117 protein-coding genes and 2 riboswitches (1 of these 119 cut by a window edge) are annotated in these 115,343 nt (G+C 44.4%); of the genes, 92 read left to right on the top strand and 25 right to left on the bottom strand.

From position 1 onward, the window contains the following. Positions 1 to 150: 150 nt before the first annotated feature. On the bottom strand, positions 151 to 897 hold the full coding sequence (gene hemQ, locus ACIGG7_RS18305; RefSeq protein ID WP_224944071.1) for a hydrogen peroxide-dependent heme synthase: 747 nt from the start codon (positions 895 to 897) through the stop codon (positions 151 to 153). Between the two features lie 300 nt (positions 898 to 1,197). Between hemQ and pta the strand changes: the two genes are divergently transcribed. Beyond that, entirely contained in the window at positions 1,198 to 2,169 is a 972-nt protein-coding gene (gene pta, locus ACIGG7_RS18300; RefSeq protein ID WP_397550572.1) for a phosphate acetyltransferase, read from the top strand. A gap of 227 nt (positions 2,170 to 2,396) precedes the next feature. Further along, positions 2,397 to 3,239 (top strand): octanoyl-[GcvH]:protein N-octanoyltransferase, encoded by an 843-nt coding sequence (gene lipL, locus ACIGG7_RS18295; protein ID WP_397550571.1) that lies wholly within the window; start codon positions 2,397 to 2,399, stop codon positions 3,237 to 3,239. Positions 3,240 to 3,608: 369 nt separating this feature from the next. Here the strand turns inward: lipL and ACIGG7_RS18290 are convergent, their stop codons facing one another. After that, on the bottom strand, positions 3,609 to 4,424 hold the full coding sequence (locus ACIGG7_RS18290) for an RsfA family transcriptional regulator (RefSeq protein WP_318246446.1): 816 nt from the start codon (positions 4,422 to 4,424) through the stop codon (positions 3,609 to 3,611). A gap of 245 nt (positions 4,425 to 4,669) precedes the next feature. On the opposite strand from ACIGG7_RS18290, the gene ACIGG7_RS18285 reads away from it, so the two are divergent. The 3 genes from ACIGG7_RS18285 to ACIGG7_RS18275 all read left to right on the top strand — a co-directional run bounded on the left by ACIGG7_RS18285 (position 4,670) and on the right by ACIGG7_RS18275 (position 7,026). Next, on the top strand, positions 4,670 to 4,894 hold the full coding sequence (locus ACIGG7_RS18285) for a YuzB family protein (RefSeq protein WP_224944066.1): 225 nt from the start codon (positions 4,670 to 4,672) through the stop codon (positions 4,892 to 4,894). 265 nt (positions 4,895 to 5,159) lie between these two features. Next, positions 5,160 to 6,458 carry an HD domain-containing protein gene (locus ACIGG7_RS18280; protein ID WP_397550570.1) on the top strand — a complete coding sequence of 433 codons (1,299 nt, stop codon included), beginning with the start codon at positions 5,160 to 5,162 and terminating at the stop codon, positions 6,456 to 6,458. 58 nt (positions 6,459 to 6,516) lie between these two features. After that, positions 6,517 to 7,026 (top strand): YwgA family protein, encoded by a 510-nt coding sequence (locus ACIGG7_RS18275; RefSeq protein WP_224944064.1) that lies wholly within the window; start codon positions 6,517 to 6,519, stop codon positions 7,024 to 7,026. A 60-nt stretch (positions 7,027 to 7,086) separates the two neighbouring features. On the opposite strand, the gene ACIGG7_RS18270 is transcribed toward ACIGG7_RS18275, so the two are convergent. Then, a complete protein-coding gene (locus ACIGG7_RS18270; protein ID WP_224944062.1) occupies positions 7,087 to 7,275 on the bottom strand; it encodes a Vpu in 189 nt (62 codons plus the stop codon). A gap of 217 nt (positions 7,276 to 7,492) precedes the next feature. Beyond that, a complete protein-coding gene (locus ACIGG7_RS18265) occupies positions 7,493 to 7,678 on the bottom strand; it encodes a 2-hydroxymuconate tautomerase (protein WP_034765056.1) in 186 nt (61 codons plus the stop codon). 277 nt (positions 7,679 to 7,955) lie between these two features. Here ACIGG7_RS18265 and ACIGG7_RS18260 point away from each other — a divergent pair, with 277 nt between their 5' ends. Both ACIGG7_RS18260 and ACIGG7_RS18255 read left to right on the top strand, forming a co-directional pair. Continuing rightward, complete coding sequence (locus tag ACIGG7_RS18260; RefSeq protein WP_397550668.1) at positions 7,956 to 8,561, top strand: site-2 protease family protein; 606 nt, start codon at positions 7,956 to 7,958, stop codon at positions 8,559 to 8,561. A gap of 14 nt (positions 8,562 to 8,575) precedes the next feature. After that, entirely contained in the window at positions 8,576 to 9,079 is a 504-nt protein-coding gene (locus ACIGG7_RS18255; RefSeq protein WP_397550569.1) for a YwhD family protein, read from the top strand. An 821-nt stretch (positions 9,080 to 9,900) separates the two neighbouring features. On the opposite strand, the gene ACIGG7_RS18250 is transcribed toward ACIGG7_RS18255, so the two are convergent. Continuing rightward, positions 9,901 to 11,961 carry a transglycosylase domain-containing protein gene (locus ACIGG7_RS18250; RefSeq protein ID WP_397550568.1) on the bottom strand — a complete coding sequence of 687 codons (2,061 nt, stop codon included), beginning with the start codon at positions 11,959 to 11,961 and terminating at the stop codon, positions 9,901 to 9,903. A 408-nt stretch (positions 11,962 to 12,369) separates the two neighbouring features. Here ACIGG7_RS18250 and speE point away from each other — a divergent pair, with 408 nt between their 5' ends. The 6 genes from speE (at position 12,370) to ACIGG7_RS18220 (ending at position 17,946) form a co-directional block, all read left to right on the top strand. Next, the gene (gene speE, locus ACIGG7_RS18245) at positions 12,370 to 13,200 is read left to right on the top strand and encodes a spermidine synthase (protein ID WP_224944055.1); all 831 of its coding nucleotides are present in this window, start codon (positions 12,370 to 12,372) and stop codon (positions 13,198 to 13,200) included. A gap of 101 nt (positions 13,201 to 13,301) precedes the next feature. Continuing rightward, positions 13,302 to 14,174, top strand: coding sequence for an agmatinase (gene speB / locus ACIGG7_RS18240; protein ID WP_397550567.1), 873 nt, complete (start codon positions 13,302 to 13,304; stop codon positions 14,172 to 14,174). A 128-nt stretch (positions 14,175 to 14,302) separates the two neighbouring features. Next, on the top strand, positions 14,303 to 15,343 hold the full coding sequence (locus ACIGG7_RS18235; protein WP_397550566.1) for an SDR family oxidoreductase: 1,041 nt from the start codon (positions 14,303 to 14,305) through the stop codon (positions 15,341 to 15,343). Positions 15,344 to 15,551: 208 nt separating this feature from the next. Then, the gene (locus ACIGG7_RS18230) at positions 15,552 to 15,989 is read left to right on the top strand and encodes a YwiB family protein (protein WP_224944043.1); all 438 of its coding nucleotides are present in this window, start codon (positions 15,552 to 15,554) and stop codon (positions 15,987 to 15,989) included. 4 nt (positions 15,990 to 15,993) lie between these two features. Continuing rightward, positions 15,994 to 17,664, top strand: a complete 1,671-nt coding sequence (gene argS, locus ACIGG7_RS18225; protein ID WP_397550565.1) for an arginine--tRNA ligase — start codon at positions 15,994 to 15,996, stop codon at positions 17,662 to 17,664. Between the two features lie 102 nt (positions 17,665 to 17,766). Further along, positions 17,767 to 17,946 carry a XapX domain-containing protein gene (locus tag ACIGG7_RS18220; protein ID WP_032086963.1) on the top strand — a complete coding sequence of 60 codons (180 nt, stop codon included), beginning with the start codon at positions 17,767 to 17,769 and terminating at the stop codon, positions 17,944 to 17,946. Positions 17,947 to 18,012: 66 nt separating this feature from the next. Here the strand turns inward: ACIGG7_RS18220 and uvsE are convergent, their stop codons facing one another. Both uvsE and cls read right to left on the bottom strand, forming a co-directional pair. Next, the gene (gene uvsE / locus ACIGG7_RS18215; RefSeq protein ID WP_397550564.1) at positions 18,013 to 18,969 is read right to left on the bottom strand and encodes a UV DNA damage repair endonuclease UvsE; all 957 of its coding nucleotides are present in this window, start codon (positions 18,967 to 18,969) and stop codon (positions 18,013 to 18,015) included. 11 nt (positions 18,970 to 18,980) lie between these two features. Beyond that, complete coding sequence (gene cls / locus ACIGG7_RS18210) at positions 18,981 to 20,186, bottom strand: cardiolipin synthase (protein WP_397550563.1); 1,206 nt, start codon at positions 20,184 to 20,186, stop codon at positions 18,981 to 18,983. A gap of 302 nt (positions 20,187 to 20,488) precedes the next feature. On the opposite strand from cls, the gene ACIGG7_RS18205 reads away from it, so the two are divergent. From ACIGG7_RS18205 to ACIGG7_RS18165, 9 genes are all read left to right on the top strand, one after another. Next, positions 20,489 to 22,606: a 4Fe-4S dicluster domain-containing protein gene (locus tag ACIGG7_RS18205; RefSeq protein WP_397550562.1), complete on the top strand. Its 2,118-nt coding sequence runs from the start codon at positions 20,489 to 20,491 to the stop codon at positions 22,604 to 22,606. 315 nt (positions 22,607 to 22,921) lie between these two features. Next, entirely contained in the window at positions 22,922 to 24,109 is a 1,188-nt protein-coding gene (locus ACIGG7_RS18200; RefSeq protein WP_397550561.1) for an acetyl-CoA C-acetyltransferase, read from the top strand. A gap of 319 nt (positions 24,110 to 24,428) precedes the next feature. Continuing rightward, positions 24,429 to 25,280 (top strand): 3-hydroxybutyryl-CoA dehydrogenase, encoded by an 852-nt coding sequence (locus ACIGG7_RS18195; RefSeq protein ID WP_224944031.1) that lies wholly within the window; start codon positions 24,429 to 24,431, stop codon positions 25,278 to 25,280. Positions 25,281 to 25,303: 23 nt separating this feature from the next. Continuing rightward, positions 25,304 to 26,440 (top strand): acyl-CoA dehydrogenase, encoded by a 1,137-nt coding sequence (locus tag ACIGG7_RS18190; RefSeq protein ID WP_224944028.1) that lies wholly within the window; start codon positions 25,304 to 25,306, stop codon positions 26,438 to 26,440. 147 nt (positions 26,441 to 26,587) lie between these two features. Then, positions 26,588 to 27,727 carry an acyl-CoA dehydrogenase gene (locus ACIGG7_RS18185; protein ID WP_397550560.1) on the top strand — a complete coding sequence of 380 codons (1,140 nt, stop codon included), beginning with the start codon at positions 26,588 to 26,590 and terminating at the stop codon, positions 27,725 to 27,727. A gap of 233 nt (positions 27,728 to 27,960) precedes the next feature. Beyond that, positions 27,961 to 28,614, top strand: coding sequence for a TetR/AcrR family transcriptional regulator (locus tag ACIGG7_RS18180; RefSeq protein ID WP_224944021.1), 654 nt, complete (start codon positions 27,961 to 27,963; stop codon positions 28,612 to 28,614). Then, positions 28,611 to 31,877 carry a fused isobutyryl-CoA mutase/GTPase IcmF gene (gene icmF, locus ACIGG7_RS18175; RefSeq protein WP_397550559.1) on the top strand — a complete coding sequence of 1,089 codons (3,267 nt, stop codon included), beginning with the start codon at positions 28,611 to 28,613 and terminating at the stop codon, positions 31,875 to 31,877. The genes ACIGG7_RS18180 and icmF overlap by 4 nt, the downstream gene beginning before the upstream one ends. A 740-nt stretch (positions 31,878 to 32,617) precedes the next feature. Beyond that, entirely contained in the window at positions 32,618 to 33,178 is a 561-nt protein-coding gene (gene rpoE / locus ACIGG7_RS18170) for a DNA-directed RNA polymerase subunit delta (RefSeq protein WP_397550558.1), read from the top strand. A 432-nt stretch (positions 33,179 to 33,610) separates the two neighbouring features. Beyond that, complete coding sequence (locus ACIGG7_RS18165; protein ID WP_224944013.1) at positions 33,611 to 35,215, top strand: CTP synthase; 1,605 nt, start codon at positions 33,611 to 33,613, stop codon at positions 35,213 to 35,215. A 270-nt stretch (positions 35,216 to 35,485) separates the two neighbouring features. Here ACIGG7_RS18165 and ACIGG7_RS18160 read toward each other — a convergent pair whose 3' ends face one another. After that, positions 35,486 to 36,010: a DUF2529 domain-containing protein gene (locus ACIGG7_RS18160; RefSeq protein WP_397550557.1), complete on the bottom strand. Its 525-nt coding sequence runs from the start codon at positions 36,008 to 36,010 to the stop codon at positions 35,486 to 35,488. 187 nt (positions 36,011 to 36,197) lie between these two features. On the opposite strand from ACIGG7_RS18160, the gene ACIGG7_RS18155 reads away from it, so the two are divergent. From ACIGG7_RS18155 to ACIGG7_RS18000, 32 genes are all read left to right on the top strand, one after another. Continuing rightward, positions 36,198 to 36,560 carry a response regulator gene (locus tag ACIGG7_RS18155; protein ID WP_206858194.1) on the top strand — a complete coding sequence of 121 codons (363 nt, stop codon included), beginning with the start codon at positions 36,198 to 36,200 and terminating at the stop codon, positions 36,558 to 36,560. 180 nt (positions 36,561 to 36,740) lie between these two features. Beyond that, a complete protein-coding gene (gene fdaB, locus ACIGG7_RS18150) occupies positions 36,741 to 37,598 on the top strand; it encodes a class IIb fructose-bisphosphate aldolase FdaB (protein ID WP_098351487.1) in 858 nt (285 codons plus the stop codon). A gap of 177 nt (positions 37,599 to 37,775) precedes the next feature. Next, positions 37,776 to 38,417, top strand: coding sequence for a fructose-6-phosphate aldolase (gene fsa / locus ACIGG7_RS18145; protein WP_224944009.1), 642 nt, complete (start codon positions 37,776 to 37,778; stop codon positions 38,415 to 38,417). A 161-nt stretch (positions 38,418 to 38,578) separates the two neighbouring features. After that, complete coding sequence (locus tag ACIGG7_RS18140) at positions 38,579 to 39,862, top strand: UDP-N-acetylglucosamine 1-carboxyvinyltransferase (protein WP_224944007.1); 1,284 nt, start codon at positions 38,579 to 38,581, stop codon at positions 39,860 to 39,862. A gap of 164 nt (positions 39,863 to 40,026) precedes the next feature. Then, complete coding sequence (gene glpX / locus ACIGG7_RS18135) at positions 40,027 to 40,989, top strand: class II fructose-bisphosphatase (protein WP_397550556.1); 963 nt, start codon at positions 40,027 to 40,029, stop codon at positions 40,987 to 40,989. A gap of 521 nt (positions 40,990 to 41,510) precedes the next feature. Further along, the gene (gene rho, locus ACIGG7_RS18130; RefSeq protein ID WP_224943995.1) at positions 41,511 to 42,773 is read left to right on the top strand and encodes a transcription termination factor Rho; all 1,263 of its coding nucleotides are present in this window, start codon (positions 41,511 to 41,513) and stop codon (positions 42,771 to 42,773) included. A gap of 222 nt (positions 42,774 to 42,995) precedes the next feature. Next, positions 42,996 to 43,208 (top strand): 50S ribosomal protein L31, encoded by a 213-nt coding sequence (gene rpmE / locus ACIGG7_RS18125; protein ID WP_224943993.1) that lies wholly within the window; start codon positions 42,996 to 42,998, stop codon positions 43,206 to 43,208. 298 nt (positions 43,209 to 43,506) lie between these two features. Next, positions 43,507 to 44,118: a thymidine kinase gene (locus tag ACIGG7_RS18120; RefSeq protein WP_397550555.1), complete on the top strand. Its 612-nt coding sequence runs from the start codon at positions 43,507 to 43,509 to the stop codon at positions 44,116 to 44,118. Between the two features lie 330 nt (positions 44,119 to 44,448). Then, entirely contained in the window at positions 44,449 to 44,901 is a 453-nt protein-coding gene (locus tag ACIGG7_RS18115) for a hypothetical protein (protein WP_224943982.1), read from the top strand. Between the two features lie 133 nt (positions 44,902 to 45,034). Next, entirely contained in the window at positions 45,035 to 46,105 is a 1,071-nt protein-coding gene (prfA, locus tag ACIGG7_RS18110) for a peptide chain release factor 1 (protein WP_224943980.1), read from the top strand. Positions 46,106 to 46,107: 2 nt separating this feature from the next. Further along, entirely contained in the window at positions 46,108 to 46,974 is an 867-nt protein-coding gene (gene prmC / locus ACIGG7_RS18105; protein WP_397550554.1) for a peptide chain release factor N(5)-glutamine methyltransferase, read from the top strand. Between the two features lie 287 nt (positions 46,975 to 47,261). Then, positions 47,262 to 48,074, top strand: a complete 813-nt coding sequence (spoIIR, locus tag ACIGG7_RS18100) for a stage II sporulation protein R (RefSeq protein WP_397550553.1) — start codon at positions 47,262 to 47,264, stop codon at positions 48,072 to 48,074. A gap of 129 nt (positions 48,075 to 48,203) precedes the next feature. Further along, complete coding sequence (locus tag ACIGG7_RS18095) at positions 48,204 to 48,644, top strand: GNAT family N-acetyltransferase (protein WP_397550552.1); 441 nt, start codon at positions 48,204 to 48,206, stop codon at positions 48,642 to 48,644. A 306-nt stretch (positions 48,645 to 48,950) separates the two neighbouring features. Beyond that, entirely contained in the window at positions 48,951 to 49,991 is a 1,041-nt protein-coding gene (locus tag ACIGG7_RS18090; protein ID WP_397550551.1) for an L-threonylcarbamoyladenylate synthase, read from the top strand. A gap of 106 nt (positions 49,992 to 50,097) precedes the next feature. Next, a complete protein-coding gene (locus ACIGG7_RS18085) occupies positions 50,098 to 50,652 on the top strand; it encodes a manganese efflux pump MntP (protein ID WP_224943972.1) in 555 nt (184 codons plus the stop codon). A 160-nt stretch (positions 50,653 to 50,812) separates the two neighbouring features. Further along, positions 50,813 to 51,250, top strand: coding sequence for a low molecular weight protein arginine phosphatase (locus ACIGG7_RS18080; RefSeq protein WP_397550550.1), 438 nt, complete (start codon positions 50,813 to 50,815; stop codon positions 51,248 to 51,250). An 18-nt stretch (positions 51,251 to 51,268) separates the two neighbouring features. Further along, positions 51,269 to 52,552 carry a methyl-accepting chemotaxis protein gene (locus ACIGG7_RS18075; protein WP_397550549.1) on the top strand — a complete coding sequence of 428 codons (1,284 nt, stop codon included), beginning with the start codon at positions 51,269 to 51,271 and terminating at the stop codon, positions 52,550 to 52,552. A gap of 117 nt (positions 52,553 to 52,669) precedes the next feature. Then, complete coding sequence (gene rpiB, locus ACIGG7_RS18070) at positions 52,670 to 53,113, top strand: ribose 5-phosphate isomerase B (protein WP_224943959.1); 444 nt, start codon at positions 52,670 to 52,672, stop codon at positions 53,111 to 53,113. A gap of 12 nt (positions 53,114 to 53,125) precedes the next feature. Next, entirely contained in the window at positions 53,126 to 53,668 is a 543-nt protein-coding gene (locus ACIGG7_RS18065) for a TIGR01440 family protein (RefSeq protein ID WP_397550548.1), read from the top strand. 389 nt (positions 53,669 to 54,057) lie between these two features. Then, positions 54,058 to 55,299, top strand: coding sequence for a serine hydroxymethyltransferase (locus ACIGG7_RS18060; protein WP_397550547.1), 1,242 nt, complete (start codon positions 54,058 to 54,060; stop codon positions 55,297 to 55,299). Positions 55,300 to 55,688: 389 nt separating this feature from the next. Further along, positions 55,689 to 56,318 carry a uracil phosphoribosyltransferase gene (gene upp, locus ACIGG7_RS18055; RefSeq protein WP_098351501.1) on the top strand — a complete coding sequence of 210 codons (630 nt, stop codon included), beginning with the start codon at positions 55,689 to 55,691 and terminating at the stop codon, positions 56,316 to 56,318. A gap of 18 nt (positions 56,319 to 56,336) precedes the next feature. Continuing rightward, positions 56,337 to 57,488: a non-hydrolyzing UDP-N-acetylglucosamine 2-epimerase gene (gene wecB, locus ACIGG7_RS18050; RefSeq protein WP_397550546.1), complete on the top strand. Its 1,152-nt coding sequence runs from the start codon at positions 56,337 to 56,339 to the stop codon at positions 57,486 to 57,488. 542 nt (positions 57,489 to 58,030) lie between these two features. Next, positions 58,031 to 58,252, top strand: coding sequence for an AtpZ/AtpI family protein (locus tag ACIGG7_RS18045; protein ID WP_098438721.1), 222 nt, complete (start codon positions 58,031 to 58,033; stop codon positions 58,250 to 58,252). A 6-nt stretch (positions 58,253 to 58,258) separates the two neighbouring features. Next, positions 58,259 to 58,633: an ATP synthase subunit I gene (locus tag ACIGG7_RS18040; RefSeq protein WP_397550545.1), complete on the top strand. Its 375-nt coding sequence runs from the start codon at positions 58,259 to 58,261 to the stop codon at positions 58,631 to 58,633. Between the two features lie 22 nt (positions 58,634 to 58,655). After that, complete coding sequence (atpB, locus tag ACIGG7_RS18035) at positions 58,656 to 59,369, top strand: F0F1 ATP synthase subunit A (RefSeq protein WP_397550544.1); 714 nt, start codon at positions 58,656 to 58,658, stop codon at positions 59,367 to 59,369. A gap of 78 nt (positions 59,370 to 59,447) precedes the next feature. Further along, complete coding sequence (atpE, locus tag ACIGG7_RS18030; protein WP_032086923.1) at positions 59,448 to 59,660, top strand: F0F1 ATP synthase subunit C; 213 nt, start codon at positions 59,448 to 59,450, stop codon at positions 59,658 to 59,660. Positions 59,661 to 59,805: 145 nt separating this feature from the next. Continuing rightward, positions 59,806 to 60,330: a F0F1 ATP synthase subunit B gene (atpF, locus tag ACIGG7_RS18025; RefSeq protein WP_397550543.1), complete on the top strand. Its 525-nt coding sequence runs from the start codon at positions 59,806 to 59,808 to the stop codon at positions 60,328 to 60,330. After that, positions 60,327 to 60,863, top strand: coding sequence for a F0F1 ATP synthase subunit delta (locus tag ACIGG7_RS18020; RefSeq protein WP_224943949.1), 537 nt, complete (start codon positions 60,327 to 60,329; stop codon positions 60,861 to 60,863). The genes atpF and ACIGG7_RS18020 overlap by 4 nt, the downstream gene beginning before the upstream one ends. Positions 60,864 to 60,890: 27 nt before the next feature. Beyond that, on the top strand, positions 60,891 to 62,399 hold the full coding sequence (gene atpA, locus ACIGG7_RS18015; RefSeq protein WP_397550542.1) for a F0F1 ATP synthase subunit alpha: 1,509 nt from the start codon (positions 60,891 to 60,893) through the stop codon (positions 62,397 to 62,399). 69 nt (positions 62,400 to 62,468) lie between these two features. Beyond that, on the top strand, positions 62,469 to 63,326 hold the full coding sequence (locus ACIGG7_RS18010) for a F0F1 ATP synthase subunit gamma (RefSeq protein WP_098351509.1): 858 nt from the start codon (positions 62,469 to 62,471) through the stop codon (positions 63,324 to 63,326). Positions 63,327 to 63,396: 70 nt separating this feature from the next. Beyond that, the gene (gene atpD / locus ACIGG7_RS18005) at positions 63,397 to 64,800 is read left to right on the top strand and encodes a F0F1 ATP synthase subunit beta (RefSeq protein ID WP_098351510.1); all 1,404 of its coding nucleotides are present in this window, start codon (positions 63,397 to 63,399) and stop codon (positions 64,798 to 64,800) included. Positions 64,801 to 64,822: 22 nt separating this feature from the next. Then, positions 64,823 to 65,227 (top strand): F0F1 ATP synthase subunit epsilon, encoded by a 405-nt coding sequence (locus ACIGG7_RS18000; RefSeq protein WP_034765168.1) that lies wholly within the window; start codon positions 64,823 to 64,825, stop codon positions 65,225 to 65,227. Between the two features lie 40 nt (positions 65,228 to 65,267). Here ACIGG7_RS18000 and ACIGG7_RS17995 read toward each other — a convergent pair whose 3' ends face one another. Together ACIGG7_RS17995 and ACIGG7_RS17990 are read right to left on the bottom strand one after the other, a co-directional pair. Further along, positions 65,268 to 65,939 carry a DUF2642 domain-containing protein gene (locus ACIGG7_RS17995; protein ID WP_224943944.1) on the bottom strand — a complete coding sequence of 224 codons (672 nt, stop codon included), beginning with the start codon at positions 65,937 to 65,939 and terminating at the stop codon, positions 65,268 to 65,270. A gap of 374 nt (positions 65,940 to 66,313) precedes the next feature. Beyond that, positions 66,314 to 66,892 carry a hypothetical protein gene (locus tag ACIGG7_RS17990; RefSeq protein WP_397550541.1) on the bottom strand — a complete coding sequence of 193 codons (579 nt, stop codon included), beginning with the start codon at positions 66,890 to 66,892 and terminating at the stop codon, positions 66,314 to 66,316. Between the two features lie 275 nt (positions 66,893 to 67,167). Here ACIGG7_RS17990 and ACIGG7_RS17985 point away from each other — a divergent pair, with 275 nt between their 5' ends. From ACIGG7_RS17985 to spoIID, 5 genes are all read left to right on the top strand, one after another. Next, positions 67,168 to 67,380, top strand: coding sequence for a hypothetical protein (locus ACIGG7_RS17985; RefSeq protein WP_397550540.1), 213 nt, complete (start codon positions 67,168 to 67,170; stop codon positions 67,378 to 67,380). A 461-nt stretch (positions 67,381 to 67,841) separates the two neighbouring features. Beyond that, positions 67,842 to 68,042, top strand: a complete 201-nt coding sequence (locus tag ACIGG7_RS17980; protein WP_263628254.1) for a DUF1146 family protein — start codon at positions 67,842 to 67,844, stop codon at positions 68,040 to 68,042. 221 nt (positions 68,043 to 68,263) lie between these two features. Continuing rightward, a complete protein-coding gene (locus ACIGG7_RS17975) occupies positions 68,264 to 69,013 on the top strand; it encodes a YwmB family TATA-box binding protein (protein ID WP_397550539.1) in 750 nt (249 codons plus the stop codon). A gap of 32 nt (positions 69,014 to 69,045) precedes the next feature. After that, positions 69,046 to 70,347: a UDP-N-acetylglucosamine 1-carboxyvinyltransferase gene (gene murA, locus ACIGG7_RS17970; protein WP_397550538.1), complete on the top strand. Its 1,302-nt coding sequence runs from the start codon at positions 69,046 to 69,048 to the stop codon at positions 70,345 to 70,347. A 483-nt stretch (positions 70,348 to 70,830) separates the two neighbouring features. Beyond that, positions 70,831 to 71,844: a stage II sporulation protein D gene (spoIID, locus tag ACIGG7_RS17965; RefSeq protein WP_397550537.1), complete on the top strand. Its 1,014-nt coding sequence runs from the start codon at positions 70,831 to 70,833 to the stop codon at positions 71,842 to 71,844. Positions 71,845 to 71,880: 36 nt separating this feature from the next. Here the strand turns inward: spoIID and ACIGG7_RS17960 are convergent, their stop codons facing one another. Continuing rightward, positions 71,881 to 72,318, bottom strand: coding sequence for a VanZ family protein (locus ACIGG7_RS17960; protein WP_397550536.1), 438 nt, complete (start codon positions 72,316 to 72,318; stop codon positions 71,881 to 71,883). Between the two features lie 550 nt (positions 72,319 to 72,868). Between ACIGG7_RS17960 and spoIIQ the strand changes: the two genes are divergently transcribed. The 13 genes from spoIIQ (at position 72,869) to ACIGG7_RS17895 (ending at position 83,319) form a co-directional block, all read left to right on the top strand. Continuing rightward, positions 72,869 to 73,756: a stage II sporulation protein SpoIIQ gene (gene spoIIQ, locus ACIGG7_RS17955; RefSeq protein ID WP_224943920.1), complete on the top strand. Its 888-nt coding sequence runs from the start codon at positions 72,869 to 72,871 to the stop codon at positions 73,754 to 73,756. A 290-nt stretch (positions 73,757 to 74,046) separates the two neighbouring features. Next, positions 74,047 to 74,229: a hypothetical protein gene (locus tag ACIGG7_RS17950; RefSeq protein WP_263628262.1), complete on the top strand. Its 183-nt coding sequence runs from the start codon at positions 74,047 to 74,049 to the stop codon at positions 74,227 to 74,229. A gap of 24 nt (positions 74,230 to 74,253) precedes the next feature. After that, the gene (locus ACIGG7_RS17945) at positions 74,254 to 74,556 is read left to right on the top strand and encodes a DUF4212 domain-containing protein (protein WP_397550535.1); all 303 of its coding nucleotides are present in this window, start codon (positions 74,254 to 74,256) and stop codon (positions 74,554 to 74,556) included. 32 nt (positions 74,557 to 74,588) lie between these two features. Beyond that, the gene (locus ACIGG7_RS17940; RefSeq protein ID WP_397550534.1) at positions 74,589 to 76,256 is read left to right on the top strand and encodes a sodium:solute symporter family protein; all 1,668 of its coding nucleotides are present in this window, start codon (positions 74,589 to 74,591) and stop codon (positions 76,254 to 76,256) included. Between the two features lie 505 nt (positions 76,257 to 76,761). Then, complete coding sequence (gene spoIIID, locus ACIGG7_RS17935; RefSeq protein ID WP_032086905.1) at positions 76,762 to 77,022, top strand: sporulation transcriptional regulator SpoIIID; 261 nt, start codon at positions 76,762 to 76,764, stop codon at positions 77,020 to 77,022. 435 nt (positions 77,023 to 77,457) lie between these two features. Beyond that, positions 77,458 to 78,468 (top strand): rod shape-determining protein, encoded by a 1,011-nt coding sequence (gene mreB, locus ACIGG7_RS17930; protein WP_034765201.1) that lies wholly within the window; start codon positions 77,458 to 77,460, stop codon positions 78,466 to 78,468. A gap of 47 nt (positions 78,469 to 78,515) precedes the next feature. Next, a complete protein-coding gene (locus tag ACIGG7_RS17925; RefSeq protein WP_397550533.1) occupies positions 78,516 to 79,358 on the top strand; it encodes a flagellar hook-basal body protein in 843 nt (280 codons plus the stop codon). A gap of 55 nt (positions 79,359 to 79,413) precedes the next feature. Continuing rightward, positions 79,414 to 80,256, top strand: coding sequence for a flagellar hook-basal body protein (locus tag ACIGG7_RS17920; RefSeq protein ID WP_397550532.1), 843 nt, complete (start codon positions 79,414 to 79,416; stop codon positions 80,254 to 80,256). A 15-nt stretch (positions 80,257 to 80,271) separates the two neighbouring features. Continuing rightward, positions 80,272 to 80,547 (top strand): DNA-directed RNA polymerase subunit beta, encoded by a 276-nt coding sequence (locus ACIGG7_RS17915; RefSeq protein WP_397550531.1) that lies wholly within the window; start codon positions 80,272 to 80,274, stop codon positions 80,545 to 80,547. A 322-nt stretch (positions 80,548 to 80,869) separates the two neighbouring features. Further along, the gene (fabZ, locus tag ACIGG7_RS17910) at positions 80,870 to 81,304 is read left to right on the top strand and encodes a 3-hydroxyacyl-ACP dehydratase FabZ (protein ID WP_397550530.1); all 435 of its coding nucleotides are present in this window, start codon (positions 80,870 to 80,872) and stop codon (positions 81,302 to 81,304) included. A gap of 198 nt (positions 81,305 to 81,502) precedes the next feature. Next, on the top strand, positions 81,503 to 81,802 hold the full coding sequence (locus tag ACIGG7_RS17905) for a hypothetical protein (RefSeq protein ID WP_397550529.1): 300 nt from the start codon (positions 81,503 to 81,505) through the stop codon (positions 81,800 to 81,802). Positions 81,803 to 82,014: 212 nt separating this feature from the next. Then, entirely contained in the window at positions 82,015 to 82,395 is a 381-nt protein-coding gene (locus ACIGG7_RS17900; protein ID WP_397550528.1) for a hypothetical protein, read from the top strand. 610 nt (positions 82,396 to 83,005) lie between these two features. Continuing rightward, a riboswitch (cyclic di-GMP riboswitch) is annotated at positions 83,006 to 83,149 on the top strand. A 29-nt stretch (positions 83,150 to 83,178) separates the two neighbouring features. Continuing rightward, complete coding sequence (locus ACIGG7_RS17895) at positions 83,179 to 83,319, top strand: anti-repressor SinI family protein (protein ID WP_397550527.1); 141 nt, start codon at positions 83,179 to 83,181, stop codon at positions 83,317 to 83,319. 35 nt (positions 83,320 to 83,354) lie between these two features. Here the strand turns inward: ACIGG7_RS17895 and ACIGG7_RS17890 are convergent, their stop codons facing one another. Both ACIGG7_RS17890 and ACIGG7_RS17885 read right to left on the bottom strand, forming a co-directional pair. Further along, on the bottom strand, positions 83,355 to 83,675 hold the full coding sequence (locus ACIGG7_RS17890) for a helix-turn-helix domain-containing protein (RefSeq protein WP_397550526.1): 321 nt from the start codon (positions 83,673 to 83,675) through the stop codon (positions 83,355 to 83,357). A 95-nt stretch (positions 83,676 to 83,770) separates the two neighbouring features. Continuing rightward, positions 83,771 to 84,211 carry a YwpF-like family protein gene (locus ACIGG7_RS17885; protein WP_397550525.1) on the bottom strand — a complete coding sequence of 147 codons (441 nt, stop codon included), beginning with the start codon at positions 84,209 to 84,211 and terminating at the stop codon, positions 83,771 to 83,773. A 263-nt stretch (positions 84,212 to 84,474) separates the two neighbouring features. Between ACIGG7_RS17885 and ACIGG7_RS17880 the strand changes: the two genes are divergently transcribed. Together ACIGG7_RS17880 and ACIGG7_RS17875 are read left to right on the top strand one after the other, a co-directional pair. Next, positions 84,475 to 84,852, top strand: coding sequence for a single-stranded DNA-binding protein (locus ACIGG7_RS17880; protein WP_397550524.1), 378 nt, complete (start codon positions 84,475 to 84,477; stop codon positions 84,850 to 84,852). A gap of 24 nt (positions 84,853 to 84,876) precedes the next feature. Then, entirely contained in the window at positions 84,877 to 85,041 is a 165-nt protein-coding gene (locus ACIGG7_RS17875; protein ID WP_397550523.1) for a hypothetical protein, read from the top strand. Between the two features lie 411 nt (positions 85,042 to 85,452). Here ACIGG7_RS17875 and ACIGG7_RS17870 read toward each other — a convergent pair whose 3' ends face one another. The 6 genes from ACIGG7_RS17870 to ACIGG7_RS17845 all read right to left on the bottom strand — a co-directional run bounded on the left by ACIGG7_RS17870 (position 85,453) and on the right by ACIGG7_RS17845 (position 94,214). Next, the gene (locus tag ACIGG7_RS17870; RefSeq protein ID WP_397550522.1) at positions 85,453 to 88,278 is read right to left on the bottom strand and encodes a DEAD/DEAH box helicase; all 2,826 of its coding nucleotides are present in this window, start codon (positions 88,276 to 88,278) and stop codon (positions 85,453 to 85,455) included. Continuing rightward, complete coding sequence (locus tag ACIGG7_RS17865) at positions 88,271 to 89,905, bottom strand: SWIM zinc finger family protein (RefSeq protein ID WP_397550521.1); 1,635 nt, start codon at positions 89,903 to 89,905, stop codon at positions 88,271 to 88,273. The genes ACIGG7_RS17870 and ACIGG7_RS17865 overlap by 8 nt, the downstream gene beginning before the upstream one ends. Before the next feature lie 399 nt (positions 89,906 to 90,304). Next, the gene (locus tag ACIGG7_RS17860; protein ID WP_397550520.1) at positions 90,305 to 91,909 is read right to left on the bottom strand and encodes an alkaline phosphatase; all 1,605 of its coding nucleotides are present in this window, start codon (positions 91,907 to 91,909) and stop codon (positions 90,305 to 90,307) included. Between the two features lie 132 nt (positions 91,910 to 92,041). Next, positions 92,042 to 93,277 (bottom strand): efflux RND transporter periplasmic adaptor subunit, encoded by a 1,236-nt coding sequence (locus tag ACIGG7_RS17855; protein WP_397550519.1) that lies wholly within the window; start codon positions 93,275 to 93,277, stop codon positions 92,042 to 92,044. 23 nt (positions 93,278 to 93,300) lie between these two features. Next, positions 93,301 to 93,966, bottom strand: a complete 666-nt coding sequence (locus ACIGG7_RS17850) for a hypothetical protein (protein WP_397550518.1) — start codon at positions 93,964 to 93,966, stop codon at positions 93,301 to 93,303. A gap of 119 nt (positions 93,967 to 94,085) precedes the next feature. Next, complete coding sequence (locus tag ACIGG7_RS17845) at positions 94,086 to 94,214, bottom strand: hypothetical protein (protein WP_257141124.1); 129 nt, start codon at positions 94,212 to 94,214, stop codon at positions 94,086 to 94,088. Between the two features lie 16 nt (positions 94,215 to 94,230). Then, positions 94,231 to 94,306, bottom strand: a riboswitch (cyclic di-GMP riboswitch). A gap of 198 nt (positions 94,307 to 94,504) precedes the next feature. Between ACIGG7_RS17845 and ACIGG7_RS17840 the strand changes: the two genes are divergently transcribed. After that, a complete protein-coding gene (locus ACIGG7_RS17840) occupies positions 94,505 to 94,666 on the top strand; it encodes a YwzD family small protein (protein ID WP_397550517.1) in 162 nt (53 codons plus the stop codon). Positions 94,667 to 94,809: 143 nt separating this feature from the next. Here the strand turns inward: ACIGG7_RS17840 and ACIGG7_RS17835 are convergent, their stop codons facing one another. Further along, a complete protein-coding gene (locus ACIGG7_RS17835) occupies positions 94,810 to 95,223 on the bottom strand; it encodes a helix-turn-helix domain-containing protein (RefSeq protein ID WP_397550667.1) in 414 nt (137 codons plus the stop codon). Between the two features lie 196 nt (positions 95,224 to 95,419). Between ACIGG7_RS17835 and ACIGG7_RS17830 the strand changes: the two genes are divergently transcribed. The 8 genes from ACIGG7_RS17830 to hutG all read left to right on the top strand — a co-directional run bounded on the left by ACIGG7_RS17830 (position 95,420) and on the right by hutG (position 103,208). Then, on the top strand, positions 95,420 to 95,578 hold the full coding sequence (locus ACIGG7_RS17830; RefSeq protein ID WP_397550516.1) for a hypothetical protein: 159 nt from the start codon (positions 95,420 to 95,422) through the stop codon (positions 95,576 to 95,578). A 150-nt stretch (positions 95,579 to 95,728) separates the two neighbouring features. Further along, positions 95,729 to 96,301 carry an REP-associated tyrosine transposase gene (locus tag ACIGG7_RS17825; protein WP_397550515.1) on the top strand — a complete coding sequence of 191 codons (573 nt, stop codon included), beginning with the start codon at positions 95,729 to 95,731 and terminating at the stop codon, positions 96,299 to 96,301. Positions 96,302 to 96,401: 100 nt separating this feature from the next. Continuing rightward, positions 96,402 to 96,884 (top strand): hypothetical protein, encoded by a 483-nt coding sequence (locus ACIGG7_RS17820; RefSeq protein WP_397550514.1) that lies wholly within the window; start codon positions 96,402 to 96,404, stop codon positions 96,882 to 96,884. Between the two features lie 241 nt (positions 96,885 to 97,125). Next, the gene (gene hutP, locus ACIGG7_RS17815) at positions 97,126 to 97,572 is read left to right on the top strand and encodes a histidine utilization transcription antiterminator HutP (protein ID WP_397550513.1); all 447 of its coding nucleotides are present in this window, start codon (positions 97,126 to 97,128) and stop codon (positions 97,570 to 97,572) included. Between the two features lie 230 nt (positions 97,573 to 97,802). Next, complete coding sequence (hutH, locus tag ACIGG7_RS17810; RefSeq protein WP_397550512.1) at positions 97,803 to 99,335, top strand: histidine ammonia-lyase; 1,533 nt, start codon at positions 97,803 to 97,805, stop codon at positions 99,333 to 99,335. Continuing rightward, positions 99,328 to 100,998, top strand: coding sequence for a urocanate hydratase (hutU, locus tag ACIGG7_RS17805; protein WP_397550511.1), 1,671 nt, complete (start codon positions 99,328 to 99,330; stop codon positions 100,996 to 100,998). The genes hutH and hutU overlap by 8 nt, the downstream gene beginning before the upstream one ends. A 1-nt stretch (position 100,999) precedes the next feature. Then, positions 101,000 to 102,283 carry an imidazolonepropionase gene (gene hutI, locus ACIGG7_RS17800; RefSeq protein ID WP_397550510.1) on the top strand — a complete coding sequence of 428 codons (1,284 nt, stop codon included), beginning with the start codon at positions 101,000 to 101,002 and terminating at the stop codon, positions 102,281 to 102,283. Beyond that, positions 102,261 to 103,208 (top strand): formimidoylglutamase, encoded by a 948-nt coding sequence (hutG, locus tag ACIGG7_RS17795; RefSeq protein ID WP_397550509.1) that lies wholly within the window; start codon positions 102,261 to 102,263, stop codon positions 103,206 to 103,208. The genes hutI and hutG overlap by 23 nt, the downstream gene beginning before the upstream one ends. A gap of 46 nt (positions 103,209 to 103,254) precedes the next feature. On the opposite strand, the gene ACIGG7_RS17790 is transcribed toward hutG, so the two are convergent. The 3 genes from ACIGG7_RS17790 to ACIGG7_RS17780 all read right to left on the bottom strand — a co-directional run bounded on the left by ACIGG7_RS17790 (position 103,255) and on the right by ACIGG7_RS17780 (position 104,518). Next, positions 103,255 to 103,662, bottom strand: coding sequence for a DUF4830 domain-containing protein (locus tag ACIGG7_RS17790; protein ID WP_397550508.1), 408 nt, complete (start codon positions 103,660 to 103,662; stop codon positions 103,255 to 103,257). A 134-nt stretch (positions 103,663 to 103,796) separates the two neighbouring features. Further along, positions 103,797 to 104,120, bottom strand: coding sequence for a hypothetical protein (locus ACIGG7_RS17785; protein WP_397550507.1), 324 nt, complete (start codon positions 104,118 to 104,120; stop codon positions 103,797 to 103,799). Between the two features lie 248 nt (positions 104,121 to 104,368). Continuing rightward, complete coding sequence (locus tag ACIGG7_RS17780; protein WP_397550506.1) at positions 104,369 to 104,518, bottom strand: hypothetical protein; 150 nt, start codon at positions 104,516 to 104,518, stop codon at positions 104,369 to 104,371. A 201-nt stretch (positions 104,519 to 104,719) separates the two neighbouring features. On the opposite strand from ACIGG7_RS17780, the gene ACIGG7_RS17775 reads away from it, so the two are divergent. Next, positions 104,720 to 105,613 (top strand): helix-turn-helix domain-containing protein, encoded by an 894-nt coding sequence (locus tag ACIGG7_RS17775; protein ID WP_397550505.1) that lies wholly within the window; start codon positions 104,720 to 104,722, stop codon positions 105,611 to 105,613. An 84-nt stretch (positions 105,614 to 105,697) separates the two neighbouring features. Here ACIGG7_RS17775 and tagU read toward each other — a convergent pair whose 3' ends face one another. Together tagU and ACIGG7_RS17765 are read right to left on the bottom strand one after the other, a co-directional pair. Then, on the bottom strand, positions 105,698 to 106,636 hold the full coding sequence (gene tagU, locus ACIGG7_RS17770; RefSeq protein ID WP_397550504.1) for a polyisoprenyl-teichoic acid--peptidoglycan teichoic acid transferase TagU: 939 nt from the start codon (positions 106,634 to 106,636) through the stop codon (positions 105,698 to 105,700). A 98-nt stretch (positions 106,637 to 106,734) separates the two neighbouring features. Continuing rightward, the gene (locus tag ACIGG7_RS17765) at positions 106,735 to 107,508 is read right to left on the bottom strand and encodes an SGNH/GDSL hydrolase family protein (RefSeq protein WP_397550503.1); all 774 of its coding nucleotides are present in this window, start codon (positions 107,506 to 107,508) and stop codon (positions 106,735 to 106,737) included. Between the two features lie 200 nt (positions 107,509 to 107,708). Here ACIGG7_RS17765 and ACIGG7_RS17760 point away from each other — a divergent pair, with 200 nt between their 5' ends. From ACIGG7_RS17760 to ACIGG7_RS17725, 8 genes are all read left to right on the top strand, one after another. Next, complete coding sequence (locus tag ACIGG7_RS17760; protein WP_397550502.1) at positions 107,709 to 108,449, top strand: YveK family protein; 741 nt, start codon at positions 107,709 to 107,711, stop codon at positions 108,447 to 108,449. 19 nt (positions 108,450 to 108,468) lie between these two features. Next, positions 108,469 to 109,140: a CpsD/CapB family tyrosine-protein kinase gene (locus tag ACIGG7_RS17755; RefSeq protein WP_397550666.1), complete on the top strand. Its 672-nt coding sequence runs from the start codon at positions 108,469 to 108,471 to the stop codon at positions 109,138 to 109,140. Positions 109,141 to 109,242: 102 nt separating this feature from the next. Further along, positions 109,243 to 110,010: a tyrosine-protein phosphatase gene (locus tag ACIGG7_RS17750; RefSeq protein ID WP_397550501.1), complete on the top strand. Its 768-nt coding sequence runs from the start codon at positions 109,243 to 109,245 to the stop codon at positions 110,008 to 110,010. 356 nt (positions 110,011 to 110,366) lie between these two features. Then, positions 110,367 to 111,692: a UDP-glucose dehydrogenase family protein gene (locus tag ACIGG7_RS17745; RefSeq protein ID WP_397550500.1), complete on the top strand. Its 1,326-nt coding sequence runs from the start codon at positions 110,367 to 110,369 to the stop codon at positions 111,690 to 111,692. Between the two features lie 21 nt (positions 111,693 to 111,713). After that, positions 111,714 to 112,595, top strand: coding sequence for a UTP--glucose-1-phosphate uridylyltransferase GalU (galU, locus tag ACIGG7_RS17740; RefSeq protein ID WP_397550499.1), 882 nt, complete (start codon positions 111,714 to 111,716; stop codon positions 112,593 to 112,595). 103 nt (positions 112,596 to 112,698) lie between these two features. Then, complete coding sequence (locus ACIGG7_RS17735) at positions 112,699 to 113,397, top strand: sugar transferase (RefSeq protein ID WP_397550498.1); 699 nt, start codon at positions 112,699 to 112,701, stop codon at positions 113,395 to 113,397. Positions 113,398 to 113,465: 68 nt separating this feature from the next. Next, positions 113,466 to 114,380 carry a glycosyltransferase family 2 protein gene (locus tag ACIGG7_RS17730; protein WP_397550497.1) on the top strand — a complete coding sequence of 305 codons (915 nt, stop codon included), beginning with the start codon at positions 113,466 to 113,468 and terminating at the stop codon, positions 114,378 to 114,380. Between the two features lie 146 nt (positions 114,381 to 114,526). Then, on the top strand, positions 114,527 to 115,343 hold the 5' portion of the coding sequence (locus tag ACIGG7_RS17725) for a glycosyltransferase (protein ID WP_397550665.1). Its footprint extends 14 nt past the window's final position; 817 of the gene's 831 nt are visible here — the first part of the coding sequence; the start codon lies at positions 114,527 to 114,529; its stop codon lies off the right edge, out of view.

Here is a 115,343-nt window from a genome sequence, read left to right as displayed (position 1 = left end):
AGGAGGCTCACCGCCAGCCCCGCGGAAAGCGAGTACCTGGAGCGGAAATCAACCACCTCTCGCTACAATAAAAAGCAATGTTTACGAGGGAAATAGCCTTTTAAAAATAAAAAACGACAAGCTGTAGGCAGCTTGTCGTTCTATTTATATTTAATTCACATGAAGGAATTTTTCGATCGCTTCTTCTTTCAACAAGTTTCCTACGTAGAAGGCACCGAATTCTCCGAAGCGCGCACTTACTTCATCAAAACGCATTTCGTATACAAGCTTTTTGAATTGAAGCACATCATCAGCGAATAGAGTGACACCCCACTCATAATCGTCAAAACCAACGGATCCCGTGATGATCTGTTTCACTTTTCCTGCGTACTGGCGGCCAATCATCCCATGACTTCTCATCATGTCACGACGTTCTTCCATCGGCAGCATGTACCAGTTATCATTGCCCTGGCGGCGCTTGTCCATTGGGTAGAAGCAGATGTGGTTCGCTTTCGGTAGGATTGGGTAGATACGCTCCTGTACATATGGATTCTCGTAAGGGTCGCCTTCTGAAGGCATGTAGTTGCCAAGTTCCACTACAGAAACATAAGAGAATGTCGGAATCGTGAATTCAGCAATTTTCAGCTTGTTGAATTCTGTTTCAAGCTCATTTAATTCCTCCATTGTCGGACGAAGGATCATTAGCATGAAGTCCGCCTTTTGCCCAACAATCGTGTAGAGGGCATGACTTCCTTCTTTCGCATCCTGTGTACTGTTTAATCCATCTAAGAAACGGTGGAATTCTGAAATCGCCGAAGCTCTTTCTTCACTCGGAAGCATCTTCCATGAAGTCCAGTCCATCGCGCGAAAATCATGCAGGGAATACCAACCATCTAATGTTTGTGCCGGTTCTGCCAACGTAATCACTCCTTAAAGTACTATTTCCAACTTTACTATATCATAGTTTGACCTTAGAGGAAGATAACAAAACCCGATGTCGCTAAAATGGCACAAATCGTGGATAACAGGGGGATTTCTGGAACACACTATCCTAGGTAGCATGCTTATGAGTATGAAAGAACGGGTAAAGCAGAAAAGGAATTGTTAGAATACAAAGACTTTTAGTGTGAAACCGATAACATTTCTCCTTTTCCTTGAATTCCTATATGAGAAGAGTATTCTAAGATTGGATATGTATAAATCAAGGAGGTTCCTCTATTGAGCAACTTATTTACCACATTAACAGATAAAGTAAAAGGCAAAGAGTTAAAAATCGTTTTCCCTGAAGGAACGGATGAGCGTATTCTTACTGCTGCATCCCGTCTGGCAAGCGACGGCATCCTGACGCCGATCGTTGTTGGAAACGTAGACGAGGTAAACGCACAAGCTGACAAGATTGGTGTAAAGCTTGACGGATGTGACGTCGTAGACCCTGCTTCTTTCCCTGGCATGGACGAGCTTGTAAAAGCATTCGTAGAGCGTCGTAAAGGAAAGGCGACTGAAGAAGACGCGAAGAAAATCCTATTGGATGGAAACTACTTCGGAACAATGCTTGTCTACACAGGACAAGCCCACGGTCTAGTAAGCGGAGCGGCTCATTCAACGGCAGATACGGTTCGCCCTGCTCTTCAGATCATCAAAACAAAAGAAGGTGTAAGGAAAACGTCCGGTGTTTTCATCATGGTACGTGAAGACGAGAAGTATGTATTCGCTGACTGTGCCATCAACATTTCACCTGACAGCCAGGATCTTGCAGAAATCGCGATTGAAAGCGCGAAAACAGCTGAAATGTTCGACATCGACCCACGCGTTGCGATGTTGAGCTTCTCTACAAAAGGTTCGGCAAAATCACCTGAAACGGAAAAAGTGGTGGAAGCTGTTTCTGTCGCAAAAGAAAAAGCACCTGAACTGACTGTTGACGGAGAATTCCAATTCGACGCTGCCTTCGTTCCATCGGTTGCAGAGAAGAAAGCACCTGGTGCCGACATCCAAGGGAACGCCAACGTATTCGTATTCCCAAGCCTTGAAGCAGGAAACATCGGATACAAAATAGCCCAACGCCTAGGAAACTTCGAAGCAGTAGGCCCGATCCTTCAAGGATTGAACGCACCTGTGAACGATCTTTCACGCGGTTGTAACGAAGAAGACGTGTATAAGCTTGCATTGATTACGGCTGCTCAGGCGCTGTAAGGTATATGATGTGTATGACCGGGTCCTTATAGGGGTCCGGTTTTTTGTTTGCCTGTTGGAGTTTTTATTTTTGACAGGTAAAGAATGAGGGATATTCAACTGTAAAAAAACCTTAGATTTTAACAGGCAAACCAGAAGCGAACCCTTGGATTGTCCACCCCCTTTTTCAGCAACCCCCATTCATATGGTATAATGAGCTCGCATGTTGTCAGTGAAGGAGAAGCGTTATGGATAAGGAAAAAGCGTATGCACTGCTTCGTCAAGACCGATGGAGAGTGATTGATCAATCAAGTTTAGGACCGATGTTTGGGGCCCTGCAGTCGTTTGCCATGGATGATACATTATGTACGGCAATTGGAGCAGGTCAGTCTGACCCGACGGCACGCTCGTGGGTCCATCATCAAACGGTTGTATTAGGTATTCAAGATACGAAGCTGCCGTTCCTTTCTGATGCCTTAAAGGGATTGGAAGAGGCAGGCTATCAATATATTGTACGAAACTCAGGTGGGTTAGCAGTAGTATTGGATGAAGGGGTACTGAACCTATCATTGGTGTTCCCGGATTCTGAAAAGGGGATAGACATTAACCGTGGCTATGATGCCATGTGGTTACTCGTTCAGGATATGTTCAAGGATTTCGACGTGGAGATCGAAGCGAAGGAGATCACACAGTCTTACTGTCCAGGCAGCTATGATCTCAGTATCAATGACCAGAAGTTCGCAGGGATCTCCCAGCGGAGAATCCGGAACGGGGTAGCTGTTCAGGTGTACCTCTGTGTGGGCGGAAGCGGTTCTGAACGGGCAAAGCTGATCCAGCGATTTTATGGGACCGGGTTGAAGGATGGGGAGACGAAGTTTACGTTTCCTGTTATTGAACCCGATGTGATGGCATCTTTATCGGAGCTACTTGGAGTCGAATTCTCGATTCAAGACGTGATGCTCCGCTTCCTGCAATCGTTGAAAGGGTTCAGTGGTGAATTTTACAGCAGTGCCCTTCAGGGGGAAGAGTATGGGATGTACGAGAATTATTATCAACGGGTTGTTGATCGGAATGAGAAAGTGTTGGGATAGATTGGGAGAGTTGGACTTCGGTTTGTATCGGGGTCCGTTTTTTTTATTGGGTGAAAATGGTAAAAAGCGCAATAAATAAAATAATGACGCAATCATGGTTGATTTCGACGCAATAAATTCAGAATTGACGCAATTACCCCGGATTTTGACGCAATAAAAATTAAAATGACGCAATCGCCGTTTATACTAGCCCCTCCATGAACCAAAACTCCGCTCTAAAGCATCTAATATACAGTTAAAATAGGTTTTAGGTAACTGTTTTGAACCAAAATGGACAAACTTTAAGTTTTGTAGAAAAAGATTCTATATCCATTCACCAATCCCAATAAAAAACCAGCACGCCCACAGGCGCACTGGGTGGGAATCCCTCTATTCAGCCACTTTTTCTAAATTGCCGTTTCGGTCCATCTTAAAACGGGGTGCCTTTGACTCGTCTTCATCGAATACGACAAGCTTTCTGGCACGGTTCATGATTTGCATCAGTGTTTCGTAGTCTTCCTGCATCGTGACGGAATTATTCTCAAGGGCTTTGACTTTCTTTTCAAGCTCGGCATTTTCCTTGCGGATATCGGAAATTTCCTGCCTTAATCGTTGGTTTTCGATTTTTACATAGTCTGAGTTCATGTTGGTCTGTGCCAGATTCTGAAGGAAGGCAATGACTTTTTCGAGTGTCACTTCCCCTTTTAATCCGGATGGCTTTACTATATGGTTAGCGGCAGGTGCCTGTTGTGTGACGAAGACTTGCTCCTCGCTTGCTTCCACTTCAAAATTCTGCGGCGCTTCTTCGGTTTCTTTCCCCAGCTGTTCTGTTGCCGGTACGTAGTTTTCGTAATCGGCGAATTCCATTTCTTCTTCGGCTTCAGACATTGATAGAGACATAGCATCTAAATCTTCAATGGAAGGTGTTGGTGGCTGATACAGCAATTTTTTCTTGCCGCCTTGATCTTTTCCGAGAATGCGGTGGCGCTGCTTGCGTTGTTTTTTTGCTAGTTGAAGAGCTTTCTCGTACTGGTGGCGAACGACGGCGTTCCAGCGGAATCCACATGCAGCGGATGTGCGGTTCAGCTTGTCTCCGACTTCTTCAAAGGCATTTAATTGTGTGCTGCCTTCACGTACATGGCGTAAAACCGTTTCGGCTAATAATAGATCGTTTTCTTCTGTCCAGGCATCCTGTCTTGTTTTCATCATCATTTCATCTCAACTCCCAAAGTTTTCTTAAAGTATTCGTTGATTAAAGGATGGACCATTTTCACCGTTTTTATACGAATATGCTAAAATTATTTTCTGTCTGCTAGTTTCGTTGTATCAGTGGACTTATCACGAGCTGGAAACGATGTGTTCTTGCAAAACATGACAGAAAACTGTATTCTATAAATCGATGTTTACGATGAATAAAATCCATTTCAATAGATAGAAAGGGTTGTGGACAGATGGCAAACGAATTTCGTGTTTGCGATGATTGTCAGGCCGTTAACTTAAAGACCTTGATTCCAAAATTGAAAGAAATTGACCCGGATGCACCGATCGACATTGCGTGCCAATCTTATTGTGGTCCAGGGCGCAAGAAGACATTCGCTTTTGTGAATAATCGTCCTGTAGCGGCGTTGACTGAGGAAGAACTAATGGAAAAAGTAATGAAGAAAATAAAGAAATAAAGGGAAACTTCCAATCAGGGAGTTTTTTCTTTTCTTTAAAAAAATATAGGTTTGCACCATCACAGAAAAGGAAACTGGTTAAGGGGTAGAGAATTAAAATAGGAGAGGTTTTTTGTCAAGCGGCCAACTTTTTTTGAAGGATTTGGAACGCTTGTGGTTGATCAATCAAAGGCCAAATACCTATTTTTTTCGACAAAATTCGAGATGAAGACCAGGACGTAAGTCGCTATAATAGAAATATGCTAGTTTAGGAAGAGGGTAGAAGATGGAGTATGCCAAGCAGAAATTACATGAAGAAAAAGTATTTAAAGACCCTGTTCACCGGTATGTTCATGTAAGGGATCGTGTGATTTGGGATTTGATCGGGACAAAAGAATTCCAGCGACTCCGCAGGATCAGGCAGCTCGGCACCACCTACCTGACCTTTCACGGTGCAGAGCATAGCCGGTTCAACCATTCTCTTGGCGTGTATGAAATCATTCGCCGAATCGTGGACGATGTCTTCGCAGGGAGACCCGAGTGGAACCAGGATGAGCGATTATTATCCCTTTGTGCCGCGTTATTGCATGATCTCGGCCACGGACCGTTTTCCCACTCCTTTGAAAAGGTGTTTCACCTCGATCACGAACACTTCACCCAAGCGATCATTCTCGGGGATACCGAAGTGAATGCAGTGCTGAGCAAAGTGGAGCCGGATTTTCCGAAGCATGTGGCGGAAGTGATTGCGAAGACGTACAGCAACAAGTTGGTCGTGAGCCTGATTTCAAGCCAGATCGACGCCGACCGAATGGATTATTTGCAGCGTGATGCCTATTTTACAGGGGTAAGTTACGGTCATTTCGACATGGAGAGGATTCTTCGTGTCATGAGGCCCCGTGAGGATCAGGTCGTCATCAAGCAAAGCGGGATGCATGCTGTGGAAGACTACATCATGAGCCGTTATCAGATGTACTGGCAGGTGTATTTCCATCCCGTGACGAGAAGTGCTGAAGTAATCCTGACGAAGATTCTACATAGGGCGAAGGAGCTTCATGAAGCGTTTTATTCCTTTAAACAAAGTCCGATTCATTTCTACTCCCTGTTTGAGGGAGAAGTGTCACTTCAGGACTATTTAAAGCTGGATGAAGCGGTCATCATGTATTATTTTCAAATTTGGCAGGAAGAAGAAGACCCGATTTTGCGGGACCTGTGCGAGCGGTTCATGAACCGGAACTTGTTTAAGTACGTGGAGTTCGATCCTGCGAAGGAATACAAGAAGCACAGTGAACTCGAAGCCCTCTTTAAAAAGGCGGGAATCGATCCCGATTATTACCTTGTGGTGGACTCATCTTCAGACCTTCCATACGATTTTTACAGGCCGGGCGAGGAAGAGGAACGTCTCCCGATTCATCTGTTAATGAAGAATGAGGAGCTGCGCGAATTGTCCAGGCAGTCGGACATCGTGGATTCCATTTCCGGAAAGCGCCGGACTGACCACAAATTATACTATCCAGTGGATTTACTATATGACGAATCAACAAAGAAGAATATTAAGAGACAGATAAGGAAGATCTTGGAGCTGTAAACGACGCAGGCAAAGAGGATCTAAAATATGCAATACTAGGAGTAGGAGATGACGTACATTGTTGAAAGATCATGCCAAACTGATGAGTGCCTTCTTAGCCTCGGGTGAAGTGGTGGGAAGGAAGAAGCTTCAGAAGATGATATTCATCGCCAAGAAGCTTGAATTCCCGTTTCAGGAAAAATTTCAATTTCATTTTTATGGACCGTATTCGGAAGAATTGACGCTTCGGGTCGAGGAACTCTGCAATATGGGATTTATCTCGGAAGTGAAAGAGAAAAAGGGCGGGTACTACCAATACCGTTACACCGTCACGAAAGAAGGGGAAGACTTCCTGCAGATTTATGAGAAGGAAATGCCTAACTTAAAGGATTGCCTCACGGATATGAACGTTCAATCAGCACGCTTTCTTGAACTGGTTTCAACCGTCTTATATTTTGATAACCTTCCAAAAGAAGAAGTCGTGGAAAAAGTATTCACTCTCAAGAGTAAGCAGAAATATACAGAAGAAGAAATCGACGAAGCCTTCACGTACATCGAAGGATTGAAAACGAAAAAAATCGTTCAGTAGAGAACGTTCTTATATGATAGGAAAGGGGATCGCCTGTTTTGGGGCGATCCCCTTCTAACATTATTTTGGAGTCTGATCCATTCTTTCAATGATCCGATCAAGCTTTTCTTCGATTTGTTTGTCTTGTTTTCGCTGCTGGATTCTTCGATTACGTAACCCTTTCGCCATCACAAAAGCAACTACCACTATGGCTAAAAGGAAAGCCATCATGAACAACTGGATGATGACATCGCCGATCTGAAAGTCCATTTCACTCCATCCTTTCCATACGTGTATGGTATATCGTATTCTTCAGATGCAAAAGGTACCCATTTTTTCTAATTGAAATAGGCTTCACAAAAGCGGATGAATGGAGTTTTTATTCAATAACAAAGAAGAGTACATTCATATAGGTGTAGAGTTTCGTGTGAGGGCTGCGGTTGGTAAAGTGAAGCCTGCCTGGACAGCAGGCAGGCTTATGGGCGTATTATTGATCGCTGAGTCTCTTGCCTCCGACGGCATAGTGACCTTTCGTCATTTCCTCGATGAACACCACGATTTTCTCTTCAGGTGCACCGGTTGTTTCGCTGACAGCTTCTGTTACTTTTTCCACGAGGGCACGCTTTTGTTCTTCAGAACGGCCTTCGAGCATTTTTACGGTGATATAAGGCATTATGATTCGCTCCTAGGGTTTGGATTTGGTACAATCTGTGGTAGGCTCGTACGATTCTGTCCACTATTTAAATGTAATGGGTAGGGAGTCAGAGAGCAAGTTTGGTATGATGAAAACAGGAATTGTCATGAATGCAGGGATTTTTCTGTATACTATGGAATAAGGAAGTAAAACATTTTTTAAAGGAGTACATACTTTGGATACAATAAGCTCACTTTTTGAGTCGATTTCCGTCTTCCGTCTGGAGGACCTTCCGTTTGTCGTGATCTCTCTCGTCATGGCCTTTACGGTCCATGAGTTCGCCCATGCCTTTGTGGCATATAAATTCGGGGATACGACAGCGAAGGATCAGGGAAGACTCACATTAAACCCGATTCAACATTTGGACCCGTTTGGGACCCTTTTAATATTGATTGCAGGATTTGGATGGGCGCGCCCTGTGCCGGTCATGAGAAACAGATTTAAAAATCCGCGCCTGGCGGGAGTGCTCGTTTCCGTTGCCGGACCCTTAAGCAATTTCCTGCTGGCATTTTTGGCATTCGGATTATTTTACTTTTTTGTTGTAGTGACGGGTGGTGTCGGTGTGCCTCCGTTTATCATTGATCTTCTGCAGATGATCGTTTACTTGAATGTATTGCTGTTCGTCTTTAATTTACTGCCATTCCCTCCCCTGGATGGGTACCGGATCATTGAGGATCTGGCCCCGAATCATATCAGGGCGAAATTGACCCAATACGAGCAATACGGTGTATTACTCTTTTTGATCATTGTCATCACCCCACTGGATGAATATACGATCTGGCCATTGTTGCAAGGCGGCATGACCGCGACGAACCAGGCATTCAGTACGATATTCAAGACGATATTTTCAATCTTTAGCTAGAGGAGTGACGTTACATGGAAAAGAAAAAGAACATAGGATTCAATATCATCAAAAGTGATCCCACAGACGGGCACGGCGGTTACGGAGTAGGGTCATTGAGCCTTGATAATGTTTCGCCTGTCATGATTGATGTCGAAGAAGGGGAAGCGACAATCGAAGTCGGAGCCATGCATGCGAGAAGCCCGATCGAAAAAGGAATCAAATTCACGAACAACCGGGAAGACTCGGCTGGCGGTAAGCCGTACTGGCTGATCTGGGTGACCATCGACCGCATGGAAGACGGCCCTTACTATGCAGGCGTAACGGCCTGTGAACTGGTCGTGAACCGAGAGAAGCGAAGAGGCTACAAGTCCATGCCTGAACATGTGAACAATATGGATAAATCCATCAAGCGCAAAATCGTCCTCGATCAACTGGACGACAAGTCAAAAGGCATTTTGACAGACTTCCTGAAAAATCATGATGCAGGCATGTGGGAACGTTCCAAAGATGAACTGAAGGAAGCGTTAAAAAAATAAAGAAATCCTTTTGTGAACAAACTGTGACATTTGTTTGAATATGTCGTTCACATCTTGCCCTCTGGTAAGAAAAAAAGTACACTTAAATCACAGTTTGCACATAAACTAGGACATGAAAGACCCCGGGTTCGCACAAACCCGGGGTTTTTCTTTGTGTTTTGATGGTATACAGCAGGAATTGGGGACGTGAATTGGGATTGTTGCGGCAGATTGGGCCGAAGTTGCGGTACTTTTCAGGTTTGTTGCGGCAGTTTTAGGCCTGGTTGCGGCGCTTTTTGGTAAACTTGCGGCAAAAGTGGCGTCGTTGTGCTACTTTTCGGGAGACTTGTGCCACTTTCGGCTAAACTCGTGTCAAACTTTGATCTGCGGCTTTTCGAGGTGTTCAGCTCCGGCGTTCCCGCCTTATGCTTGTCGGGCCTACCCAAGCCGCCTCCGCTTTTCAAGTTGTCCAGCTCCAGGGGCTTGGGGCTCGAGGTCATAAGCCGAGTAACCCAAAAAGGCAAAGAACGCCTTTCCGGGTTACTCGTCTTATGCTTGTCGCCCCAGTGCAAGCCCCTTCCGCTTTTCGAATTGTCCAGCTCCGGCGGCTAGTCCCTCGAGGTCATAAGTCAAGAACGCCAAAAAGGCAAAGAGCGCCTTTCCGGCGTTCTCGCCTTATGCTTGTCGGGCCTGCCCAAGCCGCCTCCGCTTTTCAAGTTGTCCAGCTCCAGGGGCTTGGGGCTCGAGGTCATAAGACGAGTAACCCAAAAAGGCAAAGAACGCCTTTATGGGTTACTCGTCTTATGCTTGTCGCCCCAGTGCAAGCCCCTTCCGCTTTTCTTTTAAAAAATCCAATCCTTCATTTTCTCATACCAAGATTTCTTCTCCTTCTCCGGCGCCTTTTCTTTCGGAGCTTCTTTTTCACCCAAATGTTCATGACAGTATTCCGTCGGCTCGGTACCTTTCACGAAGTAGGTGAACCGCTGCACCGGGCAGTCTTTCGTGGCGAGCAGACCGTTGTGTGGGTTCACGGCAACTCCGACGACACCTTTTGTTGGTTTGAAGTGTTTGACGGGTTCATCCTTCAGGGCTTCTTCCATGAAGTGTACCCAAATTTTCTTGGCATAGTACTTATCATCGACCAAGGAGATTTCTTTTTCTTTGTCGTATCCCGTCCACACACCCGCTGTCAGTTGAGGGGAGTAGCCGATCATCCAGTTGTCTGTATTGGTCGTGCCTGATTTCCCTGCGTAGGGACGGGTGGCGTCTTTGCGGATCTGGATCCCTGTGACGGTTGAGTAATCATTGAGCTTAGGATCGAATATCCCCGACAGCATATGGGTCATGACATAGGTGAGATCGGGGTCGAGTACCTGTTCTTTTTTCGATTTATGTTCGTAGATGACGTTGCCGGACCAGTCTTCCACCTTTGTGATGAAGACGGGCTTCACCTTGTATCCGCCGTTGGCAAAGATGCTGTAGGCGTTGACCATATCGATGACTCTTGCACCGGATGTCCCGAGTGCCGATGACGGGTATTTCTTCACTTTCGTCGTTAACCCGAATTTCTCTTTTGCCGTCTTGGTCAAGGTGTCCTGGCCGATGAAGAGGTGGGTCTTTACGGCGTAGACGTTATCGGACAGGGCGATCGCCTGTGCCAACGTGATGTCATCATCTGCGTATTTATTGTTGTAATTATGAGGGGTGTACGTTTTCCCGTCATCGAACGTGAAGGACGTCAATTCGCTCTTCATCGTGGTGGACGGCGTAAACCCCTGCTTTAAAGCAGAATAGTAGAGAATCGGCTTGATGGTCGATCCAGGCTGGCGGATCGCTTGCACAGCGCGGTTAAATGGACTTTCCTCGTAATTCCTTCCTCCGACCAGAGCCGTCACGTACCCATTTTTCGGATTCATGGAGACGAATCCAAGCTGGATATCAGATTGGTCTGAAATCTGTTCCTTCACAACTTTCTCGGCGACTTTTTGATGATCGGGGTTGAGGGTCGTGTAAACCTTCAATCCGCCCATCTCGATGGTACGTTCTTCAATGCCTAAATCGGAACGCAGGATGCTTCTTACCACATCTTGAAAGTACGGGGCGATTTCCGTCTTTTGATGGGCATGCTCCCCTATAATGCGAATCTGTGCCGCTTTGGAAACGGCTTCTTGTTCTTTAGATATGAAACCGTCCTTGGACATGGATGTTAGGATGAGTTCCTGTCGCTTCTTGGCATTATCCATGTGGGTCACAGGTGAATAGTAGGACGGAGCTTTCGGGATCCCGGCGAGCATGGCCGCTTCCGAAACGGACAATTGATTTGCATCCTTTCCGAAATAAAACTGACTGGCTGCCTGGACCCCATATGCGCCGTGACCATAATAGATGGTATTTAAGTAGCCTTCTAGAATGTCTTTCTTGGAGTAGTTCATTTCGATCCGGATCGTGTAGAGGGCCTCCGAAATCTTTCTCTTCCACGTTTTATCATGTGAAAGAAATAGATTGCGAGCGTATTGCTGAGAAATGGTACTGGCTCCCTGCACCTTGGACATGGCTTTGACGTCGGCTAGGGCGGCCCCTGCCATCCGCTTCAGGTCAAATCCGTAGTGCTGGTAGAAGCTTTTGTCTTCAATGGAGATGGTCGCTTCAATAAGTGCAGGGGAAATGTCTTTAAGTCCCACCCAGTAGCGCTTCTCTCCTGTATTCGTTTCTCCTATGACGGAACCGTCTTCACTGTAGATCAAAGTAGATTGAGGAACGGCAAGGGGCGGGGGCCCCTGGACCTTGGCGTAAATCAATATCCCCATGATTCCGATCAAAAAGAGGACCGTCATCGAGAGCACCCCGGCCACTACAAATCTCGCATATTTCTTTGACTTCTCCATTCGAGTCATCAGTTCCATACCTCTCCCTACTTTCCCTACAGAGGTCCGCCAACATTGAGGGACGGACCTTGGATTTTTTATATTGGTCAACTCGTTTATACTGATTAACGTGTAGTATTAGTATGAAAAGATTTACGAGATTTTAAACCTCAAAGGTTTAGAAAAAATTTCACTTGAAATTTTGCTAGATTCCACTATACTTTTTCTCATGTTTGTATTTATCATGATAGGGAAGGATAAAAATGACGTCCTTTGCGGATGTTTTTATAAATAGGAGTAAAGCCCGTTCTGTCAGGCTTTCGCTTAACTTTGTCCTGATATGAATGTGTGAAAACTCAAACTAGTGGTATATGATTTTGACAGCGAAGATTGACCTCTGCTGGAAAAAACGATAAAAAAATGAAAACAAGAAGGGAAGTTGAAACAATGAGTGGACTTTGGTACACAGAGAAACAAACAGAAAACTTCGGGATCACGATGAAAATCAAGAAGACTTTACATACAGAGCAAACGGATTTTCAATATCTTGAAATGGCTGAAACAGAAGAGTGGGGCAATATGCTGTTCCTTGACGGGATGGTCATGACGAGCCAGAAGGATGAGTTCGTTTATCATGAAATGGTTGCGCATGTTCCATTATTCACGCATCCTAACCCTGAGAAGGTATTGGTTGTCGGCGGTGGAGACGGTGGCGTCATCCGTGAAGTATTGAAGCACCCAAGCGTGAAGAAAGCGGTTCTTGTTGAAATCGACGGAAAAGTGATCGAGTACTCGAAGAAGTATCTTCCGGAGATCGCCGGAGAACTAGAAAACGAGCGCGTGGATGTACAAGTGGACGATGGCTTCATGCACATCGCGAAAAGTGAAAACGAATATGACGTTATCATGGTTGATTCCACTGAGCCGGTTGGACCAGCAGTAAACCTGTTTACAAAAGGATTCTACGCAGGAATCTCGAAAGCATTGAAAGAAGACGGAATCTTCGTTGCTCAATGTGACAACCCATGGTTCAAGGCAGACCTTATCCGCCAGGTACAAAGCGACGTGAAGGAAATCTTCCCGATCACTCGCCTGTACACAGCAAATATCCCGACATACCCAAGCGGCCTATGGGCATTCACGATCGGTTCCAAAAAGCACGACCCGATTGAAGTACCGGAAGAGCGTTTCCACGACATCGAAACCAAATACTACACACCGGAACTGCACAACGCAGCATTCGCCCTGCCTAAATTCGTTAAAGACCTGACAAAATAAGTTTGAGGGACGGACCTCAAATTTTAAGGTGAAATCCTATAATATCAAGGAGGGACGGGCCTGAACCAAGGTCCGTCCCTCTAATAGAGAGGTTGAAGAATATGCGTTTTGATGAGGCTTATTCAGGTAATGTGTTTATTAAGAGTCATCCTTCTTATGAGGATAGCCAGGTAGTCCTTTACGGGATGCCGATGGATTGGACAGTGAGCTACCGTCCGGGTTCCCGTTTCGGTCCTGCCCGTATCCGCGAAGTGTCGATCGGTCTTGAAGAGTACAGTGCGTACCTCGACCGTGAGCTTGAAGAAGTGAAGTATTATGACGCCGGTGACATTCCGCTTCCATTCGGAAACCCGCAGCGAAGCATTGATATGATTGAAGATTATATCGACGGCCTGCTTAGAGATGGGAAGATCCCATTCGGAATGGGTGGGGAGCACCTGGTTTCATGGCCGGTTATGAAAGCCATCGCAAAGAAATATCCGGACCTTGCGATCATCCATATGGACGCTCACACGGATCTTCGTGAAGAATACGAAGGGGAACCGTTATCCCACTCGACTCCGATCCGTAAGATCGCTGAGCATATCGGACCGAAGAACGTTTATTCATTCGGGATCCGTTCCGGAATGAAAGAAGAATTCCAATGGGCGAAAGAAAACGGCATGCACATTTCGAAATTCGAAGTGCTTGAGCCATTGAAGGAGATCCTTCCTCAGCTTGCAGGACGTCCTGTCTATGTGACGATCGATATTGACGTATTGGACCCTGCCCACGCGCCTGGTACAGGAACTGTGGATTGCGGTGGAATCACTTCGAAGGAATTACTGGCATCCATCCATGCAATTGCTCATTCTGACGTCAATGTCGTAGGAGCAGACCTTGTGGAAGTAGCGCCAATCTATGATCCATCTGAGCAAACAGCGAATACGGCCAGTAAGCTGATCCGTGAAATGCTTCTTGGTTGGGTGAAATAATAACCATTAAAAGCCCTTTCTATTTGACAGAAAGGGCTTTTCTTTTATACTATACGTTTAAAGTTTTAAACATATAAACCAACTAGAGGGACGGACCTCTTGTATAAAAAAGAAAGAAGGATGATCATATGAATCCATCAACCGTGCTTGTAACCGGCGGAACAGGTTTTGTAGCCTCCTGGCTCGTGAAAGAATTGCTCGAACAAGGTCACGACGTGAGAACGACCGTCCGCAGCCTGCAAAAAGAAGAAAAATACCAGCATCTAAAAGACATTGAATATTCGACTCCAGGAACATTGACCATTTACGAAGCAGACCTTTTAAAGGAAGGCAGCTTCGATCAAGCCGTCGATGGCTCGGAGTACGTTTTCCATACCGCGTCACCCTTTCTCATCAACGGCATCAAAGACCCTGAAAAAGAACTGGTGGAGCCGGCAAAAAAAGGAACGCAAAACGTGTTAACCTCAGTAAATAAGGCAGAGTCCGTCAAGCGTGTCGTCCTGACCAGCAGCGTCGTGGCGATCTTCGGGGACCACATCGATATGAAAGGGAAGCCACATTTCACAGAAGAGGATTGGAATACGACGAGCTCAACGGATCATCAGCCTTACAATTACTCCAAAACTGTGGCAGAAAAAGAAGCATGGAAGATGATGAAAGCTCAGGACCGCTGGGATCTTGTTACCATTAATCCTTCCTTTGTCATGGGTCCTGCCCTGACAAAACGGACGGACTCGACAAGCACATCTACGATTCTATCGTTTCTGACCGGTGGCTTTAAGACCGGGGTGCCGGATCTCGCAACAGGAGTAGTGGACGTAAGGGACATCGCGAAAGCCCATATGCTTGCAGCATTCACCCCTGAAGCCAAAGGACGCTACATCCTTTCAGGCGGGGAAATCACGTTCATCGAAATCGCGAAGCTGATTGAAAAGAACTTCCCTAACGAGTATCCCCTTCCGACCAGGGTCGTTCCTAAGCCTCTCATCTGGCTGATCGCTCCCACAGTGGGCCTTACACGACCATATGTAAGCAAAAACGTAGGATTCCCGGTCAAATTTGATACGAAGAAAAGCATCGGGGAGCTCGGGATGACCTATAGAAGTCTCGAAACGACATTCACAGATCAGGTGAACCAAATGAAACGGGACGGCCTCATAAAAAAATAGAGATCTAGAAAGAGCCTTGCCTTCCATGAAGTCGAGGCTCTTTCCCATAAATCCGCTTACATTCCCTCCAAAAAATGAAAACTCACCCTGTTCCATTGCAATTTCCCCCAATACTTCTTATACTTAATTAGTTAGAAGGAAGGGACGTCCATTCGAGGGACGGACCCATCACTTGATCGGACCCTAAAAAGAAAAGGATGTGAGTGGTTTGACGGCAAAAGCGGATTCTACACCTGTCAAAGTTCACTTGAAAACCAAGATCACAATAGGAGAGGAAAGTGACTCTTTTGAATTGGTATCATTTGGTCGATACTATGAAAAAGGGGATGCCATTTTTCTAAAGTACGATGAGGTGCAAGAGGAAGGGACCACTCATACGATTGTCAAAGTCACAGATCGACAGGCCCTCATTCTCAGAAGCGGTGCAGTCAAAATGAGAATGGCCTTCAACGAACTCGAGGAACAGAACGGATCTTACGAGAGCCAGCTCGGTACCCTCTTACTTACAACTAAAACGAACACACTTTCACATACACAGAGTGACTCGAAGCTTGAAGGGAACTTCAACCTTTCATACGAGTTAAAGATGCAGGACAGCCCGGTTGGGGATTATGTTATGTCCATTCACTATAAGGAGGAAGCATAGGGATATGAATATCGTCGAAAAAGTACAAGAAAACCTGAAAGCCGAAATCAAAGCAGCGGTTCTGAAAGCAGGACTCGCAACAGAGGATCAGATCCCGGATGTGATTCTTGAAACACCGAAGGAAAAGTCACACGGTGATTATTCAACGAATATGGCGATGCAGCTTGCACGCGTAGCGAAAAAAGCTCCGCGTATGATTGCCGATGACATTGTTGCAAACTTTGACCAGTCCAAAGCTTCCATTGAAAAAATGGAGATTGCAGGACCCGGTTTCATCAATTTCTACATGAACAACGAATACTTAACAGACTTGATCCCGTTAATTCTCGATCAAGATCAGGAATACGGTCAATCAGATGCTGGAAACGGCGAAAGAGTAAACGTCGAGTTCGTTTCTGCCAATCCTACTGGAGATCTTCACCTTGGTCATGCCCGTGGAGCGGCTGTCGGCGATTCCCTATGTAACGTCCTTGAAAAAGCAGGCTATAACGTAACCCGTGAATACTATATCAATGATGCCGGAAATCAGATCCATAACCTGGCGATTTCAGTAGAAGCCCGCTATTTCCAAGCGCTTGGACAAGACAAAGCGATGCCTGAAGACGGGTATCACGGTGCGGACATCATTGAAATCGGAAAGAAATTGGCGGAAGAATTCGGCTCCAAGTATGCGGAAGTAAGTGATGAAGAGCGTTACAAGTTTTTCCGTGAATACGGCCTGAAGATTGAAATGGCCAAGCTTCAAAACGACCTTGAAATGTTCCGTGTCCCATTCAATGTTTGGTACTCTGAAACATCCCTTTATGAAAATGGGAAAATCGATGCAGCATTGAAAACATTGAGAGACAACGGTCACGTATACGAAGAAGACGGTGCGACCTGGTTCCGTTCCACAGAGCTTGGAGATGACAAAGACCGCGTTCTCATCAAGAATGACGGCACTTACACGTACCTGACACCGGATATTTCGTATCACCAGGATAAATTTGAGCGTGGACATGATGTGTTGATCAATATTTGGGGGGCGGACCATCACGGATACATCCCTCGTATGAAAGCAGCCATTGAAGCACTCGGCTTTAACCGTGACAAACTAGAAGTTGAAGTGATTCAGCTTGTTCACCTTTATAAAAATGGTGAAAAGATGAAGATGAGTAAGCGTACAGGGAAAGCCGTTACGTTACGTGAGCTAGTGGAAGAGGTTGGACTTGATGCGGTCCGTTATTTCTTTGCTATGAGAAGTGCTGACACGCATATGGACTTTGACCTGGACTTAGCCGTATCACAATCCAACGAAAATCCTGTGTACTACGCTCAATATGCTCATGCGCGTATTTGCAGCATCCTGCGTCAGGCAGAAGAACAGGGACTGGCGTCTGAAGACAAGATCGACTTAAAGCTGATCGGTACGGAAAAAGAAGTCGACTTACTGAAAAAGCTGGGTGAATTCCCACAAATGATCGCTGATGCGGCAGAGAAGCGCACGCCTCACCGTGTAGCGAACTACATCAATGATCTGGCATCTGCTTTCCACAGCTTCTACAATGCCAACAAAGTTCTTGATGAGGAAAATCGTGAGCTGACGACAGCTCGTCTCGCTTTAGTGAAAGTGGTACGTGTTACGTTGCAAAACGCTCTTGCCTTGATTGGTGTAGCAGCCCCTGAAAAAATGTAAATTCGTCTTAAAGGTCCGTCCCTCACAGGATGGACCTTTTTTTCTTATATTTTTCACGGTTTAACGTATAATAATGGTAGATGAATGTAGGAGGAGAATGGTATGAAGACGGTTGTTTTAGCGATTGTAACCGGTTTTTTGGTCGGGTTTATCTTTGCTCTGTTCAAGCTCCCGATACCGGCACCGCCCGCCCTGGCCGGAATTGCCGGAATTGTGGGCATTTACCTTGGGTTTAAGGCGTTCATGGCGATCCAGCCCTGGATCGAGTCCGTGTTCAAATAACATCGTACATACGAGAAGCCACAGCTTCCAAACAAAAAAAGATGGACACCACGTGCCCATCTTTTTTTACGACCATTCAAGCGTCCCCCCACTAATCCGCTTTACCCCCCTAATAGAAGAGAGGTCTTCAATCAGTTGCAGCATGGCCTGATCCTTATGCTTCGCTTCCACCATAAAATCAACGTCCTGATCCATATTCTTCAGCGTTTTGAAGAAGCCTTCCACAAATCCCGGATCAACCAAATCCGCATGTGAACGGAATGCCTTTTCCGATTTAGGAGAAGAGATATGGATTTTAGGAACTAAATCTCTCCTGTCCCAGGTGGCAAAAATACGTTCAAGCTGATTTTCAAGAGGCACATCACCCGGATTCGCTTCGTGATGATGAATGTCGAGGACCATCGGAATATCCTCTTTCTCGCAAACACCCAACGTTTCGTTGACGGTATACGTCTTGTCGTCATTTTCCAATGTCATAATATCCTTCACATCAAGCGGGAGACTCTTCAAATTTTCATGGAAACGGACCAATGTCGCTTCCTTATCCCCGTAGCTTCCCCCGATATGAATATTGATGACGGACTTCTTTTCAATCCCCATATACTCTAGCATCCTGTAGTGATATACCATATCCTTTACGGCATTGTCCGTCACATGTTCTTTAGGACTTGTAAACAACGTGAACTGATTCGGATGAAAGCTCGATCGGATTTCGAACTCCTTGATCAGATCACCGAGCTCTTTCCACTCATGTTGAAAAGGAGAGTAGAAATCCCATTCCACTTCCGGATGGGTGGCGAGGGGGACGAGGGAGCTTGATAATCGGTACAGTTTAATTTCATGAGCAGCACATAGATAGAGGATGCGCTTCGTATGCTCCAGATTTAACGCCGTCACTTCCTTCAGGCGATCCATGCGCTCATTTCTAGGCAACTCTGTGTAACGTTTGTATGTCATGGTCTTGGCCGGGCTTGCGTCCCATAAGGAGAGGGAGTTCGCCACGAATCCGAATCGGACTTTCATGTGTCATCCCCCTAAAGTAAGATCGAAATGGATGACCCGATCCGCTCTTTTATACGGGTAAGGAGGGAGACTGATGCAAGATCGTTCTCGCTCAACATATCGGATGCCTCCATGTCTTTTTTCATTTCCTCTTTCAATGTTTGAATGAACCCTTTATCGAAAATTAGATTATTGATTTCAAAATTGATGAAAAAACTTCTCTTATCAAAGTTCGCCGTTCCGATATCACAGAAGTGATCATCGACGACCAGCACCTTGGCATGGTAAAAACCGTTCATGAATTGATACACTTGTGCTCCTTTTGCGAGCAGAGGTCTGAAATACGGAAAGGCCGCTTCCTTCACCAGCATATGATCTGCATTGTTTGGGATGATGATCTTGACGGTGACACCCCTGTCTAATGCACCCAATAGGGCATCCATTAATTTGGGGGTGGGGATGAAGTACGGCGTTCCGATGATAATTTCAACTTGCGCTTCATCGATGAATTTCCCAAAGAAGTCTTCAATATTGATGCCTTCCGTCGGGAAAATCTGATGCTGGATGCATCCTTTTTCAGCATCTGGGAAATACTTTGCTTCGTCCTTCAGATCCTTTCGTGTTGCGCGGAACCAGTCGATACAAAATTCCGTCTGTAGATCGTGAACGCCTTCCCCTTCAAGGCGGAGGTGATAATCCCTCCAAGGAGAAAGCTCAGGAATATCGTTTTCATCGATGTACTCCTTCCCGATATTATACCCGCCCAAATAACCGATCACGCCGTCGATGACAGTGATCTTCCGGTGATTCCGCTGTTGGGAGGAAAAGAACAGGTAGGGAAGCTTCACCCTGCGACAGAAATCCACTTCTACACCCGCATCCCGAATTTCCTTCACCTTCGATTTAGGAACGTTATGACTCCCGATCTGATCCATAAGAAGCCTAACCTCGATCCCTTCTTGGGCCTTTCCTTTCAGTAATTCCAAGAACCTCAGGGCAAAATGGTCATCCTGTACGATATAAAATAAAACATGAATGGAGGACTTGGCTTCTTTCATCTCTTTAAACATTTGATCAAAAAGCTCGGGTCCCCTTGAAAACAGTTGAATATCACTCATTCGTTTCTCATAATCTCTTCTTGTCCGCGTCCGGATAAAATGACTTCTTCCTAATTTAAAATCGATCATCAGCCATCCGATAACTGCGGCAACGATCATCAGCAGGATTAACCACCACATAGAATCACTCTCTCATTTGCATTATCTTTAGTATGTCCTGAAATTTATGTACATTGCATTCTTTCTTCTTTTCCCATTTACAAGCGCTTTTGAAACCTGTGGCAGGGACAAATCGTCCTGTTTCTTTTCAGAAAATGAATATCCGTTCATGAAAAGGTTTTCATTTTTCTTAACAAAAACCATTGACTGAATGCTCATTCATAATATAATGGAGATATGAACTATTCAGAATATTAATTTGGTTTGTAAAAGTTTGAACAAAGGGGAAGTTCGACGGACCAAAGAAGGGGGAGTGTTTGTCTATGAATGGGTTACTCATTCTCAATTGGGTCGCATTTGTTCTTGTGACCGTTTATGCACTGAGTCTGTTTGTGTATGTAGTAAAGACGAGAATTGAATATATTAAGCTCGGGAAGAAAGTGGAGTTCGACAAACGATTCAAAGAGCGATTCCAGAAGATCCTGGTCAATGTCTTTGGACAGAAGAAACTTCTGAAGGATAAGAAAAGTGGAGCAATCCACGTCATGTTCTTCTATGGGTTCATCCTGGTCCAATTCGGGGCCATTGACTTCATCTGGAAAGGACTGGCACCTGGAAGTCACCTGCCGCTTGGTCCATTATATCCTGGTTTTACTTTCTTCCAGGAAATTGTCACACTGATGATCCTTGTCGCGGTTGTGTGGGCATTCCATCGCCGCTATGTGGAAAAGCTTGTCCGTTTAAAAAGAGGGTTCAAATCAGGACTCGTTCTGTTATTCATCGGTGGATTAATGCTTTCCGTCCTTGTCGGGAACGGAATGGGCATCATCTGGCATGGTGAAGAGCTTGCCTGGACGGAGCCGATTGCGTCATTGATTGCAGGGGCTCTTGGAGGCATCGGAGAAACGGCTTCCATCGCCATTTTCTATGTGGCATGGTGGATTCATTTACTATTCTTATTGGCCTTCCTTGTGTATGTGCCGCAATCCAAGCACGCACATTTAATCGCAGGTCCTGCCAATGTTTATTTTAATCGCTTAGACAACCCTGGAAAGCTGAAGCCGATCGACTTTGAAGATGAATCAGCAGAAAGCTTCGGAGTAGGGAAAATTGAAGAATTTACACAGCATCAAATGATCGATTTCTACGCATGTGTGGAATGTGGTCGCTGTACAAATATGTGTCCGGCAACAGGTACAGGGAAAATGCTTTCTCCAATGGACCTGATCGTAAAATTACGTGATAACCTGACAAATCACGGAGCGGTCGTGACACAGAAGAAACCTTGGGTGCCGACATTCGCATTCAACGGCACAAAAGGCAACCAGCTTGCCATGGCAAGTGCGACTCAAGCGGCTGAAGAAGCGGCAGCAGGGGCTACTTACAGCCCAAGCTTGATCGGGGATGTCATCACGGAAGAAGAAATCTGGGCATGTACAACGTGCCGTAACTGTGAAGACCAATGTCCGGTGATGAACGAACACGTAGATAAAATCATCGACCTTCGCCGTTACCTCGTACTGACGGAAGGAAAGATGGATGCAGACGCACAGCGCGCCATGCAAAACATCGAGCGCCAGGGGAATCCTTGGGGTCTGAACCGTAAAGAGCGTGAAAATTGGCGTGAAGCGAGAGAAGACGTCACGATCCCTACGGTAAAAGAAATGAAAAAAGCCGGAGAAGACTTCGAATTCCTATTCTGGGTCGGATCCATGGGTTCATTTGATAACCGAAGCCAAAAGATTGCGCTATCCTTTGCCAAGCTGATGAACGAAGCGGGAGTGAAGTTCGCGATCCTTGGAAATAAAGAGAAAAACTCTGGTGATACACCGCGACGTCTCGGAAATGAATTCTTATTCCAAGAGCTTGCCGGTCAAAACATCGCCGAATTTGAAAAGCATGAGATCAAGAAGATTGTCACGATCGATCCACATGCGTACAACATCTTTAAAAATGAGTATCCGGACTTTGGTCTGGAAGCAGAGGTCTACCACCATACAGAACTTCTGCACCAGCTTGTACAGGAAGGTCGCCTGAAACCGCAATACGAAGTGAACGAAACGATCACCTTCCACGACTCTTGTTACCTTGGCCGATACAACGAAGTGTATGATCCACCGCGTGAAATCCTGAAATCGATTTCCGGCGTGAAATTGGTTGAGATCGAACGTAACCGAGAAAAAGGAATGTGCTGTGGAGCAGGTGGAGGACTGATGTGGATGGAAGAAGACGCAGGTCACCGCGTCAACGTCTCCCGTACCGAGCAGGCACTGGCTGTCAGTCCGTCGGTCATCAGCTCAGGTTGTCCTTACTGCCTGACGATGCTATCGGATGGTACGAAAGCGAAGGAAGTGGAAGAAACGGTTTCGACGCTGGACGTAGCAGAAATCCTGGAAAAAGCCGTTTGTGGCGATCAAAAGGATCAGCCGGCAGCTTCTTAAAAAGAATATTATTGATCCAATAATGAATTGAAGTGAACATTCAGGAGTGAAACAAAATAGCCTCTATTGCGTTTCACTCCTATTGTTTTTCTACAATAATAAATTTGATGGAAAAATAAAAACTTTCTAAAAAATCGGGTGCGCTCACACTCAATATGAAGTACAATAGAGATATATTGGGGACAAAAATTGTCCCTTCTCTTGTGAGAATTAGTTGAGCGAGCGTTCAGTCGAAAGTCAGTCAAAATTTTTTAATGTTAATTGAAAGCGTATACAATTTGTCGAATGTAACCCATATAAAGGAGAGCGATGGAGATGGGAAAAACGGTTATTTTAGATGGAGCTAGAACGCCTTTTGGAAAATTTGGAGGAAGTCTCAGCAGTTTTACTGCTTCAGAGCTTGGCGGATTTGCCGTGAAGGAAGCGTTGAAACGTGCCGGCGTAAGCGGAGAAGAAGTGGAAGAAGTCATCCTGGGATCGGTTTTACAAGGCGGCCAGGGGCAAATCCCTTCACGTCAAGCCTCACGCCATGCGGGATTACCGTGGAATGTCAAAACGGAAACGATCAATAAAGTGTGTGCTTCCGGAATGCGGAGCGTCACACTGGGAGACCAGATCATCCGTGCAGGCGACGGCGAAGTGATCGTGGCAGGTGGAATGGAGTCCATGTCCAACGCTCCTTACATCCTGCCGAAAGCGCGCTGGGGATTCAAAATGGGCGATTCACAAGTAAAGGACCTGATGGTTCATGACGGACTGACGTGCAGCTTCAACAACGTCCACATGGGAACGTACGGAAACGAAACAGCGAAGGAATTCGAACTATCAAGGGAAGAACAGGATCAATGGTCACTCAGAAGCCATCAACGGGCAGTGAAAGCAACGGAAGAAGGCGTACTAGGTGAAGAAATCGTCGCCGTCGAAGTGCCACAGCGTAAAGGCAATCCTGTCATCGTCGATAAAGATGAAGCACCAAGGAAAGAAACGTCCATCGAGGCGCTGGCTAAATTAGGTCCTGTCTTCGGATCAGAAGGGACGATCACGGCAGGAAACGCACCAGGAGTCAACGACGGAGCGGCTGCCATGGTATTGATGAGCGAAGAAAGAGCAATGAAAGAAGGAAAACAGCCGCTAGCGACGATCCTTGGTCACACATCGATTGCCGTTGAAGCAAAAGACTTCCCGCAAACACCGGGACTGGTCATCAATGAGCTTCTCAAGAAAACCGGGAAATCACTGGAAGAAATCGATCTGTTTGAAATTAACGAGGCATTTGCTGCGGTTGCATTGACCAGCGGGAAAATCGCCGGACTGGATCCGGAAAAAGTCAACGTAAACGGTGGAGCGGTTGCCCTCGGTCATCCGATTGGAGCAAGTGGAGCGCGCATTATCCTGACCCTGGCATACGAGCTGAAACGCCGAGGCGGAGGCATCGGAATTGCCTCGATCTGCAGCGGAGGCGGTCAAGGGGATGCGATTATGATTGAGGTGGCGAAGCAGTAGGGGGATTGAGTGGTTGTACCAGGTACAAATGAACAGGTTTGTACCTGGTACAGATTTTCCTTGATAGGTTCAGCTAGTTAAATAAACTCATAAAGTCAGCAGCTGAAAACGCAAAACCAATCAACTGGAATTGAGCTGTGTACCAGGTACAAATGAACAGATTTGTACCTGGTACAAAATGAACGGATTGTACCAGGTACAGTAATTACCGTGATAGGTTCAGCTGCTGAAAAAACCCACAAAAACAGCAGCTGAATACAAAACGCAAAACCAAACCAACTAGATTACTAGTGTTAACCATAGCAAAGGGGAGAACAAAATGAACATCAAAAACGTAATGGTCATCGGTGCAGGTCAAATGGGCTCCGGAATTGCACAGGTATGTGCTCAAGCTGGATTCAATGTGTATCTGAACGATTTGAAAGAAGAGTTTGTTCAAAAGGGAATGGGCGTTATCACGAAGAACCTGACGCGTTCCGTTGAAAAAGGGAGAATGACGGAAGAAGATAAGACAGCCACGTTGAACCGCCTGAAGGCTTCAACGGATATCCACGATGCCAAGCAGGTTGATATCGTCATTGAAGCGGCCGTTGAAAATATGGACATCAAAACGAAAATTTTTGCTCAACTAGATGAAATTACGCCGGAGCATACAATCCTTGCTTCTAATACCTCATCCCTTCCAATCACGGAAATCGCTGCAGCGACGAAGCGTCCGAAGCAAGTGATCGGGATGCATTTCATGAATCCGGTACCCGTGATGAAGCTTGTGGAGATCATCCGTGGATTGGCGACGACGGATGAAGTGTATCAGGTGATTGAAGACATGACGAAGTCCCTTAATAAAGTGCCGGTGGAAGTGGAAGATTTCCCTGGATTCGTGTCAAACCGGATTTTGATGCCGATGATCAATGAAGCGATCTACACCCTGTATGAAGGAGTGGCGAGCAAAGAAGCAATTGACGAAGTGATGAAGCTCGGTATGAATCACCCAATGGGACCTCTTACGTTAGCTGACTTCATCGGACTCGATACTTGCCTATACATCATGGAAACACTGCACGAAGGCTTCGGTGATGATAAATACCGCCCGTGTCCACTGCTTAGAAAATATGTGAAGGCCGGCTGGCTGGGTAAGAAAACAGGCCGCGGTTTCTATTCGTACGAATAACGAACATCAGGGGGGAAACAGTCATGGAGTTACGATTCACGGAAGAGCAGCAGATGATGAGGAAAATGGTCAGGGATTTTGCTGAAACGGAAATTCAGCCGTTTATAGAAAAAATGGAAGAGGGAGAATTCCCGAGAGAAATCCTGAAAAAAATGGCTGAGCTTGGTTTGATGGGGATCACGACCCCTGAGAAATATGGCGGTTCGGAGATGGATTTCACTTCGTATATCATTGCGATTCACGAGCTGTCGAAAGTAAGTGCCACCATCGGGGTCATCCTATCTGTCCATACGTCGGTGGGAACCAACCCGATCCTTTATTTCGGAAACGAGGAGCAGAAACAAAAGTACCTTCCTAAACTTGCGTCGGGAGAATACCTGGGTGCTTTCTGCCTGACAGAGCCGAGTGCAGGATCTGATGCAAAGAGCCTCAAATCCCGTGCTGAGAAGCGGGGAGATCACTATGTGGTGAACGGATCGAAAGTTTTTATCACCAACGGCGGTGAGGCAGATACGTATATTGTTTTTGCCACAACGGATCCGACAAAAGGAAGCCGCGGGGTGTCTGCCTTCATCGTAGAGAAGGATACACCAGGGCTTGTGATCGGGAAAGATGAACATAAGATGGGTCTTCACGGTTCCCGGACCGTTCAGTTGACCTTTGAAGATATGAAAGTACCTGCTGAAAACCTCCTCGGTGAAGAAGGGGAAGGCTTCAAAATCGCGATGGCCAATCTTGATGTCGGTCGAATCGGAATTGCAGCACAGGCACTGGGAATCGCTGAAGCAGCATTTGACTATTCAACGGCTTATGCCAAAGAACGTGTGCAGTTTGGCAAACCGATTGCCGCTCAGCAGGGAATCGGCTTTAAGCTGGCGGATATGGCGACGGCCGTTGAAGGAGCTAAGCTTCTTGTGTACCGTGCGGCGAATCTTCGTACAAATAACAATTCCTGCGGGAAAGAAGCCAGTATGGCAAAGCTGTTTGCTTCGAAAACAGCGGTGGAAGTGTCGACGGAGGCGATCCAGGTGTATGGCGGATATGGCTACACGAAGGAATATCCGGTTGAGCGCTTGTTCCGTGACGCGAAAGTGACGGAGATTTATGAGGGTACGAGTGAGATTCAGCGGATGGTGATTGGGAAGAATTTGTTGGTGTAATTGAAATCTAGCAAGGGTGTCGCCGAGCACTTATTCTTAGCGTGTCAGGCACCCGATATATACTGAGATGTTTCGTGGCGTAAAGGGGTTTGCTGCTTTTTGAGGTTGCCGGACCCGGTATGAAGTAGATATGAGGAGGAAGTTGAGATGAATTTTAAATTATCGGAAGAGCATGAAATGATACGGAAGATGGTGCGTGATTTCGCGCGGAATGAGGTGGCTCCGACTGCTGCTGAGCGTGATGAGGAAGAGCGCTTTGATATGGATATATTCAAGAAGATGGCAGAGCTTGGACTGACGGGGATACCTTGGCCGGAAGAATACGGCGGGATCGGCAGTGACTATCTCGCGTACTGTATCGCCGTTGAAGAGCTATCAAGGGTGTGTGCGTCCACGGGAGTTACGCTTTCAGCTCATACATCGCTTGCAGGATGGCCGGTTTACAAATTCGGTACCGAAGAACAAAAGCAGAAATATCTTCGCCCGATGGCTCAAGGTGAGAAAATCGGTGCTTATGGTCTGACAGAGCCAGGTTCAGGATCTGACGCCGGCGGTATGAAGACGACCGCTCGATTAGAAGGCGATCATTATGTATTGAACGGTTCTAAAATTTTCATTACAAACGGTGGAATTGCTGATACGTATATCGTGTTTGCATTAACTGATCCTTCCCAGCGCCAGCGTGGAACGAGTGCGTTCATTGTAGAGGCAGGCTTTGAAGGGTTCTCGGTAGGGAAGAAAGAGAAGAAGCTCGGTATCCGTTCATCGCCAACGACTGAGATCGTATTTGAAGAATGCAAGGTGCCAAAAGAGAACATGCTTGGCAATGAAGGCGACGGATTCAAGATTGCCATGATGACTCTTGATGGCGGCCGTAACGGAATTGCCGCTCAAGCAGTCGGGATTGCTCAAGGGGCCCTTGATGCTTCCGTCGATTATGCCAAAGAGCGTGAGCAGTTCGGTAAGCCGATTGCAGCGAACCAGGGGATTTCATTTAAGATCGCGGATATGGCGACTTCCATCGAAGCTTCCCGTCTATTAACCTACCAAGCTGCGTGGTTGGAGTCTGAAGGGCTTCCATACGGTAAAGAATCGGCGATGTCGAAGCTGATGGCCGGGGATACAGCGATGAAAGTAACGACGGAAGCGGTACAAATCTTTGGTGGATATGGTTATACGAAGGATTATCCGGTGGAGCGTTATATGCGTGATGCGAAGATCACTCAGATTTATGAGGGGACACAGGAGATTCAGAGATTGGTTATTTCGCGGATGGTGACGAAGTAAGGGATTGATTTTAAAGAAGATTTTCTTTAAAGTCCTGACGCGTGTCATGCACCCGAAGGATTTCTGCATGTTTCGTGGCGTAAAGGGGTTTGTGTCACGGCTGCTTGAGGGTGCCAGACCCGGTATGAATTGATATAGAGATAGAGTTCTGATTGCTTCGTTGGGGGATGAAGCAGTTAGATTAGAGGTTAGGGGTCAATGGGAGAAACGGAATATAAAGGCGGTCGGTTGTTTTGAATAAGAAGAGGGAAGTTCATGCTTCGGTTAAGGATGAGCGTTTGGTGGAAAAGCGGCGTGATCAGATGATTCGTGGGGCCGTCTCTCTATTTAAGCAAAAGGGGTTTCATCGCACCACGACTAGAGAGATCGCAAAGGCCGCCGGATTCAGTATCGGAACGCTCTATGAATATATACGGACAAAGGAAGATGTACTGTATTTAGTGTGTGACAGCATTTATGAGCAGGTTCGATTGGAGCTTGAGGAGCTGGATGTGGGAAAAGGGACGATTGAGAGCTTACGGCTAGGCATCGCCCATTACTTCAAGGTGATGGACCGGATGCAGGATGAAGTTCTTGTCATGTATCAGGAAGCGAAATCACTCTCAAAGGACGCCCTTCCATATGTCCTGCGCAAGGAGCTTGAAATGGTCGGGATGGTGGAAGACCTGATCAAAGGCTGCGTGGAAAGCGGGAAACTGGATCTTGATGGTAATCAAAGCCACATGCTGGCTCAAAATGTATTCGTTCAGGGACAGATGTGGGGATTCCGTCGCTGGGCAATGCAGAAGCGATTTACGCTTGAGGAATACATCGATCTTCAAATCGAGCTGCTTTTTACAGGAATCATCGGATTTGAAAAACAAGGGAGAACAGGGGGAGTAGTATGAGCACGGTTGAGATTTATAAACCAAAGCACCATGTTCGTTTTGTCACGGCGTCGAGCCTGTTTGACGGGCATGATGCGTCGATCAACATAATGCGTCGGATTATCCAGGCAAGTGGGGCGGAAGTCATCCACTTGGGACATAACCGTTCTGTAGAAGAAGTCGTCAATGCTGCTATTCAAGAAGATGTTCAGGGGATTGCGATTTCATCTTATCAGGGCGGACACGTCGAATACTTCAAATATATGTACGATCTTTTAAAAGAAAGAGGGGCATCCCACATCCGCATTTATGGCGGAGGCGGCGGGGTGATTATCCCGCGTGAAATCAAGGAACTTCACGAATACGGGATTGCCCGCATCTTTTCGCCTGAAGACGGACGTACGCAGGGTCTTCAAGGCATGATCAATAAGATGATCGAGGAATGTGATTTCCCGACCATCAAGGGAAGCGTGAATCAAGAAGTTGAAAAGCTTTCGACTGGAAATGTGAACACGGTTTCGAAGCTGATTTCTCTTGCCGAGTACCAAGTCGGGGCCAATGAAGAAGTCGCGGCTACAGCCCAAACCGTTTTTTCCGAGATTAAAAACTTGGCCAAAAAAGTGCCGGTATTAGGGATTACAGGAACAGGTGGAGCAGGGAAGAGTTCATTGACGGATGAGCTGATCCGCCGTTTTATCAATGAACTTCCTGAAAAGAAAATCGCGATTCTATCCATCGATCCAACGAAACAAAAAACAGGCGGTGCACTGTTAGGTGACCGGATCCGTATGAATGCGATCTTCAATCCGCGTGTCTACATGCGAAGCCTTGCTACCCGCGGATCGAAAACGGAGCTTTCACTTGCAATCAAAGACGCGATCAATGTCGTGAAGGCGGCAGGGTATGATCTGATCGTCGTTGAAACGAGCGGGATCGGGCAGGGAGATGCGGAAATCGCTGAAATCTGTGATATGTCCATGTACGTCATGACGAGTGAATTCGGTGCCCCGTCCCAGCTTGAGAAAATCGATATGATTGATTTTGCCGACCTGATCGTCATCAATAAATTCGAACGCAAAGGCTCGGAGGATGCGAGACGCCAGGTGCAGAAGCAGTATCAGCGCAGTCATATGCTATTCGATAAAGAGCTCGATGACATGCCAGTATACGGGACGATTGCCAGTCAGTTCAATGATCCGGGGACGAACGCCCTGTTTGCGGCCATCATCGAAACCGTGAATAAGAAGATGGAACTGGATTGGAAAACGGGCTTTTCTAAAAACGTTGATGTAGAAAAACAAAACGTGATCATTCCAAACAATCGCCGTTACTATCTTCGTGAAATTGCCGAAACGGTTCGCAATTATCATAAAAAGGCCGAAGAGCAGGTGGATTTGGCACGTCGGATGTTCCAGCTTGAAGGGGCCATCGAAGCGGTAAATGAAAAAGAAACGAATGATGGTATCGTCACATCCCTTCAAACGTTAAAAGAAGAAGTTGAAAATAAACTAACAGCAGAATCAAAACAGATTTTACAAAAATGGGATAACCTCAAAGAAACGTACAGCAAAGATCAATTCATCACGAAAATCCGTGATAGGGAAATCGTCACGGAATTAAAGACGAAGAGTTTATCCGGACTGGACATCCCGAAAGTATCTCTTCCAAAATACAAAGACTACGGTCAGATTCTGGATTGGGTTTACAAAGAGAATGTACCAGGTTCATTCCCTTATACAGCAGGCGTATTTCCTTTTAAACGAAAAGGGGAAGATCCGAAGCGTCAGTTTGCCGGAGAAGGGACACCTGAACGGACGAACCGCCGATTCCACTACCTGTCGAAGGATGATGATGCAAAACGCCTGAGTACGGCATTTGATTCTGTGACGTTATACGGTGAAGATCCGGATCACCGTCCGGACATCTACGGAAAAGTAGGGGAAAGCGGCGTGAGCATCTGTACGCTGGAAGATATGAAAAAGCTGTATGCAGGGTTTGACCTGTGCGCGCCGTCTACGTCGGTTTCCATGACGATCAACGGTCCGGCACCGATCATTCTTGCGATGTATATGAATACAGCCATCGATCAGCAGATCCGCATGAAAGAAGAAGAGCTTGGCCGCGTACTCACAGTCGAAGAATATGTGGAAGTGAAGGAACAAACACTTCAAGTTGTCCGTGGAACGGTGCAGGCAGATATTTTAAAAGAAGATCAGGGCCAAAACACATGTATCTTCTCAACTGAATTCGCACTTCGCATGATGGGTGACATCCAGCAGTACTTCATCGATCACAAAGTACGAAACTATTATTCTGTTTCGATTTCCGGCTATCATATCGCCGAAGCGGGGGCGAACCCGATTTCGCAGCTTGCCTTCACACTAGCGAATGGATTTACGTACGTAGAGTACTACTTAAGCCGTGGAATGGACATCAATGCTTTCGCGCCAAACTTATCGTTCTTCTTCTCGAACGGTCTGGATCCCGAGTATACAGTGATCGGACGTGTAGCGCGCCGCATCTGGTCTACGGTGATGCGGGATAAATATGGTGCGAACGAACGCAGTCAGAAGTTGAAGTATCACATTCAAACATCCGGACGTTCTCTTCATGCTCAGGAGATTGATTTCAATGATATTCGTACAACGCTTCAAGCCTTGATGGCGCTGCAGGATAACTGTAACTCCCTGCATACGAACGCCTATGATGAAGCGATCACAACCCCGACGGAAGAATCCGTTCGCCGTGCCATGGCCATCCAGATGATCATCACGAAAGAACACGGATTATCCAAAAACGAAAATCCGCTTCAGGGTTCATTCATCGTCGAGGAGCTGACGGATCTCGTGGAGGAAATGGTGCTGACTGAATTCGACCGCTTAAATGACCGTGGCGGAGTACTCGGATCAATGGAAACCCAGTATCAACGAGGGAAAATCCAGGAAGAATCCATGTACTACGAAATGAAGAAGCATTCCGGTGAGCTACCGATCGTGGGAGTGAACACCTACCTGAATCCAAATCCTCCTTCAGAGGAACAAATGGACAGCATGGAGCTGGCCCGAGCAACGAAAGAAGAGAAAGAAACTCAGATTCATAACCTGCGTGACTTCCAATCTCAGCACAAAGATCAAACAGAAGAAGCCCTGAACCGATTGAAGCAGGCAGCCGTCGGTGGAGGCAATATCTTCGAAGAGCTGATGGAAACGGTAAAAGTCGCAAGCCTTGGACAAATCACCCGTGCCCTTTACGAAGTAGGCGGACAGTACAGACGTAATATGTAATGGTAATGAAGGAAATGAGACTACTGTGGGTGCAGTGGTCTCTTTTTTCACAGTGAACATTCTATAAAGTGATGATTAGGCATAGTCTTATCGATGAGGAAAATTCTTTTTTGTACTAATAACCAGTTGTTGATTAATATACTAAGTTGATTGGAGCGGAAGGCACTCGACTCCTGCGGAAAGCGAGTGACTGGAGCCGAAATCAAAATCGCCACTCTCATAAAAATCGAGAAAAGAAACCAAACAAGTTTAAAAACGCACCAAACCGTCTATCCTTTATACGAACTCAACCAACTTTTAACATGAACTTAATAGTTATAGGGTAAGATTTCCTATATAATAAGAATTATCAGATAAGTGAACGGATAAGACGATACAAACGTTTGGATGTGAGACTGTGAAGGCTGTTTTACGTTACATATTAATGATCCTCACCATATACGCCGCCATCCTTTTATATCAAATTCAACTGGGGGCCATTCCTTTTTTCCTGCTGTCTTTCTATTTATTCTATGAAGCCTTCCGGGTGATCAGGAACGGTCGGAGACAAGAAAAATGGGGGAATGGAAGACCCTCTTGAAACCAGATGTGAAAAAAATGCGAGAAAAACCAGATAGGTATAGCATAAAGTGTTTCATATTGTTTATAATGATGAATATGGTTAAAATTGATAATGGAGAATTTTTGCCCTTTTTTACTCTACTTAGTAGAGTGTGAAATAGAGAAAGGAAGTGCGTAAAGTGAGTCTTAAGCAATTATCCAAAGAAGAATTGCGTCAAACATCATTCATTGAGCTGGCACATGAAATTTTAGTAGAGAAGAAGCAAGCAATGGCATTTGAAGAGGTAGTAAAGGAAATCAAAGGTTTGCTTGAAATCTCTGATGACGAAGTACGTAATCGATTGCTTCAATTTTATACAGATTTGAATATTGACGGACGTTTCATTGCCATGGGTGATAATCGTTGGGGATTACGAGAGTGGTACCCGGTTGATCAAATCGAGGAAGAAACGGTACCAACGATGAAATCCAGCAAAAAGAAAAAAGCCAAGAAGAAGGACGAAGATCTGGATCTGGATGATTTCGATGATCTGGACGATGAAGATCTGGATTATGATGATCTTGATGATGCAGACGATGATGATGACCTCACAGATGATGACGATGATATCGATGTAGACGATGCAGATGAAGATCTGGATATCGATGAAGATGATGATGATGACCTTGAAATCGATGAATTCGACGATGTCGATGATGAAGAGGACGAGGACTTAGATGAAGAAGAGGAAGAAAAGTAATTTCTTCTGATCCTTATGCCCCCATTAGGCTTTAGGCCTTCCGGGGGCTTTTTTGACACTTAAAATGATTGAAAATTCGATCCTTATTCTATGCTTGACTTCTTTCGTCTAGGAAGGTAGTATTTTATTTGGGCTCCCTAAAAAGGGACGAATAACGTATATCACGCTCCCCTTACATGATTGTAAGCGGGGCGTTTTTTGTTTTTATAAGAAGAATGCTTTGACGTGAACGGGCGTATCTATCTTTTAAAGACCCCTTACATCATTATGTATCTTAATAATTAAGAGGCTGTCTTTTGGCTGGTTGATACATGAATTTATTTTAGAAGAATGGACTGGTCCTTCTTTGAACAAGATAATTCATGACATGACTACATAAGAGACACCCTCTACTTTTTTTGAACCAAACTTACTTTGAAGGGGGACATATACATGACTAAGTATATCTTCGTAACAGGCGGCGTAGTGTCGTCACTAGGGAAAGGGATCACAGCAGCGTCCCTTGGCAGACTATTGAAAAATCGTGGAGTGAGTGTCACGATCCAGAAATTCGATCCATACATCAACGTGGATCCGGGGACGATGAGCCCTTATCAACACGGTGAAGTATTCGTAACCGATGACGGTGCGGAAACGGATCTTGACTTAGGTCACTACGAGCGTTTCGTTGATATCAACCTGACGAAATACAGCTCTGTCACAACAGGTAAAATCTATTCGACTGTATTGAAAAAAGAACGCCGCGGGGATTATCTTGGTGGAACCGTGCAGGTTATCCCGCACATCACGAACGAAATCAAAGAGCGCGTATACCGTGCCGGCCGCGAAACGAATTCTGATGTCGTCATCACGGAAATCGGAGGAACGGTTGGGGATATCGAATCTCTGCCATTCCTGGAAGCGATCCGCCAAATCAAGAGTGATGTCGGCCGTGACAACGTGATGTACATTCACTGTACGCTTGTTCCTTACATCAAAGCAGCCGGTGAAATGAAAACAAAACCGACTCAGCACAGCGTAAAAGAACTTCGCAGTCTTGGAATCCAGCCAAACGTCATCGTCGTTCGTACAGAAATGCCAATGACCCAAGACATGAAGGACAAAATCGCGTTATTCTGCGATATCGATAAAAATGCAGTAATCGAAGCAATGGACGCAGATACATTATACTCTGTGCCACTGGCTCTTCAGGACCAGAAGCTTGATGAAATCACATGTCAGCACCTGAAGCTCGACTGCCACGAAGCAGACATGACAGAGTGGAATGAACTGGTAGACCGCGTGAAAAACCTTTCCCGTAAAACGACGATTGCCCTTGTCGGGAAATATGTTGAACTGCAGGATGCCTATATTTCTGTCGTGGAAGCCCTTCGTCATGCAGGGTACCATTTCGACAGCGACATCGAAGTAAGATGGTTGAACTCTGAGCTTGTCGACAATGAAAACGTAGCGGAGAAGTTGGCCGATGTAGACGGGATCCTTGTACCAGGAGGCTTCGGTGACCGCGGTGTGGAAGGAAAGATTTCTGCGACGCAATATGCCCGTGAAAACAAGATCCCATTCCTTGGAATCTGCCTTGGTATGCAACTAGCTTCTGTTGAATACGCACGTAACGTTCTTGGTCTTGAAGGAGCTCACTCTGCTGAATTGAATCCTGAAACGCCATATCCGGTCATCGATCTATTACCGGAACAAAAGGACATCGAAGATCTTGGTGGAACCCTTCGTCTTGGATTATATCCATGTAAGCTGACAAAAGGTTCAAAAGCCTATACAGCCTACGATGGAGAAGTGGTATACGAACGTCACCGTCACCGCTTCGAATTCAACAATCACTATCGTGAGCAAATGGAAAAAGCTGGCTTCATCTTCTCAGGCACAAGCCCGGATGGCCGTCTAGTGGAAATCATCGAGCTGAGCGACCACCCATGGTTCGTTGCATCCCAATTCCACCCTGAGTTCACATCACGCCCGACACGTCCACAGCCTCTATTCAGAGACTTCGTGGAAGCGTCACTTGCGTATGGTGAGAAATAATAGATTGGTTAGGAAAAGCCCTCCCGGATCGGGAGGGCTTTTTTGTTTTATCGACCTTCGTGAGGGATTTATCAACCTTTATTTCGATTTATCGACCCTTATACGGTTTTATCAACCGTTCTTTCATTTTATCGACCCTATTTTCACGATATCAACCGTTCTTCTTTTTCCGACAAATTTCGCAGACTAAAGCCTCCCATCAAAAAAGCACGCCCACGAAAGCCTCCCACAAAAAAAGCCCCTCCTATACAGAGAAAGGGCCAACACACTCTACTCCTCATACTCCTCCAGCATCTCACGAATCACAAACCCCAGCGCGAAATATAAATAGAGAGCAGCCATGCTCGAAGGGAAGCTCACACGCTCACCGATTTCATCTCCTGGAAGCATTCCTTTGATCACTTTTGTATCCAGGTGAACGTCGGCCTCGTCCAAGAGATTGACTTCTCCCTCGATCACTCCGGACACCGCTACAAATGGTATCCCATCTGCCGTCAGCTTCTTCCCAAAGCGAACCGCATCCTCATCCGTTGAGAAGCGTGTGACGACCAAAACCCGATCCGCCTCTGTCAATTCAATAGAAGGATCATATCGTTTGGCAGAAGGAAGGGGTTCTGCACCAAACAAAGCCTCTGCCGTCACAGCTTCCATTTCCCCATATGATTGAATATAGATGTTCCCCTGACCGATCGCAGCCTGGGCAAGCAGGCGCGCTCCGTCCTCGATTTCAAATTCCTGTTTATTATAAATCCGTTTGAACAGTCCCGTTAACTGTGTAGTGAACATTTTGATCATAAAGTTCAATCTCCTTCTCAAATTCATCTTCGACATTTTTCTTCATAACGCTTATTATAAAGGGAAAAAGGTCTCAAGCAAAATCTTGAGAAGAAGCAGGATTTTTTACAAAAAAAGAGAATAAGTAATAAATATACAATGACGCCAGAATACATAATCTACTATATAGTGAAGGGGACTGGGATATATGAATGAGAAAATTCTGATTGTGGACGATCAATTTGGTATACGAATACTATTAAATGAAGTGTTGCAAAAAGAAGGGTACCAAACATTTCAAGCGGCGAATGGGATTCAGGCTCTTGAAATCGTAGATAATCACTCCCCTGATTTAGTACTGCTTGACATGAAAATTCCTGGAATGGATGGAATTGAAATCCTGAAGCGGATGAAGCAGAAAGATGCCGATATCCGTGTCATTATCATGACGGCATATGGAGAGCTTGATATGATTCAGGAGGCAAAGGACTTGGGAGCGCTTACTCATTTTGCGAAGCCTTTTGATATTGACGATATAAGAAAAGCCGTCAAGCAATATATTCCAGCTTGATGCTTTTGTGTGAATAGTGAAAATAGTAGTATTTTTAACATTTCGCCTCTTCAGTTGGTAAAATCAATTCTGTTTTGGTATGATACAAGTGAAATTGTAAACAATGTCACAAGGTGCTATAAATAACACCACCATTTCTACTAAAATGGTTCACTGACTGAATAAAAGGAGGAAATAACTATGCCTTTAGTTTCAATGAAAGACATGCTTATTCAAGCAAAAGAAAAAAGCTATGCAGTAGGTCAATTCAACCTGAATAACCTTGAGTTCACTCAAGCGATCCTGCAAGCGGCAGAAGAAGAAAAATCACCTGTCATCCTTGGTGTATCTGAAGGTGCTGCCCGTTACATGAGCGGCTTCAAAACAGTGGTGAAAATGGTTGAAGGTCTTATGGAAGACTTAAACATCACCGTTCCTGTTGCGATCCACTTAGACCACGGTTCAAGCTATGATAAATGTAAAGAAGCAATCGATGCAGGATTCACATCTGTTATGATCGACGCTTCTCACGGTCCTTTCGAAGAGAACATCGAAATCACTTCTAAAGTGGTTGAGTATGCACACTCTAAAGGTGTTTCTGTCGAAGCTGAACTTGGAACAGTTGGTGGACAAGAAGATGACGTAGTAGCTGACGGCGTTATTTATGCAGATCCTAAAGAGTGTCAAGAGCTGGTTGAACGTACTGGCATCGATACACTTGCACCTGCACTTGGTTCTGTCCATGGTCCTTACAAAGGTGAACCGAACCTAGGATTCAAAGAAATGGAAGAAATCGGAGCGGCTACTGGAGTACCTCTAGTACTTCACGGCGGAACTGGAATCCCGACTAAAGATATCCAAAAAGCAATTTCTTACGGAACAGCTAAAATCAACGTAAACACTGAAAACCAAATTGCTTCTGCTAAAGCGGTACGCGAAGTGCTTGCAGCTGACACAGAAGTATATGATCCACGTAAATACATGGGGCCGGCTCGTGAAGCGATCAAAGCGACAGTTGCTGGTAAAATGCGCGAATTCGGTTCTTCTAACCAGGCGTAATCTTCAGGTAATGTTTGGAAAAGGCATCTTACATAGATTAGATCCTGTCCAATCGTGGTAAATAAAATGATGTAGTAGGATGGGACTGGCACCAGGAGAGGGTTGATACCTTGTTGGGTCAGTCCTTTCCGTTCATTAAAGATGATTGAAAATTTTGTCGAAAAGGGGTATAAATGAATGAAATTTTTCATAGACACAGCTAACATGAATGAAATCAAGGAAGCATTCTCATGGGGTATTGTATCTGGAGTGACAACGAATCCGTCCCTTGTGGCGAAAGAAAAAGACGTAACGTTTGAAGATCGTTTGAAAGAAATCACGGATCTGGTCCCTGGTTCTGTAAGCGCTGAAGTCATTGCAACAGATGCAGAAGGCATGATCAAAGAAGGAAGGGAGCTCGCGAAAATCGCTCCTAATATTACCGTGAAGCTGCCAATGACGCCAGACGGCCTGAAGGCGACCTCTACTTTTGCTAAAGAAGGGATCAAGACAAATGTCACGCTGATTTTCAGTGCGAATCAAGCGCTGTTAGCGGCTCGTGCTGGAGCGACGTACGTTTCGCCTTTTTTAGGAAGATTAGATGATATCGGTCATGATGGTCTTGAGCTAGTATCCAAGATTGCTGAAATCTTTGCCATTCACGGTCTGGAAACAGAAATCATCGCGGCTTCGACCCGTCATCCACAGCATATTACGGAAGCGGCTTTAAGAGGGGCTCACATCGCAACCGTCCCGCTTAAAGTATTAAAACAATTATTCCAGCATCCATTAACGGATAAAGGAATTGACGCGTTCCTGAATGATTGGAACAACCGCTAATCTTAGGTCAATCGGTCTAAAGGAAAAAAATTCGATTCTCCTATACATGTTTTGACGAATTATGTATACACTAGTAGACAATGCTTCTTAGAACGTCTTCTATTGGAAAAATAATCCTTTTTGTTCATGGTGCCATCTTGAACAGTGGAAGGGAGATTAATATGGAAAAGCTAAAAATTGCAGGAGGTTATCCGCTAGAAGGAACCATTAAAGTCAGTGGGGCCAAAAATAGTGCGGTAGCCTTGATCCCGGCAACCATCCTTGCAGATTCTCCGGTTACGATCGAAGGATTACCGGACATCTCTGATGTGAGAACGCTGAAGGATCTCTTAGAAGAGATCGGCGGTTCTGTCTCATTGGAAGATGGGGATATGAGAGTCGATCCTAGTCAAATGGTGTCCATGCCTTTACCAAGCGGGAAGGTGAAAAAGCTTCGTGCTTCCTACTATTTGATGGGTGCGATGCTCGGACGATTTAAAAAAGCGGTCATCGGTTTACCAGGTGGATGTCACCTAGGGCCACGTCCGATCGACCAGCATATCAAAGGCTTCGAAGCTCTTGGAGCGGAAGTCACCAATGAACAAGGTGCGATTTATTTGCGTGCCGACGAATTAAAGGGTGCCCGCATTTATCTGGATGTCGTCAGTGTCGGCGCAACGATCAACATCATGCTTGCTGCGGTCCGCGCAAAGGGCAGAACGATCATTGAAAATGCGGCGAAAGAACCTGAAATCATCGATGTCGCGACTTTATTAAGTAATATGGGTGCGAAGATCAAGGGAGCCGGTACCGATGTGATCCGGATTGATGGGGTGGACGAGCTTCACGGCTGCCGTCATACCATCATCCCAGACCGTATTGAAGCGGGAACCTTTATGATCCTTGCTGCTGCAGTCGGAAAAGGTGTACTTGTCGACAATGTCATCCCATTACATATGGAATCGGTCATTGCCAAACTCCGTGAAATGGGAGTCCCAGTTGAAACAAACGACGACCAGATCTTTATCGGCAGAGCGGATAAGCTCAAATCCGTTGATGTGAAAACACTGGTATATCCAGGTTTCCCGACGGATCTTCAGCAGCCGTTCACCACGTTACTCAATCGTGCAGAAGGGTCTGCCGTTGTAACAGATACCATCTACTCAGCCCGTTTCAAGCATATTGATGAGCTGAGAAGAATGAACGCCACAATCAAAGTCGAAGGACGCTCTGCCATCGTCAACGGTCCTGTTCAATTACAGGGGGCCAAAGTGAAGGCAAGTGACCTCCGCGCAGGAGCAGCTCTTGTCATTGCCGGCTTAATGGCCGAGGGCATCACAGAAGTGACCGGACTCGAGCATATCGACCGCGGTTACAGTGATCTCGTTTCGAAACTTGAGGGTCTCGGCGCAACGATTTGGCGTGAAAAGATGACTGTTGAGGAAATGGAGCAGATGAAGTCATAGGTTTACATTATTTCCAGTAATTTTCTTGCCAAACAAACGATTATGTCCTACTTTTTTCGAAAAATAGTCTTTCTAACGGTTTCAATGTGTTACAATAAATCTGTAAATATGTTATACAATTTAAGATTATTGTAAAACTAAAGGGAACACGGGAGGCTATATACATGGAAAGAAGTTTATCAATGGAGCTAGTTCGAGTAACAGAAGGGGCCGCGCTTGCATCGGCCCGCTGGATGGGTCGCGGGAAGAAGGATGAAGCGGATGACGCTGCAACTTCCGCTATGCGCGACGTATTCGATACTGTACCGATGAAGGGAACGGTCGTCATCGGTGAAGGGGAAATGGATGAAGCTCCAATGTTATATATTGGTGAGAAACTTGGGACAGGCTACGGCCCGCGTGTCGATGTAGCTGTCGATCCGCTTGAAGGAACAAATATCGTTGCTTCCGGAGGCTGGAATGCACTGGCGGTACTCGCTGTGGCAGACCACGGAAATCTGCTGAATGCACCCGATATGTATATGGATAAGATTGCTGTTGGACCGGAAGCGGTTGGGGAAATCGACATCAACGCTTCTGTCATCGACAACCTGAAAGCTGTTGCGAAAGCGAAGAACAAGGACATTGAAGATGTGGTAGCGACAGTCTTGAATCGTCCGCGTCATGAACACATCATCCAACAGCTGAGAGAAGCTGGCGCTCGTATCAAACTGATCAATGATGGGGACGTGGCAGGGGCCATGAACACAGCGTTCGATCATACGGGTGTCGATATCCTGTTCGGATCCGGCGGAGCTCCTGAGGGAGTACTGGCTGCCGTTGCCTTGAAATGCCTAGGCGGAGAAATTCAAGGGAAGCTTCTGCCGCAAAACGATGCGGAACTCGAGCGTTGTATCAGCATGGGACTTGATGTGGACAAGATTCTTCGGATGGAAGACCTTGTGTGTGGTGACGATGCTATCTTTGCCGCAACAGGTGTAACAGACGGGGAACTCCTAAGAGGTGTACAGCTTAAAGGAGCATACGGTCTGACACATTCTGTCGTCATGCGCGCGAAGTCCGGTACAGTCCGATTCATTGACGGACGCCACAGCCTTCAGAAAAAGCCAAACCTTGTCATGAAATAATAGACTTTAGGGATTCAGAGAGAGAAACCAACTCTTCTTATATAAGAGAACAGGATGGGCAGAACATCTGCCCGTCCACACTCTTATCACTCACTTTTTTTCTTCATAGGTGAAAAAATGCTGCCTATCTACCAAATCTACCTTCCTTTTTCTACCCAGTTATTGATTCTTGTTGAAAAGTATGGTTACAATAGATAAGGTTTTTATCTTCAGTGTTTTTTCTTTATAGTTATGCTTCAACTTATTTCTTCATTTTTAGAAAAATCTACCCTTTTTGCCTCTTTTGCTAAATAAAATATTTTTAGTGAAAGAGTAAATATCAAAGTTGATTGAAGCGGAAGGTGCTCGTCTCCTGCGGGAAACGCGGGAAAGTTGAGACCCCACAGGGCAGCGCCCGAGGAGGCTCAACTCACGCCCCGCGGAAAGCGAGCACCTGGAGCGGAAATCAACAACTACTCTCTTTGAAAATAAACTAAATTATTTTCTTTTGGTAGGACAAATTAATAAAGCGTGGTGTCATAATGGAAGAACTAACAATTTCTAGCTTAGAAAATATGAAGCTGAAAGAGCTTTACGAGCTAGCCAAACAATACAAAGTTTCTTATTATAGTAAATTAACAAAAAAAGAATTGATTTTCGCTATTCTTAAAGTTCGTGCAGAACAAGAAGGCTTCTTCTTCATGGAAGGCGTTCTTGAAATCATTCAATCAGAAGGATTTGGTTTCCTACGACCAATCAACTATTCTCCAAGCTCTGAGGATATTTATATTTCGGCATCACAGATCCGCCGTTTTGACCTTCGTAACGGTGATAAAGTGTCGGGTAAAGTACGTCCTCCGAAAGAAAATGAACGTTATTTCGGATTGCTGCATGTTGAAATGGTGAACGGGGAAGAACCTGATTCTGCGAAAGAACGTGTGCATTTTCCAGGATTGACGCCTCTATACCCTGACCGTCAAATGAAGCTTGAAACAACGCCTAATAAAATTTCCACACGCGTCATGGATCTCATCGCACCGGTCGGCTTTGGACAACGTGGGTTGATCGTAGCCCCACCTAAAGCAGGTAAGACGATGCTGATTAAAGAAATCGCGAATTCGATCACAACCAATCATCCAGAAGCGGAACTGATCATTCTTCTGATCGATGAGCGTCCAGAGGAAGTAACCGATATCGAACGATCGGTAGAAGCAGAAGTTGTCAGCTCGACATTCGATGAAGTGCCGGAAAACCACATCAAAGTGGCGGAACTCGTTCTGGAGCGCGCCATGCGTCTGGTTGAGCACAAGCGTGACGTCATCATCCTTATGGACAGCATCACTCGTTTGGCTCGTGCGTATAACCTGGTTATCCCGCCAAGTGGGCGAACTCTTTCCGGTGGTATCGATCCTGCCGCATTCCACCGTCCGAAACGATTCTTCGGGGCTGCCCGTAACATTGAAGAGGGCGGAAGCTTGACGGTCCTTGCCACAGCACTTGTGGACACGGGATCTCGTATGGACGATGTCATCTATGAAGAATTCAAAGGAACCGGAAACCTTGAGCTTCACCTTGACCGTTCTCTTGCAGAGCGCCGCATTTTCCCGGCCATCGACATCCGTCGTTCCGGAACGCGTCGTGAAGAGCTTCTGATCAAGCCGGATCATCTTGAAAAATTATGGGCGATCAGAAAAGCCATGTCCGATCAGCCTGATTTCGCTGAGAAGCTGATGCGAAAGCTGAAGCAATCGAAGACGAATGAAGAGTTTTTCAACGTGTTGACAGAAGAGTCCAAGAAGCGTTAATCTAGTAATCGACCGATTTTTCAAGATAAGGGGTGACTGGAATTTCCAATTTTCCATGTTGCAAAAAATCCTTGTCCTTGTTATAATAGTGTCAATGTGTTTTTAAAAATTGGATGTGGTAAGGGGCTGGCTATTACTCTCATGCTTATGCTCATATCACATATATCTTCGTAATAAATTACTCTGTTTCAGATGATTCAGGGCGGAAGGAGATGAAAGAGAATGAAATCAGCAATTCATCCAAAGTACAACATGATCAAAGTTAGCTGTGCTTGCGGTAACGAATTCGAAACTGGTTCTGTAGCAGAAGAAATGCGCGTTGAGGTATGTTCTGAATGCCATCCATTCTACACAGGCCGTCAGAAATTCGCTGATGCAGGTGGACGTGTTGACCGTTTCAACAAAAAATACGGTCTTAAAAATCAACAACAATAATGAAGAGTCAGAAGGCCGCATCCAACTCCTTTGTGCGTAGGTGCGGATTCTTCTCTTCTATTAGAAAAACAGGCAAGGATCTTCATGCTTGCCTGTTTTTTATTACGTTTAAAGCAAATGGTCGATGAAATAGAGGCAGTTCCAATTGAGCTGTGCCTCTTTTTTTCTGCCAAATTCCTGAATTTCAAGCATTATTCCCGTACATAAAGGAATGCTTTATAGTAAGTAGTAGTCCGTTTTTACTAACAGCCAGGCTGTTTTTTTATAGAACAAAGGGTAAGGAAGGAGAGGCGCTTTCGTGTATGTCATGAAACAAACGGGTTGGGTAGAAGTCATTTGCGGCAGCATGTTCTCAGGGAAATCCGAGGAACTGATCCGCCGGGTACGACGCACTCAATTTGCTAAACAAGAAATTGCTGTGTATAAGCCAAAATTAGATAATCGCTATAGTGATGAGTCGGTTGTATCTCATAATGGTACCTCTGTCATCGCCAAAGCAGTAGAGGATTCCAGCGTGATCCTTGATGATCTGAATCCAGAGGTGGATGTCGTTGCGATCGATGAGGTGCAGTTCTTTGATGAAGGCATCGTCAACGTCGTACAAAAATTAGCAAACAGCGGATATCGCGTCATCCTAGCAGGTCTTGATCAGGATTTCCGTGGAGAACCATTCGGACCGATGCCGGATTTGATGTCCATTGCAGAGCAAGTGACAAAGCTTCAAGCCGTTTGTGCCATCTGCGGCTCTCCGGCAAGCCGGACTCAGCGCCTGATCAATGGTGAACCGGCATGTTACGATGATCCCGTCATTCTCGTCGGGGCATCCGAAGCTTACGAGCCAAGATGCCGTCATCACCATGAAGTGCCGACCGGGATGAGTGTTACGCCGGATATGGTGAAGGAAGTTTAAATTTTTGTAAACAAAGTCCTTAGTTGGGGCTTTGTTTTTTTGTATATATAGAGATTATTCGACAAAACGGTTGAATTATTTTGAAACGGGATTAATTATTCAGAATGAAGGTTGAAAAAATGAATATCAGGATTAATAATCTGAATTCGGGTGGGAATTAACCCTAAAACCGGTTGAATAATCAGGCAAAGCTAAACAGGAGTAAAAAAATTCACTCTGAAATCGTACCACGATCCTCTCCAACTGGATTAATTTTTCAAAAAAACGCTTGTTTGCGATATGCATAACCACCTTCCTGCAGGAAAACCTAACATCAGGAGGTGTGAAAGAATGAAAAGATTACTATTAGCTTTATCCTTTACCGTTTTCTTTATTTTGATTACAGCATGTGGTGTAAATCAGGAGTCGGAATACGGTGTGCATAATGATAGCGGCGGGACCCGTTTCATTGATAACCGCAAAGCGGTAATGGATAAGCGGCAAGATGAAAGTGTGCGGGATATCACGGATCAAAACCCCAATTTTCCTAACCTGACGAATTCACCAGGTACGACTTCAACGACAACCGGTGTATATGAAGATAAAGCCCGTGAAGTGGTAAGAGAGAAATCTAAATTTCAGCCTGATGAAGTCTGGATCAATGGGAATCAGATGTGGGTGACCGCTCATACGAAGAAAGAAATGAACATGGAAGAGACCGATAAAGAGGAAGCCATGCTCAAAGACAAATTACAACGAGCGATTCCCCGTTACAATATTAACGTGAAAATTACCGAAAGATAATGGAAGGGGGAGCGAACTTGCTTCCCCTTTTTCGTACGAAATTCCCCTTGTCCCCATACCCGATCCTCCTTGTGTTTACATACACCATATAATATAATTGTACTGTTATGGATTAAAATTGAGGTGAATAGCTGTGTTCGATCGTTTACAAGCAGTGGAAGATCGCTATGATAAGTTAAATGAACTATTGAGTGATCCAGAAATTGTGAATGACCCAAAGAAGCTAAGAGATTATTCAAAAGAACAATCAGACATCCAAGCAACGGTAGAAGCATATCGAGAATATAAAGAACTAACCGGGCAGTATAAAGACGCAAAGGCGATGCTGGATGATAAGCTGGATGCTGATATGCGTGAAATGGTAAAAGAAGAAGTGTCCGAGCTTGAAGAGCAAATCGAAGCGTTGGAAGCCCGTCTGAAAATATTATTGATCCCGAAAGACCCGAACGATGATAAGAACGTAATCATGGAGGTTCGCGGTGCTGCGGGTGGAGATGAAGCCGCCCTGTTCGCCGGTGACTTATACCGTATGTACAGCCGCTACGCTGAATCCCAAGGCTGGAAGATCGAAATCATGGAAGCGAACTCCACTGGTGTCGGTGGATACAAAGAGATCATTTTCATGATTAACGGAAATGGCGCATTCTCCAAAATGAAGTACGAAAACGGGGCGCACCGTGTGCAACGTGTACCTGAAACCGAATCCGGTGGACGTATCCATACGTCGACGGCAACGGTTGCCTGTCTTCCTGAAGCAGAAGAAGTCGAAGTCGATATCCACGATAAAGATATCCGTGTCGATACGTTTGCTTCAAGCGGCCCTGGAGGACAAAGCGTTAATACGACCATGTCTGCCGTGCGTCTGACGCATATGCCGACAGGTGTCGTTGTATCTTGTCAGGATGAAAAGTCTCAAATCAAGAATAAAGAAAAAGCGATGAAAGTATTGCGTGCCCGCGTGTACGATAAATTCCAGCGTGAAGTTCAAGCGGAATACGATGCCAATCGTAAATCGGCCGTTGGTACAGGTGATCGTTCAGAGCGTATCCGTACGTACAATTTCCCACAAAATCGTGTGACGGATCACCGCATCGGACTGACGATCCAGAAGCTTGATCAGATCCTTGAAGGTAAGATGGATGAAGTCATCGATGCATTGATCATTGAAGATCAGTCCAAACTCCTTGAAAGACTGGAAGAGTAGTCATGTTGACGGTATTTGAAGCCCTGAAATGGGCTTCTTCTTTTTTAGTCGAAAAAGGCCGCGATGAGAATGTGGGAGAAATCTATCTGCGGCACTTGTTGGGAATGTCACGATCCCAGCTCTTAGCGGAGCAGCGGAGGTCCGTCCCTCAGGAGAAATGGGACGAGTTTCAAGAAGGAATCCGTCGTCATGTCAGCGGCGTACCCATTCAGCACATTATCGGGGTCGAGGAGTTTTATGGCCGTGAATTTGTGGTGAATGAGCATGTGCTGATTCCTCGACCGGAGACGGAAGAGCTCATATATTATGGTCTGGAGAAGATGAAGGATCTGTTTGGTGATGTGGACTCTCCTTTGGTGGCTGCAGACGTAGGTACCGGAAGCGGGGCGATTGCCGTCACGTTGAAGCTTGAGTCGAAACGGATTCCTCTTGAAATGATGGCCGTCGATATTTCGAGTGAAGCATTGGCCGTTGCGAGGGAGAATGGCACAAGACTCAGTGCAGATGTCCGATTTTTGGAAGGGGATCTGTTACAGCCGTTGATCGAAGACGGTGTGAAGCTTGATGTTCTGCTATCGAACCCTCCGTATATTCCTCTGACAGATCGAGAAACGCTATCAGATGTTGTGATCGACCATGAACCCGAACTCGCCTTATTCGGTGGGGAAGATGGGTATGATCTGTATAAACGGTTTATGGATGAACTGCCGCTTGTTATGAAGGAAAGATGCTTGATCGGTTTCGAAGTCGGTGTCGGTCAGGGAGAGACGGTAGCGGACCTGCTGCGCGTTACGTTTTCGGATGCCAAGACAGAAGTCGTTTATGACATCAATGGGAAAGATCGTATGGTGTTTTGTGTTAGGAAATAAGGATGTATGCCCCTGATTTTAGCGATCGGGGGTGTTTTTTTTATGGAAATGTCACTGTTTATGAGTGAATATGAAAAGTATAGAGTTTCATTCCTGCTCTAACCCTCTCATCATCACGTTTATTTTCAATTCAGGCACATTTGTTTTCAAAAATGGAGTTTTATTTTCAAAAACAGCTAACTTATTTTCAAAAATCCCCGCGAGCCAATTTTCCTCCACAAAAATGTTATTTTACTAGTTTAAGATTTCCCCCTTTTGACCAGACTGTTTTATGAGGGGGAGAGAAAATGAAAACAAAACATACCGTGTTATTGTATATCTTGATTCTATCATTAGGAACGATTCTAAGTTTATATATACCGAAGCAGGAAATGGCGGCTCAGGAGACGATGGTGATCCCACAGGAAGCGATTCGCCTGCGGATCCTCGCCAATAGCGATCTGGATCAGGATCAAAACGTGAAGAGACTTGTTCGGGATGAAGTAAACAAAGAGATCACAAATTGGGTATCGGCTCTAACATCCCAGGATGAAGCGAAGTCAGTGATCAAAGAGGGACTGCCGGAGCTTCAGAAAATTGCGGAAGACGTTGTTGCTGCTGAAGGCATGGACCAATCAGTAAAAGTAGAGTTTGGAAAAGTGAAATTCCCTACAAAACTATACGGGCAGTACCTGTATCCTGCTGGTGAATATGAAGCGGTGTTGATCACTCTTGGTAAAGGAGAAGGGGCGAACTGGTGGTGCGTCCTGTATCCGCCACTTTGCTTCCTGGATTTCTCTACTGGAAATGCTGTAAGAAGCACAGGGTTTGAAACGAAGGTAGAGGCCAGTGGCAATGAGGTGACGGAATTGGATCCTGAAGATGCTGTAGAGGAAGATACGAAGTTGGAACCTGAAATTAGTGAGGATATCATTGCCTATAAGCAAGTTGAAGTAGAGGCAGTAGAAGCCGGTGTGATCGGAGAAGAAAAGGTAGATGCTCCCGATGAGAAAGAAGTCGAAGCGCAAGAAGAACCGGTTTTCGTGGAAGATTCGGAAGAGGAAGAAGTAGAGGTTCGATTCTTTGTAGTAGATTTATTCAAAGGTTTGTTCAATAAGTAAGCTTCATCCAATTGGATGAAGCTTTTTTCTTATAGAAAGAAAATCTATTTCTCTATCATTTTTTGTTCTAATCTCTTTCTCCCCTCATACATTGATACTAGAGGATGATAGAAAAGGGAGGATGAAAGAATGTTAAAAGTGATCCGCCAGGCAACGAGTGAGGACATTCATGAAGTCGTGGCCTTCTTGGTGAAAGCCGGGTTAAGCACAGAAGGCATTAAACATAGCATTGATTGTTTTTTAGTAGTGGAGGATGGGGATAACCGGTTGATCGGTACCCTTGGAATCGAGGTGCAGGAGAAGGTCGGACTTCTTCGGTCACTTGTGGTCACCTCTTCGTTCGAAAGTGAAGAGCTTTTTGCGCTATTTCAGGAGATATTAAAGCTGGCAAAAGAAAAGGATCTGGAACGTCTTTATCTGATTTCCAATCGGAAAGCGTCCCTGGCATTCTTTGATCTGTTAGGTTTTCAACAGGAAGCGAATCCCGTTGTGGATGAGTTGAAAAACTTTGTTCACGCGAAAAAGTTATCCACTGTGGATAATTGCATCACGATGAAACTTGATTTATAGATTTTTCGACAAAAATTTTGTAAGGGAATTCAGGACTGGACCATACTTCATAAAATGGTCCGGTTTTTTGCGTTGGCCATTCGACAAAATACGAGAAGAGGATAACTATCTCTTTTTTCAGAATTATTCACACCATCCACAGGTTTATCCACAAGTCTCGACGATTTATTCGCAGTTTGTGGATAATACTTGAGAAATTTCGGGGTTTCTTTTATACTTTCAAAAGTAAAGGAACGTGTGAAGACAGGATTTATGCACATAAAAATGAACAGATGAAGCTTGGACTTATAAAGGTGGATGACATAGATGATGAAACATTGGATTGTGGAAAGTGATGTGGATAAAAACGAAAGTTATCCACAAATTGTGGATGCAGCGGAGATTCTTCAACAGAATGAGGTGGTGGCCTTCCCGACAGAGACGGTTTATGGACTAGGGGCAAATGCCACTTCGGACCGGGCTGTAGATAAAATCTTCAAAGCGAAAGGCAGACCGTCGGATAATCCACTGATTGTCCACATATCAAATAAAGATCAATTGAATGGCCTCGTGGCAGAGATACCAGTGAATGCGGTAAAGCTGATTGATGCGTATTGGCCGGGTCCATTGACGATCATTTTTAAAAATAAGGAAGGCGTATTTTCGGAAAAAGTGACGGCTGGCCTGGACTCAGTGGGAATCCGGATGCCGGACCATCCTGTGGCGCTCTCCATCATTGAGGCGGCGGGGCTTCCGATTGCTGCACCGAGTGCGAATCGGTCCGGTAAACCGAGTCCGACGACGGCTCAGCATGTGATCGATGACCTCGATGGCCGGATTGCCGGCGTTGTCGATGGTGGCGAGACGGGAGTTGGAGTGGAGTCGACGGTGGTGGATTGTACAGGAACGACTCCTGTTATCCTGCGTCCCGGTGGCATCACGAAAGAGCAGCTGGAAGAAGTGGTTGGGACAGTGCAAGTGGACCCTTCATTAAAAGAAGGGAAGGGTGCCCCGAAATCCCCGGGGATGAAATACACCCACTACGCCCCGGACGCCCCTGTCTATTTAGTGGATGGGACGAGGGAAGACCTTCAGTGGTTCGTGGATGAAAAAAAGCAAGAAGGTCTCAAAGTCGGCGTACTGACGACGGAGGAATCGAAGGATTGGTATCAGGCGGATATGATTCTACCCGTCGGCCGGAGGGACAATCTGAACACCGTGGCTCAGCATCTTTACGATACGCTGCGTGCCTTTAATAGAAGTGACGTGGATATTATTTTTGCCGAAATGTTCCCGGAAGAAGGCGTAGGGCTTGCCATTATGAACCGTCTTCAGAAGGCTGCCGGTTACCGTGTGATAAGACGATAAGTGCTCTCCCCTATGATCTTTCATAGGGGTTTTGTTTTGTATTCTAAATCCCTTTGGACGTGCATAAATTTGTTCTGTAGGCATGTCCGGAGGGGGAAGAAACAAAATGACAACGATTATAGGCGAACTGGTGACTTTGATGTTGATGGCATTTGCTCTTGGGATGGATGCCTTTTCGATCGGGATCGGAATGGGAATGTTTCAGCTGAGATTAAAGCAGGTCTTTTATATAGGGTTAGTCGTCGGAATCTTTCACGTATGGATGCCGCTTCTTGGTATGATGACGGGGAAATTTTTATCAGAAACGTTCGGATCGTTTGCCGCCTACGCTGGCGGTGTTTTGTTGATCGCACTGGGCATCCAGATGTTCATGTCGAGCTTCAAGGAAGAGGAAACGACCCTCATTTCTCCCGTGGGGTTTGGGCTGGTCCTCTTCGCCTTGAGTGTCAGCCTGGACAGCTTTTCAGTCGGATTGACACTCGGGATCTTCGGGGCAAGGACGGCCGTCGCCCTATTCTGTTTCGGGATAGCGGCTACCGTCTTGACGTGGTCCGGATTATTGATCGGCCGGAAATTCCAGGGGGTACTCGGAACATACAGCGAGGCGCTTGGAGGAAGTATTTTGTTTGCGTTCGGGGTGAAGCTGCTGCTGCCGATTTAAGAAGAGTGTGTGAGGTCCGTCCCTCGGGGTGGGCTTTTTTGTCTTTGGGGCTCAAGAGCAAAAGGGTGAGCCGCCTCCGCTTTTCTTTTTGTATAAATTGTGAATGGTCTATGGACGGAATGGAAAATATTTTATAATAGGCTATAAGGAGGATGACGCAATGAATATTTTGTTTGTTTGTACGGGAAATACGTGCCGAAGTCCTATGGCAGAGGCTGTTCTGAAGCATAAGGGTGAAGGTAGGTTTGACGTCAAATCTGCCGGTGTTTTTGCCATGGACGGGAGTGATGCTTCATTTCAGGCTAAAGAAGTGCTGAAAGAGAACGATATAATACATAGACACCAATCGAGTTCACTTTCGAAAGAGAATTTGGACTGGGCTTCCTATATATTTACGATGACATCGAATCATAAGCGGGCGATTGTGGATCAGTATCCACATGTGGCGGATAAAATCTTCACATTGAAGGAATTTGTCCTGGAAGATCCTTCTGATTTGGATGTATCGGATCCGTATGGGGGAAGTGTGGACATCTATAGACATACATACAAAGAATTGGATTCACTGATTGAAGAGTTAATGAAAAAGCTTGGTTAGAGACAGGGAGAGAGAAAGATGGGGAAAAGTTACAAATCGGGTCTTAGAAAGAAATTAGTCTTCTTTATCACGCTGCTTGCGGTGGTAACGTATACGACAAGTGCACTTTTTATTTATGTTATTAAACCCACTTTTGCACCGGATATGAACGAGCTGTGGTTTACGATCATGACGCTTGGGATGGGTGTATTCTGGTCAGCGGTTCTGGCGTTTTTTGCAGCGGGATTCATCGTCAAACCGCTTCAGCGTTTGGAGCAGGTTGCGTTGAAAGCAGCTGAAGGGGATATTGCCATCGAAGTGGATGTACCGAAGTCCGATGATGAAATCCGTTCATTGGCCCTTGCGTTCAACCGCATGCTGCACAATCTGCGGGACATGGTGTCTAGTATCGATGACAATTTTAACAAAACCAATTCAAATGTCATCGAGCTATCGAAAGCATCTGAAATCGCGTCCACACAAGCGGATTCGATTTCAAGAACGATCAGCGAAATTTCAGCTGGCGCTGAAAGCTCGGCTGTGGCAATTCAATCGACGGCAGAATCCGTCGAGGATGTCATCCGGATTGCACAGGAAGTTCAGAATCATTCCAAATCGTCTGAACATATGTCGAAAAACATGGTGACGGAGCTTCAGGGAAGTAAAGAAGTGATCCATTCCCTTGTCGAGGGCATCAGCCGACTGGCGAAAGGAAATGAAGATTCACTGGATGCGGTTCGTCGACTGGAAGACAACGCGAAGAAAGTGGAGCAGATCATCCAGTTGGTGGGCGATATTGCGAACCAAACGAATTTACTTGCATTGAATGCCTCCATTGAAGCTGCGCGTGCCGGGGAGCACGGAAAAGGCTTCGCCGTGGTAGCAGAAGAAGTCCGGAAGCTGGCAGACGAAAGTGGTAAAGCGGTTCAAGGCATTTCGGAACTGATCAAAAATATTCAAACAGAGGTAGGGAATGTTGTTGGTCAGATCACCGCTCAGGTTGACTCTGCAAACTCCGAAGCACAAAAAGGGACGCAGACCAATGAAATGATTGAAACCATGACTAAAACGATTCATGAAGTGGCGGATGCGGTTCAAAATATTTCTGTCCTCGTGGATCAGCAGATGGACAGCATTCAGCTCACTTCCCAGCAATCACAGGAAGTGGCCGCCATTGCGGAAGAAACATCTGCGGGAGCGGTGGAAGTATCAGCTTCCACAAAAGAACAGGCTGTCGTCATGAATGACGTGGAAAAGCTTGCCCTGAATTTAAAGGAACAAGCAGAATCACTAAAGAGCACGATCACAAGGTTCCATCTATAAAAAATGAACGGGTATGAGGGACGGACCTCATACCCGCTTTTTTATACCCGAAAAGCTTTATATAATGTAGAGTATGTGGCAAAATAAACGTATCAAAGGCTATGGGAGTGGGAGAACATGAAAATTGCAATTGCATCCGATCACGGTGGAGTCAATATAAGAGAAGAAATTAAGTCCTTATTAGAGGAATTAGGCTTGGAATATGAGGATTTCGGCTGTGAATGTGGAACATCTGTCGACTATCCGGACTATGCTGTACCTGTTGCGGAAAAAGTGGCTAGCGGTGAATTCGATCGCGGCATCCTGATTTGCGGAACGGGGATTGGAATGAGCATCTCGGCCAATAAGGTAAAAGGAATTCGCTGCGCCCTTGTACATGACGTTTTCAGTGCGAAAGCAACGCGTGAACATAATGACAGCAACATGCTTGCTATGGGTGAGCGCGTGATCGGTGCCGGACTGGCCCGTGAGATCGCCAAAACGTGGCTTGGTACAGAATTCGAAGGTGGCCGCCATGCGAATCGTGTAGGAAAGATCACCGCTTACGAAGACAAACAATAAGGAGTGGGTTTCATGGAAATCGCTCAATTGAAAGAAGATCTGCAGACGATCCTGAGGGATTTCAGTCATCAGGTTCCATTGAAAAAAGGACAAGTCTTTGTCGTAGGCTGTTCTACATCTGAAGTCATGGGAGAGCGGATTGGTACGTCTGGTACCATTGAAGTCGCTGAAATGATTTACGATGAGATGAAGAGATGGGCGGATTCAATTGGGGTTTCGTTGGCGTTTCAATGCTGCGAGCACTTGAACCGTGCATTGGTCCTTGAAAGGGAAGTGGCGGAACAAAAGGGGCTCGATGAAGTCACTGTGGTCCCCGTCCGAAAAGCAGGAGGGGCAATGGCAACAAAAGCTTATCATTCCTTCGACGATCCCGTCATGGTCGAACACATTAAAGCCGACGCCGGCATCGACATCGGGGATACCTTCATCGGCATGCACCTGAAACACGTAGCCGTCCCGATCCGCGTCTCTCAAAAAAGCCTCGGCGAAGCACACGTCACACTTGCCAAAACAAGACCAAAACTCATCGGCGGAACCCGAGCCGTCTACGAATAACCAAAGTAAATAAAGGTCCGTTCCTCTAGAGGGACGGACCTTTATTTTGGTTTGTGGCGAAAAGAGGGTGTCAAAGCCGAACGATAAAGAGGGGCAAGGGGTGAATGATTTTGAAAAGGGTAGATATGCATGGTTGATTAGGGGGCTGAAATACGTTGGTTAGGTTCAGTGGTTGTCAATTTTCGTTGTTCATAAAGGGCTCGACAGGAGGTGGGAGCTTGTTTGTGAACAGACTCACATGAGGTCCGTCCCTCCAAATGGGGTCTAAACACGAACGTTACGATTTGACTAGAGGTTTTTATTTCGTCTTTTGGTGAATCGTGTTAGAATGGGATTGAATGAATCAGTGAGGCGCCGCAGTTGGGCCTATGAATTAAAGGGGGATATGTATGAGTAAGATTGCCAAGCAAGATCCGGAAATTTATGCAGCGATTCAAGATGAGTTAGAGCGTCAACGAACAAAGATCGAGTTAATTGCATCTGAAAACTTTGTCAGTGAAGCCGTTATGGAAGCACAAGGTTCCGTCCTGACGAACAAGTATGCAGAGGGGTACCCAGGTCGTCGCTATTATGGTGGCTGTGAGCATGTGGACGTAGCCGAGAATCTGGCCCGCGATCGCGCGAAAGAACTTTTTGGAGCGGAACATGTCAATGTTCAGCCTCACTCAGGAGCGCAGGCGAATATGGCAGTCTACTTCACCATCCTTGAACAGGGCGACACGGTTCTTGGAATGAACTTATCTCATGGGGGACATCTGACTCACGGAAGTGCAGTCAATTTCAGTGGAATTCAATATAACTTCGTAGAATACGGTGTAGACGAAGACAAGCACCTGATCAATTACGAAGATGTTAGACAAAAAGCATTAGAGCACAAGCCGAAGCTGATCGTAGCGGGAGCGAGTGCTTACCCAAGAGCGATCGATTTCGCGAAATTCCGTGAAATTGCTGACGAAGTGGGAGCATACCTAATGGTAGACATGGCTCACATCGCTGGTCTCGTAGCGGCTGGCCTTCATCAAAACCCGGTTCCGTACGCAGATTTCGTGACGACAACAACACACAAAACACTCCGCGGACCACGTGGCGGTATGATTCTTTGTAAAGAAGAATTTGCGAAGAAAATAGACAAGTCCATTTTCCCAGGAATTCAAGGTGGACCTTTAATGCACGTCATCTCTGCAAAAGCGGTGGCATTCGGTGAAGCACTGCAGGATTCTTTCAAAGAATATGCGCAGAATATCATCGACAATGCAAAGCGTTTAGGAGAAGGTCTTGTGAAAGAAGGAATCGATCTTGTATCAGGCGGTTCTGATAACCACCTATTATTGATCGATACACGTTCACTAGGATTGACTGGTAAAGTGGCTGAGAAAGTCCTTGATGAAATCGGAATCACGGTTAATAAAAACACGATTCCATTTGATCCGGAAAGCCCATTCGTCACTAGCGGTGTCCGTATCGGAACAGCAGCTGTGACATCAAGAGGTTTCGGACTTGAAGATATGGACGAAATTGCTTCAATTATGGCATTGACTCTTAAGAACCATGAAGATGAAGCGAAATTGGAAGAAGCACGCAAGCGCGTTATTGATTTGACGAGCAAATTTGAGTTATATCCTGAGAGATAACTATGTTGACCTCTTCATTAGAGACGGATGTTTCTGGTGGGGAGGTTTTTTGATGAGTATGGGTAATGAGTTCCATAATTTGTTAAAAAACGCAATAACCCAGTGAAATGACGCAATTAATGAAAAAACGACGCAATTACAAGCAAAAATGACGCAATAAACTTTAAAACGACGCAATCACCCCCGTCCAAAGCTTTTTGTCCTCACCCACTCAACCAAATTAAACAAAAACCCTCATCGCGAGGATCCAAACTTCTCAATTCTAACGATTCCATTACACTTCCCATCTCTTGTTGCTCTTAAATTGTCTTTTATGTACAATAGTCTGAGGTGTAAATGAAGTGGACAAACCATTTTTACATAAAACTGAATTTAAAGGAGAGAGTCGAATGGGCAAAGTATATGTATTTGATCATCCGTTGATCCAACATAAGTTGACATTTATCCGTGATAAAGAAACTGGTACAAAGGAATTCCGTGAGCTTGTAGATGAGGTTGCAACGCTGATGGCCTTTGAAATTACGCGTGATCTGCCATTGGAAGACATTGATGTAGAAACGCCGGTAAGCAAGGCGAAAGCGAAAACCCTTGCAGGTAAAAAACTAGGGATTGTTCCTATTTTACGTGCCGGTCTTGGAATGGTTGATGGAATCCTTAAATTGATCCCAGCTGCGAAAGTGGGGCATGTTGGGTTATATCGTGACCCTGAGACTCTTAAACCGATTGAATATTACGTAAAGCTTCCAAGTGATGTGGAAGAGCGTGACTTCATCCTGGTCGACCCGATGCTTGCGACGGGCGGATCTGCTGTTGAAGCCATCAACTCATTGAAGAAACGCGGTGCCGTCAGCATCAAATTCATGTGCTTAGTCGCGTGTCCGGAAGGTGTAGACGCCATCAAGGAAGCGCATCCTGATGTTGATATTTTCATCGCTGCTCTTGACGAGAAGCTGAATGAAAAAGGCTACATCGTTCCTGGTCTAGGGGACGCAGGAGATCGTTTGTACGGAACGAAATAAGAAAGGTAGGGCGAAAAAATGACGAATCCAATCAAGGTAATGACTATTTTTGGAACAAGACCGGAAGCCATCAAGATGGCTCCACTTGTATTAGAATTAAAAAAGTATCCAAAAAACTTTGAAACGATTGTGACAGTTACAGCTCAGCACCGTGAAATGTTGGATCAGGTATTGAATATCTTTGATATCACGCCTGATTATGACCTGAACATCATGAAAGACCGTCAAACTCTAATTGATGTAACAACCCGAGGGTTGGAAGGTCTCGATAAGATCATGAAGGAAGCAAAGCCGGATATTGTTCTGGTCCATGGTGATACAACGACAACATTTGTTGCAAGCCTTGCAGCCTTCTATAATCAAATCTCTGTCGGCCATGTCGAAGCCGGGCTGAGAACATGGAATAAATACTCACCTTTCCCAGAGGAGATGAATCGTCAGCTGACAGGTGTCATGGCGGATCTTCATTTTGCTCCTACGGAAAAATCATCTCAGAATCTTCTGAATGAAAGTAAAAAAGAAGAGGGTATTTTCATCACTGGAAATACTGCGATCGATGCATTAAAAACAACGGTAAAAGATGAGTATCATCATGAAGTATTGGAGAAGGTCGGAGATGACCGTTTAGTATTGCTGACGGCTCACCGCCGTGAAAACCTTGGTCAACCGATGCGTAACATGTTCCGTGCCATCAAACGATTAGTGGAAGAGCATGATGATATCCAAGTTGTTTACCCTGTTCATTTGAACCCTGCCGTTCGTGAAGTGGCAGACGAAGTTCTCGGTGATGACAAGCGCATTCATCTGATCGAACCACTGGATGTAATCGATTTCCATAACTTCGCTTCTCGTGCTCATCTTATCCTGACTGATTCCGGCGGTGTACAGGAAGAAGCGCCATCATTGGGTGTACCGGTTCTTGTCCTTCGTGATACAACGGAACGTCCGGAAGGCATTGATGCGGGAACATTGAAGCTTGCAGGAAACGAAGAAGAAAACATCTACAAGCTTGCAAAAGAACTTCTGACAGATCCGGAAGCACACAGCAAAATGTCCAAAGCAACAAACCCGTATGGAGATGGACAGGCATCCTACCGAATCACCCAAGCGATCCGCTACCACTTCGGTCAACTGGATGAACGCCCAAAATCCTTCGATCCAAACGAATAAAACTAAGTAAAGGTCCGTCCCTATTAAGTGTAGAGGGACGGACCTTTACAATTTTCTAAGACCTTCTATCTTAGTTGGAAGTATTTACATTAAATTCAAGGGTTACTCAATAAGGGAATCTTCTATATAATGGAGGGGCATGTGAAGTAGGGAACTATGAATTTGTTAATATATTTAAGAGGATGTGGGTGTTCGTCTGAGGTGGACATTGAGCTCTGTATTTGGAGTTTGAGGTAATAAGATGAATGGACTAAAAGGGGAAAATACTTTCCGGTCGACTCGTCTTATGCTTGTCGCCCCAGAGCAAGCCCCCTCCGCTTTTCTGTAAATGTGTTGAAAATGTGAACAATTTGGAAACACGTGGATAGGTTGTGAACTTTTTAACTTGAACGCATTGACATAGATAAAGCCCTATTGTATGCTTACAAAGGATGTAAAATGATAAGGTTTTCACAATGGGAAAACCCTTATGCAATCGGTTTTGCATCATGTCTGAAACGCTTGCCTCGTGTTCAAATTTCGTTTGAATGGGATGGGTTGAAATGGGTCAAAAAAACGAAAGCCCATATAAAGCAATGGCCATTTATTCGGCCATTTTGGCACAGCTTGTTGGGTCTATCTTAGTAGGGATTTTCCTGGGAAGATGGATTGATCAGCAGGTTGATTCAGCACCACTCTTTTTAATCATCGGATTACTCCTCGGTCTCGCCGCAGGAATTTATGCGATGCTTCGAACAGTACGACATTTCTTCTTAGGAGAATAATAAGATATGCCGGAACTCCATCAAATGTTTAATAGACAGCGGAAATACATATTGTACGTGCTATCTATTTACGTCCTGGGTTGGGGATTCACCAGCCACAAATCAGTATTCTTAGGGTTAATGTTAGGGACTGCTCTTAGTCTCTTTATGCACTGGGGCATGACCAAGCGGGTCTCGAAGTTCGGGGACGCCGTGGTAGCCGGGCAAAAAGTGAGATCACTTGGAACCACTTCCCGTATGGCCGCAGCCGCCCTTGGAGTCATCATTGCCACACGATTTCCAGAAACATTTCATCTCCTAAGTCTTATTTTGGGATTAATGACTACCTATATTGTCATTATGATAGATTATTTTTTCAGCAGCTTCAAAACTAATAAATAGCGGGGAAGAGAGGTGAAGTATTTTGAATCATGGAGCACCTACAACCGAATTTCTGGGTTTGACTTTTAACCTTGCGAACGTTTTGATGATCACGGTCGCAACGGCCATAGTGTTTATTATTGCCCTCTTATCTACACGTCGCTTAGCCCTGAAGCCTACCGGGATGCAGAACTTTTTTGAGTGGGTCATGGACTTTGTCAAAGGGATCATTAAGAGCAACATGGACTGGAAGACGGGTGGCCGTTTTCATATCTTAGGTCTCACGATTATCATGTATATTTTTGTATCGAATATGCTGGGTCTGCCATTCTCTGTCGTATATGACGGCGAATTATGGTGGAAATCACCTACAGCCGATCCTGCCATCACAATGACCCTTGCGGTTATGGTCGTGGTACTGTCCCATTTCTATGGAATCAGATTAAAGGGATTTGGCGAATACGGGAAGGATTTCTTCAAGCCGATGTGGTGGTTATTCCCGCTAAAAATCATTGAAGAGTTTGCAAACACTCTTACATTGGGTCTTCGTCTTTACGGTAACATCTACGCCGGTGAAATCCTGCTAGCACTACTTGCGGGTCTTGCCGTTAACGGTGGTATCGGCGGAACGATCGGAGCTATCGCACCAATGCTTGCTTGGCAAGGATTCTCGGTGTTTGTCGGATCAATCCAGGCTTTCATTTTCTGTATGTTAACAATGGTCTATATGGCTCACAAAGTAAGCCACGACCATTAATATATACCTGTTCATTACGGTGGACAAACATATATGTAAAAAAATATTTTTCTTATACATTAAAGGAGGAACTTTAGAATGAGTCTTATCGCAGCAGCAATTGCAGTTGGTTTAGCAGCACTAGGAGCAGGTATTGGTAACGGTCTTATCGTAGGTCGTACAGTAGAAGGAATTGCACGTCAACCAGAATTACGTGGTACTTTACAAACAACAATGTTTATCGGTATCGCACTAGTTGAGGCACTTCCAATCATCGGTGTAGTTATCGCTTTCATCGCACTAGGAAGCTAATAGAAACTGACACATGTTAAATGGCGAAGTTCGTCTTGACGATTATCTTCGCCATTCCTATGTACTAGAGAATAGATTCTTTGCAAGAACGGTTCATTTATAAAAAAATACGATCCAATCGATTCTTGAAGGGAGTGAATCGAGTATGTTAACTAACGCATTCGTTATCGGTGAGGCAGGTCACAGCGTCCTTAATACAGGGGACATCGTGTTCCAGTTGATCATGTTCCTTGTCCTTATGGCGCTACTTAAGAAGTTTGCCTGGGGTCCATTAATGGGAATCATGCAGCAACGTGAAGACCACATTGCCGGTGAAATCACAGCAGCCGAAAAAAGCCGCACTGAGGCTAACAATATTTTAGAAGAGCAGAAGAAACTTCTGAAAGAAGCTCGCCTTGAAGCGCAAACGATGATTGAAAACTCTAAGAAACAAGGTTCTGACCAACGTGAAGAGATCATCGCAACTGCTCGTCAAGAGGCAGAAAGATTGAAAGAATCTGCAAAACGCGAAATCGAAACACAAAAAGAACAAGCTGTTGCTGCACTTCAGAAACAGGTTGCATCTTTATCAGTACTTATTGCTTCTAAGGTCATTGAGAAGGAACTTTCTGCTGATGATCAACAGAAGTTGATTAACGATTATATTCAAGAGGTAGGGGAAGAGCGATGAGCTACTCTTCAGTTGCAAAGCGCTATGCGTTAGCTCTTTTCGAGATTGCCCAGGAACATAATCAGCTTGAAGGGATCGAAGAAGAGCTGCGTACAGTGAGAGCGGTTTTCCTTGAGAACACCGAATTAACGGTACTCTTTGAAAATCCTAAGCTTACGTTAGATAAGAAGAAGTCATTGATTCAGGAAGCATTTTCAACAGCTTCCCCGTATGTCTTGAACACATTGATGCTGATGACGGACCGTCACCGTACGGGCGAGATCACAGGTGTCGTCGAGGCATTCATTGAATTGACAAACGAAGCACGCGGAATTGCAGATGCCACAGTGTACTCTGTACGTCCGTTAACGGAAGATGAGCAAACAGCATTATCATCTTCTTTTGCAAAAAAAGTCGGAAAACAATCATTAAGAATTACCAATGTGACAGACGAAAATTTACTTGGCGGCATCAAGGTCCAAATCGGAACCCGCATCTATGATGGAAGCCTTCAAGGTAAATTGACTCGTCTTGAGCGTGAACTAATTCGTTAACTTTCGTATAAATGAGGGGTGAAATTCATGAGCATCAAGGCGGAAGAAATCAGCGCGCTGATAAAAAAGCAAATTGAAAACTATCAGTCTGAGATGAAAGTAAGCGATGTAGGTACAGTTATCCAAATCGGTGACGGTATCACTCGTGCTCATGGCCTCGACAATGTCATGGCTGGAGAGCTTGTTGAATTTTCTAACGGTGTCATGGGTATGGCGCAAAACTTAGAAGAAAACAACGTAGGTATCATCATTCTCGGACCATATACTGACATTCGTGAAGGCGATGAGGTTCGTCGTACTGGACGTATCATGGAAGTACCAGTAGGACAAGAACTAGTTGGTCGTGTAGTAAACTCACTTGGACAACCAGTTGATGGATTAGGTCCAATTGCAACAACAAAAACACGTCCGATTGAAAGTGGAGCTCCTGGTGTTATGGATCGTAAATCTGTACACGAGCCACTTCAAACGGGTATCAAAGCGATCGATGCGTTAGTTCCAATCGGTCGTGGACAGCGTGAATTAATCATCGGTGACCGTCAAACAGGTAAAACATCTGTTGCGATCGATGCGATCCTAAACCAAAAAGACCAAGACATGGTGTGTATCTATGTTGCCATCGGTCAAAAAGAATCAACAGTACGTAACGCGGTTGAAACCCTGCGTAAGCACGGTGCATTAGATTACACAATCGTTGTAACAGCATCAGCTGCTTCACCAGCTCCAATGCTATTCTTAGCTCCTTACGCTGGTATCACAATGGGTGAAGAATTCATGCATAATGGCAAGCACGTTCTTGTTGTGTATGATGATCTTTCTAAGCAGGCGTCTGCTTACCGTGAGCTTTCCCTATTATTACGTCGTCCTCCAGGCCGTGAAGCATTCCCTGGTGACGTATTCTACTTGCATTCTCGTCTACTCGAGCGTGCGGCGAAATTAAGTGATGCTAAAGGTGGCGGTTCCATCACAGCATTACCATTCGTTGAAACACAAGCAGGAGATATCTCCGCTTATATCCCAACAAACGTTATCTCCATCACGGACGGACAGATTTTCTTACAATCTGACCTATTCTTCTCCGGTGTACGTCCGGCGATCAATGCGGGTCTTTCCGTATCACGTGTTGGTGGATCTGCACAAATCAAAGCGATGAAGAAGGTATCCGGTACGCTACGTCTTGACTTAGCTGCATACCGTGAGCTTGAAGCATTCGCTCAGTTCGGATCAGATCTTGATAAAGCGACTCAAGCGAAACTGAATCGTGGAGCGCGTACAGTAGAAGTACTGAAGCAGGATCTTAACAAACCACTTAAAGTTGAAAAACAAGTAATGATCTTCTATGCACTGACAAAAGGTCATTTAGATGATATTCCAGTAGTAGATATCCGTCGTTTCGAGTCTGAACTTCTTAGCTGGTTAGATCACAACCATACTGAACTGTTAGACCATATCCGCACGACTAAAGGTCTTCCTGAAGACGATGCAATGAAAGCCGCAATCAACGAATTCAAGAAGACGTTCATCAAGTCTGAATAATGGATGATAGGGAGGAAGGGCCAAGCCCGCTCCCTATGTCTGACAATATGTAAAGGGTGGTGAGAACCAGTGGCATCGTTACGCGATATACAAACTCGTATTACTTCTACCAAAAAGACAAGTCAAATCACCAAAGCAATGGAAATGGTATCGGCTTCTAAATTGAATCGTGCTGAGACGAATGCTAAGTCATTCGTTCCTTACATGAACAAGATCCAGGAAGTGGTGACATCCGTTGCAGCGGGCAGTCAAGGTGTGAGGAATCCGATGCTAGTCTCCCGCCCCGTTAAAAGAACCGGGTACCTGGTCATTACATCAGACCGCGGTTTGGCGGGGGCATATAACAGTAGCGTTATCCGCGCTGTTAGCAATCGAATTAAAGAGCGTCACAGCTCGAATGATGAATTCGCCATTATTGCTCTGGGCCGTGTCGGTGCTGATTTCTTCCGTAAAAAAGGCTACAATGTCATGGAATCCGTCGTTGGTCTTCCGGATCAACCGAATTTTGCTGACATTAAAGACATCGCAAACAAAGCGGTTGGTATGTTCTCAGCTGAGGCATACGATGAACTGTACATGTTCTACAACCACTATGTAAGTGCGATCCAACAGGATGTTACGGAGAAAAAAGTATTACCGTTAACGGATCTTACTCCTTCAGGAAAGCTTGCTTCATATGAATTCGAGCCTTCTGCAGAGGAGATCCTTGAGGTATTGCTTCCTCAATACGCTGAAAGCTTGATTTACGGTGCGCTACTTGACGGTAAAGCAAGTGAGCACGCCGCTCGTATGACAGCGATGAGAAACGCAACCGATAATGCGAAAGAAATCATCAGTGACCTTACACTGAAATTTAACCGTGCGCGTCAAGCAGCGATCACTCAGGAAATTACTGAGATCGTCGGCGGGGCAGCTGCACTCGAATAGAACATTAACGGTATTTAGACCGTTTAGACTTCATAAAGTTTTTGTCAAAAGCTAGTTAGGAGGGAAAGAGATGAACAAAGGACACGTTCTTCAAGTAATGGGTCCAGTTGTTGATGTCAAGTTCGCCAGCGGCCAACTTCCTGATATCTACAACTCTTTAAAGGTCCAAATTGCAGATAGAGCTGAACTTACATTAGAGGTTGCCCTTCACCTAGGTGATGATTCTGTACGTACGATCGCAATGGCTTCTACAGATGGTTTACAACGTGGAGCCGATGTACTTGATACAGGCGCGCCAATCTCTGTACCAGTAGGGGATGTTACATTAGGTCGTGTATTCAACGTTCTAGGTGAATCAATCGATTTAGATGAGCCTGTTGATGCAGGAGCTCGTCGCGATCCAATTCACAGACAGGCACCTACATTCGATCAGCTTTCTACAGAAGTTGAGATTCTTGAAACAGGTATCAAAGTAGTAGACTTACTTGCTCCATACATCAAGGGTGGTAAGATCGGTCTATTCGGTGGTGCCGGTGTTGGTAAAACCGTATTAATCCAGGAGCTTATCAACAACATCGCTCAAGAGCACGGCGGTATCTCTGTATTCGCCGGTGTAGGAGAGCGTACTCGTGAAGGAAATGACCTTTTCCACGAGATGAGCGACTCTGGCGTTATCAAGAAAACAGCGATGGTATTCGGACAAATGAACGAGCCGCCAGGAGCACGTATGCGTGTTGCCCTGACAGGTCTTACAATGGCTGAATACTTCCGTGATGAGCAAGGTCAAGACGTACTTCTGTTCATCGATAACATCTTCCGTTTCACGCAAGCAGGTTCTGAGGTATCTGCCCTACTAGGCCGTATGCCATCTGCCGTTGGTTACCAGCCGACACTTGCGACAGAAATGGGTCAACTGCAAGAGCGTATCACGTCAACAAACGTAGGTTCTGTAACATCGATCCAAGCGATCTATGTACCTGCCGATGACTACACGGATCCGGCTCCTGCAACGACTTTCGCTCACTTGGATGCAACAACGAACCTTGAGCGTAAGCTATCTGAAATGGGTATCTATCCTGCGGTAGATCCATTAGCATCGACTTCCCGTGCTCTTTCTCCAGAGATCGTTGGAGAAGAACACTACAATGTTGCACGTAACGTTCAACAAACGTTACAGCGCTATAAAGAACTTCAAGATATCATCGCGATCCTTGGTATGGATGAGCTTTCTGATGATGATAAGCTGACAGTACACCGCGCACGTCGTGTACAATTCTTCTTATCTCAAAACTTCCACGTTGCAGAACAGTTCACTGGCCAACCGGGTTCATACGTACAAGTAAAAGACACGGTTAAAGGTTTCGTTGATATTCTTGCAGGTAAATACGACCACATTCCAGAAGATGCATTCCGTCTAGTAGGTCCGATCGAGGACGTATTGGCTGCAGCTAAAGAAATGGGCGTAGAGGTATAATTAGGGACCAGGAGGGAAGAAAATGAAGACATTAAAAGTCAATATTGTCACTCCCGATGGCCCAGTGTACGATTCAGAAGTGGAAATGGTGAGCACGAAAGCTCAAAGCGGTGAGCTTGGAATCTTACCTGGACACATTCCGATGGTTGCTCCACTACAAATCGGTGCGGTTCGCCTGAAAAAAGGTGGCAACACTGAGCTTGTAGCTGTCAGTGGCGGATTCTTAGAAGTACGTCCTGAACAAGTGACAATTCTAGCACAGTCTGCTGAAACAGCAGAAGCTATCGATGTACAACGCGCGAAAGAAGCAAAAGGCCGTGCAGAAGACCGCATGCAGGCACAACAGGATGATGTAGACTTCCGTCGTGCCGAGCTCGCTCTTAAGCGTGCCATGAACAGAATTAACGTTTCCGAACGTAACTTCTAATAAAGAAGAAACCACCTTTCCTTTTGAAAGGTGGTTTTTTTTATGGCAAGTGAACGGTCTGGATATGCTGCATATTCAGGTAGATAGAATCTCCATTTGCCATAATCAATTCCACGATATTATCTTCAATTCTTTCTATTTTACCTATCAATTCTTCGTCCACTCCCAGATTTAGAACGACAAGAGAACCAATCAGCTTTTCAACCTGAATCTCAAAGCTTCTGGCCAAGGTGATGGAGTTTGTTGGATTGACGGGGAGATTTTCTTTACTCAGACGATATGGTGAAAGGTTTGTTGAATAGGGGATCAGCCATTTTAAATGTTGTAAAGAAACGTACATAGTCTTATATATAGGAGAGTAGAAGGCAAAGTAATTGTTCATGATTCCAGTGATATAGCCATGAATCGGTTGATTGCCCATTGTGTAGATTTCAAGAAAGGCACCTTTGGCCGTGGTCAGAATTTTTCGCAGTGACATTTGTTCTTCCTGCTCAAATTGAGGACTCACTGTCGGCTCATCTATCCCGATTGTTTCCTTTGAAACAATCGATAAGTTTTTTATGTGAGACGCAGAAATATAGATGAAGTCTTCACCGTTATACACGATAATGACATCGTTTCCTACATCAATCAAGTATCCTTTTACAATTTTCTTTCCGGTAAGTTCTATGATGATTGCTTCTCCGATAAAGATAGAATAAACATTTTTCATTCGTTTCTTACTCCTTTCTGGTTTCTAAAACCCATTAATCTTTTAGTGCAAAAGTATAAAACACTTATACGACCAATGGGAACCATTTTTTGAATGTCCATTAGGAAATATTGATACCTTGGGACCATCTACGGTAATGGTGGTAACAATGCACTTGAAAGAACGTAAGGGATATTCCAGTGGTTTGTCCATTTGTAAAAAATAATAGAGGATATGAGTTGTTCATTATTTACATTGTTAATCTTTTAAGAGAAATCTCAGCAGCTTTTAAAAGCGATTATAACCATCATGTTGGGTGCTGAGATTTCTCACAAGCCTGTACATACAGATTGAGTGTATTCCCTTTGATTCTATCGTTTTTTCCAGATGTTTTATTACTTTGAGTAACCGGACTCTGCGCCTTCCATTTCGTCAAGATATAACGCAGATCGATGTCTTTTTTTGGATTTCTTTGAAGACGATTTTTCTTGATTACTTTCTTGATTTGATGATTGTTCGTTAGACGATTCCTGGCTTTCGGAAGAATCTTCGTCTTTTGCATTTGTATTGTGGCTGATGCTTTTCACATGGAACCTAGCCAGGCGTACAACTTCATCCTGTAGCACCAATGTTACGTAGTCATCATTCACATTGTCCAGGAATCCTTCAAGCTTTTCAGGACCACCACGGTTAATGATCACCTGTTGATTTCTCAAGCTAGTAAATAAAGCCCCAAGAGTATCTTCTTTCATAAATTCCATACTTTCTTCGGAAGCCTCTTCTACATTTGATTGTAAGTCTTGTGTAATGCTTTTTACATGAGAGGCGTTAAAGTAAACCACACCCTCTTTTTCTGTGAGAAGTGCAAAATGATCGTCCCCTCCATACAAAACTTTACCAGTGCGTGATTCAGGACCGCCACGATTCACTTTCACCATCTTACCGACTAATGAAGCCAATAACTCTGTATTCATATACTTTTTCCCTCCAGTTAATATATACCATTTTCACTTTATGTATATGTGTCATGCCGTGACGTCGTACTATTACAGATGCCCTTTTTGTTGGACTAGTTACCTATCTAAAGAGAAATAGGCAGAAGATTCAAGGGCGTCTGTACCCATGTGCTAAATCAATAAAAAAATATTCTCCTTTATCACGTAAAAAGGGCGCTAATTCGGGAGGACAACCCAACCACGATCAGACTCTGATACGTACACTAAAGTAAAGTACGAAGGAGGATGAAAAAATGAGTCTAAAAAAAGGTAAAGGCAGGAAAAAATGCAAAAGGTATGGGGAATACCAATGGATGATGGAAGATCAAATGGATAAACATGGTCCAAAAGGTGACAAACACCGCCACCTGCATTATAAATGTAAGAAAAAAAACCGTAACTACAATGGATATTACTACGAATACCTGGAGCATTGCCACAAAGGCAGAGGCAAAAGAAGAAAATAATCCCCGACCCTAATCCCCAAAAATACTCAGAACATCTCCCCACAAACAAAGCCACCCTGTACATTCCTTAGTACAGGGTGGCTTTCTTAGGGACGGACCTCTACATAACAATGTAGATCCATTGCAAATAGTGGTCTTCATCATGATTATCATGTGATTTTTAGGGACGGGCCTCTAATAAGCGGATTGCTCATCTCATTACGTAATGGGTGATACCAATTCATTTTAGGTAATAAAGGGAAAGCTCCTAATAAAAGAATTAAGCATTTGAATTTTTAAGGAATAAGAAACTTGATTTCCTTCCAAAAAACCAAGGAATCTCACATCAAAACCAACCTTAAATTTTTGTTAAATGGATGTGTTATTACTGAATTATGTGGTAAAATGGTCTATGTGCGTCAAAATAGATGACAGGAGTGAGAAGAGTGGTGGAAAGCTTTGGTCAACAGGCCCTTATCAGCATGATTGTGCATCTATTCGTATTCGGGATCACGTTTTGGTCGCTGCAAGCCATTCAGCTGGACAAGCTCCTGAAGAAGAATCGAGTTGCACAGGGGAGACTATTGTATATCCTACTAACGGTCGCGATCGGCTCAGCCGTCAGCGGGTTTTTACTGGATTATTACGTGTGGTCTCAGAGTTTACCCGTTTTCTTTGAATAAATAGAGTTTCTGACAAAAAATAGGTCTTCCTGCATGTTTTCAAGGGGGACTGATTTGAGTAAGATTAATTTTGTGTTCGTCCCTTTGTGAAAAAGTTTCAAAGTGAAACCCTTTTCATAAGCCGGCATGAAAGCCTCAATAATTGTAAAAAGATGACGACAATTTTCAAGTATGTTCTTCCCCTATTCGGACAGACTTTTAGGTAAGGGGAGGAATGAAAAATGGTTCGGTATCTTTACATTATTTTAATCTTTTTTGTTGGATTAGGTTTTCTTCATGTCATTAATGGGAACAACACTATCGAAGCCAAACATTTATTAGACATTGAAAAGCTTGATCAAGCCATTGTTCATTCTCAAGGTCAGATAACTGAATGGTCTCTATATGCAAGAGAAAACAAAAAAAGCTTCACGAATAAAGGGTTTGCCAAATACAGTACTACTATGCAAGAAACATTTTCTGATTTTGACTGGGTGACGAAAAAGTCAGCGGAAGAAGTAATGGTTGTGGGGCATCGTCAGACGTCTCACGGGGAAGAAACCATTAAATTCCAGAGGACCCTCACAAACGATCATTCGGTTTCGTATATTATGTATGAAATGCGTGGAAATCAGAAAGTGTTGGGAGAAAAGACGAAACATTATATCAAGTCCGAATTTATCCCAAATATGGAAATCATTTTTACTACTAAACCTTTGATTTTCTCTTGTATAAAAGGCGAATTCAATGATAAGCTTGAGAAAGTTTTGTCGAATCAGGCTGTCGAATTAATGTCTAAATTAGACGCAAAAGAACTGGAATCACTTAAAGAAGAAGACTTTTATTCCATTTCAGCTTACTCGGAACAAATGTCACGGACTATACCAACAAAAAATGATGATATGAATATACAACTAGGTCTACGGAAAAGCGGAATGGGCGCTAAGACAACCTTTGTGATTGGCACACCCATCCTAATTATTGAATATTAATATAGAGAAATTGGACGCGGAGGGGAATACTCTTGGAAAAAATTATCGTCCGCGGCGGTCAGCGTTTAAGCGGTACAGTGCAAGTTGAAGGAGCAAAGAATGCCGTTTTACCAGTCATCGCTGCTACATTATTAGCAAGTGAAGGAAAAAGTAAAATTACAAATGTACCACCACTCTCCGATGTATATACGATCAATGAAGTATTACGTCATTTAAATACAGATGTAGAGTTTAACAATGGTGAAGTCATCGTGAATGCATCAAGAGAGTTGTTTATTGAAGCACCGTTTGAATATGTACGCAAAATGCGTGCATCTGTTCTTGTAATGGGTTCACTCTTAGGCCGTACAGGTAAAGCGCGTGTCGCTCTTCCTGGTGGCTGTGCAATTGGATCAAGACCGATTGACCAACACTTAAAAGGCTTCGAAGCAATGGGAGCCAAAGTGAAGGTAGGAAATGGTTTCATCGAAGCTGAAGTAGATGGAAGACTGAAGGGTGCCAAGGTGTATCTGGACTTCCCAAGCGTTGGGGCTACAGAAAACATCATGATGGCAGCGGTTCTTGCAGAAGGAACAACCATCCTTGAAAACGTAGCAAAAGAGCCTGAAATCGTCGACTTAGCGAACTTCCTGAACAAAATGGGAGGAAATGTAGTAGGTGCAGGAACCGGCACAATCCGTATCGAAGGTGTAGACCGTCTATACGGCGTCGAGCACAGCATCATCCCTGACCGTATCGAAGCAGGTACCTTCATGGTTGCAGCTGCGATCACTCAAGGAGATGTCCTTGTAAAAGGAGCGATCCCAGAACACTTATCTTCATTAGTAGCGAAGATGGAAGAGATGGGCGTAACGATCATCGATGAAGAAGAAGGACTTCGTGTCATTGGACCGGAGAAACTGAAATCAGTCGATATCAAAACAATGCCTCATCCAGGCTTCCCGACAGATATGCAATCCCAAATGATGGCCTTGCTTCTTGCAGCTGACGGTACCAGCGTCATCACGGAAACGGTTTTCGAAAATCGTTTCATGCATGCAGAAGAATTCCGACGTATGGGAGCAGACATCAAGATTGAAGGCCGCTCTGTGATCATGAACGGACCAACACCTCTTCAAGGGGCGGAAGTGGCTGCAACGGATCTACGTGCAGCAGCAGCACTTTCCATCGCTGGTCTCGTAGCAGACGGATACACTCGCGTAACAGAACTAAAGCATTTAGATCGTGGATATGTGAACTTCCATCAGAAGCTTGCCGGACTTGGTGCCGATATCGAGCGCGTGAAGGAAGTCGAAGAAACACCTGTTTCAGAAGACATGATTAAGGATGCGTAAATAGATGGATGAAAGGTGAGCTCTTTTAGGAGAGCTTGCCTTTTTTTGTTGGGGTTTTGGTTGCTTGGTGAAAAATATAAATTGGCTGGATTCATGATGATTTTGGCCGGGTTTTGATCTGAATTGGCCGGATATTATATGAAAACGGTAAGGTATTGCCGAGGAACGGCTCAATTTTCGAAGAAAACGGCTGGATTCGGAATGATAGACACTTGGATCAAAGTGAACTTAGGGCTCATCCAGGATATATTTTCAAAAACCTCACACTTCTTTTCAAAAAACCAATTTTATTTTCAAAACCAAGACATTTATTTTCAATTTCAGGATTTTATTATCAAATCCACTTCCCAACACCCTGCACTCCGTCAAAATTCTCTCCCATTTCACAATCATAATTGCTTGTCCACTACCATACATATGAAAGAGAGTGGAGAAGTGTTCTAGGACATTCTCCTATTTAATCATTTATTGGAGGCCGCGAACATGAAGCAGTTAAAACCCGTAGTGATCATCTTCTCAATCTTTATCAGCATCATCTTTATTGTCCCCACTTTGCTGGTGCTCCCATTTTCATCAGACAAGGAAACGGCCAACCTGGACGAAAATCTGAAGAACCCGCCTTCCGTTGAGGAATTGGCGGACTCGGTGGAGGTGGCGGTCTATCGTTCCAGTCAAGATCTCATCGAAAAGCTTCCCCTAGAGCAGTATGTAGTCGGGGTGGTGGCGGGTGAAATGCCGGCCGATTTTGAAAAGGAAGCGTTGAAGGCACAGGCTCTTGCCGCAAGGACCTATATTGTGAATCAGCTGCTTTCGGATGATTCTTCTGTGCCGAAGGGGGCCGATGTGACGGATACCGTGTCCCATCAGGTGTATAAAAATCAAAAAGAACTTGCCTCTCTATGGGGCTCTGACTACGATTGGAAGATGAAGAAGATCTCAGAAGCGGTTCTTGAGACGAAAGGAAAAGTGCTGACATACGATAACAAGCCGATTACCGCAGCCTTTTTCTCAACAAGCAACGGCTACACGGAAAATTCTGAAGCGTACTGGGCAGATGATATTCCATATTTGCGAAGTGTGGAGAGCCCATGGGACAAATCTTCACCGAAATTCCAAGATCAAAAGATCATTCCCGCCAATGAATTCCAACAAAAACTGGGCGTCACTTTGCCAAAGGATGGATCGGTCGGGACAATCACATCAAGAACCGAAGGCAAAAGGGTGGCTAGTGTCGAAATTAACGGAAAAGAATTCACCGGACGCGAAATTAGGGATAAATTAGGCCTAAGGTCATCAGACTTCACCTGGTATATGAAGGACGATCACATCGTCATTGCAACGAAGGGATACGGTCATGGGGTAGGGATGAGCCAATACGGAGCAAACGGTATGGCGAAGGAAGGCAAGAACTATGAGGAAATCGTGACTCATTACTATAAAGATGTCAAAATCACAGAATCAAGTAAACTCCTTCAGAAGGTAACGGCACAAAGGTAAGAGAAAAAGGATTGGGTTCGGTCACCGTGACCGGACTCAATCCTTTTTTAAATAGGCTTCAAATCTCTTCATCTTCTTTGTCAGCGAGTGATCCGGATTTCGGAAATAGGTACGGTTCACAATCCAAAACAATACGGTGACGCCGATCAGATCTTTGGCAGCATCAATCATCGTGGAAGAACGATACGGAACGAAGGACTGATGGATCTCATCGATGAACCCATAAAAGATGGCGATCAGTGCCACAGCGAAATTCAATGTGAATTGAAGGTTTCCATGTGCCAACAGAGCGATCACGAACAATCCATATAAAATCCCGAACTCTACAAGATGAAGGGATTCCTTAATGAACCGGTCCAGCCCTTCATTAGGAAGCCGTAACACGGCATCATCAGGATTACCCGACATAATCCAGATCAGGACCATATATAGAAAAGGTGCAGCAGTCAGTACATAGGTAAGGAACTTTTTCATATCGGGGCCGTCCTTTCTGTTTTTATTATTGTACCATGCTGGGAGATGACTGGAATGTCTTCGATGGATATTTCCGAGGTTCGTCACATGTTGATTAATTTCGAGCATTTTGTATTTTAGTTAAATTAGAAGCTTATCCTTATAAGTTGATTGAAGCGGAAGGTGCTCGACTCCTGTGGGAAACGCTGGACAGGACGAAAAGCGGAGGCGGCTCGTTCAGACCCGACAAGCATAAGATGAATGGGCCTAAGAAGGCGTTCTTTTGCCTTCGTGTACCATTTAGCTTATGACCTCGAGGGGCTAGCCGCCGTAGCTGGATCTTGAGACCCCACAGGGCGAAGCCCGAGGAGGCTCACCGCCAGCCCCGCGGAAAGCGAGCACCTGAAGCGAAAATCAACCAGCACTCGCTTTTTTAATAATAAATTTCAATAAATTCCACAATCCATACATATTCCTCTCCACTTTGTCGAAACCTAAGAAATTAAAATTTTTTTTCGAATGTGTATATATTTTCAGAATTCTGTTCAGAATGATTGCTGAGGTGATGAAAATGAGAGAGGAAGAAAAGAAACAACCTTCTCAAAACTTTTTGAAAAGACGTTGGGCATACCCAGCAATCTATTTAGCAAGTGCAGCAATTATTATCACGGGGATTCTGTGGTACCAGGCAGGAAATGATGTAAACGAGAAAGCCAAGGATTACAGCTATGATGGAGTTCCTACTGACAATGAGTTCAACCAGCCTGCAGAAGAAGTCAATCGTTTATTGGAAAACTTCGTAATGCCTGTTTCAAGTCCTGAGGATACAGTGATCGAAAAACAATTCTACGACACTGAAGCTTCAGCGGAAGAACAGGAAGCAGCCCTAGTCGTTTATGGAAACATGTACTACCCGAACCAAGGAATCGACATCTCGAAAGATGGCAAAGAATTCGATGTTCTGGCTGCTATGAGCGGTACAGTCACAAAGGTTCAGGAAGATTCCCTACTTGGTAACACGATTGAAATCGAGCACAGCAAAGGAATCGTGACTCGCTATCAATCAGTCAAAGATTTTGAAGTCGCGGTTGGAGATGTCGTCGATCAAGGACAAGCAATTGCCAAAGCAGGAAAGAGCTTATTCAATGAAGAAGCTGGCGTTCACGTACACTTTGAAATCCGTAAAGCGGATGTAGCCGTGAATCCACTGGAATACTTCAATAAGTCCCTTGCTACCCTTCAAGAAGCACAGCTAGAAGACAAGAAAGTTTCAGGTGAACAGCCGGATGCTGAAGCTGCAGAAGAAAATGCTGTAGAAGACCAAGCTAGCGAAAACAAAGCTACTGAGGACAAAGCTACAGAAGAAAAAGGCGAAGCTGAAGAAAAACAGCCAAAGCAGGATCAAACCGAGCAAAAGCCGAAACAAGAAAGCCAAGACAACGCTAAAGACGAAGAATAATCAAATAAATGAGGGCTGACCGGAATAACGGTCAGCCTTTTTGTTGTTCAAAAAAATTTCCTTGGAAATTCGACAGGATGGAAAGTTTTTTGAGAAAGCGTTTTCAACATCGTTCCAATTATCGTTGCGGTCGTCCTCTCGCATATCCCTATTTTAGTAAAATGATTGATCAAAGTGTGTCGTAGACTTGTCGTTTTTTCTTTATTGACCAAGCCATTGCCAGTAAAGATAATGAGTGCATATTAAAAATTCAGAAAATTAAGCCGTTTATACAATCAGGAGGTGAAACGTTGATTTATTTCATGTTCTTTTTATTTATCACAGGAGGATGTATTATTCTTGCCCTAAGGAAAAAGCGAGCAGTCTTCCTCACCATTCCTTTTCTGTCTTTATTCCTTTATTTCATTGTGCAGATCGCCATTGTACCGGTACCTTTCTTTGAAACCGTGAAATTCATTTTCAGTTTAAAATAATGAGTTCGAAAAGGGGTTACATACATGAAGAAGATTGATAGAGCGAAAGCCGATCAGTATTTTAAAGAAAAAAATCGATACATGGCATTGTACTTAGTCATCTGGCTACTTTCCTCCTTTGGGGTGGTGCTGTTTGCCGAAAGTTTGTCCACCTTCACCATAAACGGGTTTCCGTTCCACTATTTCATGGGTGCTCAAGGATCGATCCTGATTTTCATCATTCTGCTTTATGTCAATGCCAAGGTGAGTGACCGCATTGATCAAAAATACGGACTCGATGAAAAGAAAAATGAACAGATCAGCTACGGAAAAACGCTGGATCATTAAATAGAAAGAAAGCAGATAGGGGGAAGAGATATATGGATACTCAGTTTATCGTATCGACGTCTATTATCCTGTTGACGTTTGCGTTATATATCGGAATTGCGGTGTATAACAAAGCGAAAGCGACATCGGACTTTTATGTAGCGGGTCGCGGGGTTCCGCCGGTCTTCAATGGGATGGCCATTGGGGCAGACTGGATGAGTGCGGCTTCATTCATTGGACTGGCTGGTACCGTCATGATCCTCGGCTATGACGGTCTGGCTTACATCATGGGCTGGACGGGAGGATATTTATTGTTGACCTTCCTGCTTGCACCGCAGCTCAGGAAGTACGGGAGGTACACGGTGCCGGAATTCATCGGGGACCGGTATAACAGTCATACCGCCCGGGTGATTGCTGCCATCTGTACCATCATCATCAGCTTCACGTACTCAATCGGTCAGCTGTCGGGCTCGGGTGTGGTCATCGGTCGTCTCTTCGAAATCGATGCCAAAGTGGGGACGATGATCGGCGTTGTCCTCATTGCCTTTTACGCTGCTTTCGGTGGGATGAAGGGAATCACGTGGACCCAGGTGGCTCAGTATATCGTATTGATCATTGCGTACCTGATCCCCGTCATTTTCATGTCCCTGCAAATCACAGGGAATCCTGCACCTTGGATCTCCTATGGCGAGTTGGTCGGAAAAATCGGGGAACTCGACCGTGAGCTGGGAGTGTCCGAATACTTCGCTCCATTTACAAACGGGACCAAGTGGCAGTTCCTTGCTCTCATGTTTACTCTGATGGCCGGTACAGCGGGGCTTCCACATGTCATCGTCCGGTTCTATACGGTTTCGACGATGAAGGCGGCTCGCTGGTCAGGGGCGTGGGCGCTCCTCTTCATCGGTCTTCTCTATCTATCAGCACCTGCCTATGCAGCGTTTTCCCGTTTTATTTTAATGACCAAAGTAGCTGGAAGTAAAATCAGCGACCTGCCGTCCTGGACGACGTCATGGGTGGATACGGGGAAACTGCAGGTAGCGGATGCGAATGGGGACGGCATCCTTCAATGGAAGGAAATCATCATTTCTAATGATATTGTTGTCATGGCGACTCCTGAAATCGCGAACCTCGGTGTGTTCGTTATCGGGCTTGTGGCAGCAGGAGCCATGGCAGCGGCGCTATCGACGGCCGGTGGATTGATGATCGCGATTTCGTCTTCCTTTGCCCATGATATTTACTACCGCGTATTCAAGCCTGGTGCGACCGAACGGAACCGGTTGGCGGTAGCACGCTTATCGATTGTGGTGGCTACGGTATTGGCAGGATTAGTGGCATTGAATCCTCCAGGGGTCATCACACAAATCGTCGCCTGGGCATTCGCTCTGGCGTCCGGAACATTCTTTCCCGCCCTTTTACTCGGCGTCTGGTGGAAGCGCTCCAATGCCCAAGGGGTGATCGCAGGGATGCTTGTAGGACTAGCGGTGACCCTCACCTATATCTTCTTGGCACGATCCGGTGTGACGTTATTTGGAATCATTGATACAGGGGCGGGCGTGTTTGGAGCGACATCAGCAGCGATAGCCAATATCGTCGTGTCCCTTCTCACAAAAGCCCCTTCACAAAAAATTCAGGAGGAAGTCATGGATCTCCGCTATCCGGAACAAATGACCTTTAAAGATGGGGACGTTTGGGTGGATGAAGACGTGGAGTTCAAAGCCTGACCGACTAAGCCGTGCTGAAGCCCAGTACGGCTTTTTCTGATCATTCGAGATAAAGAAAAACATCATAGATCAGACATTTTCTTAAATTCATCGACTCATTTCTCAGGAAATAGTGGAGGTGTTGAACATGATGTCGAATCATCTTAGTTTGGTAAGAAAACCCTTCATACATCTGAAAATACATGTGAAGGTCCGTCCCTTAAACTGTTTTTCAGAAAATTCAATCGAATCCTTGTCCTTATTGTGTTTTTTGTGCATATATGTGGGCACAAGCTAATAAAATGATACAAACCTATCAAAATAGAGAGTGTTTGAGGTGAGGAATCGTCATTATACCATTGATCATTAGCTGAATATTTGTTTATACGTTGTAACATCAGGAAGCTGCCGTCCTAAATAAGGCTTTCTGCCGTTTGCCTATGTGCAAGGGGTCTGTACTATTCATTGATGCGAAAGCGGGTCTCATTTCACACTTCTCACATCCAATTTAGGGAGGTCGAGTGGTGTGCACGATTACATCAAAGAGAGAACAATCAAGATTGGTAAGTATATCGTGGAGACGAAAAAAACTGTTCGTGTAATTGCGAAGGAGTTTGGCGTGTCCAAAAGTACTGTCCATAAAGATCTAACGGAACGACTGCCAGAAATCAATCCGGAACTCGCAAATGAAGTCAAAACGATACTTGATTACCATAAATCGATCCGGCATCTACGAGGTGGAGAGGCAACCAAACAAAAGTACAAAAAAGAAGAGCTCCACAGCTAACCAAAATACGCCAAGCCCCAGAGTGATGGGTTATGCTTGGTGTGTTTTTGTGTTTGGGGGGGGTTGTTTTGTACCAGGTACAAAAAGAGGTGGATGTACCAGGTACATTCAGCGTTAAATGTACCAGTTACAAAACCCCTTAAATGTACCAGGTACATTCAGCGTTAAATGTACCAGGTACACACATAAATCCCCCATCTCCACGCAGGTTTTTACACTCCTGTAACATCCCCCACCAAAACTCCCACCCTTTTCCAAAATATTAACAATCTCAATACATTTTTTTGACAAATACCATCTCCCTTCGACATATTTATGGTAAAATAATTAATTAGGTGAAAGTTCTGCCTTAACGTTTTAACGTAATGACATAAAAGTGAAATCATAGATGAATGTTGTTCATGAATTTGTAGGAGAAGAAGGGAGAAACACAAGATGTTCGCGAAAGATATTGGGATTGACCTTGGTACGGCTAATGTATTGATTCATGTTAAAGGAAAAGGGATTGTCTTGAATGAGCCATCGGTAGTGGCGCTGGATAAAAACACTGGCAAGGTATTGGCTGTAGGTGAGGAAGCACGCCGCATGGTGGGACGTACGCCTGGAAATATCGTGGCGACTCGCCCGTTAAAAGACGGAGTCATCGCCGACTTTGATGTAACAGAAGCAATGTTGAAGCATTTCATTAATAAATTGAATGTAAAGGGTTTCCTTTCGAAACCACGCATCCTGATCTGCTGCCCTACAAATATCACGAGCGTTGAGCAAAAGGCAATCAGGGAAGCGGCTGAAAAGAGCGGCGGGAAGAAAATTTACTTGGAAGAAGAGCCTAAAGTAGCGGCGATCGGTGCCGGTATGGACATCTTCAATCCAACGGGTAATATGGTCGTGGATATCGGTGGAGGAACAACGGATGTAGCGGTTCTTTCCATGGGTGACATCGTAACGAGTCAATCCATCAAAATGGCCGGGGATAAATTTGACCACGAAATTCTGAATTATATTAAAAAAGAGTACAAGCTTCTGATCGGTGAACGTACGGCTGAAGACATCAAGGTGAACATCGGTACGGTGTTCTCTGAGACACTCGATGAGGACAGAAGAGAAATGAGCATTCGCGGACGCGATATGGTATCAGGTCTTCCTCGTACCATCACAGTGACATCCAAGGAAATCGAAGGGGCTCTTCGTGAATCTGTAGCTGTCATTGTACAGGCTGCGAAAAATGTCCTTGAGAAGACTCCACCTGAGCTTTCAGCGGATATCATTGATCGCGGAGTTATTTTAACAGGAGGCGGTGCCCTTCTACACGGAATGGATACCCTTCTTGCCGAAGAACTGAAAGTACCGGTATTGATCGCGGAGAACCCGATGGATTGCGTCGCGGTCGGAACGGGATTGATGCTTGAGAATATTGATAAAATTTCCAGAAGAAGAATCGGGTAAAACCACTGCGCCATTGATCCGATATAACGGTTAAGAGGTGAAAAGAGATGTTTAGAGGATTTTATACAGTAGCATCCGGTATGCTTTCGCAGCAGCGGAAGACCGAAATGCTGACGAACAATATGTCTAATGCCAATACACCGGGATATAAAGCGGATCAGGCTTCGATGCGTGCATTTCCGGAAATGCTGATGGACCGGATGGATTCCACTTCGATCCCCACTGAAAAAACGCTGTCCCTTCCTTTTAACCAAAGGATCGGGAAACTGAATACGGGTGTTTATATGCAGGAAACGATTCCTTCCTTTGTTCAGGGTGACCTGCAGGAAACGGGACGTGGCTTGGATGTGGCGTTATTGGATGCTTCCATGCCAATCGATGAAGAAACAGGTATCCGTGGTTCGGTGTTCCTGACGGTAGAAGGAGCTGACGGCAGCCCCCGATATACGCGTAACGGGAATCTGACGGTGAACGGAAACGGATTCCTTACGACGAACAGCGGACGATATATCCTGGATGAAAACGGAGATAGAATCCAGCTCGACAGTGATCAGTTCACGGTTGGGGAAAAAGGACAAATCCTTGTGGGTGGCAACCCAGTGGCAACATTGGGAGTGGGATACTCAGATAATCCAAACCAGCTGATTAAGCAGGGAGACGGTCTGTTTGCAAGAGTTGACAAAGCTGCTCTTCCTGACGCCTATGAAGAAGACAATGTCTCTTTCTCCACAAAACAGGGTTTTCTGGAGCGGTCCAATGTCGATGCTTCCCGTACGATGACAGATATGATGTCAGCGTACAGGGCATTTGAAGCCAATCAGAAAGTGCTTCAGGCATATGACCGCAGCATGGAAAAGGCGGCCAACGAAATCGGACGGGTCAACGGATAGCAAGTATTGTAAATGAATTTCGCCACTGAATACCTTATAATAGGGGAGAAGTGTCATGAATCGAACGATGATTACAGCAACCAACACATTAGGGCAGTTGCAGAAACAAATGGATATGATTGGTCATAATCTATCGAACGCAGATACAAACGGGTACAAGCGCCGGGATGCAACATTCTCCGAGATGCTTGTACAGCAGGTGAAAAACCAGGGTGTAGACAAGTTTGAAGCAGGCAGGCTCACCCCTCTTGGAGTCCGGGAAGGGAACGGGGCCAAGCTTTCACAGTCTCAGCTGATATTGAATCAGGGGACATTGAAAGCAACCGGACGTACTTTAGACTTTGCCCTGACCAGTGATCGACAGTTCTTCAAAGTGCTGGCACAAGACGGAAACTCAAGCTCTGTACGCTATACGAGGGACGGAGCATTTTATGTCAGTCCAACCGGCAATGGGGAAGCGATGCTCGTGAATAGTAGCGGCTTGCCGATCCTGGATGAGAATGATAACTTTATTACGTTCTCTGAAGATGCTGCAGCTTTTGAGCTTGGCAATAATGGGGTTCTCAATGTGAGGGATTCCCGTGGGGGAGTAGAGCGATTCAATATGGGCGTCGTAACCGTTGAAAAAGCTCAATTCCTTCAGCAGTTTGGTGGGAATCTGTTAGGTCTTGCAGACAACCTGGATGAACTGGGCGTGACGGAAGAAGAAGTCCTCACAAATGTTACAGGTGGAGCACGATCGGATATTTCAATGGTCCAGAGTTCCCTTGAGGGTTCAAACGTTGATATCAGTAAGGAAATGACGGACATGCTGAATGTCCAACGATCATATCAATTTCAGGCGCGCTCGATCTCCCTTGCAGATCAGATGATGGGCCTTGTAAATGGGATACGCTAAAAGGAGTTAAATGCTATGAGTGAAAAAGAGCTACTGCAAGAAAAAGCGACAAGAGAAACAGTAAAAGCAGAAAAAAAGGCAAAGCAAAAGGACGAAACCAAGCCTGTCCGCTGGGTACGTGTGCGTATGCTTCCCATTTGGCTTAGGATCCTTCTGTTCATCCTTCTTCTTGCAGGAAGTCTCGCGCTGGGTGCCGTCATTGGCTTCGCAGGTATAGGCGACGGCAAAGCAGCCGACGTCTTCAAAGCAGAAACCTGGCAGCACATCATTGACATTGTGGTGAAAAGATAATTTTATTACGTTCTTAGAGGGACGGACCTCGAATAATTCAGCTTTTTTCGCAAAGAATCCTGATATAACAGGGTTCCGTTGTGAGAGGAGCTCGATTTTCGAGGTCCGTCCCTCTTTCAGGTCGCCGATTTTTAAGGAGGGACGGACCTCAAATTCACGAGACTAATCTGGTCAAGAACCCTGATATATAAGGATTCAACACAGCAATTCGAACCGATTTTTGAGGTCCGTCCCTCCAAAGCAAGGTTCAAGGATTCTTGCTATTCTTAGCCGGGTTTCTGTACAATAAGGTGTACATACATATTGGTAGGAGGAATTATGCATGCTTGATATTAATGAGATTAAAGAGATTATTCCCCATCGTTATCCGTTTTTGCTTGTGGATCGCATCCTTGAGGTTGAGGAAGGCAAGAAGGCCATCGGGATTAAGAATGTGACGACGAATGAGGAGTTCTTCAATGGTCACTTCCCTGATTATCCTGTAATGCCCGGCGTGTTGATCGTAGAGGCGCTGGCTCAGGTTGGTGCGGTAGCGATGCTGAAGGTCGAAGGGAACCGTGGTCGTCTGGCATTCTTCACAGGTATCGACAAATGCCGTTTCAAGCGTCAGGTTAAGCCTGGTGATCAGCTGCGTCTGGAAGTGGAGATGATCCGCTTTAAAGGACCGATTGGAAAAGGGAAAGGTGTAGCTACCGTAGACGGTGAAGTAGCTTGCGAATTAGAAATGATGTTTGCCCTTGGAGATAAGCAGGAATAGTTTTTTATATGAAACCGGATTTAGTGTGATATCCACACTGGATCCGGTTTTTTGTATGCTCTTTAATCGAACAGTCCCTGTTTTTAACATCCCAAATAATTTCCCCACTGTGCAAGTATATTCATTTTCAGGGAAAGCTAACAAAAGGCCAACGTAACGGTCTTACATCAAAGAACTGACAGAAAGGAGTCATATATCATGAGCAAAAGGTTATTATCGATCCTTGGTGGGTCAGCACTTGCTGCTTTCCTGCTTGTAGGGTGTAACGTCAAACAAGAGCCACCACCGGAAGACGAGGCGCCAGTCGAAGAGAATGAAAACATGGATGAAAATGGCGATATGAACGACAACGGGGATATGAATGATGAGCACTACCCTGAGTCAGAGGATAAAAACGTCCAAGGCGATAAGGATGCAGCGAAGGATAAGAACACGCCTGAAGAAGACGTTATAGAAGATGATATTGATATGAAGGATAAGGATAATAAGGACGAGTAATAGGAAAAAGCAGAGGCGACATTGTGTTGTCTCTGCTTTTTTTCCTGTTATTTGCAGAGCTTTACGTATTACTGTAAAATATAATAGTATAATATATTTTGGATGCATTACCATATTTTTCACTGTTTCACTATCTACATATCATGAAATGGTTGTGTTATAGTAAAAATAATATTGTGTATAGGATACTGATTAGGGGGTACTTTACTTACATGCTTAAAAACTTATCATCGGGTACAAAAATAAGTATTACCCGTTCAATTAAAACCTCATTTGAACAATACATGGCTTCAATTCAGTGGCAGGAAAATAAATTTGATATCCAGGACTTCATCTCTGCTTGGCGCACATACATAAATGAACATGCTTCCTGGTACAAGAACCTCAGTAATGAGACTAAAAATGATGAAGAATTTCATCAAGAATTAGCACTGAAGATCAATGAAACCATGGAGAAAATCCTATCGGAAGAACCAACGTCTCAACAAATTGAAACGCTTGAAAACTTACAGAAGCAATCTGGTACGGACTATGATTATTCTTGTAAGCTGGAAGCGAAATATTTGATTGAATTATTAGAAGAAGATAAATAACGAATTACTTAATAAACCTCGTTTCCTTTATGGGAGAGGTTTTTTTCGTTTGAAGAATCGATCAGGTCGAATAAATAATAGAAAATATTGTAATTTCATAGAGGGTTTCTCTTACTTAATATAGAATATACTTATGTACGGTCGTTCTTTAATGAGAACGATTTTGGTTGTTATATAAAATACCATAAGACATGTCTATTAGATTGTTTCAATCATAAATATAAAAGTAAGAGGTGATCATGTGTATAAAAAAATCTGTAATCGCTGTACAAGACCATCCTATAGCAGTGCAGAAACAGGTGAATGGCTATGTCCTGCCTGTAAGATGGATTTATCCGATCTACCGTTTTACCACCCTACTCATTATCAAAACATCAATGAAAAAGTTGTGCCTCTCAAGAAAAAGCTAGAAAAGTATAAGAATATTTCTATATAGTTTTTTCGACATAGTTCCCTGCAACTACTCTAATGAATGAACTTTGTGTATAGTGATTGTCGGAAAATAGTTTAAAATGTAAGAAATTAGTGTAAAGTAAATTAACAGAATAGACAAAAAACAACACGATGTCAAAGTGTTTATTAGTATAATGAGAGTAGTTCGAATGGAAGAGTCAGACAAAGGCAAACTCATTGAAAAATGGGGACGCAAAGTCACAGATCTAAAGTTGAAAAATAGGCATGGCTTCATGATGAACGAAATGAATGGATGAGGGGAATGTGTTTATTTGAAGACTATGATGGCTGGACTGCCTGAAATACGTAAAGGTATTTTGGGAGGGGAAAATGATGACAAATCGTGAACTGGATCTAGAATGGATGGAACTAATTAAACAAGCACTTGACGCCGGGATTTCAAAAGAAAAAATCAGGGAATTTCTTCACAGCCAGTCCCCGGGAAAGAATACCGAGTACAAAGTGATTTAATATAAATAAAGTCTTGCGAACCTTCTCGCAAGACTTTATTTATTTTCTAATTTCCACTTATTAAATTCAATGAATTCCCGAAATTGCTCTTTGGAAATCCCTGAATCCATAGCTTCTTCAGCAATCTTTAGCCACTCATGATCAATATTTTGATCTTCCGGCTGATCATACAGAAGTGCATCTATTGGAATTCTTAAAGCAGCCGACACTTTCTCCAGAAACTGAATGGAAGGGTTTTGTTGAAGGTTACGCTCTATAGAACTCAAATATGACTTAGCGACACCTGCTTTTTCAGAGAGCTCGGTCATCGACATTCTCTTTTCTAATCTGTATCTCTTAACTCTTTCTCCAATCACTGGGGACACCTACCTTGGACTTCCTGAGAGAAGTCACAATATTAATTCCAATTATATCATAAAATTCTTTGTGGACATTACCTAATCTCGTACTATTAAACGCTAGGCTTTGCCGTAGCAGGAATCCTCGGCTTCGACACCATCTTCTCGCGGAACTGACGAATCAATTCTTCACCGGTATACCCTTTCTGAACTAAGTCATCAAGTAATATTTCTGCATATTCATTCCGCTGTTTCTTTAACTTTCCTTCAAACATGATGCTAATATGATCATCCATCTCCTTGATGCAGCGGATGGACATCATGAAAGCTGCCGGATCATTGGCTTTATGAGAAATCACGACCTGAATCTCCAAATCTTCCTTACTTTGCTGGGCACCTTGAAAGAACTCGATGTATTCATTCGATAAATACGTTTCGACAAGCCACGTTTTCTGTCCGTCCTCTTTATTGATAATCAGACCGTCCACAAGCTCAAAGTCACGTAGTTCATCATTTTCCACCACTTGCAGTGAAATCACTTTAAAGGTTTTCATGAACGAACATCTCCTATTTAAAGGTTTTACCAAATTATATCATAGGGCGAAATGTTTCCCTAATACATTTCCCTATGAAAAAAAGGGTGAAACTTGTAATTTTATGTATTTATCCCTGTTTTTGATCAAAAATCATGAAATCTCCCTAGGGGAATTTTCGAAATTCAAGCCCTTTTTGCTTCGAATTTCGGAAATTCACTATTTTACAAGATTTGCCTTCTGGTTGTAAGATGAAAACACCTTAACAGAAAGGAGGAGCCGGATTGATCAACCAAGTGACCCTGGTGGGGAGGCTGACGAAAGATCCCGAAGCAAGAAAAACGATGGAAGGAAGATCTGTACTTAGTGTAACCATTGCCGTAAACCGCCCATATAAAAATCAGCAAGGTCAGGTCGATACGGACTTTGTGCTCTGCACGATTTGGAACCGCGCGGCCGATAACACGGAAAAATACTGCAGGAAAGGATCCGTTATTGGTGTGACAGGAAGGATCCAAACCCGTTATTTTGAAAATGATCAGGGAAAGCGAATCTATGTAACGGAAGTCGTCGCTGAAAACGTGCGCTTTCTGGACAGTAAGCCATCTTCTGACACCACCGCAGAACCAAGTAAGAAAGAGCCGATCGAGTTACCGTTCTAATCTGTATATAAGGGAGATGAAGTCGTGACCACACTGCAAGACCTGGAACAAAGAATCGATAGACTGGAAAAATTAGCGGAGGACCTTATTAAAAAAGTAGCTCGAGTCAATGTCGAAAATTTCTACTTATCCCAACGCGTGACCGCTCTTGAACAAGGGTACGAATATCCAATGAAAACCTCATCTTAAGCCTCAACTTAGAATTCTTTCCATACGCGTCAACCAACCTATAAGTACTGTCTCAAATTCCAATGGTCACCGCAAGATTCCCCTGTTTTGCCTCATTAGACATAAACATGCGTAGCAAGTAAGCAAGTGATGTATTCCCCTTATCGTCTTCATATTGAGCCGGTTTCCTTTTGGGGAGGCTGGTGTTTTTTTGTATCATGGGGGGGTGTTCGTTCACAATTTGGCACAAAAATTTTAAAAAGTGGCACAATTAACAATAAAAGTGGCCCGATAAAGCCCAGAAGTGGCCCAATAATGATGAAAATTGGCCCAATAAAACAGAAATTACAAATATAATTGTAGAAACAAACCGACTAACAACCCCTTACCAGCAAAAAAACCCCTTTCCCACAAAAGGAAAGAGGCAAAAATCTACTCCAACACCAACAACGATTCCAAATCCTGATCCGACAATTCCGTCACCCACTGATCGCTGCGGATGATTTCGTCGTTCAATGCCTGCTTCTTCATCAGCATGGCATCTATTTTTTCTTCAAGAGTGCCCGATGACACCAGCTTATGAACATGCACGAACCGTTTCTGACCGATCCGGTAAGCACGGTCGGTGGCCTGGTTTTCAACAGCAGGGTTCCACCAGCGGTCGTAGTGAACGACGTGGTTGGCAGCCGTCAGGTTCAGTCCGGTACCGCCGGCTTTCAATGACAACAGGAAGACAGGGAATTCGCCGTTCTGGAACTTCTCTACGAGCTCATCCCGTTTACCTTTCGCCATGCTTCCGTTTAAAAACGGCACCTTTACATCAAACTCTTCCTTCATCACGTCTTGGATCATTTCACCCATCGAAATATACTGAGTGAAGATCAGACATGCTTCTCCTGATTCCAACGCGGTTTCCACGATATCCTTCAGCTTCTGCATTTTTTCAGAACGGGACAGGATCGACTTTGGATCCGGTTCTTTCAGATAGAGAGCAGGATGATTGCACAGCTGCTTCAACTGATTCAGCATTTGCAGGATCAGACCTTTGCGCTCGAATCCACTCAAGGTTTCAATTTTAGCAAGAGTGTCCTTTACCAGCTGTTCATACAGTGCCGCCTGCTCAGCCGTCAGATGACAATACTCCTTCTGCTCTAGCTTTTCAGGAAGATTCAATTCCACCTCAGGGTCTTTCTTCGTTCGGCGCAATAAGAATGGCTTGATCTTAGCCTGAAGCTCTTTGACTTTTGCTTCGTCCTCGTCTTTTTCGATGGGAGCGATGTAATTTTTCTGGTACTGTGTGAATCCGCCAAGATAGCCGTGGTTCAGGAAATCAAAGATGGACCACAGTTCCGAAAGTCGGTTCTCCATCGGGGTCCCGGTCAAAGCAATATGATGCTTCCCTTTCAGCTTGCGGATCGCGCGTGATTGTTTCGTATTAGCATTTTTGATGTTCTGTGCCTCGTCAAGGGAAATCGAACTCCATTCGACAAGTGACAGCTCTTCATAATCAATATGGGACAACCCGTAAGAAGTGAGGACCACATCGACATCTTTGATGGCAGCAGTGAAATCCTTACCCTTCGCACGTGTCGGTCCATAGTGAAGATGAACCTTCAAATCGGGTGCAAACTTCTCCATCTCCCGCTGCCAGTTGCCAAGCACAGAGGTAGGGGCGATGATCAAGGAAGGTGTCTCCGGCTTCTCGTTTTCTTTCACATACTGCAGGTACGTGATCAGCTGTACCGTTTTTCCAAGTCCCATATCATCGGCGAGACAGGCACCAAATCCAAATTTTCGTAAAAAGAGCATCCAGCTCATCCCGAGCTGCTGATAAGGACGTAGCTCACCGTCAAAATCAGCAGGCGTTTCCGTCAGCGGGATTGATGACACATTCGTCAACTGATGGATCATTTTTTTCATTGAACGATTGAGTTCGAGCTGAATGCGGGCATATTTGTAAGGATCATGCTCGTCGTCATCGGGATCCAGGTCTGATTTATCCGCATCACGCGGGACAAGCTCCTGCTCGAGCATATCCTGGATCGAGATCCCTTCCTGCTTTGCTTTCGTCATCATCTGTTGAATGCGTCGGATCATGGCAGGATCTAGTTTCATCCATTGGCCACGGATTTTCACTAATCGACGCTGATCGTCTACCAGTTGATTAAAATCGTCTTCCGATAAGTTCACGCCATTCATGGACAAGCGCCAGTCGAAGTCGAGCATGGCATTCAATCCGACGAAAGAAGGACGGTAGCTGGTGTCGGTATTCTTTAGCTTCGCTTTCACCAGCACTTGAGCATCCTTCATCGCTTCCCACCATGATGGCAGGAGAATTTCGATATCCAGGTCGATGAGTTTTTCGCTCAGCACGGATAAGAAATCCCATGCGTCGTGCTCACCAAGTGCCGTCCGGAGGGAGCCGTCCGTGTCGCGAAGGATCGGCATCATTTTCATCCAGCGTTCCTGTTCTTCCGATACTTCGGTGAGGTATTTTTTCCAGGAAGGAGGGACGGTATCCTCATTCAGGGAAATGATGCGGCTCGTTTTCTTCCGGTCTCTTAATACCGTTTCAAGTTCCCAGGACTCATCTTCATCAAGGGGCTCAGTAATACGGAGTCCGATGGAGAACGGCAGCTCTTCATCACCACCCGAGATCCATTCACTCCAACGTCTCTCATCAAAGTAGGCATCCAGCTCCTCAGACGTCAGCGTACTCTCCTTCAGCTTCTGAATCCGCTTCATCGCACTCGATCCGCCCGACGCCATCGCTTCATTCAATGCACCCTGAAACCAATTTTCCGTTAAGTTTTTGAGGGACGGACCTCCACCAGGCAGCTCTTCTTCCCAGAATTCGTCGTTGAAATTCGACCAGACTTCATCGGGGATGTGGAACTGCAGTCCTTTTTCCTGCCATTCCTCAAATCGAGGGAGCCAGCGGCCGTCTTCTACCGCTTCATAAATGACCGGGGCGATTGCAATGCACGCCTGCCCGGTCTCATCCCAGTCCCACTGGATCATGCTGCTGAAATGTTCGCCTGAAAGTAAGGTGAGGAACTGCCATTGGGTGACGGGAATTCCTCCCTTGGATTCGTCGAGCAACGTGCCGTAGTAGCTTTCTTCATGCCAAAGGAACAACTGGCCCTTCCATTCTTTCGGGGGCAGCAGCTCACCTTCATCGTTTTCAGCAGTGATGAAGAAACGGTCTTCATATTCAGTTGTATGGACATTGATTTTGACGGAAGACAGTTTAAGCATCGATTAACTTACCCTTTCTGCACTCTTCTTGGAACGCGCGTAATCGCTTGTATTTATGGAGGATATAGGTGAGATACACGTCCCACTTATCGGTTTTCTTCGTTTTTTTATAAATCGTCCGGATTTTTTTCATATACCGGACAGCCTGCTTGTAGCTGTCGCGGTTCTTCTGGTCGATTGATTCTATGACGCCGGTGAAGTAGATCGGAAGGGCAAGCTCCGGGGCTTCCTTCGTCACGTCGCGAAGGCCCATGCCTTCCATCTCACCGATGCTGTAGCTCATGTATTTCTGCAGCTCGACCCACTCACGATAGGCCTTCGCACTGATCAAATACTCATTGTATGAAAAGAAGCTGTACGGCAGCATGGAAAGCAGAAGCTCATTCACAAGGGAACTGTCCTTTTCCATCAGCCAATCCATCGGCAAAATCCGCACAAACCAGCGGACAAATCGAGTCGCTTCATAATAATCCAGGCTTTCAAGATGATCGGGCATCCTCGAAAGGATATTCCGAACCAGGAAGAGTCCGACTTCGTAACGCTTTCCGACGAAAAATTTACGAAGCCAGAATTCACTGAATGAGACCAGTTCCGTCCCAAGCTCATCCACGACTTCGCTCGCTTTATTCAGATCCTCAAGGAGCAAGTATTGATGAAGGAGAGCGACATTGTAGAAGGTAGTGTCTTCACTGTCCTGCTCTTCGAGTCGCGTCACTTCTTCGCGGCGCCACGACTTCTGTTTGAACAAGTAGTACCACAGGAAGCGGTACACTTCCGCCTTCATCATCGTACTGTTCTCCGTGGAATCACTCATATCGATCGTCTGCTTTTTCAAAAAGGCAATATACGGATCAAAGCTGAACGGCATGGCGTGGATTGACAGCTTCTCCACGGCGTCTTCCATTTCACCTAACAGGAAATCATACATGCTGTACTGCTCCCGGCTCAATTCAACATTTCTATTTTTCAAATAAAGGTCGATGTGAATCGATAGGAAAAGTGTCGCGAAAAGCTGGTAAAGGGGCTTCCATTCCCGTTCGAACGGCGCATCCTTCATAAACCGCTTCGTAATATTTTGCACGAGGACATCCATTAAATAGGGCTGTCTTTCAAGTAACTCCAAGTCTTCCTTTTTTAGAAGGGAGTCAAAGAACTGCCACCATTCCTCCGGCGTGTTGCCCCGTGTTTTCCGTTCGTTCAATAGATCGCTTGCTTTCTTCAGGGTGCCGTGCTTTTTCATTAAATCATCCAGTGACTGGGCTTCCTGAGTGGCAGGCTGTGACTGGCTCCGCCAATTCTGGATCCACTCACTCACACGCCCAACCTTGTTATAAAGCATAAAAAAGGTCGCCATTTGATGCCGGCACCATTTATCCTGCGGACATGAGCACTTACTTAACAAGGGAAATGACAAGTTCAGCTCAAGGGTCACAGGCGTCACATCCTGCACCTCGGCCGATACTTCTTCATCCCGGACCTTCACGTTCGAAACCAGATTCTGACGGAACAAGAGAAGGCCCTTCGACACAACATTCTTGCTCTCATCCTGATTCGGGTCCAGCTCACCCTGTATCGACTGACTCATGGGAAGTAATTTATCCTTCAACTCCTGAATACGAATCGACATCAACCAACCTCTCCAATCTATAAAATCGCATTCTTTTATTATAACGTAAAAGGAGGGGGAAAAGGAACATGGGGTGGGGGGAGTGGTGGAAAGGGAGGTGGGAAGTTTGTCGGATTGTGTGGGACGCTGCTCGGCAGGTCGTCGGGTAGGGGGAGTTGATAATATATTTGGAAAGTCGATAATAAAAGGACTGAAGTCGATAATATATCCCGCTAGTCGATAATAAAATTGAAGATTGTTTTAAAGATCCCGCGAAAGGTGGCCTATCATCAGTCGTTAGAAGGAAATTTGAAAATAAAACCCCGTTTTTTGAAAATAAATCACCAGAATTGAAAACAAACTGCCCCAAATTGAAAATAAACATGATAATTCCCCTTCAAAACCTACCCAACCCCCACCTTACTTCTCTACATGAACATAAAACGTCTCCCCATCATACACATTCACACTCTTCAAGCCCACTTTTTCATCATTTCTCCAATAAAAGTTCTTATTTTCGGGAAAACGCAGCACTTCATCTTCCTTCTTCGCCACCATAACAGGGTTTTTAGAGGTCCGTCCCGCAATCTCAACAAAAAATCCCTTATCTCGATAAAACTTCACTCCGTTCACATACCAATCTGCAAACTGTCCCGTCTTCAAGGAAAATCCCATATACTCGGAAATCACCCTTGGAATGTCAGTGTTTTCAATCAGTCCACTTGGCCGACCCTGTCCATAGGCATACAAAAAAACGTCCTCCCCGGTGTGTCCGTTCGTGGTAAAACCGAGATTCGCCCGTTTTGACATCAACTTGACCATTTCATTCTCAAGGTCATCCATACTCTTAGCATCTTTCATCGTACGATATTCTCCACTACTCAGATTCCCCAGCCCATAGCTTGAAAGAACCTCTTTGAAATTCGAATGATCCTTTTTTAACTGAGAAGTCGCACCCTTAACAGTAAGCTTGGCTTTCTTCAAAGGCTCAATAAACTTCTCGGAAGGAAGGCTTTTATAATTATCATTTGTTCCGTGATTCCCAAGAGTCAAACCACTATTTCCGTGATCCGTGACGGCAACAACCATGGTGTTCCCATCTTTCTTGGCAAATTCAAGTGCTTCTCCCACTGCATCGTCAAAGCTCAGGACTTCGCTGACCATCCCGACTGGGTCGTTCTTGTGTGCGGCCCAATCGACTTTGCTTCCTTCTACCATGAGGAAGAATCCTTCTCTGCCATGAGAGAGTCTACCAATGGCCGCATGGGTCATCTCCGCCAGAGATGGTTCATTAGGTTTTAGCGCTTTCCGGTCCAGTTCATAGGCGATGTCTTCAGGTGCAAACACTCCCCACAGTTTAGAAGACTTCCCTTTTCTCAGAAGTCCTTCCCTGTTCAGGATCAAATCATAGCCGGATGCTCCGATTTCCGTCACCAGATTTTCGCCGTCTTCACGGCTGACCTGTTTTGTTTTTAGCATGCCGTCGTCGTCTTTTGTGTGGACTTTAACCTGAGGCTTGAGCCACGCAGCACCTCCACCTAGTACAACATCCAGCCCCTGGTACACCTGCTGCTCCCCAATATCGCCGAATTCATCCCTGCTCAAGGTGTGGGAAGTGAAGGCGGCTGGGGTGGCGTGCTGGACCGGGGAGGTGGAGACGATGCCGGTTTTGTAACCCGAAAGCTTTGCCCCTTCAAGGACGGTCAATACGGGGTGTCCATCTGGATTCATACTTATATAATCAGCTTTCGTCTTCACACCCGTCGCCATGGCCGACCCGGCTGCAGCAGAATCGGTGATGGCGGATTGGTCGGAGTATGTCCGAACGCCGCCTACCAGAATCTCATCGAGTTGGAGGTCCGTCCCTCGATACCAGCGGGAGAGGGTGAGGATGTCGGAGTTGGTGCCATCCATGATGAGAAGGATGACGTTTTTGTGGGATGGGGGTGCAGCTTTCAGGTTTGAAGCTGGGAGGGAGGTGGAGAGTAGGGCTAGGAGGATGGTAAGGTGTTTGAGTGTTTTCATAAATGGATGGGCTCCTTTACGTTTAGTTGCCCATAGTATTTGTTTGTTGAGGGGGAGTATGTATGTTTTATAGAGAATTGCTGACAAGCAAAAAAGGACCAGCTCCCCAAAAAGAGCCGGTCCCATTATGATTTATTTCCGTTCCAAAATCCCCATCAACAAATTTTCCAAAATCGTTGATCGATCGAACTTCTTCAAGTCTCTCAGTTTCACTTTATCCCAATCAAGAGCCGTGATGAACGCGGCACCTTTTTGTAACGCAGGGATATGATCCGGATAGACGATATAGTATTCTCCAGCCTTTACTCCGGACTTAATCTGCTGCTGTCCGTCGATTGCTAGCCCAGTTTCCACTTTGCGCTTTTCTACATTGCCTTTAGTAGTTAAAATCCACATATATTTTGATTTACCGTCTTTTTCAACAGCCGTCACCGGAACGACAAACGCGCCGTTCACCTCTTCTGTGATGATGGATAAGAAGACATGGTGTCCTGGAAGCAGCTCGTTCTTTGTATCCTGGAGTTTGATTTCTACAGGGTACAGGCTGTCTGTTTGGATGTGCGGATCGTTTTTAGGCAGGGTGGCCACTTTGGTTACGGTCCCTTTTTGTGTCTTTTTCTCGATATCCGATTGGACGGTGGCGTTCATGTTTTCATCCACTGTGACGATTTCTTTTTCCGTCAGGTCCGTTGTGACGATGGTGGACTGCGACGCAATCGTAATCAGTGGATTCTCGACGGCGTGTGAGAGGTCCTTGATGGTTCCTTCGACGCTACTCTGGACGGTCAAGGTTGTTTCATATGACTCGATATCCTTGATCTGGCGTTCCAGATTATCAATTTGACTCTCGAGTCGATCGATTTCCAGTTCCTTGGCGGCAATTTCTTTTTTTAGATCATATTCCGATAGGAGGGCACTGGCGTCGATGGCAATTTCTTTGTCGTCAGTCGAGTCTGAAGGAAGGGAAGACTCCAATCCTTTTAAGTCTGAAATATTGTCTTCGATGCTGTCAATTTCGTCTTCCAGCTGATCAGCTTCTGATTCGAGGACGCTTTTTTGCTGGGTTTGATCGGTAACTTCATATTCATAGAGGGGAGTTCCTGATTTGACCTGATCCCCTTCTTTGACAAGAAATTTTTTGAAAGAACCGAATTCGTCATTAAAGTAAAGGTAGTTTTCTTCTTCTGATGCGACCACACCGGCTTTCGGCAGTTCTTTTGCCAGATCCCCTTTATGGACGGATTCCCACTCGGCGACACGGACTTCCCGGTCGACCTTGCTGTCTGCCTTTTCAATCAAATATGTATTGGCACCTATAAAAAGGAGCGACACAGTGAGGGTGGTATAGAAAATGGTTCGTTTATGCATGTTTGTTCACAGCCTTTAAATAGTTAGATTAATGTAGAAAAATCAAGGTATGCCAGAAATGCAGTGACACTCCAGAATAGTAGATTCGTGAGCAGGATAACGAGCCAGATAAGCCAGTTTTTTTGTTCGGTGAGTCTCTTGATTCCTTTGTATTGGATATAGAAAACCCATATTTTAAACAAGGAGAAGCAGCCCAGGAAATAGATGACCCACGGTTTACCTGTTATGTATTGGGCGATGACTCCGAGTGATAGAGGTGACGAGAACCAATCAAGTGAAAGGAAAAGGGATAAAGGAACATAGGTCAGTCTTTCTATCAGTAAGATGAGTAAGACCAAGCTCTGGATGATGACGAGCTTTCGGTATTCCCCTTCGTCTGAAATCGTCCAGAAAATAAGGGCTGGTACGAATAAGATGACAGCCGCATATACTATACCTGAAAGGATTCTTCCTAATAGAAACAGGAACTTCTCCATCTCGAAAGATAAGGGTGAGAGAGTGTTGAGTTCCTTTGATAGAGGATCCATTCCAATTCCGAATGACGAAACAAGTCCAAAGACGAGGGCGGATAATAGGAAAACAAGGATAACTTTTTGTTTATATCCTCTTAAAACTTCCGTTTCTTTCAATTGATAAAAGAAGTAGGATGGTTGTCTCAATCCCCGGATGAGTTTAACTTCTTTTTGCATAAATGGTTGCCTCCAACTAGTTTAGATTCCTTCTCTTATTCTATCGAAAAACCCCGAAACTTTCCATAAATTGTAGAATGAAAGTGTGTGAAAATAAAAAAGCGTCCAATTGACGCTTTTTAGATGTTGTACGTTAAGAACGTAGTTCCTGCAATTAATGCTATAGTAAATACGAATAATCCTATATACATCCACATTTTTCGGGCTTTTTTCTTTTCTACTATTTCTTCGGGTGTCAAAAACGACAAAATAATCCCTCCTTGGTTTGGTAGCTGGCTGGCATGTAATAGCCCCTATAGCTTTGCGTCATCACCTTTCGATGATTTTGCCACTTTTCAAGACCATACCACTATTATATCGACACCTAAGAGTGGGAATTGAATAGGCATAAAGTACTTTTTTGAGACAATTCTTAAAAAATTTTATCTTCCAACTAGTGGATGTTTCTGGTAATATAGCATAAAATTGATGTTTGAAAACAAGTCTAATAGTGTAATAAAGTGATATAAAATGTTTTTATGTGTAGGAGGTTGTCTTTTTGAAAGGAAATGTGAACAATGATCAGCATATTCTGAACGTGATTCAGAAAGCGTTCGACAAAGGTCAACAAGGAAACATGGACACCAACACAATGATCCACTGGCTAAAACAAGAAATTAAATCAGGATATAAAATAGATACAAACCAAAAAGCGCTCTAGACCCAAAACCCGGGCATCTAGGCGCTTTTTTATTTGACTCAAAGGGAGTCATTCAGAGGGACGGACCTCGATTTCAAGACTGAAAAAGGACCAAAACCCCGTTATAACAAGGTTTTGGTCCCTAAATGCGAGGTCCGTCCCTCCTACCAGTCCTTCACCGTCTGATAGAGATGATTAACCTGGGAGATGAACTTTTCTCTGCGCTTTTCAGTGAAGTAGGAGAGGGATGATAAAGTTCGCCTGAGTTTTGGGTGCTCCTGAAGGGTCTTCATGATTTCTCTTGTCTCGTCGTCTTCGAAGTGTTCTCTTAGGATCATAGGGTCGTGACTTTGTCCGTGACCACGGCTCTCCTCGCCGTACATGATCCGGTTCATCTCATGGGTGGGGATTTTATAGACTTCTTTAAAGGTAAGGAGCATCTTGTAGGGGATGTCCCTTGTGCCATTTTCATAGTTTGATAACGTGCTCTGGTTAATATTTAAACGAAGGGCGGCTTCTCTCTGTGTAAGTTCCAATACGTCATTGCGATAATGCTGTAACTCTACATGTAAATCCATCGTTTTCACCGACTATCCCTTTTTTCTTCAAGATAAAGGTTTTATGTACAGGGATTAGGAAATTACACGATTTGAAATACTTATTTTGATTACAAATATAAATAAAATGGAAAAAGTATACAATGGCAAAGTGAAACGTATTAAAATGTAAATATATTTGTAATTTTGTCGATTTGGGGGTAAAGGTGGAGATAGAATGGGGGAGCGAGAAAAGGGGAGAGTCGGACTTCTGACCATAAGGGGAGCAGAGAAACAGGTCACATGGGTTCATTTGAAATCAAATTCAAACCTTGTACTCAGCACACAACAAAATGGAAAACAGCTATTAATCTACTATAAAAAGAACCATTACTAGAAATCGTGAGGGACGGACCTCTACCCGGTTCATTTTTTCAAAGCAATCAATGAATTTAAAGGTCCGTCCCTCAACAAAAAAAGAGGATTTTAGGAAGTTATGTCGAATAGGTTAGTGTACGATTTTAATTGAAAGAGAAGGAGTGATGTTATGGTGCGAATGCCTCGGAATTGGAGTCCGGGTGCCACTTACCATGTGACGGCGAGAGGGAACAGGAAGCAGGACCTGTTTCATGATCAAGAAGACCGTAGGAAGTATTTAATGTATTTGCAAGAGACGAAAGATAAGTATCCATTTACCATCCACGCCTACTGCTTAATGCCCAACCACATTCATCTGCTGATCGAAACCCACGATGTCCCACTGGAGAATATCATACGAACCTTCCATACGCGCTATGCCGTTTATTTCAACAAGAAATATGAATATGTCGGCCATGTTTTCCAAGGACGATATGGCTCCACCAAGATCGATACCCCATCGTACTTTATTAAAGCCAGCAGGTATATTCATCAAAATCCCGTTGAAGGGAAACTCACCATCCACCCCGAGTCTTACCCATGGAGCAGTTATCCTTTCTATATTCACTCCATCGATCATCCACTTCTTTCAAAGGAACGTACTCTCAATTATTTTCCGGCACCTCAAGTCAAACGGTACAAGAATTATGTAGAAAAAGAAGTCCAAGATGATCCAATCGACAAAAATACAATTAAAAAGTGAAAAATATATAATATTTTTGGAAAATTTTAGAGGATTATCTATAACTGTGTCGAAAATTTAAATGTGTAGGACAAAATAACTATTTTTAAGGGAGGAACAAATGAATAAAGAATATATATTGGTATTTGAAGATTTTCACGTTTCCAAAAGGAGCATAAAGAAATCAAAAAAGCATTTAGTTGTCTTTCAAGGACAGCATTATCACAGTAAATTAGTCGTCGTGAACCAGCCACCTGGGTTTTCCCATGCGCTTGAGAGCATCATGTATTCGGACAAGATTCTTGAAACAGTCGGTTTCACCACGCTATTCGCCGTACCCATCGACCGACAACACTCCATCCCGTTTAAGTTTGTCCGCATTGGAGACACCGCCCCGAAGGACTGCAAGGTTGTACTTGAAAAGCGGAATGGTGTTGAGAAACTGAATATCCTGCCTCTCTATCCTGTGGACGGCCCACTTTCAAGTGAAGACATACAGGACATTCTCTCCTACCTGAGCCTGAAGTCCGAAGACGGCACCGTCACCTACCTCATGAACAGCCCCAAGGTATACAAAGGTAAAGGCAAAAAACAAGAAGAGTAAAGGAGGAATCAGGCGAACCTAATCTGAATAGGTACGTCTTTTTTTGAGGGACGGACCTTCACAGTGTGTTCTATACCTCCGTCGCTCTTATTACACCTCAAAAACCCTTTACCACGCTACCAAACTACCTCTCTAAGTTTCTAAAATCACCACTTTTTTCGTTGACCTCTTTCGATTCAGACCATACAATAATAGTAGTTATTAGTATTTTTAGAATTTTCACTGAAGGTGCGAATGCCACTTGGATAAGACAGATCATACTCGTATCGGAAAGAACGCCATGCTTCTTCTCCTACTGGACAGGGAGGAAGAGGAATGGAATCGTCATTTCAATGAACTGAATTGGAGTTACTGCACCGGAAAGATCGGATCCATGGACAGCCAGAAGATCGTGGCCGCGATTGAAACGGCAGCGAAGAGGAGTGACCTGGTCCGGGAAGATCTGTACCGGGAGATGCATGCCTTGTATCATGCGATAATGGAAGCTTTAACGGGGGTCACCCGTGGTCAAACGCAATTGGGAGAGATCCTGCGGACAGTAGGATTGCGCTTTTCCGTTGTCAGGGGCACTCCATATGAGAGTGAAGAAGAAGGCGAATGGATCGCAGTAGCGTTATACGGAACGATCGGTGCACCCATTAAGGGATTGGAGCACGAGACGATCGGACTTGGAATCAATCATATTTAAAAACTTTAGAGCCTAGAGATATTAGTTGAAAGGAGGCTCGACCAACGGCAGAAGTCTGTCTTTGGTCGAGCCTCCTTTTTGTGTGGGTACGTGCAGGTGTCCGTCCCACAACAGATTAAAGCGTTAAAGAGAAAATCCCAGTAATAACGGCAAATAGCAGTGGGAACGAACCGAAAATAGGTGTTTTTCAGAGGTCCGTCCCTAACAAATACATTGAAGAGGTGATCAGAATGGTGGAGTTGACGGGTTGTAGTTTGAGTTTGGATGAGGCGAAGCGTGTGATTTATGGGAAGGAGCATGTGGAGCTTTCGCCGCTGAGTATGGAGCGGGTGAGGAAGAGTCGCGCGGCGGTTGAGAAGATTGTGAAGGAGAAGCGCGTGGTGTATGGAATCAACACGGGCTTTGGGAAGTTTAGTGATGTTCTGATCGATGCGGAAGATGTGGAGGAGCTTCAGCTCAACCTCATTCATTCCCATGCTTGTGGAGTGGGTGACCCGTTCCCGGAGAATGTTTCACGTGCGATGCTTCTACTAAGATGTAACGCTCTTTTAAAAGGGTATTCCGGGGTTAGACCGGTCATCGTAGAACGTTTGGCTGAATTCCTGAACAAAGGGATCCATCCAGTAATCCCTCAGCAGGGTTCACTTGGTGCAAGCGGAGACTTAGCGCCGCTTTCCCATCTGGCACTTGCTCTAATGGGAGAGGGAGAAGTTCACTATGGGGGTGAAGTTCATCAGACACTCACTGTCCTATCTAAAGAAAACATCTTCCCAATCCAGCTTCAAGCGAAAGAAGGATTGGCACTGATCAACGGAACACAGGCCATGACGGCAATGGGCGTCATCGGTTACCTGGAGGCAGAAGAACTTGCTTTCCAAAGTGAGATGATTGCCAGTCTGACTATGGAAGGATTAAGAGGAATCATGGATGCCTTCGACGAAGATATTCATTTAGTAAGGGGATATCCTCAACAGGTCGCAACAGCTGAACGAATCAGAAACTACCTAGAAGACAGCAAACTCACAACGAAACAGGGAGAGCTACGAGTACAGGACGCCTACTCTCTAAGGTGCATCCCGCAAGTACATGGAGCATCCTGGCAGGCTCTTGATTACGTAAAAGAAAAACTGGAAATCGAAATGAACGCGGCGACGGATAATCCGCTGATCTTCGACGACGGGGAAAAGATCATCTCCGGTGGGAACTTCCACGGCCAACCGATCGCGTTTGCCATGGACTTCATGAAGATCGCCGTCGCAGAGCTCGCCAACATCTCAGAACGACGAATTGAACGTCTCGTAAACCCGCAGCTCAATGACCTGCCACCTTTCTTAAGCCCGCAGCCTGGACTGCAGTCAGGTGCGATGATCATGCAATACTGCGCGGCGTCACTTGTATCCGAAAACAAAACCCTTGCCCACCCGGCAAGCGTCGACTCGATCCCGTCATCCGCCAACCAGGAAGACCATGTCAGCATGGGGACAATCGGATCACGTCACGCCTACCAGATCCTGCAGAACACAAGAAGAGTCCTCGCTGTCGAACTCATCTGCAACTTACAGGCAGCTGAACATCGAGGGACGGACCTCATGGCAAGCAAGACAAGACAATTTTACGAAGAAGCGAGAAAGGTCATTCCTTCCATTACAAAGGACCGCATCTTCTCGAAAGACATAGAAAAAGCCAACGAGTGGCTGCAACAAACGACGCTAAGCACACTGATCAAACCAACCAAAACAAAGGAGGAAACGACAAATGGTTAAGGCAGACAAACGTATCGTACAAGTAAAAAGAGGGACGGACCTCGAATGTAAAGGATGGGAGCAGGAAGCGGTTCTCCGCATGCTCTACAATAACCTCGATCCGGAGGTTGCAGAAATCCCTGAAGAGCTAGTCGTCTACGGCGGAATCGGGAAAGCGGCACGTAACTGGGAGTCCTTCGACGCCATCGTCCACACACTCAGAAACCTAGAGAACGATGAAACCATGCTCGTCCAATCCGGAAAGCCGGTTGGTGTGTTCAAAACTCATAAAGCAGCTCCGAGAGTCCTACTATCCAACTCAGTACTTGTACCGAAATGGGCGAACTGGGAGCATTTCCACGAGCTCGATCAAAAAGGCCTCATGATGTATGGCCAAATGACGGCAGGAAGCTGGATTTATATCGGTACACAAGGAATCCTCCAAGGGACGTACGAAACGTTCGCCGCTCTTGCGAAAAAACATTTCAACAACTCCCTTAAAGGGACGATCACCCTTACTGCCGGATTAGGCGGAATGGGTGGCGCGCAGCCACTCGCCGTTACGATGAACGGTGGAGTCGTAATCGCAGTCGATGTAGACGCAGAGCGTATCCAAAAGCGCCTTGACACTAAATACTGTGACGTGAAAACCGATTCCATCGAAGAAGCTCTGATGATGGCGTATGAAGCACGTGATCAAGCCAAGCCACTTTCCATCGCTTTACTAGGAAACGCAGCAGAAGTTCACCATGAACTCCTCAAGCGTGACGTGAAAATCGACATCGTAACCGACCAAACATCAGCCCACGATCCACTGAACGGCTATGTCCCTGAAGGGTATACACTAGAAGCAGCGGCAGAGCTTCGCAAACAGGACACGAAAGCATACACGGCCCTTTCACAAAAAAGCATGGCCAAGCACGTAGAAGCGATGCTTGAATTCCAGCATAGAGGATCCATCGTATTCGACTACGGCAACAATATCCGTCAGGTCGCGAAGGATGAAGGAGTCGACAATGCCTTTGATTTCCCTGGCTTTGTACCGGCCTACATCCGTCCGCTATTCTGTGAAGGAAAAGGACCTTTCCGTTGGGCAGCACTTTCCGGTGATCCAGAAGATATCTATAGAACAGATCGCCTGATCAAAGAGCTTTTCCCAGAAAACGAAGCGCTGAATCGCTGGATCGATATGGCACAGGAGCAAGTAGCGTTCCAAGGGCTTCCTTCCCGTATATGCTGGTTAGGCTATGGTGAGCGCGTGAAAATGGGTCTTGCCATCAATGAACTGGTACGTAATGGCGAGCTGAAAGCACCGATCGTCATCGGCCGTGACCACCTGGACTGTGGATCAGTAGCTTCACCGAACCGTGAAACAGAAAGCATGAAGGACGGCAGTGACGCAGTGGGTGACTGGGCGATCCTGAACGCCCTTATCAACACAGCGGCAGGCGGCTCCTGGATCTCCTTCCACCACGGCGGCGGAGTAGGTATGGGCTACTCATTACACGCCGGAATGGTCGTTGTAGCAGACGGGACAGATCTAGCACAGGAACGATTAGAGCGAGTATTGACAACAGACCCTGGTATGGGCGTTATCCGTCACGTGGACGCAGGCTACGACATTGCAGAAAAAACAGCTGAAAAACACAACATCCACATCCCGATGAACAAAGGAGGAGAGTAATATGACCGCAGCACAATTCGACACAATCATTGACAATATCGGCCAGCTCCTGACAATGGATCACGGGGACGGACCTCTGAAAGGGGAGGCGATGAGCACCCTCCCTGTTCTGGAAAATGCAGCATTAGCCATCAAGGACGGCCTTGTCGCCTGGATCGGCACGCATGAAGAAGCACAAACCCTCAAAGCGACGGAACGGATCGACGCAGAAGGAAAGCTTGTCTCACCAGGTCTGGTAGACCCACATACACATCTGGTCTTCGGCGGCTCCCGCGAACACGAAATGGCCCTGAAGCAGCAAGGAGTTCCATATTTAGAAATTCTGAAGCGTGGAGGAGGCATCCTCTCTACAGTAGGTGCCACCCGCGAAGCATCGGAAGAAGAGTTACTAACAAAAGCACGTTTCCATCTGAACAGAATGATCTCATACGGAGTTACAACAGTTGAAGCGAAAAGCGGCTACGGCCTTGACCGTCCGACAGAGATAAAACAGCTGAAAGTGGCCAAACAATTAAACGAATCCCACCCGGCAGAAATCGTCTCTACATTCCTTGGAGCACACGCCATCCCACCGGAATTCAAAGGCCGCTCCGATGAATTCCTACAAGAAATGCTCAATCTGCTATCCGACATCGAAAAAGAACAACTAGCCGAATTTGTCGACATCTTCTGCGAAACAGGCGTATTTACCGTCGAACAGTCTCGCCAATTTTTAAAAACGGCCAAAGAAAAAGGCTTTTCCGTCAAAATCCACGCCGACGAAATCGATCCACTCGGCGGAACGGAAATGGCAACGGAAGTAGGAGCAACGAGCGGAGACCACTTAGTGGGGGCTTCCGACAAAGGCATCCAGGCACTAGGCGAAACCAACACCATAGCTGTTCTTCTACCAGGAACGTCTTTCTACCTGAACAAAGGCAAATTCGCCAACGCAAGAGGCATGATGGAAGCGGGAGCGGCAGTCGCCCTATCCACGGACTTCAACCCAGGCAGCTCGCCGACAGAGAACCTGCAGTTCATCATGAACCTGGCATCCCTACAACTAAAGATGACGCCGGAAGAAATCTGGAATGCCGTCACTGTCAACTCAGCCTACGCGATCAACAGGGGAGACTCAGCAGGAAAGCTAATCAAAGGCCGTAAAGCTGACATCGTCCTTTGGGATGTACCGAACTATCACTACGTTCCATATCATTACGGAGTTAACCATACCAACACCGTTATGAAAGATGGCCGGATCATCTACCGTAAGGAGAAGCTTCATGAGCACATTTCAACACATTAAGCCGGCAGGAAAGGCACTGTTTAAAGACCGCTACACAACGAAAGCGGCTGAACTCCTGACACCATGGGAAGAAGAGAAGAAAGGGGATATCGCCATTATCGGCGCTCCCCTCTCCAAACCCTCCATCTCCCACTCAGGAGCAAGCTTCGCACCAGATGCCATCAGACGCTGCCTGAACTCGTTCACAACCTACAACATCGAAAGAGGGACGGACCTCCAAGAAGAAAGCAAAACAATCATAGATTTCGGCGACATCACCATGCACCCAACATCAATCGAAGAGTCACATCAACGAATCTATGAATCAACCAAAGCAGCTACCGAAAAGAAAGCGGCACCCTTCACCATCATCCTGGGAGGCGACCATTCCATCACCACATCCACGGTCAAAGCCATCAAGGAAATGAAGGGGACGGTCGGAATCATCCAGTTCGATGCCCATCATGACCTCAGGAACACGGAGGATGGAGGGCCGACTAACGGTACACCGTTCAGAAGATTGATAGAAGGTGGCCACATTCAAGGTGAGCATCTGATTCAAATCGGGATCCGGAACTACGCCAATGCGAAGGCCTATCATGACTACGCCATTGAGCAGGGCGTCACTGTATACACGATGAAGGACGTCAGACAACAACAAATAACGAAACTCATCCAAGAATCCCTGTCCCAACTGGAATCCAAAGTCGACACCATCTACCTATCCGTCGACATGGATGTCCTTGACCAGGCATATGCACCAGGCTGCCCGGCGATCGGTCCAGGGGGTATGCACCCGGATACTCTCACAGAGGCGATCCAAACCGCCCTCCAACATCCAAAGGTCACGACCATGGACATCGTCGAAATCGACCCAACCCTCGACACTAGAGACATGACGAGCCGAATCGCGGCCCTGCTCATCTTAGAAACTCTAATAAAATAAAGAATAAGCTTTGGCCTCCATCAAACGGCCAAAGCTTTTCTTCATCTCATCGAATAATACCGTCCCTTACCACCCTCTCCTTATCCTCTAAAGAAAACAGCCCGGGATCCCACCCCTCCAAGATCCCAAATCCTCCGATAATCTCATCCTCCACTTCATAAACCTTTACCCACATATCGTCTCCATTTTTCTGCTTATCCTTCAATATATACGTTGTGATAACCGCTTCTTTTCCTTGATATGGACTGAAATCCATCCCGGCAACTTTGAGATTGTCTATTTGTTCAGGGGCATGTCGCAGGGTTTCCGAAGTTGCGTCCATCTTCGAATCAATCTTCCAACCGAAAGAAGATACATAGGCTTGATGACTTTCCTCAATCACCTTATCCGGATCACCGCACCCATCCAAAGCGAAAATTAGCAATAAACAAAACAAAGCCTTACAGACATTCATTCCCTAGCCCCCTTTATTAAAAAAATATACCATGAATAACCATCTAAAAACGCAAATTAAAAAGCACAGAATCCAACAAGATTCTGCGCTTTCATGTATAACGTGAAACGAATATAGAGGTCCGTCCCTCACATTTAGTTGGTTGCTTCGAGTTGCAGGTCATAGCCTGAGTGGATTTCTTTCATACCGATGACGTTAAGGAAGTGGGTCAGTTTGGTCATGCACGGTTTGGTTAGGTCCTGGACGACCTCAAAGTGGTCGATGACCGCACATTTTTCCTGTTTGGCGGATAGTCCACCCTGGGACTTTCGATAAGTTACTTCGCCGTTCAGAGGGTAAGTCGATACCATGGCTTCTCCGACCTTACAATCACCTTTAGAGAATTCGAAATGGAATTGGATCGACATATCCATATCCGAGTATAGAGGATTTACTTTCATGCTTATGCTTTTCATCATGAAGCCCCCTTTCTGTTATTGTACTTTTATCCTAGCACAAGTAAAAATAAAGGGTATTTTGGCTCATTGCTCAAATACGAGTGATTTGTATTGGATTTAAGTCCAATTTGACACTTTTTCGGTATTTATATAACTACAAGCATATTCCCAGAAGAATATTTCTCATAGTCCATAAAAAAAGCACTGATACGGAGTAAGAGTGCTTTTTAAGTAAACGCTATATTCAACTTATGGTTGTTTCTATATAATTAATATAGGTGAGGCAATTCAGCTTTGTATAGATGAGGCAATTCTGTTTTTGTTGTAGGAGCAACTTCAGCGGCACTGGCTGATCCGATTCCAGCAAAGCTTAAAACTAGGATAGAAGCTGTTAATACCGCGCAAATACGTCTTTTCATAGGACTTTCCTCCTTTTTCAAAATGTAGAAAATTCGGTATTATTATTAATACCACTAATATTAACTTTATTAAAACATATTTTCATTAAATGGTAAAAGTCGATTAAAGGTCTTTTCGCCTATTATTGCACTATTTTCTAGACGAATTACATGCTTTTCTATTCAAAATATAACTCTAGGAATATTTTTGGGGGTGACACGTTGGATTTCTTAGCAATAGGCAAGAAAATAAGGGAATTACGGAAAAATATAGGTCTATCTCAAGAAGAAGTAGCGGAAGGTGTCTGCACTCAGGCACAAATAAGCAAAATCGAAAAAGGAATCGTCTATCCATATGCCTCAACCCTCTACCTCATATCACAAAAACTCGGTGTCGACGTCAACTACTTCTTTGATATCGGGATGACACCAAGATTAGATTATATCCAGGAAGTCGAAAATCAATTGAAGGTATTAAGGCGAAACCTGGAATTTGAAGAAATGATGGAAATCGTCCAAACAGAAATCAATAATCCACTGTTCAGTCAAAATAAAAAGAATCTTCAACTTCTGCTTTGGCATAAAGGGATCTATCAATTCGAGGTAGAAAAAGATCAGGCGAAAGCATCACAGACGATGAAGGAAGCGATAGGCTTGACTCAGGAGTCGAGTAAAGTATGGTCGGAAAGAGAATTGGAAATGATGATGACCATGGGAGCATTCCACTATAATGATAATATTGAGGAAGCCCTGAGAATATTCGAAGAGGTCAAGCATCACATTGATACTGTCCCCCACTTGATTGATTTAACCATTATTACAAGACTCTATTACCATCTCGCAAGGGTACTCACGCGGATGCAAAAGTTGGATGAATCAATCCAGTACTGTAAAAAGGGGATCAGCTGGTGCATTCAAAAGGATAGTATGTTCGCACTTGGTGAATTCAATTACCATATAGGGTATAACTATGAGTTAAAAGGTGAATGGGACTTAACCTTAAAGTATTTGCAAAAGGCACTCACCGTATTTGAGTTGCAGGAAGACGATAAATATGTCAATCTCCTTCATACGAAAATCAAAGGACTTTCAAAGAGTGAATCACCATCTTCCTAAGGATTCTGCTAGACTATGCATCCATTCTCGAAATAAAAAAGGCAAGAGATGATCAAAATGTGATCATCTCTTGCCTTTCTATGTTTATTGTAGCTCCAAATGCTCCTTCAAAGTCTCCTGTATCTCACCAATCTCCTCATCCGGAATCACATAATAATAAATCCCATCAATCTTCGTCCCAGACCCATCCTCAATCCGGATCTGCTCAATCTTCTTCGCAGCCGCCTTATAATGCTTCTGAATATCCACCATCTCTTCAAACTTCATATTCGTCTTCACGTTATTCCCCAGCGCATCAAAGATATCATCAAATTTCCAAAGGCTCGAAACACTTGCTCCTTCATTAATAACAGCCTGGATAATCTCACGCTGACGAAGCTGACGACCGAAGTCTCCGCGTGGATCTTCATAACGCATACGGGTAAAGGCAAGTGCCTCTTTCCCATTCAGTGTAAGTTCACCTTTATTAAAATCGTATCCGTCATAATTGAAATCAATATCATTCTGAACCGTCACACCGCCAACGGCATTTACGATGTCAGCGAAACCTTCCATATTGATCTGAACATAATAATCAATCGGAATATCCAACAGGTTCTCTACCGTATCCATGGACATCTCCACTCCACCGAAGGCGTAAGCATGGTTAATTTTATCCCGGGTACCATGTCCGATGATATCCGTCAGAGTGTCACGCGGGATGCTGAGCATTTTCACCGACTTCACTTCAGGATTAACAGTCAGAACAATCATAGAATCAGAACGCCCCTTGTCATTTTCCCGCTCGTCAACCCCAAGGAGCAGGACAGAGAAAGGCTCTTTGTCGTTAAATTCAACTTCTTTCGTACGCTTTTCAGATACATCCCGTTCAATGGGAGAATGCATCGTTTCTACTGCCTTGTTAAGAGAATGGTAGACACTGTACGCATAGGCTCCTCCGCCAAGCACCAGCAGAACCGCCAGGATTCCAAGTACCTTCACCCAGGTCCGTTTCTTTCGTTTTTTATGTTTTTCGCTTCTCATATGGTTATGACCCTCATTTTATTCGTAATAGTTAGACTACTGAATAACATATCAAATAATTTGGAAAATGAATAGTCATTTTTCACCCGAAATGACACTTATTCTTTCTCAGAAATAAAGTAGTCTGTCAGGTAGTCAGTCCACAATGTGTAGCCTTTTTCATTCGGGGTATCCTGTGATTCCACCAGCATGTCCTTAAGGGATTCATCCGTCGGCCATTCACTCCAATGATCAAGATAGGTAATACCCTTTTCCTCCGCGTAAGCCCTTAACTTCTCCACGTCCATAGGATAATACGTTGCCCCGAAAATGGGATGAGAGGGTTGAAGGAGTAATACGACATCCTCATTTGCGCCCTTCAGCTTCTCCAGGAAAATGCCGATGCTGTCTTGATTGTCTTCAGCAAGTACACCAACACTATTATTATTCAGTGAAAACGGCTCATATAACACCATATCGGGAGAAAAGGAAATCACTTCATCCACTTCTTCTCCATTAATAAAGTTCAGGGAGTCGGTGTCATATTGGAAAACAGAGACTTCCATGGATTCGCTATAAGCATTCTCCAACTCTTCTTTCAGTTGCACACTCCAGCCGTTCTCCTCCGCACCTAATGCTGGAGACCCGACAATGGCTACCTTATACGCCTGTCCGTTCTCTACCGCATCCTTGTAAGCCTTCTGCGCCCGTTCCGGCCAGTTCGAATACAAAGGGCTCTCTGATTTTTCTTCTGTAGGGGCTGAGTCAACTTTCTCCATTGTAGGCTGCTTACTATAAGAAGACACTGCCGTCTTCTCATGCCAATATGTGTTCCCTAATATCAGGAATGCACAACAGCCAATTGTTAATAGAACTAGCAAAAAATTCTTCATATGTTAACCTCCAACTTTTTGGGAAAAAGTAAGTAATTATTACCAACTTATGAGACTCCCTTTTCATAGGGTACTATGTATAGTTTAATATAATAAAAGCATAAAATGACAAGTTTATTAAAATTATTACAATAAAGTACAAAAAATACAATACGCGGTATGATATAATATTACATATTTTTGTAATTCAGGAGGAACTTATGGAAGAAACAATCAGTTTAAGAGAATTGATGGATACACTGAAGAAACGTATCAAGTTAATCTTGTTTATGACGTTGACCGCTGTAATCGTCAGTGGAGGGATCAGCTTCTTTCTATTGACCCCAATCTATCAATCATCCACCCAACTGCTCGTGAACCAGTCCAAATCGGATCAACCGGCATACAACATTGGTGAAATTCAAACGAATCTTCAATTAATCAATACGTACAATGTCATTATGAAAAGCCCGGCCATTCTGGAAAAAGTCATTTCTGATCTTGATCTGAAAATGACGTCGTCAGAGTTGAATGAAAAGCTGACGGTAGCAAGCGAGAAAGACTCTCAGGTTATCAATCTTTCTGTACAGGACACGGATCCTTACCAGGCAGCCGAAATTGCCAACAAAACGGCTGAAGTGTTTCAAACAGAAATCAAGAAAATTATGAGCGTGGATAATGTTAAAATCCTAGCCGCCGCAGAAGTAGGGGAACATCAATCTCCGATTAAGCCAAAACCGTTATTAAATATTGCTATTGCTATGGTAGTAGGTCTGATGGCAGGAGTCGGACTTGCATTCCTATTAGAATTCCTTGATAACACCATTAAAACCGAGCAGGAAATCGAGAAGATCTTAGGACTGCCGGTCCTGGGCTCAATCACAAAGATTAAAGACCAGGAAGATAAGACAAACAGTCGCGCAGAACGCAATACACGAGTACGAGGTGAGTCTATTGGCTAAGAATAAGAAAAAGCTCATGATGAATACGAAACGGAAACTAGTAACGAAAACAGATCCCAAGTCTCCAATTTCAGAACAATACAAGACCATTCGTACCAACATCAATTTCTCATCCGTCGATCATGAGATGCGTTCCATCATGGTCACATCCTCAGGTCCGGGAGAAGGGAAATCGACAACAGCCGCTAACCTGGCAGTCGTATTTGCCCAACAAGGGAAGAAGGTCCTCTTGGTAGACGCGGATATGCGTAAACCGACAGCGCACTATACCTTTAACCTGACGAACACCTTCGGACTAACGACCGTCTTATCGAGACAAAAAAATCTAACGGATGTAACCAACCATTCTGATGTCGAGAATTTAGATATCCTGACATGTGGACCCGTTCCGCCTAACCCTGCAGAACTAATGAGTTCTAAATCAATGGAAGATTTCCTTGTAGAAGCATACCAGGTATATGATGTTCTGATCTTTGATACACCCCCTATCCTTGCCGTAACAGACGCACAGGTACTGGCTAACCAATGCCATGGAACTGTACTGGTGGTCAGCTCCGGTACAACGGAGGTTGATAGCGCAGTGAAAGCGAAAGACGTGCTTTCTTCAACAAAAGCCAAATTGCTAGGTGTTGTATTAAATAATAGAGAACATAAAGATACAAGCTATTATTATTATTATGGAAAAAAATAGTATACATTCGACAATTTTCACCCCTTTACAACCATACCCAATAGAGTAAAATGGTAGATAGGGCAAAATTGAGTCGAAATACCTATTAAAGGAGGAGTCGGATTGATCGATATACACAGTCATATTCTGCCAGGTGTTGACGACGGCGCAAAAACTATCGAAGACAGCATCGACATGGCGAAACAAGCCGTGTCAGAAGGCATTCATACCATCATCGCGACTCCTCATCATATGAATGGAAAGTACGACAATACAAAGTCGGCTATCCTTCCACTAGTACAGGAGCTAAATGCAACGTTAAAAAGCGAAAATATCAATCTCCAAGTCTTACCCGGACAAGAATGCCGTATCTACGGTGAAATTCTAGAAGATTATGAGAAGGGAGAAATTCTCTCTCTTAACGAGTCCTCACAATATATATTTATCGAGTTCCCATCAAGCTCCGTTCCAAGATACGCTGAACGCCTACTCTACGATATCCAAGTAGAGGGCCTGACACCCGTCATCGTCCATCCGGAACGAAACACAGAACTCATCGAACGACCGGAGAAACTCTACAAACTGGTCAAGAACGGAGCCGTTACCCAACTGACCGCCTCCAGTCTCGTCGGCTACTTCGGCAAAAACATCCAGAAATTTTCACAGCAGCTTATCGAAGCCAACCTGACACACTTCATCGCATCAGATGCCCATAACATACATAACCGCTCCTTCAAGATGGAAGAAGCAATGGACGATATAGAGAAAAAGTACGGAATAGACATGGTCTATTACTTTACGGAAAACGCAGAGATGCTCGTCGATGGAAGAACAATCTATAAAGAAATACCTGAAATGATCAAAAAGAAGAAGTTCCTCGGACTCTTCTAACATACAGGTAATCCTAAGGTACTATTGTCGTTGGTCAGTTAGAAACAAAAGCTATACACAGACAACAGTAGAATTTTGGGAATGTCTCCTTGCCATTATCCATGGAGGCACTCGGTCACGCCGTGGGTGAAGAGAAACTTCGCCTTAGACGCTCGTCGTCAGTGGTGGGATGTGAGGAAGGGTTAGATGCCCACATTTACTATTTTAAAAGAAGTAAGTAAAGAAAAACAATGAAAGCGTTTTATGTAATAGTTGGTTCAGGTTCCAATTGGATACCTAATGAAAAAACATTTGGGAAATGTGTTTTTTCATTAGGTATTTATTATGTCGAATTTCAAGAGAAAAAGGAGAAGGTTATGAAAATAGCAGTAGTTGGTACAGGATATGTTGGGTTAGTGACAGGTACATGTTTATCGGAGATTGGTCACCACGTGACATGCATAGATATAGACGAAGCGAAGGTCAACAGAATGAGTGAAGGGATTTCCCCAATCTACGAGCCAGGACTAAATGAATTGATGAAGAAGAATATCGAAAATAATCGATTACAATTTACAACCAATCATTCTGAAGCGTTTCAATCAGCAGATGTCATTTACATTGCGGTTGGAACACCAGAGAAGGAAGATGGGTCAGCTAATCTTGCTTTCGTAGAGCAAGTTGCCATCGATATTGCAACCGGTGTCGACCATGATGTGATAGTCGTTACGAAGAGTACTGTGCCTGTGGGAACCAATCACTGGATCAAAGAAACGATTCAAAAGCACCTGGTTCATCCTGTGAAAGTGGAAATTGTTTCGAATCCTGAGTTCCTTCGTGAAGGGGCAGCTATCTATGATTCCTTCCATGGTGATCGCATCGTGGTTGGAGCAGATAACCCAGCTGCCGCAAGAGTAATTGAAGAAATCAACAAGCCATACGGCATCCCTGTATTCAAGACAGATATCCGCAGTGCTGAAATGATTAAGTATGCTGCCAATGCCTTCTTAGCAACAAAAATCAGCTTCATCAATGAAATCTCAAACATCTGTGAACGAGTGGAAGCAAACGTAGAGGATGTGGCAGTCGGGATGGGGATGGATAACCGCATCGGCTCACAATTCTTAAATGCTGGAATAGGGTACGGAGGTTCATGCTTCCCGAAAGATACAAAAGCTCTGGTACAAATCGCAGGGAACGTAGAATATGAGTTTGAACTACTGAAAGGGGTCATTGAAGTCAATAAAAAGCAGCAAAGCATTCTGTTATCGAAGCTTCAAGATCGTTTCTATAGTTTAAGTGGCAAGAAAATTGCTGTACTGGGCTTAGCATTTAAACCAAACACGGACGATATGAGGGAAGCAGCCTCTATCCCTATGACGAATCATCTCGTTGAGAAAGGAGCCTACGTCATTGCTTATGATCCAGTGGCAATGGAGCAAGCTAAGAAAATCATCAACCCAGACGTAACTTTTGCTAATTCAACGGAAGAAGCATTAAAAGATGCCGACGCAACACTCATCCTAACAGAATGGTCCGAATTCAAAGACCTAGATATAGACACCTTCAAATCAACTATGAAACAACCAATCATCTTCGACGGTCGTAATTGTTATGACATTGAAGTCATGAATAACAAAGGAATTGAGTACTACTCAATGGGAAGGCCAACTGTAAATACAAGAGAAAAAACTGGTATATAAAAATTATAGGGGGACTAGAATATGAAAAAAGTAAGAAAAGCCATCATTCCAGCAGCTGGGTTAGGAACACGTTTCTTACCTGCTACCAAAGCTATGCCGAAAGAAATGCTTCCAATCGTAGATAAACCAACTATTCAATACATAGTAGAGGAAGCGATTGCATCTGGTATTGAAGATATCATTATCGTAACGGGAAAAGGGAAGCGTGCCATAGAAGATCACTTTGACCTTGCTCCTGAACTTGAAAGAAACCTAGCAGAAAAGGGTAAGTTTGATTTATTAGAAAAGGTTCAACACTCGAGTAATTTAGTAAACATACATTATATTCGTCAAAAAGAACCTAAAGGTTTAGGTCATGCAGTATGGTCTGCTCGTAATTTTATTGGTGATGAGCCATTTGCTGTTCTATTAGGCGATGATATTGTAGTGAGCGAAACCCCTTGCGTAAAACAATTAATTAATCAATATGAAAAAACAGGTTCATCTATCATTGGAGTTCAAACAGTCGAACACAACCAAACTCATCGATATGGAATAATTGATCCAGTATCTAAGGAAGATAGAAGATATCAAGTGAATAATTTCGTAGAAAAACCTGCACTAGGAACAGCCCCCTCAAACTTAGCCATTATGGGGCGTTACTTACTAACACCAGAAATTTTCACTATACTTGAAGACCAAGAAACAGGTGCAGGTGGAGAAATCCAATTGACTGATGCAATTCAAAAGCTAAACAGGATACAAACAGTTTATGCTTACGACTTTGAAGGTGAAAGGTATGATGTTGGTGAGAAACTAGGATTTGTTGCTACAACAATTGAGTTTGCACTTCAAAATAAAGAAATTGGTGAACAAGTTGAAGAGATTATTAAAAAGTTAATAAATAAAAAAATAAAAGTATAATTCTAAAGTTTGATATGAATGTGTGAAAAATTCAAATAGATTCATATGTTTAGTAATATGAATATTTCTATTTTAGCTATTATAAGGAATGAAGGTGTTTTGAATGGATCAAAATAGTCAAGGAGTAAAGTCAGGTTCGCTATATAATAGTGAAAAACCGGCTTCCAGAAACCATTTTAATATTTCAAGTAAATATCTATTTTTTAAAAGATCCATGGATATAATTATATCCATAATATGTTTAATGTTAGTAATACCATTATTTATATTAGTAGGCTTAGTGTATATGTTCGGAGATTCTAAAGGGCCTTTATTTTATAAACAGTTAAGGTATGGGAAAAATGGTGGAATGTTTTATATGTATAAATTTAGATCAATGGTAGTAAATGCTGATTCAAAACTTAAAACTAATGTTGAACTTTATCAGAAGTATATTAGCAATAATTACAAACTCGAACAAGACGAGGATCCTAGGATCACTAAGTTCGGGAAATTTTTAAGGAAAACTTCTTTAGATGAACTTCCCCAATTATTAAATGTCTTAATGGGTGATATGAGTATAGTAGGTCCGAGGCCAATTGTAGAGGAAGAACTAAAAGAATATAAAAATAAACGAGAGGAATTTTTATCAGTAAAGCCAGGTATTACAGGGTTCTGGCAAGTAAATGGAAGAAGTAATATTGGATATCCTGAGAGAGTGGATCTTGAGTTATATTACGTTTACAACCAATCCATATTTTTGGACCTAAAAATATTACTACAGACATTATTTGTAGTGTTTACGAAAAAGGGTGCTTATTAAAAAATTTACTTGCTATTAGACAAATTAATAACATAAATTCATTAAAAGAAATTGAGGATATTTTAGTTATGGAGAAACAAATATTTCCATTGATAAGTGTTATAATTCCAACCTTTAATAGGGCTTATATAATTCAGAGAACTATAAAGAGCGTGTTAGATCAATCGTATGAAAATATAGAAATTATAGTTATTGATGATGGATCTACTGATAATACTGAAGAAATAATAAATCTAATTAAAGTTAAGCATAAAACACAAATTAAATACGTTAAACTTAAAAAAAATTCAAACGGTGCAGTTGCTAGGAATGCTGGTATTGAGAACGCACGGGGAGAATATATAGCATTCTTAGATTCTGATGATTTTTGGGAGAAAAGAAAATTAGAAAAACAGTATCAATATCTAAGTAGTTATAAAAATGTAAACAATATAGTTTGTTATTCAAAATTAATTGCGGATAGAGGGAAAATAAAGAAAATAATGCCTCAAAAAGGAATTGGAGAAAAGGAAACAGTAGGTGAATATTTATTTGTGAATAATGGTTTAATTCAGACAAGTACTTTGATGTTACCCACTGAATTAGCAAAAAAAGTGAAGTTTGATCCAAATTTAAAAAAACATCAGGATTGGGATTATTGTTTAAGATTAGAATCTGAAGGGGTAAAGTTTATATTTCTAGAAGAAGCATTATCTAATTATGATCTTAAGGATAAGGATAATATTAGTAAAAAGAATGACTATAGATTCTCTTTGGAGTGGATCAAAAAGGTCAGGCCTCTAGTAACGGACAAAGCTTATTTTGCTTTTATAGGAAAATATATATCAGTATACGCTGGTAGAGAAGGTAAAAAGGTAGTTGGTTTGAAAATATGTTTAAGTGCTTTTTTGAATAAGAGTATATCTGTGAAAGATTTAATTATTACTCAGATTAAAATCCTTATTCCAAGCAAGTTGATTTACATTATTGTTAAAAATAGATAATTTCTTGAGGTAGTCTCTTAATAGAGGTGTATTTATGTTTTCTGTTCTTAGAGGTAAGAAGAAATTATAGTTTATATTATTATAATAAATCAAAATCTTAGATTAGATTTTGATTTATTATCCATGTTTAAGTAAGAGGGTGTTTTATTCTGGAAAAGTTCTCAGTATTATTATCAGTGTACAATAAAGAGAAGCCTGAGTATTTATTAGAGTCGCTTAACAGTGTTTTAAATCAAACAATAGTGCCTAATGAAATACTAATTGTTAAAGATGGTCCGTTAACAAGTCAACTTGAAAAAATAATTGAAGAATATTTAAATAATTATCCAAAATTATTCAAAATAATTAATTTTTCTGAAAATAAAGGATTGGGTATAGCGCTGAGGGCAGGAGTTGAAGCTTGTTCTTATGAAATAATAGCAAGAATGGATACTGATGATATATGTCACAAAACTAGGTTTGAAAAGCAGTTGAATTTTTTAACAAATAATAAAGAAATTGCAATTGTAGGGACAAATGCATTAGATTTTGATAGAAGTATAAACAACGTTATTTCAAGTAGAGTTTTCCCAGAATATAATAGAGAAATAATGTATAAATCTAAAAGAAGATGTCCTTTTTTACACCCAACAGTAATGTTCAGAAGAAGTGCTATACTAAAAGTTGGGAATTACGAAAATTTATTATGGTTTGAAGATTACTTATTATTTCTTAAGTTGTTGAAAAACGGTTATAGAGGATACAATCTTCAAGAAAACCTTCTTTATTTTAGAAGTAATGAAGAGACTTATAATAGACGAGGTGGAGTAAAGTATTTAGTAGAAGAGTATAAAGCATTAACACTCTTCTACAAAAGAAACCTTTTTAATTCATGGCATTATTTAACAAACCTTATGCTCAGATCTATAATTAGAATATCTGGAAATAAAATAAGAACCTTAATATATAAAACCTTTTTAAGAA

It is taken from the genome of Rossellomorea sp. NPDC077527, assembly GCF_044542955.1.
In the GTDB taxonomy this organism is placed as follows: domain Bacteria; phylum Bacillota; class Bacilli; order Bacillales; family Bacillaceae_B; genus Rossellomorea; species Rossellomorea aquimaris_E.
The sequence above is the reverse complement of the archived record's forward strand: the minus strand, read 5'-3'. Positions and strand labels throughout refer to the sequence as shown.

Coding starts and splice junctions, on each gene's coding strand:
- wecB (WP_397550546.1), top strand. CDS start 56,337: ATGACGAATCCAATCAAGGTAATGACTATTTTTGGAACAAGACCGGAA.
- ACIGG7_RS18260 (WP_397550668.1), top strand. CDS start 7,956: ATGGCCTTTACGGTCCATGAGTTCGCCCATGCCTTTGTGGCATATAAA.
- hutG (WP_397550509.1), top strand. CDS start 102,261: ATGAGCACATTTCAACACATTAAGCCGGCAGGAAAGGCACTGTTTAAA.
- ACIGG7_RS18065 (WP_397550548.1), top strand. CDS start 53,126: ATGGAAATCGCTCAATTGAAAGAAGATCTGCAGACGATCCTGAGGGAT.
- argS (WP_397550565.1), top strand. CDS start 15,994: ATGAATATCGTCGAAAAAGTACAAGAAAACCTGAAAGCCGAAATCAAA.
- ACIGG7_RS17830 (WP_397550516.1), top strand. CDS start 95,420: ATGGGGGAGCGAGAAAAGGGGAGAGTCGGACTTCTGACCATAAGGGGA.
- rho (WP_224943995.1), top strand. CDS start 41,511: ATGGAAGAACTAACAATTTCTAGCTTAGAAAATATGAAGCTGAAAGAG.
- ACIGG7_RS17945 (WP_397550535.1), top strand. CDS start 74,254: ATGAAGAAGATTGATAGAGCGAAAGCCGATCAGTATTTTAAAGAAAAA.
- ACIGG7_RS17925 (WP_397550533.1), top strand. CDS start 78,516: ATGTTTAGAGGATTTTATACAGTAGCATCCGGTATGCTTTCGCAGCAG.
- ACIGG7_RS17835 (WP_397550667.1), bottom strand. CDS start 95,223: ATGGATTTACATGTAGAGTTACAGCATTATCGCAATGACGTATTGGAA.
- ACIGG7_RS17920 (WP_397550532.1), top strand. CDS start 79,414: ATGAATCGAACGATGATTACAGCAACCAACACATTAGGGCAGTTGCAG.
- ACIGG7_RS18140 (WP_224944007.1), top strand. CDS start 38,579: ATGGAAAAGCTAAAAATTGCAGGAGGTTATCCGCTAGAAGGAACCATT.
- ACIGG7_RS18205 (WP_397550562.1), top strand. CDS start 20,489: ATGAATGGGTTACTCATTCTCAATTGGGTCGCATTTGTTCTTGTGACC.
- ACIGG7_RS17895 (WP_397550527.1), top strand. CDS start 83,179: ATGATGACAAATCGTGAACTGGATCTAGAATGGATGGAACTAATTAAA.
- ACIGG7_RS18060 (WP_397550547.1), top strand. CDS start 54,058: ATGAGTAAGATTGCCAAGCAAGATCCGGAAATTTATGCAGCGATTCAA.
- ACIGG7_RS18000 (WP_034765168.1), top strand. CDS start 64,823: ATGAAGACATTAAAAGTCAATATTGTCACTCCCGATGGCCCAGTGTAC.
- ACIGG7_RS17990 (WP_397550541.1), bottom strand. CDS start 66,892: ATGAATACAGAGTTATTGGCTTCATTAGTCGGTAAGATGGTGAAAGTG.
- ACIGG7_RS17900 (WP_397550528.1), top strand. CDS start 82,015: ATGCTTAAAAACTTATCATCGGGTACAAAAATAAGTATTACCCGTTCA.
- ACIGG7_RS17865 (WP_397550521.1), bottom strand. CDS start 89,905: ATGTCGATTCGTATTCAGGAGTTGAAGGATAAATTACTTCCCATGAGT.
- ACIGG7_RS18285 (WP_224944066.1), top strand. CDS start 4,670: ATGGCAAACGAATTTCGTGTTTGCGATGATTGTCAGGCCGTTAACTTA.
- ACIGG7_RS18195 (WP_224944031.1), top strand. CDS start 24,429: ATGAACATCAAAAACGTAATGGTCATCGGTGCAGGTCAAATGGGCTCC.
- ACIGG7_RS17885 (WP_397550525.1), bottom strand. CDS start 84,211: ATGAAAACCTTTAAAGTGATTTCACTGCAAGTGGTGGAAAATGATGAA.
- spoIID (WP_397550537.1), top strand. CDS start 70,831: ATGAAGCAGTTAAAACCCGTAGTGATCATCTTCTCAATCTTTATCAGC.
- uvsE (WP_397550564.1), bottom strand. CDS start 18,969: ATGAAAGTCCGATTCGGATTCGTGGCGAACTCCCTCTCCTTATGGGAC.
- ACIGG7_RS18280 (WP_397550570.1), top strand. CDS start 5,160: ATGGAGTATGCCAAGCAGAAATTACATGAAGAAAAAGTATTTAAAGAC.
- ACIGG7_RS18185 (WP_397550560.1), top strand. CDS start 26,588: ATGAATTTTAAATTATCGGAAGAGCATGAAATGATACGGAAGATGGTG.
- ACIGG7_RS17765 (WP_397550503.1), bottom strand. CDS start 107,508: ATGAAGAATTTTTTGCTAGTTCTATTAACAATTGGCTGTTGTGCATTC.
- tagU (WP_397550504.1), bottom strand. CDS start 106,636: ATGAGAAGCGAAAAACATAAAAAACGAAAGAAACGGACCTGGGTGAAG.
- prmC (WP_397550554.1), top strand. CDS start 46,108: ATGTTGACGGTATTTGAAGCCCTGAAATGGGCTTCTTCTTTTTTAGTC.
- ACIGG7_RS18080 (WP_397550550.1), top strand. CDS start 50,813: ATGAATATTTTGTTTGTTTGTACGGGAAATACGTGCCGAAGTCCTATG.
- fdaB (WP_098351487.1), top strand. CDS start 36,741: ATGCCTTTAGTTTCAATGAAAGACATGCTTATTCAAGCAAAAGAAAAA.
- mreB (WP_034765201.1), top strand. CDS start 77,458: ATGTTCGCGAAAGATATTGGGATTGACCTTGGTACGGCTAATGTATTG.
- speE (WP_224944055.1), top strand. CDS start 12,370: ATGAGTGGACTTTGGTACACAGAGAAACAAACAGAAAACTTCGGGATC.
- ACIGG7_RS18200 (WP_397550561.1), top strand. CDS start 22,922: ATGGGAAAAACGGTTATTTTAGATGGAGCTAGAACGCCTTTTGGAAAA.
- ACIGG7_RS17940 (WP_397550534.1), top strand. CDS start 74,589: ATGGATACTCAGTTTATCGTATCGACGTCTATTATCCTGTTGACGTTT.
- atpD (WP_098351510.1), top strand. CDS start 63,397: ATGAACAAAGGACACGTTCTTCAAGTAATGGGTCCAGTTGTTGATGTC.
- ACIGG7_RS17820 (WP_397550514.1), top strand. CDS start 96,402: ATGAATAAAGAATATATATTGGTATTTGAAGATTTTCACGTTTCCAAA.
- ACIGG7_RS17780 (WP_397550506.1), bottom strand. CDS start 104,518: ATGAAAAGACGTATTTGCGCGGTATTAACAGCTTCTATCCTAGTTTTA.
- ACIGG7_RS17755 (WP_397550666.1), top strand. CDS start 108,469: ATGAATACGAAACGGAAACTAGTAACGAAAACAGATCCCAAGTCTCCA.
- ACIGG7_RS17975 (WP_397550539.1), top strand. CDS start 68,264: ATGGTTCGGTATCTTTACATTATTTTAATCTTTTTTGTTGGATTAGGT.
- cls (WP_397550563.1), bottom strand. CDS start 20,186: ATGTGGTGGTTAATCCTGCTGATGATCGTTGCCGCAGTTATCGGATGG.
- ACIGG7_RS17825 (WP_397550515.1), top strand. CDS start 95,729: ATGGTGCGAATGCCTCGGAATTGGAGTCCGGGTGCCACTTACCATGTG.
- ACIGG7_RS18040 (WP_397550545.1), top strand. CDS start 58,259: ATGCCGGAACTCCATCAAATGTTTAATAGACAGCGGAAATACATATTG.
- atpE (WP_032086923.1), top strand. CDS start 59,448: ATGAGTCTTATCGCAGCAGCAATTGCAGTTGGTTTAGCAGCACTAGGA.
- ACIGG7_RS18220 (WP_032086963.1), top strand. CDS start 17,767: ATGAAGACGGTTGTTTTAGCGATTGTAACCGGTTTTTTGGTCGGGTTT.
- ACIGG7_RS17995 (WP_224943944.1), bottom strand. CDS start 65,939: ATGAAAAATGTTTATTCTATCTTTATCGGAGAAGCAATCATCATAGAA.
- hutI (WP_397550510.1), top strand. CDS start 101,000: ATGACCGCAGCACAATTCGACACAATCATTGACAATATCGGCCAGCTC.
- ACIGG7_RS17745 (WP_397550500.1), top strand. CDS start 110,367: ATGAAAATAGCAGTAGTTGGTACAGGATATGTTGGGTTAGTGACAGGT.
- ACIGG7_RS17960 (WP_397550536.1), bottom strand. CDS start 72,318: ATGAAAAAGTTCCTTACCTATGTACTGACTGCTGCACCTTTTCTATAT.
- ACIGG7_RS18290 (WP_318246446.1), bottom strand. CDS start 4,424: ATGAAAACAAGACAGGATGCCTGGACAGAAGAAAACGATCTATTATTA.
- ACIGG7_RS18090 (WP_397550551.1), top strand. CDS start 48,951: ATGATGAAACATTGGATTGTGGAAAGTGATGTGGATAAAAACGAAAGT.
- ACIGG7_RS17980 (WP_263628254.1), top strand. CDS start 67,842: ATGATTGTGCATCTATTCGTATTCGGGATCACGTTTTGGTCGCTGCAA.
- rpiB (WP_224943959.1), top strand. CDS start 52,670: ATGAAAATTGCAATTGCATCCGATCACGGTGGAGTCAATATAAGAGAA.
- ACIGG7_RS18020 (WP_224943949.1), top strand. CDS start 60,327: ATGAGCTACTCTTCAGTTGCAAAGCGCTATGCGTTAGCTCTTTTCGAG.
- ACIGG7_RS18155 (WP_206858194.1), top strand. CDS start 36,198: ATGAATGAGAAAATTCTGATTGTGGACGATCAATTTGGTATACGAATA.
- lipL (WP_397550571.1), top strand. CDS start 2,397: ATGGATAAGGAAAAAGCGTATGCACTGCTTCGTCAAGACCGATGGAGA.
- speB (WP_397550567.1), top strand. CDS start 13,302: ATGCGTTTTGATGAGGCTTATTCAGGTAATGTGTTTATTAAGAGTCAT.
- ACIGG7_RS18095 (WP_397550552.1), top strand. CDS start 48,204: ATGTTAAAAGTGATCCGCCAGGCAACGAGTGAGGACATTCATGAAGTC.
- ACIGG7_RS18255 (WP_397550569.1), top strand. CDS start 8,576: ATGGAAAAGAAAAAGAACATAGGATTCAATATCATCAAAAGTGATCCC.
- ACIGG7_RS18190 (WP_224944028.1), top strand. CDS start 25,304: ATGGAGTTACGATTCACGGAAGAGCAGCAGATGATGAGGAAAATGGTC.
- hutU (WP_397550511.1), top strand. CDS start 99,328: ATGGTTAAGGCAGACAAACGTATCGTACAAGTAAAAAGAGGGACGGAC.
- ACIGG7_RS17860 (WP_397550520.1), bottom strand. CDS start 91,909: ATGAAAACACTCAAACACCTTACCATCCTCCTAGCCCTACTCTCCACC.
- ACIGG7_RS18235 (WP_397550566.1), top strand. CDS start 14,303: ATGAATCCATCAACCGTGCTTGTAACCGGCGGAACAGGTTTTGTAGCC.
- icmF (WP_397550559.1), top strand. CDS start 28,611: ATGAGCACGGTTGAGATTTATAAACCAAAGCACCATGTTCGTTTTGTC.
- upp (WP_098351501.1), top strand. CDS start 55,689: ATGGGCAAAGTATATGTATTTGATCATCCGTTGATCCAACATAAGTTG.
- ACIGG7_RS18270 (WP_224944062.1), bottom strand. CDS start 7,275: ATGGACTTTCAGATCGGCGATGTCATCATCCAGTTGTTCATGATGGCT.
- ACIGG7_RS18115 (WP_224943982.1), top strand. CDS start 44,449: ATGAAAAGATTACTATTAGCTTTATCCTTTACCGTTTTCTTTATTTTG.
- ACIGG7_RS17870 (WP_397550522.1), bottom strand. CDS start 88,278: ATGCTTAAACTGTCTTCCGTCAAAATCAATGTCCATACAACTGAATAT.
- ACIGG7_RS17905 (WP_397550529.1), top strand. CDS start 81,503: ATGAGCAAAAGGTTATTATCGATCCTTGGTGGGTCAGCACTTGCTGCT.
- atpA (WP_397550542.1), top strand. CDS start 60,891: ATGAGCATCAAGGCGGAAGAAATCAGCGCGCTGATAAAAAAGCAAATT.
- ACIGG7_RS17855 (WP_397550519.1), bottom strand. CDS start 93,277: ATGCATAAACGAACCATTTTCTATACCACCCTCACTGTGTCGCTCCTT.
- atpF (WP_397550543.1), top strand. CDS start 59,806: ATGTTAACTAACGCATTCGTTATCGGTGAGGCAGGTCACAGCGTCCTT.
- spoIIQ (WP_224943920.1), top strand. CDS start 72,869: ATGAGAGAGGAAGAAAAGAAACAACCTTCTCAAAACTTTTTGAAAAGA.
- ACIGG7_RS17915 (WP_397550531.1), top strand. CDS start 80,272: ATGAGTGAAAAAGAGCTACTGCAAGAAAAAGCGACAAGAGAAACAGTA.
- ACIGG7_RS18265 (WP_034765056.1), bottom strand. CDS start 7,678: ATGCCTTATATCACCGTAAAAATGCTCGAAGGCCGTTCTGAAGAACAA.
- ACIGG7_RS18160 (WP_397550557.1), bottom strand. CDS start 36,010: ATGATCAAAATGTTCACTACACAGTTAACGGGACTGTTCAAACGGATT.
- fabZ (WP_397550530.1), top strand. CDS start 80,870: ATGCTTGATATTAATGAGATTAAAGAGATTATTCCCCATCGTTATCCG.
- ACIGG7_RS18250 (WP_397550568.1), bottom strand. CDS start 11,961: ATGGAACTGATGACTCGAATGGAGAAGTCAAAGAAATATGCGAGATTT.
- ACIGG7_RS17730 (WP_397550497.1), top strand. CDS start 113,466: ATGGAGAAACAAATATTTCCATTGATAAGTGTTATAATTCCAACCTTT.
- ACIGG7_RS17735 (WP_397550498.1), top strand. CDS start 112,699: ATGGATCAAAATAGTCAAGGAGTAAAGTCAGGTTCGCTATATAATAGT.
- spoIIR (WP_397550553.1), top strand. CDS start 47,262: ATGAAAACAAAACATACCGTGTTATTGTATATCTTGATTCTATCATTA.
- ACIGG7_RS17785 (WP_397550507.1), bottom strand. CDS start 104,120: ATGATGAAAAGCATAAGCATGAAAGTAAATCCTCTATACTCGGATATG.
- ACIGG7_RS18085 (WP_224943972.1), top strand. CDS start 50,098: ATGACAACGATTATAGGCGAACTGGTGACTTTGATGTTGATGGCATTT.
- ACIGG7_RS17850 (WP_397550518.1), bottom strand. CDS start 93,966: ATGCAAAAAGAAGTTAAACTCATCCGGGGATTGAGACAACCATCCTAC.
- ACIGG7_RS17985 (WP_397550540.1), top strand. CDS start 67,168: ATGAGTCTAAAAAAAGGTAAAGGCAGGAAAAAATGCAAAAGGTATGGG.
- rpmE (WP_224943993.1), top strand. CDS start 42,996: ATGAAATCAGCAATTCATCCAAAGTACAACATGATCAAAGTTAGCTGT.
- glpX (WP_397550556.1), top strand. CDS start 40,027: ATGGAAAGAAGTTTATCAATGGAGCTAGTTCGAGTAACAGAAGGGGCC.
- ACIGG7_RS17760 (WP_397550502.1), top strand. CDS start 107,709: ATGGAAGAAACAATCAGTTTAAGAGAATTGATGGATACACTGAAGAAA.
- hutH (WP_397550512.1), top strand. CDS start 97,803: ATGGTGGAGTTGACGGGTTGTAGTTTGAGTTTGGATGAGGCGAAGCGT.
- ACIGG7_RS18165 (WP_224944013.1), top strand. CDS start 33,611: ATGACTAAGTATATCTTCGTAACAGGCGGCGTAGTGTCGTCACTAGGG.
- fsa (WP_224944009.1), top strand. CDS start 37,776: ATGAAATTTTTCATAGACACAGCTAACATGAATGAAATCAAGGAAGCA.
- ACIGG7_RS18075 (WP_397550549.1), top strand. CDS start 51,269: ATGGGGAAAAGTTACAAATCGGGTCTTAGAAAGAAATTAGTCTTCTTT.
- ACIGG7_RS17790 (WP_397550508.1), bottom strand. CDS start 103,662: ATGAATGTCTGTAAGGCTTTGTTTTGTTTATTGCTAATTTTCGCTTTG.
- ACIGG7_RS18045 (WP_098438721.1), top strand. CDS start 58,031: ATGGGTCAAAAAAACGAAAGCCCATATAAAGCAATGGCCATTTATTCG.
- galU (WP_397550499.1), top strand. CDS start 111,714: ATGAAAAAAGTAAGAAAAGCCATCATTCCAGCAGCTGGGTTAGGAACA.